At 60.2% G+C, this 112,846-nt stretch carries 109 protein-coding genes and 9 pseudogenes (2 of these 118 only partly in view); 77 read left to right on the top strand and 41 right to left on the bottom strand.

Annotated features, from left to right (window positions below; genetic code table 11):
- Positions 1-343 carry the 5' portion of a hypothetical protein gene (locus FJ527_RS21770; RefSeq protein WP_140619259.1) on the bottom strand. 1,235 nt of this gene lie to the left of the window's left edge, so 343 of the gene's 1,578 nt are visible here — the first part of the coding sequence; the start codon lies at positions 341-343; its stop codon lies beyond the left edge, outside the window.
- 645 nt (positions 344-988) lie between these two features.
- On the opposite strand from FJ527_RS21770, the pseudogene FJ527_RS21765 reads away from it, so the two are divergent.
- Positions 989-2,011, top strand: a pseudogene (locus FJ527_RS21765) (IS110 family transposase).
- A gap of 911 nt (positions 2,012-2,922) precedes the next feature.
- Here the strand turns inward: FJ527_RS21765 and FJ527_RS21760 are convergent.
- Positions 2,923-3,471 (bottom strand): hypothetical protein, encoded by a 549-nt coding sequence (locus tag FJ527_RS21760; RefSeq protein ID WP_246677762.1) that lies wholly within the window; start codon positions 3,469-3,471, stop codon positions 2,923-2,925.
- A 67-nt stretch (positions 3,472-3,538) separates the two neighbouring features.
- On the opposite strand from FJ527_RS21760, the gene FJ527_RS21755 reads away from it, so the two are divergent.
- Both FJ527_RS21755 and FJ527_RS21750 read left to right on the top strand, forming a co-directional pair.
- Positions 3,539-4,294: a hypothetical protein gene (locus tag FJ527_RS21755; RefSeq protein ID WP_140619257.1), complete on the top strand. Its 756-nt coding sequence runs from the start codon at positions 3,539-3,541 to the stop codon at positions 4,292-4,294.
- Positions 4,295-4,399: 105 nt separating this feature from the next.
- Positions 4,400-4,675, top strand: a complete 276-nt coding sequence (locus FJ527_RS21750; protein ID WP_140619255.1) for a hypothetical protein — start codon at positions 4,400-4,402, stop codon at positions 4,673-4,675.
- Between the two features lies 1 nt (position 4,676).
- On the opposite strand, the pseudogene FJ527_RS21745 reads toward FJ527_RS21750, so the two are convergent.
- Positions 4,677-5,270: pseudogene (locus FJ527_RS21745) on the bottom strand (SOS response-associated peptidase family protein).
- 743 nt (positions 5,271-6,013) lie between these two features.
- Here FJ527_RS21745 and FJ527_RS21740 point away from each other — a divergent pair.
- The 3 genes from FJ527_RS21740 to FJ527_RS21730 all read left to right on the top strand — a co-directional run bounded on the left by FJ527_RS21740 (position 6,014) and on the right by FJ527_RS21730 (position 9,034).
- Entirely contained in the window at positions 6,014-6,982 is a 969-nt protein-coding gene (locus tag FJ527_RS21740) for a helix-turn-helix domain-containing protein (protein WP_140619313.1), read from the top strand.
- 134 nt (positions 6,983-7,116) lie between these two features.
- Complete coding sequence (gene adh, locus FJ527_RS21735; protein WP_140824027.1) at positions 7,117-8,634, top strand: aldehyde dehydrogenase; 1,518 nt, start codon at positions 7,117-7,119, stop codon at positions 8,632-8,634.
- Positions 8,635-8,701: 67 nt separating this feature from the next.
- Positions 8,702-9,034, top strand: a complete 333-nt coding sequence (locus tag FJ527_RS21730; RefSeq protein WP_140619252.1) for a DUF779 domain-containing protein — start codon at positions 8,702-8,704, stop codon at positions 9,032-9,034.
- Between the two features lie 254 nt (positions 9,035-9,288).
- On the opposite strand, the gene hemN is transcribed toward FJ527_RS21730, so the two are convergent.
- Complete coding sequence (gene hemN, locus FJ527_RS21725) at positions 9,289-10,638, bottom strand: oxygen-independent coproporphyrinogen III oxidase (protein WP_140619250.1); 1,350 nt, start codon at positions 10,636-10,638, stop codon at positions 9,289-9,291.
- Between the two features lie 162 nt (positions 10,639-10,800).
- Between hemN and FJ527_RS21720 the strand changes: the two genes are divergently transcribed.
- Positions 10,801-11,529 carry a Crp/Fnr family transcriptional regulator gene (locus FJ527_RS21720; RefSeq protein ID WP_140619311.1) on the top strand — a complete coding sequence of 243 codons (729 nt, stop codon included), beginning with the start codon at positions 10,801-10,803 and terminating at the stop codon, positions 11,527-11,529.
- Positions 11,530-11,531: 2 nt separating this feature from the next.
- Here FJ527_RS21720 and FJ527_RS21715 read toward each other — a convergent pair whose 3' ends face one another.
- Positions 11,532-12,074, bottom strand: coding sequence for a hemerythrin domain-containing protein (locus FJ527_RS21715; RefSeq protein ID WP_348641128.1), 543 nt, complete (start codon positions 12,072-12,074; stop codon positions 11,532-11,534).
- A gap of 110 nt (positions 12,075-12,184) precedes the next feature.
- Here FJ527_RS21715 and ccoN point away from each other — a divergent pair, with 110 nt between their 5' ends.
- The 10 genes and pseudogenes from ccoN (at position 12,185) to FJ527_RS21670 (ending at position 21,055) form a co-directional block, all read left to right on the top strand.
- Complete coding sequence (gene ccoN, locus FJ527_RS21710; protein WP_140619248.1) at positions 12,185-13,795, top strand: cytochrome-c oxidase, cbb3-type subunit I; 1,611 nt, start codon at positions 12,185-12,187, stop codon at positions 13,793-13,795.
- 11 nt (positions 13,796-13,806) lie between these two features.
- Positions 13,807-14,538, top strand: coding sequence for a cytochrome-c oxidase, cbb3-type subunit II (ccoO, locus tag FJ527_RS21705; RefSeq protein ID WP_140619246.1), 732 nt, complete (start codon positions 13,807-13,809; stop codon positions 14,536-14,538).
- A gap of 12 nt (positions 14,539-14,550) precedes the next feature.
- Positions 14,551-14,700: a cbb3-type cytochrome c oxidase subunit 3 gene (locus FJ527_RS21700; RefSeq protein ID WP_140619244.1), complete on the top strand. Its 150-nt coding sequence runs from the start codon at positions 14,551-14,553 to the stop codon at positions 14,698-14,700.
- A 2-nt stretch (positions 14,701-14,702) separates the two neighbouring features.
- Positions 14,703-15,566 (top strand): cytochrome-c oxidase, cbb3-type subunit III, encoded by an 864-nt coding sequence (ccoP, locus tag FJ527_RS21695; RefSeq protein WP_140619241.1) that lies wholly within the window; start codon positions 14,703-14,705, stop codon positions 15,564-15,566.
- Between the two features lie 217 nt (positions 15,567-15,783).
- Complete coding sequence (gene ccoG / locus FJ527_RS21690; RefSeq protein WP_140619239.1) at positions 15,784-17,343, top strand: cytochrome c oxidase accessory protein CcoG; 1,560 nt, start codon at positions 15,784-15,786, stop codon at positions 17,341-17,343.
- Positions 17,340-17,837: a FixH family protein gene (locus tag FJ527_RS21685; RefSeq protein ID WP_140619237.1), complete on the top strand. Its 498-nt coding sequence runs from the start codon at positions 17,340-17,342 to the stop codon at positions 17,835-17,837. The genes ccoG and FJ527_RS21685 overlap by 4 nt, the downstream gene beginning before the upstream one ends.
- Positions 17,834-20,122 (top strand): heavy metal translocating P-type ATPase, encoded by a 2,289-nt coding sequence (locus tag FJ527_RS21680; RefSeq protein WP_181166432.1) that lies wholly within the window; start codon positions 17,834-17,836, stop codon positions 20,120-20,122. The genes FJ527_RS21685 and FJ527_RS21680 overlap by 4 nt, the downstream gene beginning before the upstream one ends.
- Positions 20,119-20,289, top strand: a complete 171-nt coding sequence (ccoS, locus tag FJ527_RS21675; protein ID WP_140619235.1) for a cbb3-type cytochrome oxidase assembly protein CcoS — start codon at positions 20,119-20,121, stop codon at positions 20,287-20,289. Before FJ527_RS21680 ends, ccoS (FJ527_RS21675) begins: the two co-directional genes overlap by 4 nt.
- Positions 20,270-20,482, top strand: a pseudogene (locus FJ527_RS29925) (hypothetical protein); the annotation flags it as partial. The gene ccoS (FJ527_RS21675) and the pseudogene FJ527_RS29925, both read left to right, overlap by 20 nt.
- Positions 20,483-20,512: 30 nt before the next feature.
- Positions 20,513-21,055: a CBS domain-containing protein gene (locus FJ527_RS21670; RefSeq protein ID WP_348641133.1), complete on the top strand. Its 543-nt coding sequence runs from the start codon at positions 20,513-20,515 to the stop codon at positions 21,053-21,055.
- 29 nt (positions 21,056-21,084) lie between these two features.
- Here FJ527_RS21670 and FJ527_RS29680 read toward each other — a convergent pair.
- A pseudogene (locus FJ527_RS29680) lies at positions 21,085-21,241 on the bottom strand (cytochrome c biogenesis protein CcmE); the annotation flags it as partial.
- 47 nt (positions 21,242-21,288) lie between these two features.
- On the opposite strand from FJ527_RS29680, the pseudogene ccoS (FJ527_RS29675) reads away from it, so the two are divergent.
- From ccoS (FJ527_RS29675) to FJ527_RS21655, 3 genes and pseudogenes are all read left to right on the top strand, one after another.
- Positions 21,289-21,382 (top strand): annotated as a pseudogene (gene ccoS, locus FJ527_RS29675) (cbb3-type cytochrome oxidase assembly protein CcoS); the annotation flags it as partial.
- Between the two features lie 220 nt (positions 21,383-21,602).
- A complete protein-coding gene (gene nirK / locus FJ527_RS21660) occupies positions 21,603-22,709 on the top strand; it encodes a copper-containing nitrite reductase (RefSeq protein WP_140824026.1) in 1,107 nt (368 codons plus the stop codon).
- Positions 22,710-22,761: 52 nt separating this feature from the next.
- Entirely contained in the window at positions 22,762-23,631 is an 870-nt protein-coding gene (locus FJ527_RS21655; protein WP_140619231.1) for an SUMF1/EgtB/PvdO family nonheme iron enzyme, read from the top strand.
- A gap of 58 nt (positions 23,632-23,689) precedes the next feature.
- Here FJ527_RS21655 and FJ527_RS21650 read toward each other — a convergent pair whose 3' ends face one another.
- Positions 23,690-24,865, bottom strand: coding sequence for an NnrS family protein (locus FJ527_RS21650; protein ID WP_140619229.1), 1,176 nt, complete (start codon positions 24,863-24,865; stop codon positions 23,690-23,692).
- Positions 24,866-24,961: 96 nt separating this feature from the next.
- Positions 24,962-25,399, bottom strand: a complete 438-nt coding sequence (locus FJ527_RS21645; RefSeq protein ID WP_127259130.1) for a pseudoazurin — start codon at positions 25,397-25,399, stop codon at positions 24,962-24,964.
- A gap of 147 nt (positions 25,400-25,546) precedes the next feature.
- Between FJ527_RS21645 and FJ527_RS21640 the strand changes: the two genes are divergently transcribed.
- Positions 25,547-26,248 (top strand): Crp/Fnr family transcriptional regulator, encoded by a 702-nt coding sequence (locus FJ527_RS21640; protein WP_140619227.1) that lies wholly within the window; start codon positions 25,547-25,549, stop codon positions 26,246-26,248.
- 3 nt (positions 26,249-26,251) lie between these two features.
- Here the strand turns inward: FJ527_RS21640 and FJ527_RS21635 are convergent, their stop codons facing one another.
- The 3 genes from FJ527_RS21635 to FJ527_RS21625 form a co-directional block, all read right to left on the bottom strand.
- Positions 26,252-26,467, bottom strand: coding sequence for a DUF1858 domain-containing protein (locus tag FJ527_RS21635; protein WP_140619225.1), 216 nt, complete (start codon positions 26,465-26,467; stop codon positions 26,252-26,254).
- A 156-nt stretch (positions 26,468-26,623) separates the two neighbouring features.
- Entirely contained in the window at positions 26,624-27,319 is a 696-nt protein-coding gene (locus FJ527_RS21630; RefSeq protein WP_140619223.1) for a VIT family protein, read from the bottom strand.
- Positions 27,320-27,323: 4 nt separating this feature from the next.
- The gene (locus FJ527_RS21625) at positions 27,324-27,842 is read right to left on the bottom strand and encodes a cytochrome b/b6 domain-containing protein (RefSeq protein ID WP_140619221.1); all 519 of its coding nucleotides are present in this window, start codon (positions 27,840-27,842) and stop codon (positions 27,324-27,326) included.
- A 206-nt stretch (positions 27,843-28,048) separates the two neighbouring features.
- Between FJ527_RS21625 and FJ527_RS21620 the strand changes: the two genes are divergently transcribed.
- From FJ527_RS21620 to FJ527_RS21610, 3 genes are read left to right on the top strand one after another with little or no spacing between them, the layout of a single operon-like run.
- A complete protein-coding gene (locus FJ527_RS21620; RefSeq protein WP_140619219.1) occupies positions 28,049-28,822 on the top strand; it encodes an FMN-binding protein in 774 nt (257 codons plus the stop codon).
- A 25-nt stretch (positions 28,823-28,847) separates the two neighbouring features.
- On the top strand, positions 28,848-29,570 hold the full coding sequence (locus FJ527_RS21615; RefSeq protein WP_246677761.1) for an FAD:protein FMN transferase: 723 nt from the start codon (positions 28,848-28,850) through the stop codon (positions 29,568-29,570).
- On the top strand, positions 29,567-31,078 hold the full coding sequence (locus tag FJ527_RS21610; protein WP_140619215.1) for an RnfABCDGE type electron transport complex subunit D: 1,512 nt from the start codon (positions 29,567-29,569) through the stop codon (positions 31,076-31,078). Before FJ527_RS21615 ends, FJ527_RS21610 begins: the two co-directional genes overlap by 4 nt.
- Before the next feature lie 7 nt (positions 31,079-31,085).
- Here the strand turns inward: FJ527_RS21610 and FJ527_RS21605 are convergent, their stop codons facing one another.
- The 3 genes from FJ527_RS21605 to FJ527_RS21595 are packed head-to-tail and all read right to left on the bottom strand — an operon-like array spanning position 31,086 to position 33,363.
- Positions 31,086-32,429: a HAMP domain-containing sensor histidine kinase gene (locus FJ527_RS21605; protein ID WP_140619214.1), complete on the bottom strand. Its 1,344-nt coding sequence runs from the start codon at positions 32,427-32,429 to the stop codon at positions 31,086-31,088.
- Complete coding sequence (locus FJ527_RS21600) at positions 32,429-33,094, bottom strand: response regulator transcription factor (protein WP_140619212.1); 666 nt, start codon at positions 33,092-33,094, stop codon at positions 32,429-32,431. Before FJ527_RS21600 ends, FJ527_RS21605 begins: the two co-directional genes overlap by 1 nt.
- On the bottom strand, positions 33,094-33,363 hold the full coding sequence (locus FJ527_RS21595; RefSeq protein WP_246677760.1) for a PepSY domain-containing protein: 270 nt from the start codon (positions 33,361-33,363) through the stop codon (positions 33,094-33,096). Before FJ527_RS21595 ends, FJ527_RS21600 begins: the two co-directional genes overlap by 1 nt.
- Positions 33,364-33,548: 185 nt before the next feature.
- Between FJ527_RS21595 and FJ527_RS21590 the strand changes: the two genes are divergently transcribed.
- The 3 genes from FJ527_RS21590 to FJ527_RS21580 all read left to right on the top strand — a co-directional run bounded on the left by FJ527_RS21590 (position 33,549) and on the right by FJ527_RS21580 (position 35,190).
- Entirely contained in the window at positions 33,549-33,782 is a 234-nt protein-coding gene (locus FJ527_RS21590) for a hypothetical protein (protein WP_140619208.1), read from the top strand.
- A gap of 109 nt (positions 33,783-33,891) precedes the next feature.
- Positions 33,892-34,359: a DUF2231 domain-containing protein gene (locus tag FJ527_RS21585; RefSeq protein WP_140619207.1), complete on the top strand. Its 468-nt coding sequence runs from the start codon at positions 33,892-33,894 to the stop codon at positions 34,357-34,359.
- A gap of 132 nt (positions 34,360-34,491) precedes the next feature.
- A complete protein-coding gene (locus FJ527_RS21580) occupies positions 34,492-35,190 on the top strand; it encodes a CBS domain-containing protein (protein ID WP_140619205.1) in 699 nt (232 codons plus the stop codon).
- 97 nt (positions 35,191-35,287) lie between these two features.
- On the opposite strand, the gene FJ527_RS29670 is transcribed toward FJ527_RS21580, so the two are convergent.
- The 5 genes and pseudogenes from FJ527_RS29670 to FJ527_RS21555 all read right to left on the bottom strand — a co-directional run bounded on the left by FJ527_RS29670 (position 35,288) and on the right by FJ527_RS21555 (position 40,198).
- Positions 35,288-35,569 carry a hypothetical protein gene (locus FJ527_RS29670; protein ID WP_246677759.1) on the bottom strand — a complete coding sequence of 94 codons (282 nt, stop codon included), beginning with the start codon at positions 35,567-35,569 and terminating at the stop codon, positions 35,288-35,290.
- A gap of 350 nt (positions 35,570-35,919) precedes the next feature.
- The gene (locus FJ527_RS21570) at positions 35,920-36,189 is read right to left on the bottom strand and encodes a DUF6455 family protein (RefSeq protein ID WP_140619203.1); all 270 of its coding nucleotides are present in this window, start codon (positions 36,187-36,189) and stop codon (positions 35,920-35,922) included.
- 73 nt (positions 36,190-36,262) lie between these two features.
- Positions 36,263-36,687, bottom strand: a pseudogene (locus FJ527_RS21565) (NUDIX domain-containing protein).
- Between the two features lie 47 nt (positions 36,688-36,734).
- Positions 36,735-39,389, bottom strand: a complete 2,655-nt coding sequence (gene mgtA / locus FJ527_RS21560) for a magnesium-translocating P-type ATPase (protein ID WP_246677758.1) — start codon at positions 39,387-39,389, stop codon at positions 36,735-36,737.
- Positions 39,389-40,198, bottom strand: coding sequence for a universal stress protein (locus FJ527_RS21555; protein ID WP_181166443.1), 810 nt, complete (start codon positions 40,196-40,198; stop codon positions 39,389-39,391). The genes mgtA and FJ527_RS21555 overlap by 1 nt, the downstream gene beginning before the upstream one ends.
- A 187-nt stretch (positions 40,199-40,385) precedes the next feature.
- Between FJ527_RS21555 and FJ527_RS21550 the strand changes: the two genes are divergently transcribed.
- Together FJ527_RS21550 and fixJ are read left to right on the top strand one after the other, a co-directional pair.
- Complete coding sequence (locus FJ527_RS21550) at positions 40,386-41,942, top strand: PAS domain S-box protein (protein WP_140661309.1); 1,557 nt, start codon at positions 40,386-40,388, stop codon at positions 41,940-41,942.
- Entirely contained in the window at positions 41,929-42,543 is a 615-nt protein-coding gene (gene fixJ / locus FJ527_RS21545; protein ID WP_140619197.1) for a response regulator FixJ, read from the top strand. Before FJ527_RS21550 ends, fixJ begins: the two co-directional genes overlap by 14 nt.
- On the opposite strand, the gene FJ527_RS21540 is transcribed toward fixJ, so the two are convergent.
- Entirely contained in the window at positions 42,540-42,812 is a 273-nt protein-coding gene (locus FJ527_RS21540) for a hypothetical protein (RefSeq protein WP_348641129.1), read from the bottom strand. The two genes, fixJ and FJ527_RS21540, sit on opposite strands and share 4 nt — an antisense overlap.
- Positions 42,813-43,174: 362 nt before the next feature.
- Here FJ527_RS21540 and FJ527_RS21535 point away from each other — a divergent pair, with 362 nt between their 5' ends.
- Positions 43,175-43,414 carry a lipoyl domain-containing protein gene (locus FJ527_RS21535; RefSeq protein WP_140619195.1) on the top strand — a complete coding sequence of 80 codons (240 nt, stop codon included), beginning with the start codon at positions 43,175-43,177 and terminating at the stop codon, positions 43,412-43,414.
- Between the two features lie 69 nt (positions 43,415-43,483).
- A complete protein-coding gene (locus FJ527_RS21530) occupies positions 43,484-43,870 on the top strand; it encodes a translational machinery protein (protein ID WP_140619192.1) in 387 nt (128 codons plus the stop codon).
- A gap of 107 nt (positions 43,871-43,977) precedes the next feature.
- On the opposite strand, the gene FJ527_RS21525 is transcribed toward FJ527_RS21530, so the two are convergent.
- The gene (locus tag FJ527_RS21525; protein ID WP_246677776.1) at positions 43,978-44,253 is read right to left on the bottom strand and encodes a cytochrome c; all 276 of its coding nucleotides are present in this window, start codon (positions 44,251-44,253) and stop codon (positions 43,978-43,980) included.
- A 91-nt stretch (positions 44,254-44,344) separates the two neighbouring features.
- Positions 44,345-44,728 (bottom strand): phasin family protein, encoded by a 384-nt coding sequence (locus tag FJ527_RS21520; RefSeq protein ID WP_140619188.1) that lies wholly within the window; start codon positions 44,726-44,728, stop codon positions 44,345-44,347.
- A gap of 201 nt (positions 44,729-44,929) precedes the next feature.
- Between FJ527_RS21520 and FJ527_RS21515 the strand changes: the two genes are divergently transcribed.
- From FJ527_RS21515 to FJ527_RS21495, 5 genes are all read left to right on the top strand, one after another.
- Entirely contained in the window at positions 44,930-45,754 is an 825-nt protein-coding gene (locus FJ527_RS21515; RefSeq protein WP_140619186.1) for a universal stress protein, read from the top strand.
- A gap of 135 nt (positions 45,755-45,889) precedes the next feature.
- Positions 45,890-47,167, top strand: coding sequence for a 5-aminolevulinate synthase (hemA, locus tag FJ527_RS21510; RefSeq protein ID WP_140619184.1), 1,278 nt, complete (start codon positions 45,890-45,892; stop codon positions 47,165-47,167).
- A 49-nt stretch (positions 47,168-47,216) separates the two neighbouring features.
- Complete coding sequence (locus tag FJ527_RS21505; protein ID WP_246677757.1) at positions 47,217-47,720, top strand: DUF2267 domain-containing protein; 504 nt, start codon at positions 47,217-47,219, stop codon at positions 47,718-47,720.
- 3 nt (positions 47,721-47,723) lie between these two features.
- Positions 47,724-48,410 carry a phosphoribosyltransferase gene (locus tag FJ527_RS21500; protein WP_140619182.1) on the top strand — a complete coding sequence of 229 codons (687 nt, stop codon included), beginning with the start codon at positions 47,724-47,726 and terminating at the stop codon, positions 48,408-48,410.
- 19 nt (positions 48,411-48,429) lie between these two features.
- Positions 48,430-48,876, top strand: coding sequence for a pyridoxamine 5'-phosphate oxidase family protein (locus FJ527_RS21495; RefSeq protein ID WP_140619180.1), 447 nt, complete (start codon positions 48,430-48,432; stop codon positions 48,874-48,876).
- Positions 48,877-48,949: 73 nt separating this feature from the next.
- Here the strand turns inward: FJ527_RS21495 and FJ527_RS21490 are convergent, their stop codons facing one another.
- Positions 48,950-49,786: a universal stress protein gene (locus tag FJ527_RS21490; protein ID WP_140619178.1), complete on the bottom strand. Its 837-nt coding sequence runs from the start codon at positions 49,784-49,786 to the stop codon at positions 48,950-48,952.
- A 175-nt stretch (positions 49,787-49,961) separates the two neighbouring features.
- On the opposite strand from FJ527_RS21490, the gene FJ527_RS21485 reads away from it, so the two are divergent.
- On the top strand, positions 49,962-50,360 hold the full coding sequence (locus tag FJ527_RS21485; RefSeq protein WP_140619176.1) for a c-type cytochrome: 399 nt from the start codon (positions 49,962-49,964) through the stop codon (positions 50,358-50,360).
- Positions 50,361-50,409: 49 nt separating this feature from the next.
- Positions 50,410-51,963 carry a bifunctional aminoglycoside phosphotransferase/ATP-binding protein gene (locus tag FJ527_RS21480; protein ID WP_140619175.1) on the top strand — a complete coding sequence of 518 codons (1,554 nt, stop codon included), beginning with the start codon at positions 50,410-50,412 and terminating at the stop codon, positions 51,961-51,963.
- A gap of 23 nt (positions 51,964-51,986) precedes the next feature.
- On the opposite strand, the gene FJ527_RS21475 is transcribed toward FJ527_RS21480, so the two are convergent.
- Positions 51,987-54,668, bottom strand: a complete 2,682-nt coding sequence (locus FJ527_RS21475; RefSeq protein WP_140619173.1) for a bifunctional acetate--CoA ligase family protein/GNAT family N-acetyltransferase — start codon at positions 54,666-54,668, stop codon at positions 51,987-51,989.
- Between the two features lie 164 nt (positions 54,669-54,832).
- Between FJ527_RS21475 and FJ527_RS21470 the strand changes: the two are divergent.
- The 6 genes and pseudogenes from FJ527_RS21470 to FJ527_RS21445 all read left to right on the top strand — a co-directional run bounded on the left by FJ527_RS21470 (position 54,833) and on the right by FJ527_RS21445 (position 59,939).
- A pseudogene (locus tag FJ527_RS21470) lies at positions 54,833-55,220 on the top strand (DUF302 domain-containing protein).
- A gap of 31 nt (positions 55,221-55,251) precedes the next feature.
- Positions 55,252-57,105: a heavy metal translocating P-type ATPase gene (locus FJ527_RS21465; RefSeq protein ID WP_140619171.1), complete on the top strand. Its 1,854-nt coding sequence runs from the start codon at positions 55,252-55,254 to the stop codon at positions 57,103-57,105.
- Between the two features lie 28 nt (positions 57,106-57,133).
- The gene (trxC, locus tag FJ527_RS21460) at positions 57,134-57,583 is read left to right on the top strand and encodes a thioredoxin TrxC (RefSeq protein WP_140619169.1); all 450 of its coding nucleotides are present in this window, start codon (positions 57,134-57,136) and stop codon (positions 57,581-57,583) included.
- 13 nt (positions 57,584-57,596) lie between these two features.
- The gene (locus FJ527_RS21455) at positions 57,597-58,847 is read left to right on the top strand and encodes an MgtC/SapB family protein (RefSeq protein WP_140619167.1); all 1,251 of its coding nucleotides are present in this window, start codon (positions 57,597-57,599) and stop codon (positions 58,845-58,847) included.
- Between the two features lie 85 nt (positions 58,848-58,932).
- Positions 58,933-59,316, top strand: coding sequence for a hypothetical protein (locus tag FJ527_RS21450; protein ID WP_140619165.1), 384 nt, complete (start codon positions 58,933-58,935; stop codon positions 59,314-59,316).
- A gap of 32 nt (positions 59,317-59,348) precedes the next feature.
- Complete coding sequence (locus FJ527_RS21445) at positions 59,349-59,939, top strand: NAD(P)H-dependent oxidoreductase (RefSeq protein WP_140619163.1); 591 nt, start codon at positions 59,349-59,351, stop codon at positions 59,937-59,939.
- Positions 59,940-60,107: 168 nt separating this feature from the next.
- Here FJ527_RS21445 and FJ527_RS21440 read toward each other — a convergent pair whose 3' ends face one another.
- A complete protein-coding gene (locus FJ527_RS21440) occupies positions 60,108-60,605 on the bottom strand; it encodes a sulfocyanin-like copper-binding protein (RefSeq protein WP_140619161.1) in 498 nt (165 codons plus the stop codon).
- Positions 60,606-60,864: 259 nt separating this feature from the next.
- Here FJ527_RS21440 and FJ527_RS21435 point away from each other — a divergent pair, with 259 nt between their 5' ends.
- From FJ527_RS21435 to FJ527_RS21345, 18 genes and pseudogenes are all read left to right on the top strand, one after another.
- Positions 60,865-61,143, top strand: a complete 279-nt coding sequence (locus tag FJ527_RS21435; RefSeq protein ID WP_127259068.1) for a PepSY domain-containing protein — start codon at positions 60,865-60,867, stop codon at positions 61,141-61,143.
- 43 nt (positions 61,144-61,186) lie between these two features.
- Positions 61,187-61,717 (top strand): cytochrome b/b6 domain-containing protein, encoded by a 531-nt coding sequence (locus FJ527_RS21430; protein ID WP_140619305.1) that lies wholly within the window; start codon positions 61,187-61,189, stop codon positions 61,715-61,717.
- Positions 61,718-61,989: 272 nt separating this feature from the next.
- Complete coding sequence (locus FJ527_RS21425) at positions 61,990-62,559, top strand: cytochrome b (protein ID WP_140619160.1); 570 nt, start codon at positions 61,990-61,992, stop codon at positions 62,557-62,559.
- A gap of 515 nt (positions 62,560-63,074) precedes the next feature.
- The gene (gene arcD, locus FJ527_RS21420; RefSeq protein WP_140619158.1) at positions 63,075-64,541 is read left to right on the top strand and encodes an arginine-ornithine antiporter; all 1,467 of its coding nucleotides are present in this window, start codon (positions 63,075-63,077) and stop codon (positions 64,539-64,541) included.
- Between the two features lie 14 nt (positions 64,542-64,555).
- Positions 64,556-65,770 (top strand): arginine deiminase, encoded by a 1,215-nt coding sequence (locus FJ527_RS21415; RefSeq protein WP_140619156.1) that lies wholly within the window; start codon positions 64,556-64,558, stop codon positions 65,768-65,770.
- 17 nt (positions 65,771-65,787) lie between these two features.
- On the top strand, positions 65,788-66,789 hold the full coding sequence (argF, locus tag FJ527_RS21410; protein WP_140619154.1) for an ornithine carbamoyltransferase: 1,002 nt from the start codon (positions 65,788-65,790) through the stop codon (positions 66,787-66,789).
- 1 nt (position 66,790) lies between these two features.
- Positions 66,791-67,714 carry a carbamate kinase gene (gene arcC, locus FJ527_RS21405; protein WP_140619152.1) on the top strand — a complete coding sequence of 308 codons (924 nt, stop codon included), beginning with the start codon at positions 66,791-66,793 and terminating at the stop codon, positions 67,712-67,714.
- 133 nt (positions 67,715-67,847) lie between these two features.
- Positions 67,848-68,495 (top strand): helix-turn-helix domain-containing protein, encoded by a 648-nt coding sequence (locus FJ527_RS21400; protein WP_140619150.1) that lies wholly within the window; start codon positions 67,848-67,850, stop codon positions 68,493-68,495.
- Positions 68,496-68,600: 105 nt separating this feature from the next.
- Complete coding sequence (locus FJ527_RS21395; RefSeq protein WP_246677756.1) at positions 68,601-68,939, top strand: hypothetical protein; 339 nt, start codon at positions 68,601-68,603, stop codon at positions 68,937-68,939.
- A gap of 621 nt (positions 68,940-69,560) precedes the next feature.
- On the top strand, positions 69,561-70,478 hold the full coding sequence (locus FJ527_RS21385; protein WP_246677755.1) for a transporter: 918 nt from the start codon (positions 69,561-69,563) through the stop codon (positions 70,476-70,478).
- Between the two features lie 76 nt (positions 70,479-70,554).
- The gene (locus FJ527_RS21380; RefSeq protein WP_140619148.1) at positions 70,555-72,063 is read left to right on the top strand and encodes an arylsulfatase; all 1,509 of its coding nucleotides are present in this window, start codon (positions 70,555-70,557) and stop codon (positions 72,061-72,063) included.
- A gap of 122 nt (positions 72,064-72,185) precedes the next feature.
- A complete protein-coding gene (locus tag FJ527_RS21375) occupies positions 72,186-73,094 on the top strand; it encodes a formylglycine-generating enzyme family protein (protein WP_140619301.1) in 909 nt (302 codons plus the stop codon).
- 52 nt (positions 73,095-73,146) lie between these two features.
- Positions 73,147-74,310 (top strand): annotated as a pseudogene (locus tag FJ527_RS21370) (alpha/beta hydrolase); the annotation flags it as partial.
- A gap of 130 nt (positions 74,311-74,440) precedes the next feature.
- The gene (locus tag FJ527_RS21365; protein ID WP_140619299.1) at positions 74,441-76,273 is read left to right on the top strand and encodes a mechanosensitive ion channel family protein; all 1,833 of its coding nucleotides are present in this window, start codon (positions 74,441-74,443) and stop codon (positions 76,271-76,273) included.
- 558 nt (positions 76,274-76,831) lie between these two features.
- A complete protein-coding gene (locus FJ527_RS21360; protein ID WP_181166431.1) occupies positions 76,832-77,776 on the top strand; it encodes an AraC family transcriptional regulator in 945 nt (314 codons plus the stop codon).
- 159 nt (positions 77,777-77,935) lie between these two features.
- Positions 77,936-78,205 carry a hypothetical protein gene (locus tag FJ527_RS21355; protein WP_140619297.1) on the top strand — a complete coding sequence of 90 codons (270 nt, stop codon included), beginning with the start codon at positions 77,936-77,938 and terminating at the stop codon, positions 78,203-78,205.
- 345 nt (positions 78,206-78,550) lie between these two features.
- A complete protein-coding gene (locus FJ527_RS29375; protein WP_181166430.1) occupies positions 78,551-78,793 on the top strand; it encodes a hypothetical protein in 243 nt (80 codons plus the stop codon).
- A 245-nt stretch (positions 78,794-79,038) separates the two neighbouring features.
- Positions 79,039-79,623, top strand: coding sequence for an OmpA family protein (locus tag FJ527_RS21345; protein ID WP_181166428.1), 585 nt, complete (start codon positions 79,039-79,041; stop codon positions 79,621-79,623).
- A 1,184-nt stretch (positions 79,624-80,807) separates the two neighbouring features.
- On the opposite strand, the gene FJ527_RS21340 is transcribed toward FJ527_RS21345, so the two are convergent.
- Positions 80,808-82,025 carry an NAD(P)/FAD-dependent oxidoreductase gene (locus FJ527_RS21340; protein ID WP_140619139.1) on the bottom strand — a complete coding sequence of 406 codons (1,218 nt, stop codon included), beginning with the start codon at positions 82,023-82,025 and terminating at the stop codon, positions 80,808-80,810.
- A gap of 1,509 nt (positions 82,026-83,534) precedes the next feature.
- The gene (locus tag FJ527_RS29665; protein ID WP_246677754.1) at positions 83,535-83,699 is read right to left on the bottom strand and encodes a hypothetical protein; all 165 of its coding nucleotides are present in this window, start codon (positions 83,697-83,699) and stop codon (positions 83,535-83,537) included.
- A 68-nt stretch (positions 83,700-83,767) separates the two neighbouring features.
- Between FJ527_RS29665 and FJ527_RS21330 the strand changes: the two genes are divergently transcribed.
- Together FJ527_RS21330 and nadE are read left to right on the top strand one after the other, a co-directional pair.
- Positions 83,768-84,304 carry a DUF892 family protein gene (locus FJ527_RS21330; RefSeq protein WP_246677775.1) on the top strand — a complete coding sequence of 179 codons (537 nt, stop codon included), beginning with the start codon at positions 83,768-83,770 and terminating at the stop codon, positions 84,302-84,304.
- 219 nt (positions 84,305-84,523) lie between these two features.
- Positions 84,524-85,351 (top strand): ammonia-dependent NAD(+) synthetase, encoded by an 828-nt coding sequence (gene nadE / locus FJ527_RS21325; RefSeq protein WP_140619137.1) that lies wholly within the window; start codon positions 84,524-84,526, stop codon positions 85,349-85,351.
- A 132-nt stretch (positions 85,352-85,483) separates the two neighbouring features.
- Here the strand turns inward: nadE and FJ527_RS21320 are convergent, their stop codons facing one another.
- Both FJ527_RS21320 and FJ527_RS21315 read right to left on the bottom strand, forming a co-directional pair.
- Complete coding sequence (locus FJ527_RS21320) at positions 85,484-85,954, bottom strand: OsmC family protein (protein ID WP_140619136.1); 471 nt, start codon at positions 85,952-85,954, stop codon at positions 85,484-85,486.
- Between the two features lie 31 nt (positions 85,955-85,985).
- Positions 85,986-86,300: a DUF1272 domain-containing protein gene (locus FJ527_RS21315; RefSeq protein ID WP_140619134.1), complete on the bottom strand. Its 315-nt coding sequence runs from the start codon at positions 86,298-86,300 to the stop codon at positions 85,986-85,988.
- Here FJ527_RS21315 and FJ527_RS21310 point away from each other — a divergent pair.
- Complete coding sequence (locus tag FJ527_RS21310; RefSeq protein ID WP_246677753.1) at positions 86,299-87,366, top strand: GlxA family transcriptional regulator; 1,068 nt, start codon at positions 86,299-86,301, stop codon at positions 87,364-87,366. The genes FJ527_RS21315 and FJ527_RS21310 overlap by 2 nt on opposite strands.
- Positions 87,367-87,489: 123 nt before the next feature.
- Here the strand turns inward: FJ527_RS21310 and FJ527_RS21305 are convergent, their stop codons facing one another.
- Complete coding sequence (locus tag FJ527_RS21305; RefSeq protein WP_140619131.1) at positions 87,490-88,284, bottom strand: DUF2066 domain-containing protein; 795 nt, start codon at positions 88,282-88,284, stop codon at positions 87,490-87,492.
- Between the two features lie 51 nt (positions 88,285-88,335).
- On the opposite strand from FJ527_RS21305, the gene FJ527_RS29495 reads away from it, so the two are divergent.
- From FJ527_RS29495 to FJ527_RS21275, 5 genes are all read left to right on the top strand, one after another.
- Positions 88,336-88,977 carry a CGNR zinc finger domain-containing protein gene (locus tag FJ527_RS29495; protein WP_210242367.1) on the top strand — a complete coding sequence of 214 codons (642 nt, stop codon included), beginning with the start codon at positions 88,336-88,338 and terminating at the stop codon, positions 88,975-88,977.
- Between the two features lie 182 nt (positions 88,978-89,159).
- Entirely contained in the window at positions 89,160-90,257 is a 1,098-nt protein-coding gene (locus tag FJ527_RS21295; protein ID WP_140619129.1) for an ABC transporter substrate-binding protein, read from the top strand.
- A gap of 830 nt (positions 90,258-91,087) precedes the next feature.
- Positions 91,088-91,384 (top strand): hypothetical protein, encoded by a 297-nt coding sequence (locus FJ527_RS21285; RefSeq protein WP_140619126.1) that lies wholly within the window; start codon positions 91,088-91,090, stop codon positions 91,382-91,384.
- Between the two features lie 561 nt (positions 91,385-91,945).
- Positions 91,946-92,185: a hypothetical protein gene (locus tag FJ527_RS21280; RefSeq protein ID WP_210241256.1), complete on the top strand. Its 240-nt coding sequence runs from the start codon at positions 91,946-91,948 to the stop codon at positions 92,183-92,185.
- A 52-nt stretch (positions 92,186-92,237) separates the two neighbouring features.
- Entirely contained in the window at positions 92,238-92,645 is a 408-nt protein-coding gene (locus tag FJ527_RS21275; protein ID WP_140619124.1) for a low affinity iron permease family protein, read from the top strand.
- Between the two features lie 132 nt (positions 92,646-92,777).
- Here FJ527_RS21275 and FJ527_RS21270 read toward each other — a convergent pair whose 3' ends face one another.
- From FJ527_RS21270 to FJ527_RS21240, 5 genes are all read right to left on the bottom strand, one after another.
- Positions 92,778-93,140, bottom strand: coding sequence for an ion channel (locus FJ527_RS21270; RefSeq protein WP_181166427.1), 363 nt, complete (start codon positions 93,138-93,140; stop codon positions 92,778-92,780).
- A gap of 314 nt (positions 93,141-93,454) precedes the next feature.
- Positions 93,455-93,766, bottom strand: a complete 312-nt coding sequence (locus FJ527_RS21265) for a hypothetical protein (RefSeq protein ID WP_140619120.1) — start codon at positions 93,764-93,766, stop codon at positions 93,455-93,457.
- A gap of 644 nt (positions 93,767-94,410) precedes the next feature.
- Entirely contained in the window at positions 94,411-94,593 is a 183-nt protein-coding gene (locus FJ527_RS21255) for a hypothetical protein (RefSeq protein WP_140619118.1), read from the bottom strand.
- Between the two features lie 107 nt (positions 94,594-94,700).
- Positions 94,701-94,907, bottom strand: coding sequence for a hypothetical protein (locus FJ527_RS21250; protein ID WP_140619116.1), 207 nt, complete (start codon positions 94,905-94,907; stop codon positions 94,701-94,703).
- A gap of 1,376 nt (positions 94,908-96,283) precedes the next feature.
- On the bottom strand, positions 96,284-96,544 hold the full coding sequence (locus tag FJ527_RS21240) for a hypothetical protein (protein WP_140661332.1): 261 nt from the start codon (positions 96,542-96,544) through the stop codon (positions 96,284-96,286).
- A gap of 338 nt (positions 96,545-96,882) precedes the next feature.
- Between FJ527_RS21240 and FJ527_RS29660 the strand changes: the two are divergent.
- Positions 96,883-96,963: pseudogene (locus tag FJ527_RS29660) on the top strand (DUF2269 domain-containing protein); the annotation flags it as partial.
- A 999-nt stretch (positions 96,964-97,962) separates the two neighbouring features.
- Here the strand turns inward: FJ527_RS29660 and FJ527_RS29365 are convergent.
- A complete protein-coding gene (locus tag FJ527_RS29365) occupies positions 97,963-98,130 on the bottom strand; it encodes a hypothetical protein (RefSeq protein ID WP_181166426.1) in 168 nt (55 codons plus the stop codon).
- Between the two features lie 1,256 nt (positions 98,131-99,386).
- Between FJ527_RS29365 and FJ527_RS29920 the strand changes: the two genes are divergently transcribed.
- On the top strand, positions 99,387-99,446 hold the full coding sequence (locus tag FJ527_RS29920; protein WP_348642621.1) for a hypothetical protein: 60 nt from the start codon (positions 99,387-99,389) through the stop codon (positions 99,444-99,446).
- Between the two features lie 786 nt (positions 99,447-100,232).
- On the opposite strand, the gene FJ527_RS21215 is transcribed toward FJ527_RS29920, so the two are convergent.
- A complete protein-coding gene (locus FJ527_RS21215; protein ID WP_140824023.1) occupies positions 100,233-100,463 on the bottom strand; it encodes a hypothetical protein in 231 nt (76 codons plus the stop codon).
- Between the two features lie 1,950 nt (positions 100,464-102,413).
- Between FJ527_RS21215 and FJ527_RS21210 the strand changes: the two genes are divergently transcribed.
- A complete protein-coding gene (locus tag FJ527_RS21210) occupies positions 102,414-103,532 on the top strand; it encodes a PHB depolymerase family esterase (protein ID WP_140619108.1) in 1,119 nt (372 codons plus the stop codon).
- A gap of 93 nt (positions 103,533-103,625) precedes the next feature.
- Here the strand turns inward: FJ527_RS21210 and FJ527_RS21205 are convergent, their stop codons facing one another.
- The 4 genes from FJ527_RS21205 to FJ527_RS21190 form a co-directional block, all read right to left on the bottom strand.
- The gene (locus FJ527_RS21205) at positions 103,626-104,684 is read right to left on the bottom strand and encodes a PAS domain-containing protein (RefSeq protein WP_140661333.1); all 1,059 of its coding nucleotides are present in this window, start codon (positions 104,682-104,684) and stop codon (positions 103,626-103,628) included.
- 354 nt (positions 104,685-105,038) lie between these two features.
- Complete coding sequence (locus FJ527_RS21200) at positions 105,039-105,245, bottom strand: DUF2188 domain-containing protein (RefSeq protein ID WP_181166425.1); 207 nt, start codon at positions 105,243-105,245, stop codon at positions 105,039-105,041.
- Positions 105,246-105,372: 127 nt separating this feature from the next.
- Positions 105,373-106,110 carry a hypothetical protein gene (locus FJ527_RS29655; RefSeq protein WP_140619288.1) on the bottom strand — a complete coding sequence of 246 codons (738 nt, stop codon included), beginning with the start codon at positions 106,108-106,110 and terminating at the stop codon, positions 105,373-105,375.
- A gap of 37 nt (positions 106,111-106,147) precedes the next feature.
- Positions 106,148-107,002, bottom strand: a complete 855-nt coding sequence (locus tag FJ527_RS21190) for a hypothetical protein (RefSeq protein WP_140619102.1) — start codon at positions 107,000-107,002, stop codon at positions 106,148-106,150.
- A 945-nt stretch (positions 107,003-107,947) separates the two neighbouring features.
- Here FJ527_RS21190 and FJ527_RS21185 point away from each other — a divergent pair.
- The 4 genes from FJ527_RS21185 to FJ527_RS21170 all read left to right on the top strand — a co-directional run.
- On the top strand, positions 107,948-109,294 hold the full coding sequence (locus FJ527_RS21185) for a family 1 glycosylhydrolase (RefSeq protein ID WP_140619100.1): 1,347 nt from the start codon (positions 107,948-107,950) through the stop codon (positions 109,292-109,294).
- Positions 109,281-110,018 (top strand): SDR family oxidoreductase, encoded by a 738-nt coding sequence (locus FJ527_RS21180; protein ID WP_140619098.1) that lies wholly within the window; start codon positions 109,281-109,283, stop codon positions 110,016-110,018. The genes FJ527_RS21185 and FJ527_RS21180 overlap by 14 nt, the downstream gene beginning before the upstream one ends.
- 652 nt (positions 110,019-110,670) lie before the next feature.
- Positions 110,671-111,726, top strand: a complete 1,056-nt coding sequence (gene ugpC, locus FJ527_RS21175; RefSeq protein WP_140824021.1) for a sn-glycerol-3-phosphate ABC transporter ATP-binding protein UgpC — start codon at positions 110,671-110,673, stop codon at positions 111,724-111,726.
- Between the two features lie 39 nt (positions 111,727-111,765).
- Positions 111,766-112,846 carry the 5' portion of an ABC transporter substrate-binding protein gene (locus FJ527_RS21170; RefSeq protein ID WP_140619094.1) on the top strand. The gene runs 248 nt beyond the window's last position, so the window shows 1,081 of its 1,329 coding nt (coding positions 1-1,081); it begins with the start codon at positions 111,766-111,768; the stop codon falls past the right edge of the window.

Here is a 112,846-nt window from a genome sequence, read left to right as displayed (position 1 = left end):
ATTGCAGTTCGCGAAGGGTGCCGGCTCGCTCCAGGCCCAGTAAGACCGTCTCAAAAGTGATACCGGCCAAAAGAAGAAGAAACACCAGGATAAACGGCTTCCATAACCAGGAGGCGCTGTACAAAAGGGTGGCTATCGGAATCTTCGTAAGCTCTGCGATCGAGACGATGAAGAACGGCGCACTGGCCAGAATGAGGTCCATCGCGGTTGCAGACTGACTTGCTTCGAAGGCTTGGACGCCCAATACAAGACCCGTGGCAAGGCCAATGATTGAAGCTATGATCTCCAGTGCCCACGCGCCACGGTATGTCCACTGGCCATAGCTGGCCAGCTTCTGGCTCATACTTGCGTACATCAGGCTCCCCGCCTCCCTATATCCCCAGTGCACCTTGCCACTCAACACCGGTCTTTGCATCAAAAATTGCCGTGCGCTTGGTGAATCTCCTTGATTTCGAGAAACATCGTTACTTTCACGCCTGGATATCGATAGAATATCTGTGGGACGACGGGCGCGAATACGGTTGCCCGTTAGCGGTTGAGCAACCCTGCGACGAGAACAAGTATCAACGCCGCGTCGCCACTCGAAATGCGCCGACAGCGCCTCGGACAAAAAAGCTTTGGCGAGGTGACGGCATCTCGTCGATATTTTCGGCTAACGCCTTCGGGCGCTTGCACCCAAGCTTTCGCGTGAAGCTCAATCCGGTGCCTGGAACCCCGGCATTTATTCGACGGCCCTGAGTCCCGATGTGAGCCCAGCGCGTGAAGGCCACTTCCCCGTCAGGACTAATATAAGTCGCGAAGGCTGGCATTCGGCTTTCTAGATAGTGATCGCATCAAATCGCCCTTCCGGACGAGATGAGTTGGACAGCGGGATGCCAGCTTTAGATGATCTCCTCCTGGTAGCTGTCAGTCCGCTTGTGATGCGGTGGACGGCTCTCCTCCCGCCCTGCGGTATGATCGTTGGGCCAGAAGCTGGAGGAGATCTATAATGGGCAACGTTACGACGATTGGTCTGGATATTGCGAAGTCAGTGTTTCAAATCCACGGGGTGGATGCGGCGAGTGAGGTTGTCGTTCGCAGGAAGCTGACGCGTGGGCGCGTGATGGCATTCTTCGAGAGCCTGCCACGTTGCCTGGTCGGTATCGAAGCCTGCAGCTCGTCGCATTATTGGGCGAGAGAACTGACTGCACGTGGCCATGATGTGAGATTACTGCCGGCACAATATGTGAAGCCTTATCTGAAGCGGCAGAAGAATGATGCCGCAGATGCAGAGGCGATCTGCGAGGCGGTCACTCGGCCGACCATGCGCTTCGTGCCTGTGAAATCACCCGAGCAGCAAAGTGTGATGATGCTGCACCGGGTCCGGTTGATGCTCAACCGCCAGCGCACGCAGATATCGAACGCGTTGCGGGCACACCTATCCGAGTTCGGGATCGTAGCGCCGATCGGGCGGAATGGGATTGAGCAACTGCTCGTGGTCGTCAACGACGAGAACGAGGCCAGGATACCAGCTGACGCGCGGCTATGCCTTGGCATGCTTGAGCGCAGCTCGGGGTCGTGAAGAAACAGATACTCGAGAACGATCGTAGGGTTCGGGCGAATGCGCGTGAGACCGAGCTTGGTCGCAGGTTGATGGAGATCCCAGGCGTCGGCCCGCTGCTGGCGAGTGCATTCGTGGCTACGGTCGCCGATGCGCATGCGTTCAAGTCGGGGCGCTGTCTATCGGCATGGATCGGACTCGTGCCGAAGCAGAACTCGAGCGGGGGAAAGGAGAGGCTCGGCAGTATCTCCAAGGCCGGCAATCGCTACTTGCGGCAGTTGCTCGTGGTGGGTGCGATGGCGGTCATCCGCTATGCCGAGCGCAACGGTACCAGGAGGGCCATGGCTCGTGCAGTTGATGGCGCGGCGAACAGCCAAGGTTGCGGCGGTTGCGTTGGCCAACAAGACCGCCCGGATGGTCTGGGCACTGATGACGAACGGCGAGCGCTACAGGGACCCGGTCATCGCATAGAACAAGATAAGGCGAGCGATCGCTGACGAGGTTGGAAAGGGCGGACAGGAGCTAATGCACAAAGCCGGTTGATACCGCCGGATCAGGAAAACCCACTGGGGCCGTGCACCTCGAGTGCGAGCTTACGATCGGGACCTGAGACGCGCGAATGGCATTATGGCCAGCGGCACATGATAGGCCGCACCTACAGGTCGGATACATGGCCGCACCAACCAGCAACGGCAACGCTCAAAGAATCCCTTGCCAACGGAGAGCCGTCCATACACGGCCCCTGAGCGGACACTCTTCACACTAGGCTCATCATTTTCAGGAACAGCATCGACCGCGACCAAGATAGCTGCAGCTTGGCAAGCGAACCCGGCGAACATCAGCCAGGCCGCCGCGCGATGAAAATGGAAATCTCGCCCGTCGAGATACCCAACGGGTAGCGCGAAGTCGTCGTGCAGCGCACCATACGCTGCCAACCCACCAGCAATGCCGCGATGGCTGCCGCCAACCCACCATCGCTTCGATTCTTCTCCTTCCGATCCCATTTCAGACGCACAGCTTGAGATGGCCGCTCCGAGGCGCGGCGTGCGCACCATCGACGAGGAGAGCGAAGCCGACGGGAATGCGTAGGCAGTCACAGCATTTTTCTCTCCTGTCTTTCCAGACGATGCGCTTCGCCTCCCTCTATCTCCACGCCGGCGACTGCCGGCGTTCAAGCAAGAACGGCGTATAAGCCGCAGTCCTTCGCGCGTCCGCAACGGTGGACGGGTGTCGCGCGGAGGACGGAGGAAATTCGCCCCCGCCGCGGGCGGTAAACGGGACAGCCGTAGGAGCGTCAGCATAGCGCCGGCCGCAGGACGGGACGCGGGACCGACTGTCCCCGTCCGCGGCGGTCCGCCAGTCTTGCACCGTTTCGGCTCGCCTCAATTGCGTGGCAGCTTGTGAATTTCCAGCCTGACAGGCCCGCCCCTGTCACAACTCGTGCAGAAAAGCGCGCGCTCGACTGAACTGAACAGAGCGCCTTTTCCATAGCGTTCGATGAGCCCGGCAGGCTTTACCGTTGCATGGTTCGAACAGGATCTGCACCAGGCCCGCAACACATGCCATTCGCGAAGATCTCCGAGCGCAATATCGAGACCGGCGTGAACGCTGCCGTCGATGATGGCCTGCGGTGCGATCTTCACTTCGCCTGGTGTCAGGATTTTCTCCATCACATGCCGACTGTTGTAGTGGATCAGCAACATGCCCGGCCGGCGCCGGATGGCGGCTTGCCAGGCTGCCTGACTCACTGTCGAGTCAGGGGAACGCGAAATGGTTTCGGACAAAGCCTGCTCCTCGCGATCCCATACCTCGATCCGAAAATTGTCTTCCGCTGTTTTCGCCATAGCTTCGCCGGCCAGCGCGATTGACGCCGGCCATGGTTTGCTGCTCAAGATTACGCTGAAATAAGGAACATATTCCTCTCTCGTCAAGGGCGCTCTTGACACTTTGTTCTCATTTTGTTCACTATTGGCTGACTAGCCCAATAGGAGGCGAACCATGGAACTTCGCTTGAACATTGAGGACGCCACGGCGCAGGAGCTTGCGCGCGGTATCGCGGCAGCAGAAGCAGTGTTTGAACGCGCCGGCATTACGGCTTTGCAGGGTGCGGAAGGCCTGTTTGCGTTGGAAAGCTGGGATATTAAGGGCTTTCCCGAGGACGATAAGCCTACCGCGGAGGAGGACCGAGCCGCCACAATTTGGTTGGAGGCCGACGAGGCTGCCGCGGTTGCATGTTGTGCGGGCTGGCCGGAAGAAAAAGTTCCGCACCATCAGATCATGGAATTGATCGACATTCCCCGCACGAAATTGCAAGCTCAAGCGGATCCAGACACCTGGCCGCAGCGGAAGCAACTTTATCCTGATGTCGTCAAACGCCTGGAGATTTCGACCGGTCCGGATCGCCACATCGATTTCGATATTGCCTTCGTTCTCGGTTGGGTTCCCGAGCGGCCGACGCTGGATCGGGTTGAGCCGCTCTCGGAGGATGGCGACCGCATCCCCTTCTTCACCAGTGACCTTGCACAGGTTAAAGAGATGGCACGCAAAGCGCTTAAGGACTGGACCATCGAGATTGATCGAGATCCCTGCGATGCCCATGTTTTCGACCCATTCGCCAGCGATGACGATGATGAATTGCGCATGGCGGCATGGCGCGATTTCGACGGTTCCTTGCATATGGAAAAGCCGCCGGCAAATCCTGCAATCGCGCTGATCTTGGCAATGATGCGCGGCCAGTCCATGCATTTCGAATAGTGATCAAACGCAGGTCGGAGCTTACCAACGCCGTCGGCGATCGATCGCGACTGGCCACACCAGGTTGCGTTGCCGGACGATCTCTGCACCGAGCGGAACTTCACCATGATCGCGAAGTTCTGCCAGGAACGAGGGCTTAAGCACCAAACGCGGCACGTGCAGGCGAAATGGCCGAATGGCAAATATGAAAGCTATCGGCTCCACTGCTTCGGCGATGCCGCATCTGCACAGGCGTTCCGTAATCACTTCGATGGGCTGATGTTCGATCCAAGGCGGGATCGGGAGAATGGAAAGGTGCGGGGCGCCTGGCGCCGTACGGGCGAATACACACCGGTTGTCAATCTTGGTCCCCTAAGCGTGCCGGAGATATTGCGCAGCTGAGTCACGAGCTTTCGGGGCGAACTGTCTCCACCGACAGCGAGCCGGCTGGAAGCGGCCGCAAAAGCTCAGCCTCGGCCTTCGTCAGGTTGATCCAAGCCGCCCAGTTCTCGGGCTGAAGGACCACGACCTATCGATTGTGGTGCGGCGCAACATCCGGCCCGGGGTCGGTCGTCAGCATGGTGAAGGTGGGCGGCTTGTTGCCGACAGCTTCGCGCCAAAGCCCAGCGACGGCCATGAATGGAGAGCCGTTCAGCGTGAAGCGATGTTTCGCCTTCGGATATTTCGTTTCTGTGAATTCGAAGAACGCTGATGCGGTAACAAGGCAGCGTTGGCTATTCCCGAATTGCCGGCCTTCGGAGCGGAAGTTGAACACCGGGCCGCCCTTTGGTCCTGTCGGTGGAAATCCGAACGTCATCGATGCCAGTTCGATGGCATCGTCTGCAACGCGCATTATCGGCGCTGGATCATTGATGCGGACGTCGTCTGCTTGTGGCAAATCGAGTTCGGTTTGGTGGGCGGGGACTTTGAGCGCAAGCGACGCCATCATCCGGCAATAGTCGGACCAAACGACATGCTGCTCGTAATCGTTGCACATGGACGGGTCCGACCTCAGTGCTCTGTCTATACTACGGAATGCCGACACCCGATGGAAAGCGACCGGCACTCAACCCAAGAATCCCGTTCAACCAGAATACCGGCCTTCTTTGCGGCCTCAACAAGTACCTTGCGAGCACCAGCGGCCTCTTCCAGTCCCTCAATAAGACACCAATGGCATTTTTTCCACAGGAGGGGTGCATCGAAATTGGTACTGCCCTCTTGTGCTTCCGTAGCGCTTCCGCGCAAGCGCGAGGACAATTGCTAAATAATCCTCGGCTAACTATCTGCTATTTATGCTACAATTGGCGCACCCGACAGGATTCAAACCTGTGACCTCGGCCTTCGGAGGTGCGGGCTAAGCGTGGATGGGCCCGTTGCTTTCTTTCGGCCGCGACCTACTGGCCCCGACGGAGCGCAATCGCCTTGCGCCACAATCGTGTGCGGGTTTGACAAGTTTTCCGACCTCTTTTTTTGCGGCAAGACCAACGATTTGACGCTGATTTGCGCACATCAATATCAACGGCTCCTATCACCTGTAGACGTGTGCAGTTGGCGGCCGATGGCGTGCCAATGGAACTCCCGCGGACGGTCTCCGAGCCGCCGGATGGCACAAACTAGTTCCTTCGACGAATTGACAGCTCGGTGACCAACTTGGGAAACAAGCTTCACCATGACGGGCATTTCCCTGAAAAAGAATGTGACCGAACAGACAAGGGAAAGTTTCGAGAGCGGGAGGACAGCGTGAACGGGCACTCGGCCGGCCATCATGAAGATCGCGTCCAGGCTGCGATCAATTCCGACGCGGCAGCAAAATCGGCATTGGTCGCTTCGTGGCAACGCTCCTCGAACCTGCACCGGCTTGATCCCGCCGAGCGCAAATCGCCCAAGCGTCTGACGGAAGCCGAGTTCAGAAGAGCCAGGCAGAGGATAGAGCCGCTGCAAGTGGCGGCGCAGTCCAGCCTCGACAGGCTCTATCTCGCGGTTGGCGGCGTTGGGTGCTGCGTGCTTCTGGCCGACCTCGACGGAGTTCCGGTGGATCGCCGTGGCGCTGCCTCCGACAACGAGACCTTCGAGGAATGGGGACTGTGGACGGGCTCGGTCTGGGGCGAAGAGAGCGAAGGCACCAATGGCATCGGAACATGTCTCGCCGAGCGGCGAGCGCTGACAATCCATCGTGATCAGCATTTCTATGCACGCAATACGCTGCTGAGCTGCACGACAGCGCCGATCTACGATCACGAAGGCAACCTCGCAGCGGCGCTTGACGTATCGTCTTGTCGCGCCGATCTCACCGAGGCGTTCACCAATCTGATCTCGGTCGCGGTCGCGGACGCCGCAAAGCGAATCGAGGCGGAGAACTTTCGCCGGGCATTTCCCCGTGCGCGCGTCCTTCTCCTTCCGGAAACGAATGGTGGGCTCGGCGGGCTCATCGCGATCGACTCCGACGATCTCGTGGTCGGAGCGACGCGACCGGCGCGGATCGCGCTGGGCATTTCCCAAGGATCGCTGACACGAAGCTTGGCCGCAATGGACGTGCTGAGTGGCGCCGAAGGGATGGAAGGCAGCCTCGACCGGGCCGAGCGCGCTGCGCTTCAGAGAGCCCTGGCTCATACCTCGGGGAACATTTCAGCGGCCGCCGAGGCGCTCGGAATCAGTCGGGCGACTCTGCATCGCAAGTTGAAGCGCTTCGAGTTGGGGCGTTCTCACTGAGTTTGCGACCGAAGTGTCTCAGTTCTGCGACACTCGCACGAACGACCTGGTTTCGGCGGCCTGACAATCAGCATCTGCGCAAGCATATCTCCTCCACGCGTCGCATTCCGCGGCGTCAGCTTTGGGAGGTAGATGTGAACAAGGTTGAATTCTCGCGCTCGGTCAGGGTGCCCTTCGACAAGCGTTATGGCAATTTCATCGGCGGCAAATGGGCCGAGCCGCGCTCCGGTCGCTATTTCGAAAACTTCTCGCCGGTAAATGGCGGGTTGCTGTGCGAGGTGGCCCGCTCTGACGCTCAGGACATCGAGGCTGCCCTCGACGCCGCGCATGCCGCCAAGGACACCTGGGCACGCACCAGCGTGGCCGAGCGGTCGCTCATCCTCAACCGCATCGCCGACCGGATGGAGGAAAACCTCGATCTTCTGGCGTGCGCCGAAACCTGGGACAACGGCAAGCCGATCCGTGAAACCACCGCGGCCGACCTGCCGCTTGCCATCGACCATTTCCGCTATTTCGCCGGCGCTTTGCGCGGCCAGGAAGGCAGCCTTTCCCAGATCGACGACGATACCGTCGCCTACCATTTCCATGAGCCGCTCGGCGTGGTCGGCCAGATCATCCCGTGGAACTTCCCGCTGCTGATGGCATGCTGGAAGCTTGCTCCTGCAATTGCCGCTGGAAACTGCGTCATCCTGAAACCTGCCGAGCAGACGCCGGCCGCCATCATGCTGTGGGCCGACCTTGTCGGCGACCTGCTGCCGCCGGGCGTGCTGAACATCGTCAACGGCTTCGGCCTCGAGGCCGGCAAGCCGCTCGCGTCCTCGCCGCGCATTGCCAAGATCGCGTTTACCGGCGAGACCACGACGGGCCGGTTGATCATGCAGTATGCCAGCCAGAACCTGATCCCCGTCACGCTGGAACTGGGCGGCAAGTCGCCCAACATCTTCTTCAAGGATGTCATTGCCGAGGATGATGATTTCTTCGACAAGGCGATCGAGGGCTTCGTCATGTTCGCACTGAACCAGGGCGAGGTCTGCACCTGCCCGAGCCGCGCCCTCATCCATGAAGCGATCTATGACAGGTTCATGGAGCGTGCCCTCAAGCGTGTCGAGGCCATTGTGCAGGGCGATCCGCTCGATCCGGCCACGATGATCGGCGCACAGGCCTCGTCCGAGCAGATGGAAAAGATCCTGTCCTACATCGACATCGGCCGCCAGGAAGGCGCTCAGGTGCTGACCGGCGGCGCGCGCAATGTGCTCCCTGGCGATCTGGCGGGCGGCTACTACGTCAAGCCGACCGTGTTCAAGGGCCACAACAAGATGCGCATCTTCCAGGAGGAGATTTTTGGACCGGTTGTTTCGGTCACGACCTTCAAGGACGACGCCGAGGCGCTGTCGATCGCCAACGACACGCTCTACGGCCTCGGCGCCGGCATCTGGACGCGTGACGGCAACCGTGCCTACCGCTTCGGCCGTGCGATCCAGGCCGGCCGGGTCTGGACGAACTGCTACCACGCCTATCCCGCGCATGCGGCCTTCGGCGGCTACAAGCAGTCCGGCATCGGCCGCGAGACCCACAAGATGATGCTCGACCACTACCAGCAGACCAAGAACATGCTGGTCAGCTATACCCCCAAGAAGCTCGGCTTCTTCTGATCGACTCTTTGGCTCATTGGCGCGGTCCTGGCACGGCCGCGCCATAATTTTGAAATCGGAAAAGACCATGCATGCGAAAGTCTCGGCGACGCCGGCTGCCCTTGAACTGATCGCGGAGATTGTTGCCGGTCATGGCCCGGTGCTGTTCCATCAGTCCGGCGGATGCTGCGACGGGTCCTCGCCGATGTGCTATCCGTCGGCCGGATTCATCGTCGGCGACCAGGACGTGCTGCTTGGCCACATCGGCGACGCACTGTTCTACATCGGGGCATCGCAACTCGAGGCCTGGAAGCATACCGATCTTATCATCGACGTGGTGCCTGGTCGCGGCGGTATGTTCTTCCTCGACAATAGACGGGAGAAGCGGTTCCTGACCCGGTCGACGATCTGCGCCGTATAGGCGAAAACATGCCGGTTTTGATTTCGAGCAAGGAAGGCGCCGTATCGATCTTTACGTTCCGACGATGATCTTCAATCTGCTCATCGGCACCGTCGTCATAAGTCTAACGGTCTTGATCCACCCGTTTGGTCTGATCGCCGTCACGCATGCGATGAGATACTTGGTGGCACGGTTGGTCGACCGCCTATCTGATCGCGGCAGGCACCCGCATCGGCCCGTTCAAGGCTGGCGAACACTTCTGACCGGGCCGATGTTCACACCGCTACCGAATGCCTGGCTTTGCCGGTTTCGAGATATTTGTCGAATTTCGCCGCGACGCTTCTGACAAAGGGGCGACTTTCCACCGGCACGACGAAGCGGTCACCATCAAGTTCAAGCAACCCCTCGGGATCACGCAGGGCGGTGGAGCTTGCCTTGAGCAGAAGCCTTTGGCCAGCTGCGCCAAAGCGCTCCACCAGTTCGATCGCCGAGAACGCAAAATCACACATCAGCCTCTCGATGATCCAACCGCGAACGCCGTCGTCGTCGGAAAGCGCGATACCGCGCACAGCCGCCAATCCACCGTCCGACACCATGCGTCCATACTCCGCGGTCGACGGCATGTTCTGCGCATATCCTTGGCGAAATTGACTGATGGATGATGGTCCCAGGCCGATCAATGTTTCGCAGCGATCCTCCGTGTAGCCTTGGAAATTGCGGCGCAGGCACCCGGTTCGGGCCGCTACGGCCAACGCATCGTTGGGCCTGGCGAAATGGTCGAAGCCGACGGCTTCATATCCCGCGTTCAGCATAAGACAAGCGGCCAGTTGTGATTGAGCAAACCGCTCCGCCGGACCCGGCAACCATGCCTCGTCGATCATCGTCTGATGCTTCTTGAACCAGGGCACGTGCGCGTAGCCAAACAATGCCATCCGATCCGGCTCCAGGGTCAACGCCTGCGCGACGGTGGAGGAGACGCTCTCCCTGGTTTGGTGTGGCAAGCCGTAGAGCAGGTCCAGATTGACCGAAGCGACGCCGCGCGAACGAACGCCGTCCACCACCGCTTTGGTCTGCAAAAAGCTCTGCTCGCGGTTAATTGCCTTTTGCACCTTCGGGTCAAAATCCTGAACGCCGAGGCTTGCCCGGGTCATGCCGATCTCGGCAAGCGCATCGAGCCGAGCATCATCCATATCATTGGGATCGATTTCGACGCTGATCTTGGCGTCCGGAAGGAAATCGAAGTTCGCACGCAATGCTTCACCCAGCATAACCATGTCCTCGGGCTTCAGCATCGTCGGAGAGCCGCCACCGAAGTGGACGGCGCGCACGCCCGCCTTGCCGCCGACAATACGGGCAATGGTGGCGATCTCGGCATGCAACGAGCGGAGATAGGCCGTCACCGGTTCATAGTGACGTGTCTGCTTGGTGTGACAGGCACAGAACCAGCAGAGCCTGTCGCAGTAAGGAATATGCAGATAGAGTGAAATCTCATCACCGTTCTCAAGCGCTTCCAGCCAGCTTCGATAGACAAGGGCACCGACGCCCGGGTGGAAGTGCGGCGCGGTCGGGTAGCTCGTATAGCGCGGCACGTTCTCAGCAAGTCTGGCAAGCAATTCCGGCCGCATGTCTCTACCCGCTCCACTTTGCATGGCGCGACAATGATTGCATTGGACACCGGAAGCCTTGATTTCGGTCAATGCCGTCTTGCCGCGGACAAACTGCCGCAAGGCTTTTTCTCGGACCGATGCTATATCCTGCTGGAACTTCGAATTTCTCGGGCGATCGTGGTGACAGTGCGTCAGGATGTTCACAGCGCCGGCATTCCCGTGCTTTGCCAATCGTGCGAAGCACGGCACCGCGGCGTTTGCGGCGCGCTCGATCCCGATCAATTGGTGGGGCTGGCCAAGAGCTCATCGAAGCACAGTGTTGAACCAGGCGTTGAACTGATTGGCGACACCGAGACCGTCGACAGCTATTCGAACGTGCTTTCTGGCGTCGTCAAGCTGACAAAGAGCCTTTCTGACGGACGCCAGCAGATTGTTGGCCTCCAGTTCGCCCCCGATTTTCTAGGCAGGCCCTTCAAGGTGGAAAGCGCGATCAACGCCCAAGCCGCAACCGCCGTTTCCGTGTGTTCGTTTCCAAAGGCGGCCATCGAACGGATGATGAAGGAATCACCGGAGCTTGAGCATCGTCTGCTCAAGCAGGCGCTGAATGAACTCGACGAAGCCCGCGACTGGATGTTGACGCTGGGGCGGAAGAGCGCTTCGGAAAAAGTGGCGAGTTTTCTCCTGATGATCGCCAAAAACATCGACCCCACGCTTGACGCGGCCGCCCAGTCGACATGTTTCGATCTGCCGCTGACCCGCGCGGACATCGCCGATTTCCTTGGTCTGACCATCGAAACGGTGAGCCGCCAGCTGACCAGGCTGCGATCAGATGACGTGATCCGGATAGAGAACAACAGGGAAGTGACCGTCGACAGCCTGGCCCGGCTGCAGCGACGCTCTGGCGCCTAGGCTCAATCGACGACGCCGATCATCGGCAAGACGTGCTCGCGTTCAAAGGCGATATGCCGGCGCATGCTTTCGAAGAAACCGCGCAGCATGAAGCCGACAGCCTCGGCATTCTCGACCGGCTCGCCATGGCCAATCGCCAGCAGGATTTCAGTCACCTCGCCGGCAAAGCACTCGTCCTCGACGTGTTCGGCACGCAGTCGCCGGGTTGAAGCATCGCCGCCGCTTAAAGCGGCCTCGTAGGCCGGAAAGATCACCGTCTCTTCGTATCGATGAATGCTGCGCAACAGCGGAACTATCGCGTTTGCTGCAGCCAGGGATGCCAGGCAATCGACCTTGGGCAGGGTGTCGGCGATGCTTTCCAGGGCATCGCAGAGCTGCAGCTTTTCCAGATGCGCACGCTTCATCACCGCCGCCGGGACCGTTTCTCTGTCAGATCGACCTGCCAGTATCGAACTGGCGCGACTTGTTTCGAACAGCGACGATGCCGGCTCCCTCTCCCTGTTCAATAACAGTCTCCTGATCGTTTGCGGTTCGAGGCTGCCCAATCCAAATGCAAATGGCTTTGACATGGATCAAGGCGGCGAAGGGGCGACTGCTGAATTGCTGTTCCTGCGGATTGACGTCCGCGCATCGGAGTCGACCTCGGGGACATGTCATGAAGTTCGGCACGCACATCTTCGCTTTGAGCCTGTTCACATTTGCAGCTTTTGTGGCTGCCGGCTTCGGCGTTGACGAGCCATTCCGACAGCATATGTGGGTGCTCTTCTTGGTGCTGCTCGGCTTTGTCGCTATTCTCCTTCGCAACACGAGTTTCGCGCCGGCAGTCGCGGTCGATCCATCAGCCTATATGGATGGTCCCATCCGCTACGGGGCTATCGCCACAATGTTCTGGGGTGTCGTCGGCATGCTTGTCGGCGTCGTCATCGCGTTGCAGCTTGCGTACCCGGATCTCAACATCCAGCCGTGGTTCAATTTCGGCCGCTTGCGACCGCTGCACACGTCGGGCGTCGTCTTTGCCTTCGGCGGCAACGCATTGCTCTGCACGTCTCTCTATGTCGTGCAACGAACCTGCCGCGCCCGCCTGTTCGGCGGCGATCTCGCCTGGTTCGTGTTCTGGGGCTACCAGCTTTTCATCGTCATGGCCGCGACTGGCTACCTGCTCGGCATCACTGAAAGCCGCGAATACGCGGAACCCGAATGGTACGTGGACATCTGGCTGACCATCGTCTGGGTCGCCTATCTCATCTTGTTCCTCGGCACGATCCTGAAGCGCAAGGAGCCGCATATCTACGTCGCCAACTGGTTTTACCTCTCCTTCATCGTGACCATCGCGATGCTGCATGTGATCAACAACCTGTCGATGCCGGCCTCCTTCCTCGGCTCCAAGAGCTACTCCGCCTTTTCCGGCGTCCAGGACGCCCTGACGCAGTGGTGGTACGGCCACAATGCCGTCGGCTTTTTCCTGACCGCCGGCTTCCTCGGCATGATGTATTATTTCGTGCCCAAGCAGGCGAACCGACCGGTCTATTCCTACCGCCTGTCGATCGTCCATTTCTGGGCGATCATCTTTCTCTACATCTGGGCCGGGCCCCATCACCTGCACTACACCGCCCTGCCCGACTGGGCGCAGACGCTCGGCATGGTGTTTTCGATCATGCTGTGGATGCCGTCATGGGGCGGCATGATCAACGGCCTGATGACGCTGTCGGGCGCCTGGGACAAGCTGCGCACCGATCCGATCATCCGCATGATGGTGATGGCCATCGCTTTCTACGGCATGTCCACCTTCGAAGGCCCGATGATGTCGATCAAGACAGTCAACTCCCTGTCGCATTATACCGACTGGACCATTGGCCATGTGCACTCTGGTGCGCTCGGCTGGGTCGGCATGATCTCGTTCGGCGCGATCTACTTCATGGTGCCGAAGCTGTGGAACCGCGAACGGCTTTATTCGCTGCGGCTCGTCACCTGGCACTTCTGGCTGGCGACGCTCGGCATCGTTGTCTATGCCGCGGTCATGTGGGTGTCCGGCATCATGCAGGGCTTGATGTGGCGCGAATACGACGAGCAGGGCTTCTTGGTCTACTCCTTCGCCGAAACCGTGGCCGCCATGCACCCCTACTACGTCATGCGCGCGATCGGCGGAGCCATGTACCTATCCGGCACCCTGATCATGGCCTGGAACATCGGCATGACCATTCTAGGATACCAGCGCGAGGAGGAGCCGATGCCCGGCTCTGTACCCGCCCTTCAGCCTGCCGAATAAGGAGCCAGAAAATGGGCTTGATGGACAGACACGCACTCGTCGAGAAGAACGCCACGCTTCTTCTCGTTGGCTCGCTTCTTGTGGTGACCGTCGGCGGCATCGTCGAGATCGCACCGCTGTTCTATCTCGACAACACGATCGAGAAGGTCGAAGGCATGCGCCCTTACTCGCCGCTCGAACTTGTCGGGCGCAACATCTATGTGCGCGAGGGTTGCTACCTCTGCCACAGCCAGATGATCCGGCCGTTCCGCGACGAAGTCGAGCGCTACGGTCACTACAGCCTGGCAGCCGAGTCGATGTACGATCACCCATTCCAATGGGGATCGAAGCGAACCGGGCCGGACCTAGCGCGCGTCGGCGACCGCTACTCGAATGTATGGCACGTCGACCACCTTTCGAATCCGCGTTCGGTCGTCCCGGAATCGATCATGCCCAGCTACGCGTTCCTCAAGGACGCGCCGATCGACGTGAAGGACTTCTCCACGCATCTGGTTGCCAACCGGCGGGTCGGCGTCCCTTACAACGATGACATGATCGCGCACGCCAATGCGGATTTAATGGCCCAGGCCGATCCCAACGCCGACACATCCGGCCTCGAAGCCCGCTACCCCAAAGCCAAGATCGGCGATTTCGACGGCAACCCGCAACAGGTGACCGAGATGGACGCGCTGGTCGCCTATCTGCAGATGCTGGGCACGCTGGTCGATTTCAAGAACTACGACGAAGCCGCCGGCTACCGCTGAGGAGTTTCATCCATGAATTACAATCTGATGCGGGAGTTTGCCGACAGTTGGGGTCTGGTCGCCATGGCGCTTTTCTTCGTCGGCGCTATCGCCTTCGCCCTTCGCCCTGGCAGCCGCAAGCTGGCCGACGAAGCTGCCCGGATTCCCCTTGAGGACGAGTGATCATGAGCGACGAGCACATCGATGAAATCTCTGGTGTTTCGACCACCGGCCATGAATGGGACGGCATCAGGGAGCTCAACAACCCACTTCCGCGCTGGTGGGTATGGACGTTCTACATCACCATAGTCTGGGCGATCGGCTACACCATTGCCTATCCGGCATGGCCTCTCCTGCACTCGGCAACCAAGGGTGTGCTCGGCTATTCCAGCCGCAACGATGTCGGGAACGAGCTTGCGGCGGCCGAAGTTGCGAAGGGCAAATATGTCACTGCGGTAGAATCGAAAACCGTTTCGGAGATTGCCACCGACGATGCGTTGCGCGAATTCGCGGTCGCTGCCGGTGGCGCCGCTTTCAAGGTCAATTGCGTCCAATGTCATGGCTCCGGCGCTCAGGGCTCCAAGGGCTTTCCCAACCTCAATGACGACGACTGGTTGTGGGGCGGCAAGGCCGAGCAGATCCAGCAGACGATCACGCATGGCATCCGCTTCGCATCGGATCCGGATACGCGCCTGTCGGAAATGCCGGCCTTTGGCGACATCATCACCGCAGATCAGATCAAACAGGTCAGCGCCTACGTCGCCAGTCTGTCGGGCACCGTTAGCGATCAAGCATTGGTCGAACCCGGAACCAAGGTTTTTGCCGAAAATTGCGTGGCCTGCCACGGCGACAATGCAAAGGGCAACAAGGAGCTCGGCGCCCCCGATCTGACCGATGCTATCTGGCTCTACGGGTCAGGCGAAACAGCAATCGCCGCCCAGGTCCGTGCGCCGAAACAGGGCGTGATGCCGGCGTGGGTCGGACGCCTTGGCGAAACCAGGGTCAAGGAACTGGCGGTTTACGTCCATTCGCTAGGCGGTGGGGAATAGGAACGGGGGCCTATTCCCGGCCCTTCACCGCCCAAGCGACGAGGCCCGGCTCTGCCGGGCCTCGATTTGTTTCCGTGGTCCAGGCGATTGACCTGCATCAACGCGGCGCAATCAAGTCAGCGGCACAATCCGGTCGACGCTGTATTTCGCGCACCTGTGTGCACCCAGCAAGGTCACTTGCCCGGCGAAATCACAAGCTGCACGACGGGAGAAACCAGTGCTTGACAATACGCAGGTAGAACGGCTCGAAGCGGAGGCGGTCAACTCCGCCAAAGTGCGCCAGCCAATGTATGCCGCGCGCAAGAAGATCTTCCCAAAGCGGGCCTCGGGAAGCTTTCGCCGGTTCAAATGGCTGGTGATGGCGATCACGCTCGGCATCTACTACTTGACGCCGTGGTTGCGGTGGGATCGGGGTCCATTTGCCCCGGACCAGGCGGTGCTGCTCGATCTCGCCAACCGGCGCTTCTATTTCTTCTTCATCGAGATCTGGCCGCAGGAATTCTACTATGTGGCCGGACTTCTAGTGATGGCCGGCGTCGGTCTTTTCCTGATCACGTCGACTGTCGGCCGTGCCTGGTGCGGCTACACATGCCCGCAGACCGTATGGGTCGATCTGTTCCTGGTCGTGGAGCGGGCCATCGAGGGCGATCGCAACGCGCGTATCAAGCTCGATGCCGGGCCTTGGACTGCCCGCAAGCTCGTGCTGCGGGTGTCGAAACACGCCATCTGGCTGGTCATAGGTGGGCTGACCGGCGGCGCCTGGATCTTCTATTTCGCCGATGCGCCGACGCTGGTCGGCGAGCTCTTCACCGGCACCGCGGCGCCTGTCGCCTACATTACCGTCGCCGTGCTGACGGCGACGACCTATACGTTCGGCGGGCTGATGCGCGAGCAGGTCTGCACCTATATGTGCCCATGGCCGCGCATCCAGGCAGCCATGCTCGACGAAAGTTCGCTCACCGTCACCTACAATGACTGGCGCGGCGAACCGCGATCACGTCACGCCAAGAAGGTTCTTGCCGCAGGGCAGCCCGTCGGCGACTGCGTCGACTGCAATGCCTGTGTAGCCGTCTGTCCGATGGGGATCGACATTCGCGATGGCCAGCAGCTCGAATGCATCACCTGCGCGCTTTGCATCGACGCCTGTGACGGCGTCATGGACAAGCTCGGCAAGGAGCGCGGGCTGATCTCCTACGCGACGCTCTCCGACTACAACGCCAACATGATGCTGGCGACCGCAGGCGGCGTCAGTTCGGTCAATCCGTCGCTGGTCAGGAAGGCTGATGGCCTGTTCTCCGACAAGGTTGCGCATTTCCATATCCGCAAGATCTTTCGGCCGCGCACCTACGTCTACATGGGGATGTGGTCGCTGATCGGCCTGGGCCTGCTCTATTCGCTGCTGACGCGCGACCGGCTCGAAGTGAACGTGCTGCATGACCGCAATCCGCAGTTCGTCACGCTGTCCGACGGTTCGATCCGCAATGGCTATACCGTCAAACTGCTCAACATGATCCCCGAGCCAAGGACGATTGTCGTCACGATGCAAGGCTTGCAAGGCGCCGAAATGAGCATGGTCGGCGACGACGTCCAGGCAGGCCGCTCGTTCGCCATTGCGGTCGAACCTGACCGCCTGAAAATGCTGAAGGTCTTCGTGCGCCAGCCCGCCGAGCAAATCCACGTCACAGCGCAAACCTTCACGTTCCGTGTCGAGGACAAGGCGAGCTTCGAGTCGGACCAATACACAGCCACCTTCAACGCGCCGGAGATTGCCAGATGACCTCCAACGCTCACAAATCCCGCGAATTCACCGGCAGGCACATGTTGGCCATCATCCTTGCCTTCTTCGGGGTGGTGATCGCGGTCAATCTGACAATGGCAACGCTCGCCAACACAAGCTGGACCGGCCTTGTCGTCGAAAACACCTATGTGGCGAGCCAGCAGTTCAACAAGAAGGCCGAGGAAGGGCGCGCGCAGGCAGCCCTCGGCTGGACTGGCAAGCTGACCATCGCATGGGGCGAAGTCCGCTACAGCCTCACCGATGCCGCCGGCAAGCCGGTTCCCTTGCATGGCGTAAAGGTGCTGTTTCGCCATCCCGCCTACGAAAAAGAGGATGAGGCCGTCACGCTCGCCCTCGCCTCGGGCGAGGAGTTTGCTGCGCAGCACATGCCGAAGGACGGTGTCTGGATCGTCGAAGTCGACGCCGACGCGGGTCTGGCAGAGCCCTACCGCGAAGTCCGAAGGATCATCATTTCCCATGGAGCGCAGAAATGAGCTGTTGTGCACCGAGCGCCGAAATGGCGCTGGATCTGGTCGACACCTCATCGGTCCTGCCATCCAGCCAGGAGATCAGGCTGGCAAGCCGATCGATTGGCGATGATCTTCGCCAGACCGACCTTTCGGTGCCGACGGTTCATTGCGCAGCCTGCATCCAGACGATCGAGACGGCGCTTGGAAAGCTCGATCAAGTCGAGGGCGCTCGTGTCAATCTGTCGACGAAGCGGGTCGCGATCCGGTGGCGTGGGGATGAGGTACCACCATTCGTCGCCGCGCTTGGCAGGTTGGGCTACGAGGCGCATCTGTTCGACCCCAAGGTCGGTGACAAGGACAAGACGCTTTCGGAGCTGATCCGCGCGGTCGCTGTTGCCGGGTTTGCGGCAGGCAACATCATGCTGCTGTCGGTCTCGGTCTGGTCCGGGGCCGAAGGCGCGACCCGCGACCTGTTCCATTGGGTCTCGGCGCTGATCGCCATTCCTGCCCTCGCCTTCGCCGGCGGCATCTTCTTCCGCTCGGCCTGGAACGCCCTGCGCCACGGCCGCATGAACATGGACGTGCCGATCGCAGTTGGCGTGTCACTGGCCTACGCCATGAGCCTCTATGAGACGATCACCCATGGCGACCACGCCTATTTCGACGCGTCGGTATCGCTGCTGTTCTTCCTGTTGATCGGTCGCACGCTCGATCACGTGATGCGCGAGCGGGCCCGGACTGCGGTGAAGAATCTGTCACAGTTGGGCGCGCGTGGCGCCATGGTGCTGCGCGGCGACGGCGCACGGGACTATTTGCCGGTTGGCGAGATCGAACGGGGGATGCAGCTGCTCATTGCAGCCGGCGAGAGAATCCCCGTCGACGGCAAGATCATTCATGGCGCGTCGGATCTGGATTGCTCTCTGGTCTCTGGTGAGAGCACGCCCAGAAACGTGGCGCCAGGCGAAGCCGTGCGGGCCGGTGTGCTCAACCTCACTGGCCCACTAACGATCGAGGCGACAGCCGCCGCCAAGGATTCGTTCCTGGCGGAAATGGTTCGGCTCATGGAGGCTGCAGAGGGCGGCCGCGCGCACTATCGCCGCATCGCCGATCGCGTTTCAGCGCTCTATGCTCCCGTGGTTCATCTAACCGCCTTCGTGACCTTCCTTGGCTGGATGGCGGCGACCGGGGACTGGCACCGGGCGATAACCATCGCCATTGCCGTTCTGATCATTACGTGCCCGTGCGCGCTCGGCCTCGCCGTGCCGATCGTTCAGGTGGTCGCAGCGCGGCGCCTGTTCGAGAATGGCATCATGGTCAAGGATGGTTCGGCCATGGAGCGCCTGGCAACGATTGATACCGCGGTGTTCGACAAGACCGGAACGCTCACGCTCGGCCAGCCCCGGCTGGTCAATGCGGCCTCGATCGATCCGGGCATGCTGGCAATCGCGGCAGACATGGCCGCGCATTCCCGCCATCCGTTTTCAAAGGCCATAGCAGGCTTTGCCGCTCCTGGCGGGCAACACAAATTCGATGCCGTCACCGAGCACCCGGGATTCGGGATCGAAGCCACTGACGCCGCAAGCACCTGGCGACTGGGTCGACGCGGATGGGCTGGTTGGAAGGCGAGAACCGGCGGTGAGGGCAAATACGGCTACGGCGGAACGGTCTTGACGAAAAACGGGATGATTGTCGCATCCTTCGTTTTCGAAGATGCATTGCGTGCCGACGCCAGAGCGGCCGTCGATCAATTGAAGCATGCTGGGATGTCGGTGGAAATGCTGTCGGGCGATACCGCGAAAGCCTGCGCCGAGGTTGCGGACGTGTTGGGTGTCGATGACTTCGTTCCCTGCCTGCTCCCGTCGGGCAAGGTTGAACGCATAGAAAGCCTGGCGAGAGACGGGCACAAGGTTTTGGTGGTTGGCGACGGGCTCAACGACACACCGGCGCTGAGCGCCGCGCATGTCTCGATCGCACCGGCTACGGCCGCCGATATTGGCCGCAACGCAGCCGATTTCGTTTTTCTGCGCGAAAGCCTCTTGGCGGTCCCGCTGGCGCTGGACGTTTCGCGCAAGGCGGGACGCCTGATCCGACAGAACATAACAATCGCGATCGTTTACAATGCCGTGGCCGTGCCGATCGCCATTCTGGGCCATGTTACTCCACTTATCGCGGCGGTCGCGATGTCTGCCTCGTCATTGCTCGTGATTGGAAATGCCTTGCGCCTGCAAAGCTTCGCAACGAGTGCGTCTTCCGAAACCGCGCGGCAAGACAGGCCCGTGCGGGTCGACGCCTTGGCCGAACCCTCATGACGACGCTCACCTATCTCATCCCGGTAGCGCTATTCCTTGGGGCACTCGGCCTGTCCGGCTTCCTGTGGGCGTTGAGAAGCGGTCAGTACGAGGATCTCGACGGCGCGGCGGAGCGCATTCTCATCGACGGCGACGACGGCGCTGAGAATGCCCCTCGGTCCAAGTGACTCAGATCAAAGCGCCGCGGCTCGCAATGTCCCATCGTCGTCTGACGAAAAATCAGGAGGTGAGGATGCAAGCCGAAGCCATAATGACGAAGCCAGTCATCACGACGGATGCGAACGCGACGATTGCCGAAGCGGTCGAGCTCATGCTTTAAACAAGATCAGCTGCCTCCCGGTAACGGGCAGCGACGGTGCTCTGGTTGGCATAGTAAGCAAAAGCAACTTCTTGCGCCGAGAGGAACTTGGGACTCAGCGAGCGCGTCCCCGCTGGCTGGAGTTTGATCTTGGCCCGGGCACAATCGCCGATGATTATGCGCGCTCGAACGGACGGATCATCCATGAGGTGATGATTACAAAGGTCATTTCGGCGCCTCCAGGCGCCTCGATTGCAGACATTGTAAACTTGATGATGCAACACCGCATCAATAATGTGCCGATTGTCGACCGGGAAAGGGTCGTCGGCATCATCACGCGAACTGATTTGCTGCGCGTCCTGATCCGCACCTTGCCGAAACCGGGCATCACGCCGCCCGATGACGACCAGATCCGTAAGGCCATACTTGCCGAACTGCAGCGGCAATCGTGGAACGGTGTTGACTTGATTGGTGTGAGGGTCAGCGACGGCGTGGTCGAACTCACAGGGGCGATTGTCGACGAGCGTCAACGGAAGGCAGCGATCGTTGCGGCGGAGAACGTTGCCGGCATTGGGCAAGTCAAGGACGGCCTCTTCCTCCGCACAGATCCGTTCTCGGTGATGATGGTTTCGTAGCTGCGAAAAAGCGGGGACGCAAAGCCGAGTTCTGCTCTCCTCCCATATCCTTTGGACTGGAGGCCGTCGGCGACTTCCTTCGGCATATAGCGCTCGTCATGCTTGGCGTGCCGTCCATGCGCACTCCGTTATAACGCCCTGCCTGTCTCAAAACAGATCGCGCAGAATGCCGGTATAGCTGATCCGACCGACTTCTGTTCGTTGGGACCACCCTCACCTTCTTAGTGCGCTCGGGCCTGGGTGGCTTTGGTTGGGCCTAGAAAGAGTGGCCAGTACGAAGATCTCGACGGGGCCGCCGCGCGAATTGTGATCGATTTGAAAACAAAAGCGGCCGCTGATCTTCAGGAAGCCGCCGGTGACTGCGCAGGGTTGCAGAAAACTGCGACACGAAACTGCTCCATCTCAAATCTCGCGCATAACATGGCCGCATTCCGAGGGCTGTTGTTTCTGCGATTAACGTCTACCAATTTGCGCCAGCGCAAAGAAACGATGCGTCGGGTCATTTAGCTTCTGCTCATCCGCAACGGTCGAGAGATAGGAGATTGACATGATCACGCGACGCGAAGCCCTCTTTGGAGCAGCGATTGGCGCTGCCGCCGTGGCGGCGCTGCCCGCATTGTCGGCAACAATGACGAAGGCAGACATTCGCGGGCTACCCCGCGAAAAGATCAAGCTCGTCGCGCCACCCTTCGTGCACCCGCACGATCAGGTTGCCAAGGGCGGGCCAAAAATCGTCGAGTTCACCATGACAATCGAAGAAAAGCCTGTCGTCATCGATGCCGATGGCACGAAGCTCAACGCGATGACCTACAACGGCTCGATCCCCGGCCCGCTGATGGTGGTGCACCAGGACGACTATGTCGAGCTGACGCTCATCAATCCTGACACCAACACGCTTGCCCACAACATCGACTTCCATGCCGCGACCGGTGCGCTCGGCGGCGGCGCCCTCACCTTGATCAATCCCGGCGAACAGGTGACCTTGCGCTTCAAGGCGACGCGAACGGGAACGTTCGTCTATCACTGCGCGCCCGGTGGTCCGATGATCCCGTGGCATGTCGTCTCCGGCATGAACGGCGCAATCATGGTGCTGCCGCGCGACGGGCTCAGGAACGACAAGGGCGAACCGGTCAAATACGACAAGATCTTCTACGTCGGCGAGAGCGACTTCTACATCCCGCGCGACGAGAAGGGCAATTTCAAGAGCTATGAATCAGCTGGCGACGGTTACGATGACATCGTCAAGGTCATGCGCGGGCTGATCCCGACGCATGTCGTGTTCAACGGCAAGGTCGGATCTCTGACCGGCGACAACGCCATGAAGGCGAAAGTCGGCGAGACCGTGTTGATCGTCCATTCGCAGGCCAACCGCGATACGCGGCCGCATCTGATCGGCGGTCACGGCGACTATGTCTGGGAACAGGGCAAGTTCGCCAATCCGCCGGCCAAGGATCTGGAAACCTGGTTCATCCGCGGTGGTTCTGCGGGCTCGGCGCTCTACACGTTCCTCCAGCCGGGTGTCTACGCCTACGTCAATCACAATCTGATTGAGGCCGTGGAACTCGGGGCGACCGCTCACTTCATGGTCGAGGGCGAGTGGGATGACGACCTGATGACGCAGGTCGAGGCGCCTAAACCCATCGCCGTCAACTGACGGCACTCCAATTTACCCGGACAGCGACGCTGTCCGGGTATGGATAAAAACCATGTCTCCTTACATCCTGAAGGTTGCCTTAGTCGCCCTGGCCGCCGCCGCTATTCCGGTAGGGCTCTCGATACCGGCGCTGGTCGGGGATCGACAACCCCACTCAACCGCTATGACGGTTGTCTTGCTTTCCGGTTCGATCACCTATCCGACGCCGGGCGAGTTCCTTAGGGATGGACGCCCGCAAGCCAATCCCCGCCTCAAGCGACAACTCAACAGACCTCTCGAAATCATGACCTATCAAGTTGGCGCGGCGGATTATGCGCATTGCGTGTCGGCTGGAAGCTGTCAGCCGGCACAGGAGATGCGCGCAATCCCGAGCAATACTCCGGTAACCGGCGTGAGCTATCTCGATGCCAATGCTTACGCGCGCTGGTATTCGGACGTGACCGGCGACCAATGGCGGCTGCCATCAGACGAGGAATGGGCGTTTGCCGCGGCGGAGCGGTTCGCCGGCGAATTTGAGGGCGTCGAAAACGACGCCAGCAACCCCGCCAGGCGTTGGCTCACCAGCTACAAGGCCGAGGTGGACCTCAATCGCAAACCGGACCCGTTGCCCAGGAGTCGTGGCTCTTTTGGTATGAATTCCCTGGGCCTCGCCGACTTTTCCGGCAACGTCTGGGAGTGGACCTCGACCTGCTATGTCCGCACGACGTTGGCTGCCGATGGAAGCGGTGTTGCGAGTTCGATCGACAATTGCGGCGTCCACGTCCTTGAAGGACTTCACAGAGCCTATATGTCGAACTTCGTCAGCGACGGAAAGAGCGGCGGCTGTGCCGTTGGTACGCCTCCCGACAATCTGGGCTTCAGGCTGGTCCGGGACCATCGGGGATGGGTGAACCGTATCGTCGGCTACCTCGGCATTGCCTGACAGATCTGAAGCAACTGCTTCATTCGCGTTTCGACGGTCGCCGGCTCTCCCCGCCGGCTCACCGCGCCTTTGGCGTCATCAATGCGTTGCCGTAGACCAGGATGAAGCCTGCAAATGCCGCCACCCAGGCCGCACCGGCAATGTCGATCAACAGTCCAAAGGGGACGAAGGCGGCCAGAATTCTCAATGATCCCGCGAGAAGGACGGCTACGAAGATGAACGAGGCGCCTCTTCCAGCCTTGAGCGCTCGCCCGGTGTGCCCGAGTGTTGCGCGGGTCATCACGGCAAGCGTCATCGCGCCGACCGCACCCGTTCCGAGCGCGTGAAGTCCCGCCGCCGCTGGCACGGCATCGGGGAATAGGATCGACGCCGAGACGAGGGCGAGACCGATCGGCACAAAGGCATATCCAAGATGGAGGATGAGCACGAGCGGATCCCGCAATGTGCGCTCGCCAGCCCAGCGCGACAGACGCCACGCCTGGCAGATTGCGGCGACGGCCATAAGCATTCCTGAGACACTGTTGTCGGGGGCGAACGACCATGCTCCCAGCGCGACGGTTGAGATGGCTATCGAAGCAATGTCAAAACGGTCGAACGGCGCAGGCAGCCTGCCAGGACTTTCGCGGACGAGCCAGTTGCGCGTGAAGCTCGGAATGATGCGCCCACCGATCAGCGAGATGAGCATGATCGCCGCAGCCATGCCGAGCCTGCGGCAGATGTCGGATATGCCTTGAAGGTGCGCCTCGATGTGGAACGCGCCGTTGGCGCCAGCCAGGACGGCAAGCGGCAGCAGCACCTTGAGATTGCGCCAGTTCCGTCCAGCGACGATTTCGCGTGCCGCCGCCGCAGCGACCGCAAGCAGGAACGAGCTATCGATCACGGCCGCCGCTTGCCAGCCGATATCCGCCGAGAAGAAGACAGCGGCGCGGCCGGCAAGCCACAGGACAACCAGCGCCAGCAGCGGCAGTCCCTGCACGGGCAGCCGGCCTGTCCAGTTCGGGATGGTGGTCAGCAGGAACCCGGTAACGATCGCCGGCAGGTAGCCGAACAGCATCTCGTGGATATGCCAGTCGACCGGGACAAACGCACTGTGGGCAACAAGCTCGCCTGCATACATCGGCAGCCAGAGCAGAATGGAGAGCCCGGCAGACAGCGACCCGAGGAGGAAGAAGGGCCTGAATCCATAGGAGAGAACCGCGGGACCGGAATAGCTCCGCAGGCGTGAAACTGCCATGACTGAATCCTCAAATGAAAAGGGCCGGATGAACCGCCACCCTGGGTCCGTCCGGCCGGTGCCCCGCCCCCTTACGGCAGGCAGACTGTATGGTGGTCAGTTTGCGGGTACCTGGGTGAACAGGTCGGCAAACACCGTTTTTGCCTTCCCAGGATGCTTGACCGCCTTGGCGGCATCGAGATTGACCGGCTTGCCGACAACGATCAGTGCGACCATCCCCATGCCGTAGTGGGGCGCGCATTTGACGCCGTAAACGCCCTCCTTCGTCAGCGTAACGGTGATTTCCTCGCTGGGCTTGCCCTTGAAAGGCTCGGCGCCATCCGGAAGCATGCCCTTGATCGACTCGGCGTCGTGGGTCTTGTCGGTCGGCACGAACTTGACGGTGTCGCCAGGCGCTGCCTTGACGAAGGCCGGCTGGAAAACCATGGCGCCCTTTTCGCCCTTGTTGAGCATTTGCACCACGTGCTCTTCCGCGCTTGCGCCGCCGGCGAGCGCGAGGAGGGAGATTGCGGCAGCGAGGATGGAGAGTTTCATCGATTTGTCCTTTGTTTCGTCTTCGCGGCGTTGCGCCGTTCCATGCCATTTAGCCTGATGCGGCAGAGGACAATTTGCGCTGGCGCAAACTCGGGATAAGAAAGGGCTGCCGCACGATTGACGCGGCAGGGTCCTGAGGAAATTCGCTTGGCTGCGCTGGATCGATCGCTGATATCGCGGCTGCCCCTCTTCCAGGGGATGGCCCCCGAAGAGCAAAGCGAGCTTCTCAGAAGCGCTCGATCGTCACGCTATGCCAAAGACTCAACGATCTTCGAGCAGGAAGCCGAGGCCCATTCCTTCTTCGTGCTGATCGCCGGGCACATACGGGTGGTCCGCACCACGCCTGACGGACAGCAGGTCATCGCGAGATACATCAGCGAAGGCGAGATCTTTGGCGTCGCCGCAGCGCTAGGCCGGACAACCTACCCCGCCAGCGCTGTCGCGGCGGTGGATTGCGTGGTGCTGGCCTGGGCCAATGCCCTATGGGCGGAACTGGCGCGCCGGTTCCCGGTGTTTGGGGCAACCACATACAAGACGGTTGGAACCAGGCTGCAGGAGACCCAGACGCGGGTGGTCGAGATGTCCACGGAACAGGTGGAGCAGCGGGTCGCACATGCACTGTTGCGGCTGGCAAACCAGACTGGCCGCATGACCGACAGCGGCATCGAAATCGATTTCCCGATCTCAAGGCAAGACATTGCCGAGATGACGGGCACGACGCTGCACACAGTCAGCCGGCTGCTCAGCAAGTGGGAAGAGAAGGGGATCATCATCAGCGGGCGCCAGAAAGTCACGGTCAAGGATGCGCATCGCCTTGTGGTTCTGGCCGAGAACCGGGACAAGGGCTGACCGTCACCATTTTCGTCGAACAGCCGCTTCGAGTTCGTCCAAAAAGTCGCCCTCATCGATCCGATGTTCGCGGCACGCCTCAGTCACGGTATGGAATGTGCCGATCGGACAGCCGACGCAGAGCATCTTGTGTCTCAGCATCACCGCTACCGTTGCCGGCCATTTCCTCATGATGTCGTCGACGACCATGTCGGGGTTGATCGAACTGCGCTGTTTCACGATGAAATCTCCGCGATTTGCGAAGCGTCTTCATAAATCCGGCTATGGCTTGCTTCGTTGCGCTTTCGCAACTTCGTAGCGCTGACTCCTCAGGGCCGGATTCTTTTGCGCAAGAATAGCGCTCATAGAATCTACCGAGATCGAAGCCGGACCAGGTCAGATGGCGGTACCAACCACGGCGCCAATGCCGGCCGTCAGCGCCATTGCCAGCGCACCCCAGAATGTGACGCGAAGGGTTGCCCTCATCACATTGGCGCCGCCGGCTTTCGCGCCGATGGCACCCAGCACTGCCAGGAATAGGAGCGAGGCAACAGACACGGTTGCTGCAAGCCAGGCTGAAGGTGAAACAAGCACCATCGCCAATGGCATGGCCGCGCCAACCGAAAATGCAGCCGCAGAGGCCAGCGCCGCCTGGATCGGTCTGGCCGTCGTCACCTCCGAAATACCGAGTTCGTCACGTGCATGGGCGCCGAGCGCGTCGTTGGCCATCAACTGGTCGGCGACCTGCAATGCCAGCGTTGGCTCTACGCCCCGCTTGACATAGATGTCCGCAAGTTCCAGTCGCTCGAAGTCTGGCTGCGTGGCCAACTCTTCTTTCTCGCGGGCAAGGTCGGCTCGTTCGGTATCTGACTGCGAACTGACCGAGACATACTCGCCGGCCGCCATCGACATCGCGCCGGCTACCAAACCCGCTATACCGGCCACCAGAACATTGGAGGCCGCGGCATTGGCTGCCGCCACGCCAACGATCAGGCTGGCCGTCGACACAATGCCGTCATTGGCGCCAAGCACTGCGGCCCGCAGCCAGCCAATGCGCGATATGAGGTGGTTTTCCGCATGCAGACGGCTCATGATGTCACCGCGCACGCCGCGCGGCAGGCCGCAGCATCCTGATGAGGACACCCGATTTCACATAAAAATGCTGCCATAGAGCGGCGGCCGCATGGAGGGAGACGACAACGATGATAATCGGCTTGGCGAGTTCATGGATGTCGCCCATGGCGCCAATGCTGAAGTACCATGCCAAAGCTCCCGATATCGGCATGCCGAAAATGAACACATAAAGCATGAAGTGGGTTGCCGTCGCGATCCGCTTCAAAGCGGCGCTCTCTTCTGCCGGGGCAGCGGGGACGCCACGCTGCAAGCGGATGGCAAGGCGCCAGACCGCCAGCACCAGGACGGCCAAGCCGACATAGACATGAATGTTCGCATTGAAGATGTCGCCAGCTGCAGGCTCGGCGCCGCGTGAGAATGCCCGGTAAGCCGGCTTGATGTCCTCGCCGATTACAAGCTGCAGGACGATCAGCACCGCGATTGTCCAGTGCAGCAGTATCTGGGTTCCGGTGTATCCGGCCGGCTCGTTGGCAACAGTCATAGGCAGCTACCTCGCTTGAGAGACCCCTCCTACCTCGCTGCTTATGCGACCATGTTGATCTAGGACAAACCATTTCCTGTCTCCCCTTAAGAGCCCTCGCAGCTTCAACGCGGCTGACAGCCAGTTGTCAGCTTGGTCGTGGGATATTGCGTCCGGGCGGACCAGATGGATCGCCCTGCAAGATCGAACGTGGAAACACAATTCCGATGAAACAGATTGCCTTGTCACTTTTCGTGATCGCCGCCTCCGGCGCTTATGTCTGGGATCAGGCCGGCAAGGATCCGGCAAACGATCTGCTTGGCGAAGCGCTGCCGGCCGACGCTGGCCGAGCGCCTTCCGTGCAGCCAAAAGAGTCGTCATCCGCCGCGACTTTGCCTGTGCTTCGGACCCAGCCGGCAACCCTCGATCCCCGGTTCAGCACAAGGTTCCCGATTGCCCGCGAAACGACGGCAGGGATAGCCAAGCCCGCTGAATGGTCAATTGATCGAGTCAGGCAGACTGTGGTTCCGGTGGCACCACAACCATCGCCAACGCCACCGGCCCAGCCAGTGGCTCCGGCTGTCTCCGATCCTGCGTCGTCAGCACCTGCATTCGCCGTAACCCCCGCCGTCTACATACCAGTTCCGCAGCCGAGGCCGGCATATCGGGATGCGCCAGCACGTGTCGTGCGGGTGGGCATGAAGCTGGCGGCAAAGGGCTATGCCGACGGCGTCTATACCGGGCCTACCGCCGATGCCTACTACGGCATCATCCAGATTCAGGCCCTCGTACAGGGCGGGCAGCTTACGGCGCTGAAAGTACTGAAATATCCCTCCGATCGCCGCACCTCCATCAACATCAACAGGCAGGCGCTGCCGATGCTGCGCGACGAAGCGATCAGCGCCCAAAGCGCCAATGTCGACATTATTTCGGGCGCGACGCTGACCAGCAGGGCTTTCATCCAGTCACTGCGCGGCGCGCTGAAGAAAGCGTCGTCGTAGAACCATGCGCGACACGCGAATTTTGATGGGCATGCCCATCACGGTCGACATCGGCGGCGCTTCGGACGGTGGGTTGATCGACACGGTCTTCGACTATTTCGAGCATGTCGACCGGCGCTTCAGCACATACCGGGACGACAGTGAGATCGCGGCCATCAACCGCGGCGACGTACCGGTCGCCTTCTGGAGTGGCGAGATGATGGAAGTGCTCGCTCTCGCCAGGCAGACGAAAGACGAGACGGACGGATACTTCGACATTCGCAAGCCCGACGGGTCGCTCGATCCTTCCGGCATCGTCAAGGGCTGGGCCATCCGCAATGCGGCCGGGATTCTTCAACGGGCCGGCATCCGCGATTTCTTCATCGAGGCGGGCGGCGATATCCAGTCTTGCGGCAAGAATGCTTCGGGTCATGACTGGAGCGTCGGCATCCGCAATCCCTTCAACGCGGACGAGATCGTAAAGATCGTCTATCCCCGCGGTCGCGGTGTCGCGACCTCCGGCACCTATGTCCGCGGCCAACACATCTACAATCCACATGGGATTGGCAGTTGGATCCAGGACATCGTCAGCCTGACCGTCATCGGCGCCGATGTGCTCGAAGCCGATCGTTTCGCCACCGCGGCGTTCGCCATGGGGCGGGAGGGCATTGTCTTTATCGAGCAGACCCCTGGCCTGGAGGGATATGTCGTCGACACCAACGGCCGCGCCACGCCGACAACCGGGTTCGGAGCCCTTTGCTCGCCATGATCAAGACCATCGACCGATTTCTCGATCACCTGACCATGTACCGGCTGGTCCTCTACTATCTGATGGCGCTGGTCGGCGCGGCGTTCGTTCTCGGCTTCGTCAGGCTGGTGCCACATGATCCGATTGCGCTTGCGTTCACCACGGCGCTTGCGCTGGCCGCCTGCTGGATCACCAACAAGGTCTTTGCGCATGTCTTCGCAGTCCCGGCCAACAACGAGTCCGTCTACATCACCGCACTCATCCTGGCGCTTATCCTAGATCCGGTTGCGGTCACGGACATTAAGAGGATCGCGGCGGTGGCATTCGTGTCCGTCTGGGCGATTTCATCGAAATTCATTCTCGCCATCGGCCGGAAGCACCTTTTCAACCCGGCTGCGCTGGGCGTGGCGCTGTCCGCGCTGCTGCTCGACCAACCAGCCACATGGTGGGTGGGCGGCAATCGGCCATTGCTTCCGATCGTGCTCGTCGGCGGCATGCTTATCGTCCGGAAACTGCGCCGGCTTGACCTTGTCTCGATCTTCGTTTTCGTGGCGCTGGCGACCATTCTGGCAACTACGGACCCAGCGCAGTACTGGACCGCGCTCGCAGAGACACTGGGTTCATCGCCGCTGCTGTTCTTTGCCTTCGTGATGCTGACCGAGCCGCTGACCGCGCCGACGATGCGTTGGCCGCGCATCGCCTTTGCCGCCATCGTCGGCTTTCTGTTTGCTCCCAACATCCATATCGGCTCGTTCTATTTCACGCCGGAACTGGCGCTGCTTGCCGGCAACCTGTTTGCCTATGCGGCGGGCCCCAAGAGACGCTTCGTGCTGACTCTTGAACGCATTGAGCAATCGGCCGTCGACAGCTTCGACTTCGTCTTCCGGTCGCCGCGCAAGCTCGCCTTCGAGGCCGGCCAGTATCTCGAATGGACGCTTGGCCTCGATCGTGCCGACAATCGCGGCAACCGCCGCTATTTCACGGTCGCCTCGGCGCCGACGGAGGAAACAGTCCGCCTCGGCGTCAAGTTCTATCCGCAATCAAGTGCCTTCAAGCGCGAGCTGATGACTATGAAGCCGGGCAGCACGATCCACGCCGCGCAACTGGCCGGCAATTTGACGCTGCCCGCCCGGCGTGAAACCAAGATCGCGTTCCTGGCCGGAGGCATCGGCATCACGCCGTTCCGCTCGATGCTGCAGTATCTCCTCGACCGCAAGGAACGGCGACCGATCGTCATCCTCTACGGAACCGAAGGCCAGCAGGACATCGCTTATCGCGATGTTCTTGGCGCGGCCTGGCAGGAACTTGGGATCAAGACGATCCACGCGGTGGCGCGCGGTGGCGAGCGCGGGCAATATCCCGGATACATCGACGAGCGCCTGATACGTCTGGCGATACCCGACTACCTCGAGCGCACATTCTACATTTCCGGCCCGCAGGCGATGGTCAAGGCGCTGCGCCAGAAGCTGTTGGCCATGGGCGTTCGCCGCTCGAAGATAAAGGTCGACTATTTCCCGGGTTTTGCCTGAAGCAAACTCAACTGTGTCGCGGCAAGGAAATGGTGACCACCAGACCCGGATTGGCGTTGGCCATGGCAAGGCGTCCACCATAGGCTTCGACGATGTCGGAAACGATGGCCAGGCCAAGACCGCTGCTGCCGCCCTTGCTGTCGAGCTGAACACCGCGCGAGAGCGCGGACTCCCGATCAGCATCCGGTATACCTGCGCCATCATCAGCAACACTGACGGTCACCTCGTCCCAGGCAGTGGATGCACCGACACGAACTGACGATTTTGCATAGCGCGCGGCATTCTCGACCAGATTGCCGAGAACTTCTGACAAGTCGCCTTCGTCGATTGGCGCCGTCAGATCTTCCGCGACATCCAGATTGAACGAAAGCTGCTTGCCGCTTGGTGTCCGTTTGACGACGGCAATGACGCCAGCCGCCACGTCCGCCACAAGGCAGTATGCCTTTTCGGAAACGCCGGGCGCGAGGCGGGCGCGCGCGAGCTCCCGCTCGACATGGCGCCGGATCGCTCCGGCGCTTTTCTCGATCTCGTCCGCCAGATCCGTCTCGCCTTTCGTGCGCAAGGCCCGGATGTCGGCCGACAGCACTTGCAGCGGTGTCTTGAGGCCATGCGCCAGATCGGTGGCGCGCGAGCGGGCTCGCGCAAGCGCCTTCTCCTGGGCATCGAGAAGACGATTGATTTCGTCCGCGAGCGGCTGGACCTCGCTTGGTGCCGCCACCTCAAGCCGTGCCGTTCGTTGTCCAATCACGTTTCTGACCGAGACCCGCAAGGTCTCCAGAGGCGCAAGTCCAACGGTGATCTGGATGAAGAAGGCCGCCATGAGCGCAATGGCGAGCAGGATCAGGGCTGGCGCAAGGTCGCGGACATACCCATCGACGGATTCGTTCACCGTTTGGTGGTCTTCCGCCACGATGGCGCGAAACGATCGGCCACTGGCGTCAATGATCGAGCGCTCCACTGCGATGGTGAGCTCCCCTTGCGGCCCCTTGAATTCCTTGATCTCCCTGAGTTCGCCGCTGGTTGCGCGATCCGGCAAGGCAAGCGTCGCGTCCCACAATGAACGCGAGCGGACAAGGCTGCCGGAACCGGTATCCTGCACCTGCCAGTAGTGGCCGGAAAAGGGGATGGCGAAACGAGGGTCGGCCAAGGTCGCCTGGACCGAAAGACGGCCATCGGCGGCAAAATTGGTCGCGCCGATGAGATCGTTCAGGTCGACTGTCAGCTCGCTGACAACGCGCCGCTCGACGTTCAGTTCGAACAGATAGCGCAATCCAACGCCGGCGATGGCAAGAGCAACCAGGATCGAGATCGTTGCCGCCAACCAGAGCCTGAACCGGATCGAGTTGCCCATCAGCGGGAATCGTCGGGCATCAGATACCCGAATCCGCGCCTCGTTTCGATGACGTCGCTCCCGAGCTTGCGACGCAGGCGCGCAACGATCACCTCGATCGTGTTCGGATCGCGGTCGTTGCCTGAATCGTACAAATGCTCGGCAAGTTCGGTCGGCGCCACCACCCGGCCGGCGTGGTGCATCAAAAACGCCAGGAGCCGGTATTCCAGCGGCGAAAGCGCAACGGGGACGCCGCGTAGCGAAATGCGCATCTGGCGTGTGTCCAAGAGCAGCGGCCCGGACCTCAGCACGGGTGCCGCTTGGCCGGCCGAGCGACGCAGGATTGCCCGTAACCGGGCGAGCAGTTCTTCCATTTCGAAAGGCTTGGGAAGATAGTCGTCAGCACCGGAATTGATGCCGTCGACGCGTTCGGTCCACATGCCTCTTGCGGTCAGGATGAGAACCGGAAACCTGCGCTCATTGGCCCGCCAGCGTTTCAAGACCGTAAGACCATCGAGCTTAGGCAATCCGAGATCCAGAATTGCAGCGTCATAATTCTCAACATCGCCTGCGAACCAGGCAGCTTCACCATCTTTTACGATATCGACCGCCATTCCGGATGCCTTGATAGCGGTCGCGATATCGGCAGCGATACGGGGCTCGTCTTCGGCTAGGAGGATCTTCATCAGTCACCCTCCCCATCGCGCATGATGACACCGGCGCCAGCGTCGACGTCGACGGTCTTTCGCCGGCCATCGGCACCCACGACCTGAAAACGGTAGACCCATCTGTCGGCCTTGCGGATGAGATCGACGCCAACAACATCGCCAGGAGCTTTGGCATGGACAACGTCCAGTATATTGGCAAGTCCCTTGATTTCGCCGCGTTCGTACAAATCCCGCGCCCGGTCATGGTCGCCGTCATCGTCCTCGTCGGCACGAGCAGCGATAGGCATGGCCAGGACAAGTCCCGCGAGACCCAGCACCGCCAAACGCTTCCATCGGCTTTTCATCGGCAAGGCATGTCGCACGTTGCAGCTTTCAATTTGCTGTCAGTTATCCTCAGCCCACAGCAAGCAAAGGGTCCATATCAGGGCATCATCGCGTCCAATCATGGCCGCGCTGAGAAGGATACGAGACCATGCGCAACCCCATGCTTGTCCTTGCAGCACTTGCAAGCCTCACGATCTTTGTCCTGCCGGTGGCCGCTGAATCGAACGAAGGATCATGTGGGGCGTCATCGTCTGTTGTCCCATCCGGTCCGATCGATCTGCAGGCCATCCCCATGCAGGACGCCTCCACCCCGCAAGCCATCAAGGGTGGCGACGATGCGTGTGACGACCAGCAAGGCGATGAAGCCGACGAAAACGACTAGGTCGCTCGTTCGCGGCGCGTGGCCCGCCACAGCTCATAGCGCTCGCAAATGTCGTGAACCAAGGCGCACTGCAATTACCCAAAGTCCCCTGCAATTTCTGGAGAGTTTCGTGATCCCCATTCAACATATCCACCCCATGCTCGTTCATTTTCCTATTGTTCTGATCTACCTGCTTGTGGCTATCGACGTTGTAGCGCTCGTTGGCGGCAGCGCCGTCACTAGGAGATCGGGAGCCGGTACGATCTCTACTTTTGTGGCCCTGGCTGCCGGAATGTTCGCTATGGGGACCTGGTTCTTCGGAGGTCTTGCGCTGGATCATGCCGAAGCGGCCGGATTCAGCAGCGATGTCGCGGAGATCCATGAAAGCCTGGGAGGTATCACTGCCCTTGCCTTCGTGATCTGGGGACTTGTGAGGCTCACGCTTTGGATACGGAATCGCGAGTTTCGGGCTGTGACCATCGCCATTCCTCTAATCGAAGTTTGCGGAGCATTTTTGGTCACTGCGACGGCCTACTATGGTGGACTACTTGTCTACGAACTTGGCGTGAACGTCGCCAAGACCGCGATCGCTGGTTGACCGGTTCGCGCCCGGTCGTTCCCGGCCCAGCTTTGGATCATTTGCCTCCGCCGACAAATGATTCAGATCAAGGCGCTTCGCGCATGTGAAATCTAAGAAAGCCGGACGTTGGAAAAACTCCGGAGAGCGAACATGCAAGCCGAAGCCATCATGAGCAAGCCAGTCGTCGGCATAGGCCCGTCGGCATCGATCGCCGAGGCTGCCGGGTTGATGCTTTCCAAAAAGGTCAGCGGCCTCCCCGTCATTCGCAACGACGGCAGGCTGGTGGGGATCGTCAGCGAGGGCGATTTCCTGCGACGCGGGGAACTGGGCACGGAGCGCAAGCGCTCGCGCTGGCTGGAATTTCTCGTCAGCCCCGGAAAGGCCGCCGACGAATATGTCCGCGCCAATGGTCGACGGGTTGAGGAGGTGATGTCGCAAGATGTCGTCACGGCATCCCCTGCAGCATCGCTCGCGAAAGTCGTCGAGCTCATGACGCGTCACCATGTCAAACGCATTCCGGTCGTCGAAGCTGGGAAAATCGTCGGCATCATCACCCGCTCTGATCTTCTGCGGGCATTGCTCGGCGTCCTTCCGAATGGAGCCGCTACGGTCATCGATGACGAACAGATTCGGCAGAACATCGTTACCGAGCTTGCGAGGCAGAAATGGGCTGGCAACGATTTGATCAATGTAATGGTGGACAAAGGCGTGGTGACACTGAGCGGCGCCATCTTCGACGAACGCGAGCGCCAGGCAGCAATAGTCGCTGCCGAAAACGTCTCCGGCGTCAATGCGGTCAAGGATAATCTCTTCTGCGTCGATCCCGTCTCGGTCGTCCTTGTTTCGTAGCGGAGCAGACCATTGATCCGCTACGAGGCACCATTGCCTCTCCGTGTTGCTGGTCCTCGCCCAGGGCTCCGCCGCGCTTAGGGCGTGACCAGGGGTATCAACGGTCGAAGGAGCAACAGGGCAAAGCCAATACGCGCCGCGCCGCAACTTCTTCTGCCAGTGTTTTGCCACCGCTGAAGCGCCGACCCAGCAAAAGCCACACCGATCCGGTGGCAGCTGTCATCACCAGTAGCGCAACCCAGAAGATCCCCAGGGCGCGCGGCTCGATGTTCATCGGCACGATAGCTAGGCAATAGACGAAGGCCTTCGGATTGAGAGCACTGGTCACCGCAACAGAAATGGCGTCGCCGCTTTTGGAAGCGTTGATCCGAGCGCTCACCGTTAGACGCATGCCAATGACGAGTCACCCGGCTGCTACCAGCCTGAGTATCTGAATAGTATCAGGCGACACGAAGGGACGCAGCGTAAACCAGCACGCGGATGCGGTCCCGTATCCGCATGCCTGAGCGGCCAATAGCTTGACCGCTTTCTTTCGCTTGACCGTCCCCGCCAGCAAAAGAGCGTTGCTAGGCCCTGGTGCGACAAAGAGCAGGAATGCTTCCAGAAAAGATTGAGCGTTCAACTGCCTGGTCCCGTGGAATGCAACCTATCAACTGGCAAACGCGGTTTGCGTTGACTCTCGTCAAAACACGGGCAGAACGATATCGTCCAGACTGAGTGCTCGAATGGCTAGCGTTGGCCGGCCGCATGCTGCAGTCGAGCGATCAGGTCGCTGTTGCGGCAATAGTCCGGCGGGTTATCGGCTTGCTGATGTTCGTCGAGCCAGACCGAGCATTCATCCTGATGCCCGCAGGAACGGCAGCGGTCCACCGCCCGGTTCGTGACGGCCGCATGGTCTGCCACGACCTTCAATTGTCTGTCGACGCCCAACTTCCGCATCATACGGTCCATCAGGGCGGTTCTGGCATCAACTGAAATCAGGTAATCGAGAAAGGTCATGGGGATCACTCCTGCCTACTGGCCATCATTGGCATGTTGGCGGCGGGCGGCGTTGATCTCGATCAACGAGCGATCAGCTGACAACCTCTTGAGCGCTAAACCGAAGCGACGAGGCGGTGAGAAAAGGCCGTTGACCGACAACCAGCTTGTCAATGGCCAGTGCTAAATCCAGCCATTCACCACGGTCGACCTCGGCAAAGGATTGTACCCGACCGCTGCGTGGCGGCCATTCCATTTCAAACAGGTTGCTGCGCAACGTCGTGGTATCGAAGTCGCCTTCGAACGCGAAAGCCGTGATGAGTTTTTCTCCTCGCTGGCGCAACTGCCCCAGAGTGAGCAGGGTTCCCTTGAGCTCCCAGCCTGTCTCTTCGCTGAATTCGCGCCGTGCCGCTGCCTCGGGCAGCTCGCTTTCGTCATACTCGCCTTTGGCAATCGACCAAGCGCCAAGATCGCGTCTTGCAAGAACGGGCCTCCAGGATGAACAAGCAGCACCTGCAGCCCCTTCCGCGATCCTCGCTAAGGCAGAATGCCTGCGCTTCCTTTCGTCATCGCTTCAAGCCTCCGCACGGCCTATGATCCCGGGTAGGCTGCATGAGGCTTGCCCCTCTTTCAATCGTCTGCCCAGCCCTCTTCCGGTGCGACTTGGGGTTCCCTTGTCCGAAAAACCAGCGCTTGGTCGCCTCGGAGGCGAGTAGATAGAACGCGGTAATTGCGACAAGCCCGGCAAGCACGGGCAGAGGCAAGGGCACGAAGCCGAACCAGGCTGCAAACGGCAGATAGGGGATCATGATCGCGATAATCCCGACAGCCAACGTAAGCCAGGCAAGCAACGGGCTTGGACGGCTTGCCCAGAAAGCCCTGTGCGTGCGCACAATGATCACGATGGCAAGCTCCGTCAGCAACGACTCGACAAACCATGCGGTCTGGAATGCGGCCTCCGTGGCGTGCGCGAAGAAAAGAAGGAATGCGAAGGTCGCGAAGTCGAACAGCGAACTTACCAGGCCAAAGCTGATCATGAACCGCCGCACAAAACGGATATCCCAGTGGCGAGGCCGGCGCAGTTGGTCAGGATCGACGTTGTCGCTTGCAATAGCGAGTGAAGGAACGTCGGAAAGGAAATTGTTGAGCAGGATCTGCTTGGCCAGAAGCGGCAAGAAAGGCAGGAACAGCGAGGCGACAGCCATGCTGATCATGTTGCCGAAATTGGCGCTGGTGGTGATGGAAATGTACTTCATCGTGTTGGCGAATGTCTTGCGGCCATCGTCGACGCCGCGCACAAGCACGCCGAGATCCTGTTTGAGTAGGATGATATCGGCCGCTTCGCGCGCGACATCGACAGCGCTGTCGACAGAGATTCCTATGTCTGCCTCATGAAGGGCAGGCGCATCATTGATCCCGTCGCCAAGATAACCAACGACATGGCCCCTGCTCCGCAAGGCCTGAACGATGCGTTCCTTCTGGTTGGGATCGATCTCGACGAAGAGGTCGGTGTGCTGCACGCCCGCAAAAAGCGCGCTCTTGGTCAATTTCGACAGATCCTCGCCGGTCATGATCCTGTCGGCGCGCAAGCCTATCGCCTGGGCGAGATGCGCGGCAACGTAACGGTTATCGCCAGAAATGACCTTTACGGCGATGCCGCGCTGGGCGAGCTCGGCAAGCGTTTCCTTCACGCCTTTCTTTGGCGGGTCGAGGAAAAGCAGGAAGCCCGCGAAGGCAAGATCTATCTCGTCTTCCCTGCTAAACGTTTTCTGGCCCTCAAACGGACGGATTGCCAGGCCGAGAACGCGGTAGCCGTCCGCGCTCCAGCGCCGGAATTTTTCGTCGATTGCCGCACGGTGCATTTCATCGAGAGGTTCCAGGCCCTTGGCTGTTCGCACAAAGCTGCAGGTTTCGAGGACATTTTGGACTGCGCCTTTGGTGATCAGCAGGTCGTCGGCGTCCTTGGTCCGAACTACAACAGACAGCCGTTTGCGGATAAAGTCGTAAGGGATCTCGTCGACCTTCATGAAGGCCGCCAACAATGCGCCCTCACCCGGCGTACAAGCGATCGCTTCGTCCAGCGGGTTCTTCAGACCGGTCTGCATGGTCGCGTTGAGACGTGCCCAAAGCAGGATATCGGCTGACGTATTGCCATCGACATCAAGCCATCCATCGAGGTGGATGACGCCTTCCGTCAACGTGCCGGTCTTGTCGGTGCACAGCAGATCCATGCTGCCCAGATTCTCAATGGCATCGAGACGACGCACAATGACGCCATTGGCCGCCATGGCGCGGGCACCACGAGCAAGGGTCACACTGATAATAGCCGGGAGAAGCTCCGGCGTGAGGCCCACCGCCAGTGCCAGCGAAAACAGCAGCGATTCAATCAGCGGTCGATGCAGCAGCAGATTGGCGAAGAACACCAGGATGACGATCGCCAGCATGATCTCGGTCATTAGATAGCCGAACAGCCGGATGCCTCGGGCAAACCCTGTTTCGGGGATTTGTCGCTCCAGGGCTGCGGCGATAGACGCGAATTCCGTGCGGCTGCCGGTTGATGCTGCAAGCACGGTTGCGGTGCCGCTGCGGACGGATGTTCCCGTAAAGACCGCGTTGCTGCGCAGTGTGAGCGCGGCATCCGGCGCCGATCGTCCCGGTGTCTTCATGGCGGGAAAGGTTTCGCCGGTCAGCACGGCCTCGCTGACATTGAAATCGCGCGCATCCAGGATGATACCGTCCGCGGGGATGAGGTTTCCGGCTGAAAGCCTGATTACGTCGCCCGGCACGATCTCTTCGGCGGCGACCAAGCACTCGGCGCCGTCGCGCAATACAATAGCCTTGCGCGAAATACGCTGTTTCAGCGCTTCGGTCGCCCGCGACGCACCATACTCCTGGGTGAAGCTCAGGGCGCAGCTTGCCAGCACGATCGCGCCGATGATCGCAGCCTCCTGGCCCTCCCCGACGAAGGCCGACACGCTTGCCGCGAAAATGAGGATCAGGACCAGCGGGCTGCGGAACTGACGGGCAAACACTGCCAAGGCCGACGCGGTTGACGTCGACGCGAGCGTGTTTCGGCCGAATTTTGCGAGCCTCGATGCTGCTTCGGACGAAGCAAGCCCCGAGACCGAGGTCTCAAGACGCAGCAGGAGGTCATTGGTCTCGATCGACCAATAGCCACCTTCCTGTGGCGAGACGGATTGCTGGCCGGCTTCGCCTATCATCAGTACGACATGAAACGGTTGATGCCACTCTCTTCGATCAGCGTACGAGTAACGCCGCCGAACGCCCACTCCCGCAAACGGCTATGGCCATAAGCGCCCGAGACGATGAGGTCGGCATGAATCGAGCGTGCGAATGTCAGCAACCGGTCGCCATCAGCCTCGCCTGCGATCAGCTCGGTTTGCGCCTTGATGCCATGGTGTTCGAGAAAAACCGCGATATCGGCGAGGCTGTCACGAATGCTTTCGTCGCGGTCGTTGTCAATCGTGACGATCACGACTTCGCTGGCTGTGGCCAGGAAAGGCAACGCATCAGCAATCGCTCGCCGTGCCTCCCTGGTGTCCTTCCACGCCACGAGAACGGTTTTTGCAAGGACGTGCTCGAAGTTGGTTGCGGCGACCAGAACCGGACGCCCGGCACCCAGTGTCAGACTGCCGACATCCACGGCGCGAAACACGTTGTCTCCTGCCTGGCCGGAAATGATAAGATCAGCCGCTCTCGCCGAAACGCTGAGGAACCGGGTCGGGCTGCAAACAGCTTGGCCCCATTCGCTAAAGATCGACGCAGGAACCAGCCTCTCGAACTCAGCACGCAGTTCGGCAAGCCGCTTTTCGATCTCGGTCCGCTGGATCTGCATGATCTCGCCTTCGTAGACCATGCCTTCGCCGGTCGCGACCAAGGGCGGAACATCCGCAGCCGCCAAGCCGATAAGACGGGCTCCGAACCGCTCCGCGAGCTCGACACCCGCCTTTACAATGGGCGCAGGAGGCGCATCGATGGCGAGGTTGACGATGATTGACTTGTAAGACATTGCGGACGCCTTTCGCTGAACGATGGAATGCGTGATGAATTGCATTCGCCCGCGTCCAATGCCTTGATGCGCGTCAAAGACCGCCGACTGCACCCGCGTCCGAAAACATAGTCTCCATCCGTTTTGCGCATGCGGCGAGAAGTGATAGTTAGCCCAGGTAGCACCGTCTCGAACTTAGGAACCTCAAGTGATCAAAGACGAAGCGCTCAGTTTGTCGCCCGGCGGAACGACGCTGAAAGCACTGTTGTCGCAAATGTTCGATCATGCTCCGGGTTTTATAGCGCTCCTGCGCGAGCCAGGTCACGTTTTCGAACTGACCAATGCCGCCTACCAGCGACTGATCGGCCACAGACAAGTGATTGGAAAGTCAGTGCGGGACGCTTTTCCCGAGCTCGAAGGGAATGACTTTTTCGAACATCTGGACCACGTGTACACGACCGGCGAGCCCTACATCGGCCACGGGGTGAAGGTTGGCCTTCGCAACAAAGCCGACGGGCCGGTCGAGGAGCGCATCCTTGATTTTGTCTATCAGCCGGTCAAGGCCGACGATGGCCGTATCACCGCGATCTTCGTTGAAGGCACGGATGTCAGCGACCTGTCCTTTGCAAACGCAGCACTTCGGCTGCGTGAGGACCATTTGCGGTCGATCCTGGCAACAGTGCCGGATGCGATGGTCGTCATCGACGAACAGGGTGGGATTCAATCCTTCAGCACCGCTGCCGAAACGCTGTTCGGCTATCAGTCAAGCGAAGTCATAGGTCAAAACGTGAAAATGCTGATGCCCTCGCCCTACCGCGACGAGCATGATGCCTATCTGCTTCGCTACCTGACGACAGGAGAGCGCCGGATCATCGGGCTCGGCCGGACGGTTACCGGCGCGCGCAAGGATGGCACGACTTTCCCGATGGAGCTTTCCGTCGGCGAGATGCATCCGGGAACCGGACGCTTCTTTACCGGCTTCTGCCGCGACCTGACCGAACGCCACCGGGCGGAGGCAAGAATCCAGGAGCAGCAGCAGGAGCTCCTCCACATGGCGCGCTTTACAGCACTTGGCGAAATGGCCTCGACGCTTGCCCATGAGATCAACCAGCCTCTGACTGCGATTACGAACTACCTCAAAGGCAGTCGTCGGCTGCTTGAGAAGAGCCAGGACGAGAATGCGCCTATGCTTCGGGATGCGGTCGAAAAGGCAGCTGAGCAGGCCTTGCGGGCAGGCGACGTGATCCGTCACCTGAGGGATTTTGTAGCCAGGGGCGAAAGCGAGCGCCAGGTCGAACGGCTGCCGATGCTGATCGAGGAAGCCGCATCGCTGGCCTTGGTCGGCGCGAGGGAGATAAATCTTCTCGTCAGCTACAAGCTTGACCCTGCCGCCGAACTGGTCTTGACCGATCGCATCCAGATTCAGCAGGTTCTGCTCAACCTGATGCGCAACGCGGTGGAGGCCATGCAGCACGCGCCGCGCCGCGAATTGAAGGTCAGAACCATTGCCCGGGATGATGGGATGGCCGAGGTGAGCGTGATCGATACAGGCCCGGGTCTCGCGCCGGAGGTTTCGGCCCAGCTCTTCCAGCCGTTTGTAACGACCAAGAAGCAAGGCATGGGTGTCGGCCTTTCCATTTGCCGGACCATCGTTGAATCGCACGGTGGCCATATATGGGCCGAGGTCATGCCGGCCGGCGGAACCGCTTTTCGCTTCACCTTGCGCATCGTAGAGAAGGAAGAGATCACAAATGGCCGACAGTGATCTGGTGCACGTGGTCGACGACGATGTCGACGTTCGCAAATCGCTCGGTTTTCTTCTGGCAACAGCAGACTTCGCAGTCCGCCTGCACGAATCGGCCACCGCTTTTCTCTCAACGGCGACTGGCCATCTCGACGGCTGCATCGTCACCGACGTACGCATGCCGGGCATAGACGGCATCGGGTTCCTGCGCCAGCTCAGAGCGGGCGGACATACAATTCCGGTTATTGTCATGACGGGCCATGCCGACGTGGCGCTCGCCGTTCAGGCCATGAAGGAAGGCGCTGCCGATTTCATCGAGAAGCCGTTCGACGATGAAATTCTGATCGAGGCGATCCGCTCCGCGCTGGCCAACCGGAACCAGGCGAACGCGGCGCATCCCCAGTCTGCGGATATCCGCGCGCGTCTGTCGACCTTGTCAGAACGCGAGCGGCAGGTGCTGGATGGACTTGTTTCGGGCCTGCCGAACAAGACGATTGCCTACGATCTGGGGATCAGCCCGCGCACGGTCGAAATCCACCGGGCCAATGTCATGAGCAAAATGGCCGCAAGCAGCCTGTCACATCTCGTGCGCATGGCGCTGATCGTGGAATCCCGACCCTAGGGAGAACCTTCGATAGGGTTGCCAGTGCTGGCCTGAACCTTCTCCTCTTCCCACTCGCGCCAGTGGGTCGGACGGATGTCGACACGGGCGCCGGTGGCGGCATTTTTCCAACCTTCGCGGCTCTTTATGCAGGGAAATACCAGCGCATGCGCCCCTTCCTCGTCGAAGACGGCGAGTTCGAGATGGCGACCATAAGGCGCGCTTAGGATAGGGTTCCACATCGCATCAAAATCTTCGCAAACGATGTGTTGCGCATTGATCTGCATCATTTTCTGGAATCGCCGAACCAGCACACGCGTTGCCGGGCGTCGGGCTGACGTGGCTAACAGTTCTTGCGGCCGACGCCATATCGTCATCGGTGCCGATCACATGCACGGCGCGGGCAACCCAATTGATTGCGAACGCAGCGCCAATATCTGATCGGGCGCTCATCGCGACGGCTGCCTTTCCCTGTAATGCTTCATGACCTCACTCCGTCGACGGCCGGCCATCTTCGGACTGCTGCCGCATCAGAAATTGATCGTCGTCAAACGCCGCGCGATTGCAGCACCCTGCGTCGTACGCCGATTGATCGGGATCAAGGACCGTGCTGCGCAAGCGCATATCATTCGTCGGCATAGGGAGAATTGCGATGCACTATATCAAGGTCGATGAAGCCCTGTGGGCGTCCAGCATGTTGCCGGAGGGCATCCTGGAGCGCTGGTTCATTACGAGCGGTGACACAATCAAGGCCGGAGAGCGAATAGCCGAAGTTCGCGTCGAAGACGCGCTGCACGAGATTGTCGCGCCGGCAGGTGGCCGCGCGACGATTGTCGCCACTGCGAATACCGTCATCGAGCCCGGCTCGATCCTGGCGATGCTGGAGTCTTAGCCCGCGTGAGGACGTCTCGTCGGGTTGATTGCGCTCATTCCTCAACTATAGCCTCAAGGATGTATCAAGATGCAGACCCAACATGCCGTTGCCTGGCTGGACCATCGCGAAGCCAAGGTGTTTTTCTTCAATCGTGAATCGGCCGAGAGCCTTAGGCTTGCCACCACGCTTGCGCATCATCAGACCCACAATAAGGCAGGCACCGTCGACGGTAAGCGTGCACCGGAAAACCAGTCCTTCTACCAAGACATCGTCGCGGCGCTGCAGCCGGCGAAGGAATGGCTGATCGTAGGGCCAGGATTGGCAAAAGACGAGTTGGCAAAGCATATACGCGACCACCATGCCCACTTGAAGGATCGCATCATCGGCGTCGAACCTGCCGATCATCCTACGGAGGCTCAGATCGTGGCGCATGCTCGGTCGTTCTTCCGTGCAGCAGACAGGATGTTGCCCTAGCTTGGTACGCGCCGTTTTGCTGGCGCGTTAACAGCCACCATCGGTTGACGCTTCCATCGTGCGATGGAGGCGTCAGGTTCGGTGGGCTGTCGCGTCCACACCCCCGATCACGGTTGCTGCAAGGTGCTGATGTAAGCGATAATTGCGTCGATCTGGTCGGGGCTGGCGATCCACTCAGGCATGTCTGGATGGCCAGTCGAAATCCCCTCAGCGAGGGCCTCCTCGAGATCGGTGATCGGATATCGCTTTGACAAGGTGCGAAACGCCGGAGCGTCAGGATGCCTGCTCTTGTCGGTTTTTCCAATGGCGTGGCAGCGGGCGCAATTGACTTCCACCAACGCCTTTCCGTGATCAGTTAAGCTATCGGCCAGGGCTGGATGCATATGTCCGAACAGCATCAGTGCAAGGACGGAAGCCGGCAGACGACGACGACTGCAAAAGTTGGTCATGTTTGACGACCTCCGCATTGCCGATCTACGCCACTGTCTTCGCCGCTGCGTCCTCGATCGCGGTTCTGGCTTCCTCGCGGACCCGCTTGGCCGTTTCCGAAGCAAGCCTGGAGGTCAGTGTGGCGACCTTGCCGGCTTCGCTGACATATTGCGATGTCGCATTCTGCAGGAAAGCAGCACAGATGTCGAAAGCGTCATTGAATTCCGGACCGGTGATGAGATCGTCGGCCAGCTTGACGTCCTGTTCGCAACGATGCTTCAGAAATGCCAGCGTTTCGACGTTGTAGCGCATCATCGCCTTGAAGGCGTGCACTTGAAGAGACGCGGCAGCAAGGAAGAACTTCTGGCCATTTCCCGCAATCGGCAACAATTGTGTGCCGAATGAGGATGGTTCGGGCTGGGTGTGCATTATCGACTACTCCGTTCTGAATCTCCACAGCGGGACGTTGACGCCATTCGTCGTCATGTCCTTGATCAGGATCAACCCTATCGCCTTGCGGACTGTACGAGCGTGCCGGCAGCAACCGGTTTCGTTGCGCGTTTGACCCGCATCAAGGTGCCTCCCTCTATTTGATGGCCAAGTCGCGTCGACCGCAGATGGAATGACGCGATGGCTTTCAAGACGATCATGGTTCAACTGGACGCGGACGCGATCGCCGCGCCACGCATCGCGATGGCATGGGATCTTGCTCAACGGCTCGAGGCCGACCTGATTGGCTTCTGCGCTGCCGAGCCGCATTTTGTCCTGCCGACCGGCACTGATGACCAGGCCGCGACCAAGGCGTTGTGGTGTCAGGTGGAGGAGATAGAAGGTCGCCTCGACTGCCTGAGAGAGGAATTCCTGAGCATCGTCGAAGGCAGCAATTGTGCCTCGTGGCGCGGAGAGATAGGCAATCCCACGCGCCAACTTGCACTCAACGCGCGTGCCGCCGACTTGATCCTCACTGGCTCGCCTTCGGCCGATCTGGTGGTCGACCGTCATCGCATGCTGGATTCGGCAAGTCTCATCCTTGCGGCCGGCCGTCCGATACTCGTGGCATCCGACCCATTGGCGCCGATCAAGGCCGAAAGCATCCTGGTTGCATGGAATGACACGCGAGAAGCGCGACGTGCCGTCATCGACGCTATGCCTTTCCTGATCACCGCCAGGGATGTCGTGATCGCCACCGTAGACAATGGGAACACTGGGCCCAGGGAAAATGTAGCGGATGTCGAACTCTATCTGACGCGCCACGGGGTGAAGGCGCGATCGGAAATCTTGGATGCGCGCCGCTCCGAACCGGCGGAAATCCTCCTGCGGATCGGACAGGATATTGCGGCCGATCTCATTGTTCTCGGTGGCTACGGTCATAGCCGGGTACTGGAGAGGACCTTTGGCGGCGTGACGCGTTCTGTGCTGCGCAGCGGATCATTGCATCGCTTCATATCGAACTGAGGAAGGAGCCTCGGAGTCGTGATTTTGACATGAATCAAGGTCGTCCGTTCCCTCAAAGGGTTACGTCCAACCCTTGCCAGGTACGGTGTAGCCGATGCCCGCAGCGCAACGGCGAGAAAACAAGGAAATTCGGACATGAACTATCAGCGGTTCTTCGAGGAAGCGATCGACCAGCTCCATGCCGAGCGTCGTTACCGCGTCTTCGCCGACCTGGAGCGCATCGCAGGCAAGTTTCCGCGCGCCATCTGGCGCGCCAACGGCCGCGCCGAGGAAATCACCGTCTGGTGTTCCAACGACTATCTCGGCATGGGCCAGCATCCTGACGTGATCGCCGCATTCCAGAACGCGGCCGGCAAGATGGGATCGGGCGCCGGCGGCACCCGCAACATTTCCGGCACGTCCAACCCGCTGGTCGAGCTCGAGCATGAGCTGGCCGACCTGCACGGCAAGGAAGCCGCCTTGGTCTTCACCTCCGGCTTCGTCTCCAACGAGGCCTCGATCTCGACCATAGCGCGGCTTTTGCCCAATTGCCTGATCATCTCGGACGAACTGAACCATGCCTCGATGATCGAAGGCGTGCGGCGCTCGGGCGCCGAGAAAAAGATCTTCCGCCACAATGACGTCGCGCATCTGGAAAGCCTGCTGCAGACCGCGGGGCGCGAACGCGCCAAGCTGATCGTCTTCGAAAGCGTCTATTCGATGGATGGCGACATCGCGCCGATCAAGGAGATCGTCGAACTTGCCGAACGCTACAACGCCATGACCTATATCGACGAGGTCCATGCCGTCGGCATGTACGGACCGCGTGGCGGCGGCATCACCGAGCGCGAAGGCCTGGCCGACCGCATCGACATCATCGAAGGCACGCTGGCCAAGGCGTTCGGCACGCTGGGCGGTTACATCACCGGCACCAGTGCCGTGATCGACGCGGTGCGCTCCTACGCGCCGGGTTTCATCTTCACCACGGCGCTGCCGCCGGCGATCGCCGCCGCGGCGACCACTTCCATTCGCCATCTCAAGCGCTCGCAGGCCGAGCGCGACGCCCAGCAGCAACAGGCGAGCCGAACCAAGCAGATCCTTTCGGCGGCCGGTCTGCCGGTGATGGAGTCGCCGACACATATCGTGCCGGTGCTGGTTGGCGATCCTGAACTCTGCAAGATGGCGAGCGACCGCCTGCTCGGCGTCCACGGCATCTACATCCAGCCGATCAACTACCCGACGGTGCCACGCGGTACCGAACGGCTGCGTATCACGCCGACGCCGTTCCATTCCGATGCGCTGATCGCCGAGCTGCAGGACGCCCTGGTCGAAACCTGGGACGCGCTCGGCATCGCCTATGGTTCGGCGGGCCGGCCGGCCGTGGCCAAGAGCGACCGGATTATTCCGCTGCTGGTGCAGAAATCCGGCGGCTGAAACCCGCCGCCTGCTCAGACGGCCTTCATCTCCTTTGCAAATGGGCAATTTGATCCTGCTCAATGCTCAAAGCCTTTCGATGCCTGAGAATGGGTTAAAATATTCGAGGAGCATCGCCATGGGTCATATTACCCACACGTCCTTTGCTGACTTCACGCACGCTGGCCAGCAGGCGCAACAATGGGTCAAGGAGCTCGCCAAGGATCTCTGCTGGAGCGAGCCGAGCGCGTGCCGCCTCCTGAGATCCGTCCTGCACACGGTGCGGGATTGGCTGTCGCCAGCTGAAATGGCCGATCTCTCGTCGCAACTGCCTGTTTTGGTCCGCGGCATCTATTTCGAAGGCTGGAAACCGTCGGCGCCTGCGCATCATCGCACGAAGCGCGACTTCACTGTCAGCGTCAGAAACAGTTTCGGCTACGATGAGGAGATCGATTTCGATGTCGCGATCAGCGCCGTGTTCAAGCTTCTCGATCGTCACATTTCGCATGGCGAGATCGTGCAGGTGAGAAACTCGATGAAAAAGTCGCTGCGAAAACTGTGGCCGGTGGATTGACCGATGTTCCGCGACCGGGAAGACGCTGGAGTGAAGCTTGGCCTGGAACTGAGCAGGCTTCAACTGCATCGGCCCATCGTGCTGGCATTGCCGCGCGGCGGCGTGCCCGTCGCATTGGAAGTGGCCAAAGCCCTCAATGCTCCTCTTGATCTGCTCATCGTCCGCAAGGTCGGCGCCCCGGGCAATCCCGAGTTGGCTGTTGCTGCAATCGTCGATGGCGACCCTGGCGAGGTCGTGCTGAACCGTGAAATTGTCGAGACTTATGGCCTCAACGACGAAGCCTTACGTGTCTTGATTGCAAATGAGCGTCCTGAACTCGAACGCCGGCGCGTTGCCTATCGGGGTAAGAATAAACCGATGTCAATCTCGGGAAGGGTCGCGATCATCGTCGATGACGGGGCCGCGACCGGCACGACCATGAAAATCGCGACTCGCGCGCTCAAACGCCGGTCACCGAGGGAAGTCGTCGTGGCACTTCCCGTCTCACCGCAAGAGACGGTCGCCGCGCTGGAGCAGGAAGCGGACCGTGTGGTCTGCCTTAGTCAGCCAGGACAGTTCCGGGCTTTGAGCCATCACTATCTGCGGTTCCCACGACTCTCTGACAACGACGTTGTCTACGCTATGGACGAGGCTGCCCGGCTGTACAAAACTGGCCAGCGGCACGTTTCCGGCCTGATTAAAAAGCCGTGAAGAACAGGAGATCGCACTGATGCAAATCCACACGCTTTCTGCTTTGGAATGTACCAAATTGCTGACCGCCAATCGCGTGGGCCGCTTGGCATGCGCGAAGGATGGGCAACCCTACGTCGTGCCCTTCTACTACGCCCATTCGGATGCTCATCTCTACGCGTTTTCCATGCCGGGCAAAAAGATCGAATGGATGCGAGCCAATCCGTTGGTGTCCGTCCAGGTCGATGAATATGGCCAGGGGCGAGGATGGAAAAGTGTCGTTGCCGACGGCCGATACGAAGAGTTGCCGGATCGAATTGGCCACAAGCTTGAGCGGGATCATGCTTGGTCGGTCTTGAGCAAGCACTCCGACTGGTGGGAGCCTGGCGCACTCAAACCGGTCGCTCCTCCTACAGCCGACAGTGCACCGCACGTTTTCTTCCGGATCCTGATCGAGCAGGTGTCTGGAAGAGAAGCAAGCGAGTAGTCGCGACATCAAGTCTTGCGAGAAAAAAGGGCCGACGCAATCCGCATCGGCCCTTTCTCCTCCCGTTGAATTGCTATCGCGCCATCAAGACCGGCAGCGATTGACCCGCAAGCATCGACTTGGTGACCCCGCCGAAAATGCGCTCGCGCAACCGGGAATGGCCATAGGCGCCCATGACCATCAGCTCGGCCGCAACATCGCCGGCATGCTGGCGAAGGACGTCGGCAACCGAATGGTTCGCGCTCGGCAGCCGGTCGACCGTAACCTTCACGGCGTGCCGGGCGAGATAGGCCGCGGCATCTGCACCTGGCTCCTCGCCATGATGGAACTCATCTTCAACTGGATCGACGATGACAAGGCGCACATCTTCGGCGCCTTTCAGCATATCAAGCGACTCACGAACGGCGCGCGATGACTCGAGACGGCCGTCCCAAGCAACGAGGATGCGTTTCGGCTTCAGCGTTGGCCGCGCACCCTCGGGAACGAGCAAGATCGGCTTTCCCGATGAAAACAGCGTGCCCTCGATAACTTTATGCTTCAGCGTATGGCTCGCCAGCAAATCCGGTCCGAGAATGGCCAGATCGGCGTAGCGGGCACGCCTTCCGATGACGTCGTCCGCCCATCCCATGTCGGGATAGTCGTCGCTCAGATCGGCCGATACGGCGGTCTGGGAGAGAAAGCCAGCGACGTCGGAAATTCGTTTCTTGAGCCTTTTCAGTTCGGCCTGGCGTTCCTCCAGCCAGGCCGGTGAGACGACAGCCGCATACTCACCGCCAGAGGGCGGCGCGGCCAGCTCGAGAACGAGCACGGAGAGATGAGCGCCGACCTGTTCGCACAGCGATGCGGTTAGCTTTAGATCACCTTCACCCTGGTTCGGCCCGGTAACCGTAAGCAGTGTTCTGAAAGTCACGGCGGCAACTCCTGATTTCGATTGAAGGGTCAGTAGTGGTTTCACTGACTAGCAAGGGCGCTCGATGCCTTCATTGCGCTGAATCAAACACCGTGACCGCAGCGGCATTTGATCCGCATCAACGCACTGCCAAAGCAAGGCTTTAGATTTCGGCCGAACAATCGGGGAAACACACATGAGATTCCTGATCACAGGCGCTCTGGCAGCATTGGCCTTCAATACGGCCGGCGCCCAGGAACTCGGCGACGGCAAGGCCGAATACATGAACTCATGTGCCGTCTGCCATGGTCCCGAAGGCAAGGGCGATGGCCCGTTGGGCGACGAGCTGTTGAAGCGGCCGAGCGACCTGACACGCCTCTCCAGGCGCAATGGCGGAGAATTCCCTTACTGGCGCCTTTATGCCGTGATCGACGGGCGCGCCATGGTGCCGGCGCATGGCGAGCGCGACATGCCAGTGTGGGGCAGCCGATTCCTGCCTTCCGACGTGAAGAAATTTGGCCCGAACGCAGGCGAAATCGTCACCAGGGAACGCATCCATGAGTTGGCAGGTTATGTCCAGACATTGCAGCAATGAGCGCAGATCGCGGAAACGAATTTGCCAAGACACACTGGGAAGGCCGGCCATGATCGTCGATGACCAGCAAGCCGCAGCCGTGTTTTTGCTTGATCCTGCTACCCATGGCGCGATTGGGCCCGTCGAGGCGATCGAGACTCACATTTCGCGTATTTTCCTTGTTGGCCAACGCGCCTACAAGATGAAGCGGGCGGTCAAGCTGCCCTATGTCGATTTCTCGACGCCAGCCCTCAGGCTGGCCGCTTGCGAGAAAGAGGTGGAACTCAACTCGAAAACCGCTCCCGGCCTCTATCTGAGGGTGCGTCGCATCACGCGGGAAGCCGACGACAAAATGGCTTTTGACGGTACCGGCCAAATAATCGACGCGGCGATCGAGATGATCCGCTTCGACCAGTCGAAGCTTCTCGATCGAATGGCAACCGCGGGAGAACTGACGCCGGCGCTGATGACCGCCGTCGCACGGATGATCGTAGGATATCATCGCGCAGCGCCGGAGGTCCACAATGGCACCGGCTCGTTCAATTTGATGGGCGTGCTCGACATCAACGAGGCTGGCTTTGGCACCAGCCATGTTTTCACGAAACAGGAGATTGAGACATTTGCCGGGGCCTTCCGCACCGCGCTTGCCCGGCATTCCGGATTGCTAGACCGCCGGGAGGCCGCGGGCAAGATTCGCCGGTGCCATGGCGATCTGCACCTGCGCAACATCTGCCTTTTCGATGGTAAGCCTCGCCTCTTCGATTGCATCGAATTCAATGACCAGATCGCCAGCATCGATGTTCTGTACGACCTTGCCTTCTTGTTGATGGACCTTTGGCATCGCGGCTTCCCCCAACTCGCCAATCTCGTGATGAACCGCTATCTCGACGAGGCCGACGATGAAGACGGTTTCATCCTACTGCCCTTTTTCATGGCCGTGCGGGCTGCCGTGCGCGCCCATGTCACCGCAACGCAGGTCGAGGAAGGCAGCGCCGACAGCGACAAGCTGATTGCCGAGGCGAGATCCTATTTCGAACTGGCCCTGACATTTCTCCAGGAGACAGGACCGCGGCTCGTTGCCATCGGCGGCCTCAGTGGTTCCGGCAAGACGACCATTGCCGAGGCGCTCGCTGCCTATGTTGGAGCGCCGCCCGGCGCACGCATTGTCGAAAGCGACCGCATCCGCAAGGCGATGCACGGCGTGCCCGCCGAGACCAGGCTGCCGGACAAGGCCTATCGACCTGAGGTGTCCGAACGGGTCTACAACGAAATGGCATGGCGCGCCGGCCTGATCCTCTCCGAGGGGGGTTCGGTTGTCGCTGATGCGGTTTTCGACAGACCGGCCGATCGTGAGCGGATTGAAAAGGCAGCGCGTCATCGAGGTATCGCATTCTCCGGCTTCTGGCTGGAAGCGGATCCGCTCATCCTTTGGCAGCGGGTCAGTGAACGCAAGGGCGGTCCCTCGGACGCCACGATAGATATCCTCTCGCGGCAATTGCTGCGAAACGCCACCCAGTCCAGCTGGCGCAGGATCAACGCCGATCGAAAGCTCGTCGACATCGTCACGGAATTGAGGGGGTTTTCCGAGCGCGATACTTCCAAGGCCTTGCGCACAGCCTCCTGACGGGTCCGGCAGGATGATCGGCCTTATCGCAGTTCGAGCGTTGCCTCGACAAGGCCGGGTTCACTCGGATGACGCCTTATCGAGAAGCCGAACTCGCGGCACATGGCCAGCATCCTCGTATTCTCGCTGAGCATTATCCCTTCGATTCGACCAATCCCATCGGCCTTCGCGTAGACTACGAGTTGCCTGAGCAATTCCCAGCCCAGGCCATGACCCTGCAGATCCGTGCGCACCAGCAATGCGTATTCGGCGACAGCGTGGTCCGGATCGCAAGACACGCGGCTGATACCCGCCAGCAATCCGGTGCTTGTCTCCATAGCGACGAAGGCCATGTTGCGGTCGTAGTCGAGCTGGGTAAGCCGCTTTAACATCTGGTCGGAGAAGCTTTTGCGCGGCGACAGAAAACGCAGGCGAATATCGTCGGGTGAAATCCTGGCGAGGAATTCGGGATAGAGCGCGATGTCGGCCGGCTTGATCGGCCGGATGGAATAGTGCGTGCCGCCCGCCGAAAACGTCTTTTCCCAACCCGACGGATAAGGCCTGATCGTCAACGCGGGGTTCGGCCCCGGCTCTTCGACACGTTCCGGCTCGATCTCGATCCGGGCGTCAAGCGCAATCACGCCTTCGGCGTCGGCCAGCAGCGGATTGATATCCAATGAAACGAGGCACGGAAAGTCGACGGTCATCTGCGACAAGCCGTTGAGCGCTGCAATGATCGCCTGCCGATTTGCCGGCCTGCGATCGCGGAACCCGGCGAGCAGGCGGCCGATCCGCGTTTGCCCGATCAGGTCACCGGCAAGAACGTCGTCGAGCGGTGGCAGCGCGATCGCCGTATCATCCATCACCTCGACCGCAACGCCGCCGGCTCCAAACAGGATGGCCGGCCCGAAGATCGGATCCCGGTTCATGCCGAGGATGAGTTCGTGCGCCTGTTTTCGCACCACCATCGGCTGAACGGCGTAGCCTTCAACATTGGCTTGCGGTGCGTGCCTGCGGACACGCGCCTCTATTGAACGTGCGGCCTCCCCGGCTGCAGCGGCAGCGGCAAGATTGAGCACCACCCCGCCAATGTCCGACTTGTGCAAGATCGCCTTGGACAGCAGCTTGACGACGACCTGCTCGCACGTCTTGAGCAGCCGGCCGGCCGCCACCTCTACTTCGGCAGGAGATCTGGCGACGATCGTCTCGGGTACCGGGACGCCGTAGGCGGAAATCGCCTCCTTGGCTTCGGGCTCGGTAAGCATTCGGCGGCCTTCCTTGGCGACCTGCCTGAATATCGCAAGCACGGCTTTCCGGTCGCTCACGACGTCCTCGCCGAAGGTCGACGGCGTGCGCATCAATGCCTGCTGAGCTCGCGACCATTCATTCAGGTATGAGACTGCCGTTGCAGCATCAGCGGGCGTCTCGAAACTGGCGATACCGGCATCCTGGAGGATTTGCCGCCCGGCGCGCGCCATGTGTTCACCGAGCCAGCAGGTCAGGACCGGTTTGCCGGCGATCGTCCCTTCCCTTGCTAGGTCCGCCACCGCGGTTGCCGCGGCAAGCGGCGAGCTCAGCCCCGTTGGACAATTCATCACCAGGACGACGTCCGTTCCGGGATCGGCCGCCACTGCTTCGACTGCAGCCTCGTAGCGCTCCGGCGGAGCGTCACCGATGATGTCGACCGGATTGCCGTGCGACCATGTCGGCGGCAACACCGCGTTCAGGCGTTCGATGGTGGCAGGCGAAAGCGCGGCCAACTCCCCTTTGCAGTCGATGAGTTGATCGATGACCAATACCCCCGCCCCGCCGCCATTGGTTACGATGCCGACGCGGGTCTGTTTGAGTGGCGCAAAGCGGGCGATCGTTTCAGCGGCATCAAACAGCTCGGCCAGGCCTTTGACACGCAGGATGCCTGCGCGCAGCAATGCCGCATCGACGACACGATCGACCCCCGATAGCGCTCCGGTGTGGGTCGCCGCCGCTTTGGCCGATTGCTTGTTCCGGCCCGCCTTGATCGCGATCACCGGCTTGATGCGTGCCGCCGCACGGGCAGCCGACATGAACTTGCGCGGATTGGGAATTGTTTCGAGATACATCAAGATGGCGCGCGTGTGCGCATCCCCCGCCAGCATGTCGAGACAATCTCCCACATCGACATCCGCCATGTCGCCTAAGGAGACGATCTGCGAGAAGCCGACATTGTTGTCGGCCGCCCAATCGATCAGCGACGTGGCAATGGCGCCGGATTGCGACAGCAGCGCGATATTGCCAGGCTTGGCGGCCATATGCGCAAATCCGGCATTGAGTTTGATGGGCGGGATCATCAGTCCGACCGTATTCGGCCCGATGATCCGGAAAAGGGTTGGCTTGGCGGCGTCGAGCACCGCCTGGCGCAGGCCGTTTTCGCGTGTCAGCCCGGCGGTGATCACGACCGCGGCCCGCGTCCCCTTGTCAGCGAGCTCGCGCACGATGCCGGGAACCGTGTTCGGTGGCGTGACGATGACACCGAGGTCGGGAATCACTGGCAGGTCGGCCGCCTTCGCGTAGCAGCGTCTACCAGCCACCTGCAAATATTTCGGGTTGACCGGCCAGATCTCTCCTTCGAAGCCGCTATTGACGATGTTGTCGAAGACGACACGTCCGACAGAGCCGTCGCGCACCGATGCCCCGAACACGGCAACCGACTTCGGGGCGAACGCATGTTCGAGATTCCGAAACGTCACCCCTTAGGTCTCCTGTTCTTGGCGATCGTCGCCAATCCATCTTGCCCGTTCGTTGCGATGGATCAAAGCGCTCTCCGGTCATCGCGACTAGCTGTTGGGCAAACTTCGAGGCGGCCGCTCGCAAAGTGGCGACGAGCGGTTGCGATCAACGATTGGAGAGTTAAATGAGTTACTATTTCAGCAAGATCGTCGCCATGCCGTTCACGGCGGCAATCGACCACGTGACCGACAAGCTCGCAAGCAAGGGGTTTGGCGTTCTGACCTCGATCGACGTCCAGCAGACCATGAAGGCGAAGCTTGGTGCAGAGTTCAGGCCCTATGTTATTCTGGGCGCGTGCAATCCGCATTTCGCATGGCGGGCGCTTCAGGCCGAAGACAAGATCGGAACCATGCTGCCTTGCAACGTCATTGTCACGGAGGTTGGACCAGGGAAAGGTAGAGGTCGCAGCGGTGGATCCGGTCGCTTCAATGGGCGCTATCGGCAATCGTGAGCTTGCGCAGGTCGCGAACGATGTGCGGCGCCTGCTCGAGGAGATGGTCCGCGAACTCTAGCGCCAGGGCCATCAGGGTTGTGGGACATTGTATGAACGAGTCGGCTCTGCGGCGTGCATTGCTGGTCATTGCCATCCTGGGTCTCGCTGTTGGAATCGGAGCCTGGCGAACCGGGGTCGGCCCCCTTGAAGCCGACACGATCTGGACGGTGGCGACCTTGCCCGTGGTGGCGGCTCTCGCCATCTCCATTCTGCGTGATTTCTGGATAGGCCGCTTCGGTGTCGATGCGATTGCCTTGGTGTCGATGTCCGCCGCGCTGCTGCTCGGTCAACCCCTGGCGGCCGTGGTGGTCGCAATCATGTATGCCGGCGGCACGGTGCTTGAGGATTTTGCCCGCGGCCGCGCGGAACGAAACCTCAAGGCATTGTCGGACCGGTCGCCGCGTGTCGCCCATCGGACGTCAACGCTGGGCACAGAGACGATCTCCGTCGAAGACGTTGTTGTCGGCGATCAGCTTTTGGTTCGGGCCGGCGAACTGCTTCCCGTCGACGGCATCCTGCTCGATGCTTCGGCCTCCCTCGACGAGTCCGCGGTGAGTGGAGAACCGCTGCCGGAACGGCGGACAGCGGGCGATATGCTGCTCAGCGGCACCATCAATGCGGGGGAGACCTTCAGCATGCAGGCTTGTGCCTTGGCAGAGCAGAGCACGTATGCCGCGATCATACGCATGGTGGCTGCAGCGCAGACGGCGAAATCCCCGTTCATCCGCATGGCCGACCGCTTCGCCCTGTTCCTGCTGCCAGCCACTTTGCTGGTTTCCGGTGCCGCCTGGTACATCTCCGGCGATCCAATCCGCGCGCTGGCCGTGCTGGTGGTCGCGACACCTTGCCCGCTCATCCTCGCGGCACCCGTTGCCTTTATCGGCGGCGTGTCCCGCGCCGCTCGTGCCGGCATCCTGATGAAAGGCAGCGCAGCTCTGGAGGCGCTTGCGCAGGTCCGAACCGCGATCTTCGACAAGACGGGAACCTTGACCATCGGCGGCGCCGAGCTCATCGAAATCGAGACCGCACCTGGCCGTGACGCGAACCAAATGCTGCAGCTGTTGGCATCCCTGGAACAAGCCTCGCACCATGTGCTCGCCGACTCGATTATCCGGGCGGCGCGCGGCAGACAGCTGATGCTTTCGCATCCGCGTGATGTCCGCGAGCATCGGGGTGCGGGCCTGAAGGGCCAGGTCGACAGCATGTCGATCGCGGCGGGATCACGGGCTCTCGTGCTCGCCAACAAGCCGCTGCCCGGCTGGGCGAAAATCGGCGAGGAAAAATATCGGGACGAGCCGGTGCTCAGGGTCTTTGTAGCGCTCGGCCGACGGCTTGCCGGTGTTTTCACGTTCGGGGACGCCCTGCGTGTTGATGCGCATGATGCACTCGGCAAGCTGCGCTCCGCCGGCATTGCGCGCATGATCATGCTCACGGGCGACGACGGCGTAGCAGCCAAGCGCATCGCCGCCCGGCTCGACCTCGACGCCATTGTCGCCGAAGCGACCCCTGCCGAAAAAGTCGCGACGGTCGCATCCGAGAAAGCTTCGGTGCCGACGATGATGGTCGGCGACGGTATCAACGATGCCCCTGCCCTGGCGGCCGCAACGGTCGGTATTGCCATGGGCGCACGTGGTGCGACCGCCTCCTCCGAGGCAGCGGACGTCATTGTGCTGACCGACAGGCTGCAGCCCGTCGCCGATGCAGTTCGGATTGCACGGCGTACGCGATCGATCGCCTTGCAAAGCATCATCGCCGGGCTGGCATTGTCGGGGCTGGCAATGATCGCGGCTGCGATGGGGCACATCACCCCGGTTGCCGGAGCGCTGCTTCAGGAAGGGATCGACGTGGCGGTTATCCTGAACGCGTTGCGCACCCTTGGCGATGGCCATCTGCGGCGCGCATAGTGGTTGAGAGCACAATCGGTAAAGGACCATGGCACAGCAGAATCTGGTGGTTTGCAGTAAATGTGGTGGGGTCAACCGCCTGCCGCCGGGTCGCAATGCCACGGAGGCGAAATGCGGAAAGTGCGGGAACAGACTGTTTTCGGGGCATCCCGAAGATGTCGATGCCGGGATCTTCGATAATCAGATCGCGCGCAGCAGCCTGCCCGTTGTCGTCGACATCTGGGCACCCTGGTGTGGCCCCTGCAAGATGATGGCGCCGGCTTACGAAGCGGCAGCAATTGACCTGGAACCGCATGTCCGCCTGATCAAACTCAATTCCGACAATGAGCAGGCTGTTGCGGCCAGGCTCGGCATTCGCGGCATCCCGACCATGATCCTCTTTCATGGCGGGCGCGAAGTCGCGCGCACATCAGGCGCAATGACGGCCGGCCAGATCGTCAGGTGGGTTCGCGACCGCCTGCCGACGGTCGCCGCCTGAAGTCGCCGCGTCAATGGATCCGCTCATCGCCCGGCTTGGGCTCGCCCTGGCAATAGGTCTGCTCGTCGGGTTGGAGCGTGGCTGGCAAGAAAGGGATGCCCCCGATCGCAGCCGCACGGCTGGCATTCGGACATTCGGCATATCCGGCCTACTCGGCGGCGTTCTCGCCGCCCTGGCCAACGCGTTCGGCGCGGTATCCGTGCTGGTCGGCGGGTTCATTGCCTTTGCGGCAATTTTCGCCTGGTACAAGGCGCGTGAGGCTGCCCATGATGAGGATTTCAGCGTCACGAGCGTGATCGCTGGCCTTGGCGTTTTCGCGCTTGGCGCGCTTTCCGTCGCCGGAGATTATCGCGCGGCCGCTGCCGGTGGGGCGGCTTTGGCGGCGATCCTGGCCAGCCGAGAGGTCCTGCACGGTCTTTTGAAGCGACTGACCTGGATCGAACTCCGTTCGGCGCTGATCCTGGCGGTGATGACGGCAATCGTCTTGCCGTTGCTGCCAAACCGGACGATGGACCCGTGGGGCGGTTTCAATCCCTGGGAAATCTGGTTCCTAACGGTGCTGATGGCCTCGATATCGTTCGCCGGCTATGTAGCAGTTCGCATCCTGGGAAATACGCGTGGTCTGCTGGTCAGTTCGCTCGCTGGTGCGGTCGTCTCTTCCACCGCCGTGACCTTGGCGCTTGCCCGCGACGCCGCCTCGGCAACCAATCCACTGCCACTCGCCGGGGCGGCATCGCTGGGTGCAATGGTTTCGTTGCTTCGGGTCTGCGCCGTGGTCTTGATCGTGGAGCCAGGCGTGTTCGCTTCGGTCGGCATACCGGCGATTGCCGCTGCGCTCGCCTTCGCTTCCTGCGGAGCGTTGCTGCTGGCCCGCGACAGCGGGGGTGGCGAAAGTAGCGCCATCGCGCGCAATCCATTCGAACTGGGCCCCTTGCTGCTCTTCGCCCTGCTCTTTGCGAGTGTCGCAACCGCGAGCGCTGGATTGGCAGCTCAATTCGGCGGCCGTGGCGTGCAGGTAACCTCGGCGCTGGTCGGCACGTTCGATGTCGATGTCTCGGTGCTCAGTGCCTTGCGGCTGGTCAAGCAGTCGGTCCCCGTCGAGACTATCGGGCAGGCAGTGCTGGGAGCGCTGGCGGCAAACGCAATCGGTCGCCTGCTGCTCGCAATCTCCACTGGTCCGTTCCGATTCTGGTTGCCGCTGGCCGGCGCAACCCTGGCCGCCGCGACTGCGGGCACCTGCGCGATGCTGTGGCTTAGCCCTTGATTGAAACGCGGTTCTTGAACCTGCTTTGATGCGGACAAGGGCCAGGCCCTGCGACCGCTCTAGAACTCCTTGAAAGGAGCTCGCCATGACCAGTCTGAAGGACCTCACCCCGAAATTCCGACATATTCGGCTGCTGCTTGCCCCCGAGAAAGGCCATCCGGAAGGCGAACGCGAGGAGGGCTACGACGTGCTTGCTCCATTGACTGGCGAAGGCCGGATTGATGCGGAAGAGTGGAAATCGCACAAGGCCTCCTGCCGTGTTCGCCGATTTCGCATTGGCGAGGAAGATTTGATCGGCAGGCTGAGACGCAAGCCTGGCGGGCAGTGGTATTTCGACTACGCCGAAGGCGATCGCGACGACGAGATAGGCTTTCATCTCGGCGACGAACGGTTCGAGACCGGTGATCTGTCGATCGAGCGCAATGGCGCCATGCACACCTATCGGGTAGCAAGGGTCGAGCGCCCCTAACGCTGCGACGCCAGGCTTCCCCGGGGCACCCCATGTCACGACGCATCCTCATCGTTGTCGGTCATCCCGACCCGTCCCCTGGCCGGCTCTGCCGTGGTCTTGCGAAAGCCTATGGCGAGGGCGCGGAACAGTCGGGACATGTCGTCCGCCGAGTCGATCTGGCAGCGCTCGATTTTCCGATGCTGCGCACGATGCAGGAGTTTGAGCACGGTGCTCTGCCCGACAGCCTCAAGGAGGCCGCTCAAGCGATCGTCTGGGCGGAGCATGTCGTCTTTGTCTTTCCGCTGTGGCTGGGAACAATGCCAGCAATGCTCAAGGCGTTTCTGGAGCAGGTGATGCGGCCGGGAACGGCTTTCGCCTACCCAGACAAGGGCGGTGGCTTTACCAGGACGGTGCTTGGTGGTCGTTCCGCTCGTGTCGTGGTGACGATGGGCATGCCTTCGTTTCTTTACCGGCTTTGGTTTCTCAGCCACGGCGTCGCCGGGTTGCGGCGAAGCATCCTGCACTTTGTCGGTATTAGACGGGTGCGGGAGACCCTGTTCGGGATGGTCGCGGGCGCCAGCGATCCGACACGCGGGAAATGGATCGGACAAATGCGCAAGCTCGGTGAGCGAGGGCTTTAGCCTGCAGAAACCGGGACAGCGATTCAAAGCCATCCTTTGCCGGCGCCGCAAACAAAGCCAGAGCCACCAGGCCTTATGCGGCGCCCAAACCGGCAAGACGGCAACCCAGGCGAGCTTCGAAACTGCAACGGTCGTAGGTTCCGGCCAAGAGGCTGCCTGCTTTAGGGCCTATGGATCGACGGTAAATTCGGCCCACATGCCGGCCCCGTAGTGACCTGGCACGTTGCAGATAAGCAGGTACTTTCCAGCCTTCAGATCGACAGTCAATGTGCCTGATTTGCCAGGATCGAGCTCCGAAACCTCACCCTTATCGCCGGCCTTGTCTTCGTCGACCCGGTTCTCGGCCTCAAGGTAAGGGAGCGGCTTGCCGGGATCAGCAAGGTACATCACGATCATTTCGTGAACGGTGTCTTTGGAGTTATTTTTCACATTGAATGTGACCTCTCCGGCCTTCACCGCACCTGGCAAAGCCTTGATGCCCATAGTCGCTTTGGCGATATCTAGTCCTTGTGTTGCATAGGCGAGCCCCATCGGCATCTCCGAACTCGCGCCCTTGTCCCACATCGAAATCTGGACAAGCGTCGCGGCCCGGACGGCAGCGGCGCTGCCGGCAATGAACAATGCGGCAGCGAGTCCAAGTGCTGCCTTTCTTGATATGCCCTTCATGGCGATCTCCCTTCAGGATGGCAGCAGAGCGCTCCATATCCAAGCCATCATCCCGTTCATGAACATCCCCCACTGTCCTTGCGCCAGATCAAACCGGCCGGCGCGAACCCGATCGGCGACGCCCGTGCAGCTGTCAGCCAATTGTCAGGTTGAATTGGTTATGCCGCACCAATGACGGTCATGTCGCCGTCTGACTGAAGCGATCGAAATCCCACCCACAGGCGCAACATCCGCGCCCATTCTTCAAAATGGAGCCATCATGTACCGCACACTTGTTCTAGCCGCCCTCGCGGGCTTGATTGCAGGGCCAGCACTCGCCGCCGGCGGCAGTTGCAGCACCGCCCCGAAATCACAGTTCAAGCCGAAAGCAACGCTCGAGACGCAATTGATCGGCGAAGGCCTCACCGTCCGCCAGATCAAAGTGGAGAAGGGCTGCTACGAAGTCTACGCGGTGGACAAGGCCGGCAAGAAGGTGAACCTAGCCTACAATGCCGAGACCCTTGAAAAGCTCGACAATGCCGAAGCCGGCGAAAATTGATCTGAGCGCTTCGGCAGCCGCGGACGCGCAGCCATCTCCGGAGATGGTGCGCGTCTGGGATCGGGTCGTGCGAAGTTTCCACTGGACACTGGTGCTCAGCTTCGTCGCGGCCTGGCTCACCTCTCATTCCTCGGAGAATATCCATCACTGGGCTGGATACGCCGCTGCCGGGCTGGTCGCGATGCGGCTCGTGTGGGGCGTTCTGGGCACGCGCTATGCGCGGTTCTCACAATTCGTGCGGGATCCGGCGACGGTGCTGCGCTATCTCTCGGCAATACTGAGCAGTCGCGAAGCCCGCTACATCGGCCACAATCCGGCTGGTGGCGCGATGGTGATCGTGCTGATTGCGGCGATGGGTTCAACCGCGCTGACCGGCTGGCTGATGACGACGGACACTTATTTCGGCGTGGCGTGGGTCGAAGCGGCGCACAGCCTGGCTGCGCACGGCCTGCTGCTACTCGTCTTCCTCCACATTGGCGGCGTTGTGCTGGCAAGCTTACGCCATCGCGAAAACCTGGTCCGAGCCATGATCACAGGGCGAAAACGCAAAGCCGAGCCCGCCGACATCGCCTAACCCGCAAATGGAGTGATGTGGCTACAAGGTTCGCAGGGCATCGAGAGTTGAAAGATGCTTCAATTGCGGGCCTTGCCCTCTTCTTGGGCTTGCCATGGGCGTGTACCCAAGCTGCTTATCTGTCCAATCTATTGCCTTGGATTCCGGCATGAACACCAGGCCAGATGGGCGGCTGGAGAAGAACTTGAGTCGGGCGCGGCGATGCCCTCATTCGGAACACGGCTTTGACAAGATCATGGCTGATCAGAGTTACCTCCAAACGGGATTGTCGGATGAACCCCACTTATTCAAGCTCCCAGAAGGCCATCCATTGGTCAGTGTTCGTGCTGGTCATCGGACTCTATGGGCTGACCTATGTCGCAGACATTTTTTCTCGGGGCGATCCCGTCCGCAATCTCGTCTGGTGGTTTCACATTTCGTTTGGCCTGCTTCTTTTTGCGCTTGTCGTCGTGCGCATATGCCTGCGCTTGGTACGGGGCGCGCCGGAGCTGCCCATGGACGCGTCGGATCCGCTCATGGAAATGAAACAGATCGAGCGGTGGGCGGCCAAGGCCACCCATCTTCTGCTTTACGCACTGCTAGTGACCATCCCGGTTCTCGGCGTCCTCTTGACTTGGTACAGGGGCGACGCCTTAAGTTTCTTCGGTCTGTTCACCATCCCGTCCCCATATCCACCGGATCGAGCCACGGCTGGATTCATCAGAGAATTGCATAGCCTCTGCGCCAATCTGATACTTATCGTTGCAGGACTGCACGCGGCCGCCGCCCTTTTGCATCATTTCGTTCGCAAGGATGATGTACTTCGGCAGATGCTGCCTAAAAAAATGGGCTTGCGAAAGTGAGGCCGAAGGACTGCACGGGTCGAAGTGGGCAATATATGTACAAGCCCAGCGCAACCGAAACGAATTTAACTAGGTCCATCTGGATGGCCAAATATGCAGCCCTTGGCCCGTCACGAGGGCTTTAGCGTGACGAGCCGGAAGGCGGGAGGCACCCCCATGCGTTTGAGGCTTCAGGGCTTATGGCTCGACGGTGAATTCGGGTGACATGCCGGCGCCATAGTGGCCTGGCACGTTGCAGATAAGCAGGTATTTCACAGGCTTCAGATCGACGATTAATGTGCCTGATTTGCCGGGATCGAGCTCCGACACCTCGCCCTTGTCGCCGCCTTGTCTTCGCCTGACGATGCGAGTGGGGTGAATGGATCGGACACATCCGATTTGGGTGAGCGAGTCTCCTTAACTTGAAGACCCGTGAACCGGGAACCCACTTTTCTGATTTGACCGGCATCAAAGCTGACAGCGCCGTCTTCCTGTTCATTGCCTCCCATCAGAGCCTTCAAATTTGGGAGAGCATCATGACTACGGCTGATTTCAACATCCCTGTTCCGAAAGTGGCGACTGCGGCGCCAACGAAACTTCGACTGGGGTCCCTGACCGCATTGGTCATCGGCTCGATGGTCGGCTCCGGCGTGTTCAGCCTGCCGCAGAATATGGCGGCTGGTGCCGGTCCCCTCGCCATCCTGATCGGCTGGGCGATCACCGCGGTCGGCATGCTGGCACTGGTCTTTGTCTATCAATCGCTTGCGACCCGCAAACCCGAGCTCGATGCCGGGCCCTACGCCTACGCCAAGGCTGGCTTCGGTCCCTTCATCGGCTTCAACAGCGCTTGGGGCTACTGGATCAGCGCCTGGGTCGGCAACGTCTCTTACGCGGTGATCGTGTTCAGCGCCCTCTCCTATTTCTTTCCGGCCTTCGGCGATGGAAACACCTGGCAGGCGGTGCTCGGCGCATCGATACTGCTGTGGCTGATCCACGTCCTCGTCCTCGCCGGCATCCGGCAAGCCGCCGTTGTGAACCTCATCGTCACGGTGGCAAAGATCGCACCGATTGTCCTGTTCGTCGGGGTTATTGCCGTCGCCTTCAAATTGCAGGTCTGGTCGCTCGACATCAACGGCTTGGGCAATGCCAGTCTCGGCTCGATCACCGCACAGGTGAAAAGTACAATGCTTGTCACCCTGTGGGTGTTCATCGGTATCGAAGGCGCCAGCGTATTTTCCGGTCGTGCCGAGCGCCGCAAGGACATCGCCACCGCGACAGTTCTCGGCTTCTTCACCTGCCTTGCGCTCTACGCCCTGGTGTCCCTGCTGTCGCTCGGCATCCTCAACCAGCCCGAACTCGCCGCGCTGAAGAACCCCTCGATGGCGGGTGTGCTTGAGGCGGTTGTCGGCCCCTGGGGCGCCATCCTCATCAACATCGCGCTTGTCGTGTCCGTGGTCGGCGCCTTCCTGAGCTGGACGCTGCTTGCAGCAGAAATTCCACATGTCGCTGCCAAGGACGGAACGATGCCGAAATTCTTCGGCCGGGAAAACGAGCGTGGCGTGCCGTCGACTTCGCTTTTGATTACCAACCTGCTGGTCCAGGCGTTTCTGGTAATCACGCTTTTCGCCCAAAGCACCTACCAGGCGCTGTTCTACATCGCGTCGGCCGCAATCCTGGTTCCTTACATCTTTTCCGGGGCTTATGGGGCCAAGCTCGCGTTGACGGGAGAGAGCTACGAGAGTGGCGAGCCGCGAGCCGGCCCGCTTTTTGCGGGGTTGCTGGCAACCGTCTACGGGGTGTGGCTCGTCTATGCGGCGGGGCCGGCGTACCTGTTCATGTGCGCGATCCTCTATGCACCCGGTATTATCTTCTACATCTGGGCGCGCCGCGAAACTGATCAGCGTGTGTTCCATCCTGCCGAAGCGGCAGTTGCCGCAGCCCTCATCGCTGTCGCCATCCTCGCCGTCTACGAGATGTGGACCGGCGCCGTCAGCCCGCTGTGAGAGGATTTGACGCGATGACAAGCCTGGGTGTGCATTCCGAGGTCGGCCGCCTGCGCGAGGTGATGGTCCACCGTCCGGACCTCAGCCTACGCAGGCTGACACCGGAAAACTGCAAGGCGCTGCTCTTCGACGACGTGCTGTGGGTCAAGCGGGCTCGCCAGGAACACGATGTCTTCGTCGATGCGCTGCGCGAATGCGGCGTGTTTGTGCATTCCTTCGGGGAGCTCCTGGCTCAGACAATGAGCCTGGCCAAGGCCCGCGACTGGCTTCTCGATCGCCGGGTTCATCCCGGCGTCGTCGGGCTCGACACGGTCGACGAGCTGCGCGGATGGCTCAACGAGATGCCGTCAGAGCAATTGTCGTCTTACCTTGTCGGGGGCATTGCCCGCGCCGAGCTTCCTTTCGCACCCAAAGGCCTGACGGGAAGGACGCTCGTCCCCCAGGATTTCGTGTTGCCGCCGCTGCCGAACCAGTTGTTCACCCGCGACAGTTCCTGCTGGATCTACGGGTCGGTGTCCGTCAATTCGATGTATTGGCCCGCCAGACGCCCGGAAGCCGCCAACGTCGAAGCTGTATACCGCTTCCATCCCCGCTTTCGCGACAGCGGCGTCCCTTTCGTGTCGCCGGGCTCGGGAACGGGCACCAGCCTGGAAGGCGGCGATGTCATGCCGATTGGCGGCGGAACGGTTCTCATCGGCATGGGAGAACGCACCACGCCGCAAGCCGTTGGCGACCTTGCGCGCAGCCTGTTCACGGCTGGTGAGGCCACGCGTGTGATTGCGGCCCTGATGCCCCGCGACCGCAGTTTCATGCATCTCGATACCGTCTTCACCTTCTGTGATCGCGATCTGGTGACCATGTACCCGCCGGTGGTTGAGCGGCTGCGCACCTTCTCGCTGCGGCCGGGCGATGGAGAGGCAGCGGTCGAGGTCACCGATGAGACAAAGCCGTTCACGACGGTGGTCGCCGAAGCCCTCGGATTGAAGTCGCTGCGGATCATCGCCACTGGCGGCGACCGCTACGAGGCCGAGCGCGAGCAATGGGATGATGGCAACAATGTTGTTGCGGTCGAGCCCGGCGTGGTCATCGGCTACGACCGCAACGTCTACACCAACACGCTGCTGCGCCGCGCCGGCATTGAAGTGATCACCGTCGAGGGCGCCGAACTCAGCCGCGGACGCGGTGGCGGGCACTGCATGACCTGTCCGATTGTCCGCGACCCGATCTGACCCGAAAGGAAATCTCCATGTCGATCAATCTTCATGGCCGCTCCGTCCTCTCGCTGGACGATCTAACGGCCGACGAAATCCGCTTTCTTCTCAGGCTGGCAGCCGACCTCAAGGCGGCCAAGCTCGCCGGTCACGAAATTCCGCGCCTTGTCAGAAAGAACATCGCCCTGATCTTCGAAAAGGATTCGACGCGCACTCGCACGGGGTTCGAAGTGGCGGCCTATGACCAGGGCGCTCACGTCACCTATTTCGGCCCTAGCGGCAGCCATATCGGCCATAAGGAATCCATGAAGGACACCGCCCGCGTGCTCGGCCGCATGTATGACGCGATCGAGTATCGCGGCTTTGGCCAGCACCAGGCCGAAGTGCTGGCTACATATGCCGGCGTGCCGGTCTACAACGGCCTTACCGACGAGGCGCACCCGACACAGATCCTCGCCGATTTCATGACCATGCGGGAATTCACGCACAAGCATCTTTCGGACATGATCGTCACCTTCGTCGGTGAGGGCCGGGACAATGTCGCGCTGTCCCTGGCACTTGGAGCAGCCAAGGTCGGCATCGACATGCGCATCGCCTCGCCAAAGGAACTCTGGCCGGACGAGGAGTTCTGCGCTCATCTCAGGGACCTGGCGGAACGCAGCGGCGGCCGCTTCCGGCTCGACGAGGAGGTGACGAGCTGCGTCCAGGATGCTGATTTCATCTACACCGACGTCTGGATGTCGATGGGCGAGGACAAATCGGGCTGGGCCGAGCGCATTCGCCTTTTGACGCCATATCGGGTCACCGGCGACGTGATAGCCGCAGCCGGTAACCCCCACGTCAAATTTATGCATTGCCTGCCGGCGTTCCACGACACAGAGACCGAGATCGGCGCCTTCGTTGCGAAGGAACACGGCATTGACTGCATGGAGGTCACCGACGAAGTGTTTGAGTCGGCGGCCTCGATCGTCTTCGACCAGGCTGAAAACCGGATGCACACGATCAAGGCCCTGCTCGTCGCCACGATCGGCAACTGAGATGCTTATCGTCGTCGCGTTGGGCGGAAACGCACTGCTACGCCGTGGCGAACCGATGACGGCGGAGAACCAGCGCGCCAACATCGTGCGCGCCGCGCCTGTGTTGGCGAATCTGGTCGGCGAAGGGCACTCGATCGTAGTCACGCACGGAAACGGTCCGCAGGTGGGACTTTTGGCCCTGCAGGCAGCGGCAACTGCGGAGGGGGGGACCTTTCCACTCGACGTGCTTGGCGCCGAGAGCGCAGGCATGATCGGTTACGTCATTGAGCAGGAAGTCGGCAACCTGCTCAAAGAGAGGCTTTTTGCGACCCTGCTGACACAGGTGAAGGTCGATCCGCACGATCCGGCGTTCGCGCACCCGACAAAGCCCATCGGCCCGATCTACGATGAAGCAACAGCGCGCAGGCTTGCCGGCGAGCGCGACTGGCAGATAGCGCCCGATGGCGACAAGTGGCGGCGCGTCGTGCCTTCGCCCAAGCCGTTGGTGATCCTGGAAGCGTCTGTAATCTCGTTCCTGGTCGAGCGCGGCGTGATCGTCATCTGTGCCGGCGGCGGCGGGGTTCCGGTGATAGCCCGGGAAGATGGCAGTCTTTGCGGCGTCGAGGCCGTTATCGACAAGGATCTGGCAAGCTCGCTTCTTGGGCGTCAATTGAAGGCCGACATGCTGTTGATGCTGACTGACGTCGACGCCGTCTATGTCAATTATGGATCAGCTGCAGCTCGCGCGCTCCGGCGAGTGACTCCCATGGAAATATCCGAGAGGAATTTTCCAGCGGGCTCCATGGGGCCGAAGGTCCGTGCTGCAATCGAGTTCGCTGAAGCAACCGGCAAGCCTGCCGCAATCGGCAAGATGGATGACGCCGTCAAAATTGTTAAAGGTGAGCGCGGGACGTGGTTCGAAGCCGGCGCGCCGTTTCACCCGTGATATCGATGTTTTTCAACAGGACGTCCGCCCGCCGCAGACTGGTCCTAAGTAGTTCCCCGTAGGGACATAACCGAATTTCGCGAGCCACGGATTCGCGCGATTGCTGTGTCACGGATCAACCGGGAAAACAGCCATGCACGCCTACACGAGCTCCAGAATCTCACTGCCGTCCCATTCTGTGCAACCAACCCTGCCGGACGCGTTCGACCCGGCGCCGCTGCAGCCGGTCAGCTTTTTTCCCGCCGGCACGGAAATCTACGCCCAGGGCGAAAAGGCTGGAGCCTTCTATCAAGTCGAGTTCGGCGCCGTGCGCATCTACCGTCTGCTTGCCGACGGTCGCCGGCAGATCAGCGCCTTTCACCTCGCCGGAGAGACATTCGGCTTTGAGGCGGACGCGACGCATCATTTCTTCGCAGAGGCTATCAACGCGACCGCTATCCGCGTTTTGCGGCTCACTGCCGGCGCGGATATATCGCGCCAGCTGCTGCCCTTGGCGCTCAAGGGGTTGACCCGAGCTCAGGAACACCTGCTGGTTCTCGGTCGCCAGAACGCCATCGAACGCGTGGCTGCATTCCTTGTCGACCTGGCGGAGCGCCAGGGCGGCTTGCGGCAGGTGGAACTGCCAATGTCGCGTATGGACATCGGTGACTATCTCGGCCTCACCATCGAGACCGTGTCACGGGTCTTCACCCGGTTGAAGGACAAGGGCGTCATCCGCCTTCTCAACCTGCGCAGCATCGAGATCGTCAAGCACGACGCGCTCCACTGCATGAGCGAATGACCAGACATGGTCTAACCGTGGCACGGAGATGCCCAAGGAAAGCCATATCCCTTTAGGTCCGCCGCATCCGGCCATTCAGAACAACCCAGGATTAGACGTCCTCACATGACCGCGGACAGCGCATTTACCACACGTAGCGAATTCCACTTCGAAGTACGCCTTGCACGGCCCGAAGACGAACCAACTCTGGCGGAGTTCTTCGTCCATGTGACGCCGGACGATCTGCGATTTCGCTTTCTCGACTCACACGAGCGGCTGGTGGCGATGACGCGTTCCGACGACGCCCATATCCATTTTTTTGCCTTCTCGGACGACGGAATGCTGATCGCGGTCGCGATGCTAGCAAGCGATCCAGCCGATCGAAACGGCGAGGTCGCGATCTGCATTCGCGCGGATCGCCATCTGGGCGTCGGTTGGGAGCTGCTCGCCTATATTGCGAGCTAGCGGAAGAACTCGGCCTAAAGGCCATCGAGTCGATCGAGAGCCGTGAAAACCGTGCCGCGATCGAGGTCGAGCGCGACATGGGTTTCACCGTCACGACCGATCCCGACGATGCGACGCTTGTTCTGGTTCGGCGGGAGTTGGGGGCGCGATCAGCGGCTTAGCTAACAGGGTCCTTCGCGAGCCGTTGTGGACGCGGCAGATCGAAAGACGAGCATCTCCGCGGCCACTCCGCGTTTTTCATCCGCCGGAAAGACAGGGACATCGACGCGGGAAGCCGCATTGTTGACCACCTCCTCGCCTTCTCGGTTTCGCTCCTCGTCGAGACCGACTCCAAGCCAGGCAGCGGCAACGGAAATCCTCTCCCGGACCAACAGCTCGTCCGGGCAAACGGCCATTTTGTCAAAACATGGCTCCTTTGCGCAAAGTGGATAGCAGGCCAGTTAGATTAGACTAACCTATGAAGAAAGTGCGCGAAATCAATTGGCGCAACATTGGCCGACTCACGGCTGGCGGGGGACTATGAATAGACAAGACGTATTCCGGACAAGTGTGCTCGGGGCATCCAGCACCTTCGCCGAGGCTACGATGAGGTGCGGCATCAAGGGTTTGCTGGGCGTCGCCATGACTGCGCTCGCCAACCTGGTGATGGTTCCGAGCGTCCAGGCGGCGGAAGGTGGCGCGAGCTTCTATCTCCTCGGTTCGCGCGGCCCCATGGCGGGTTTCACCCCGCCACCAGGCGTCTATTTCCAGAACGATTTTTATATCTATTCCGGCAATGCAAGCGTCGATCTCGACCTCGGCGGAAAGCTCGTTGCGGACGTCCATGCAAAGGCCCTTATCAATCTTTCGACCGCCCTTTGGGTTTCTCCATGGCAGGTCATGGGCGGCAATCTGGCATTCACTGCGACCGTGCCGATCGGCGGACCCGATATAACGGGCAGAATTCTCCCGAGCCCGTTGTCGGTGTCAGACAGCATCACGACCCTGGGCGATCCCGTGCTTGGAAGCTTTGTCGGCTGGCACAGTGGCGATTTTCACTGGCAGACCGGAGTGAGCGTGAACGTCCCGGTGGGTGATTACCACGAGGGCGACATCGCCAATCTGTCGTTCAACCACTGGGCCGCCGACATTTACGCATCGGGCACGTGGCTGAACTCCGCTACAGGCCTTGAACTCTCGGCGGCAACCGGCATCACTTTCAACGGCGAGGATACGGCGACCCATTACAAGAACGGCACGGACTTCCACTTCGAGGGAACGATCGACCAGCATTTCAACAAGGCATTCGACGTGGGTTTGGTTGGCTATTATTACAACCAGCTGACCGACGATAGCGGGTCTGGAGTTCCCCCAGTGCTTGGCGGGTTTCAAGGCGAAGTGGCGGCGATCGGAGCCACCGCGGGCTATAACTTTCAGGTTGGCAAGCTGCCAGTCTCGACTCGGATCAAATATTACCACGAGTTCGATGCCAAAAATCGTCTGGAAGGCGACTCAGTCTTCCTAACGGTTGCCATGCCGCTTTGCGTGGCGGGGCACTGATCGGAAGAAGGGCGCGCCACATTTTCAGTCGGCCCACGCCGAATACAGGCTAGCGCCGACAAATCAAGGAGGGCTAATGAACAACGATCAGGAATTGCCGGCCGAGGCCGGTATCAGCGCCAAAATGACGAGGCGTGATGCATTGATGGCCGGTACGGCGGCTGTCGCAGCGCGGCTTGCCGCGCCGGTGGGCTTTTCGGGCGCACTCGCTGGTCTCGCCGGCGTCGACCAGGCGGCGGCCCAGACGGCACGACCCAACATCATCTACATCATCTCAGACGACCAGGGCTGGAAGGACGTGGGCTTCCACGGCTCGGACATCAAGACGCCAAACATCGACAAGCTCGCCGCCGAAGGCGCGCGCCTGGAACAATTTTATGCTCAGCCGATGTGCACGCCCACCCGCGCGGCGCTAATGACGGGACGCTATCCGTTGCGCTACGGGCTGCAGACGGGCGTTATTCCATCGGGTGGCAGCTACGGCCTTTCCACCGATGAGTATCTCCTGCCTCAGATGCTCAAGGATGCGGGATACAAGACCGCGATGGTGGGCAAATGGCATCTGGGTCATGCAAAGACTGAGTATTGGCCGCGTCAGCGTGGCTTCGATTCGTTCCACGGAGCCCTGGTCGGTGAAATCGATCATTTCAAACACGCGTCCCATGGCGTGATGGACTGGTATCGAGACAACAAGCAGCTGAAAGAGCCGGGTTTCGACAATACCTTGTTCGGCAAGGAAGCCGCCAAGGTAATCGAAAGACATGACGGCAATGCGCCGCTGTTCTTGTACCTGGCGTTCACCGCCCCGCATTCGCCGTTCCAGGCGCCCGACGAATATGTCAAGAAATACGCTCACGTGGCTGATGAGCAGCGCCGGCTTTACTCGGCCATGGTTTCCGTCCTGGACGACGAAATCGGACGTGTTGTTGCCGCGCTCGAGAAGAAGAAGATGCGAGACAATACAATCATCGTCTTCCAGAGCGACAATGGAGGCGTGCGGGACGCTATGTTTGCAGGCGAATCGAAGGTCGGCAACAGCCTTCCGGCCGACAATGGGCCGTACCGCAGTGGCAAGGGAACGCTCTATGAGGGCGGCACCCGCGTGTGCGCCCTGGCGAACTGGCCGGGCAAGGTAAAGGCCGGCGACGTGAATGGCCTGATACATGTCACGGATATCTATCCGACTCTTGCCGGGCTTGCCGGGGCGAAGCCAACCAAGAACAAGCCGCTCGACGGCATGGATGTCTGGGGAACGATCAGCGAAGGCAAGCCTTCGCCCCGCAGTGAGATGGTCTACAATGTCGACCCGACCGGCGGCGCAATCCGCGAAGGCGATATCAAGCTTGTATGGTCGGCCGGCGTGTTGGAGCGCGTCGAACTGTTCGACCTCGCCGCCGACAAGTCCGAAACTACTAACCTGGCCGATAAGAAGCCGGACACCGTCAAGGAGATGAAGGCGAAGATCGTGGAAATCGCCAAGCAAATGGCACCGCCGCTGCTGATCGGGGAGGCGATCAAGCTGACCTTCGGTGCACCGCCAATTGCGGCCGATCCATCCTCGATGTTCAATCAACTCGGAGACTAATCCCGCTCGGTTCAAAGTTTGCTGGAACTATAGTCATGAGTGATGCAGGCATGGCTGTGCCGTCTACGGAGGATTTGGAGCATGTTCGTTCCATTCCTCGGCACAGCCCGCCATTTCCGAACATGGTGCGAATCCCTGGTGGCGAATTCCTCATGGGATCAGACCACCATTATCCGGAAGAGGCCCCAACTCACCGCGTCGTGGTCGATGGTTTCTGGGCGGATGTGACGACTGTCACGAACAATGATTTTGCGAAGTTCGTCGCTGCGACGCGGTACGTGACGCTGGCTGAGCGTCCTGCCAATGCAGCCGAGTATCCCAACGCGCCGGCGGAGATGCTCGCTCCGGCATCAGCGATATTCGTCCGACCGCCGCCTGGCACCAACCGAAGCGACCATTACCGATGGTGGGCCTATGTGAAGGGTGCCAATTGGCGCCATCCGCGTGGGCCTGCGAGTTCTATTAAAGGCCTCTACAACCACCCGGTAGTCCATCTCGCATTTGAGGACGCCGAAGCCTATGCGAACTGGGTGGGAAAGGCGCTCCCGACCGAGGCGGAATGGGAGTTCGCGGCCCGTGGAGGATTGGACGGCACAGAGTTCGCATGGGGCGATGAATTGACCCCCGGCGGCCAGCATATGGCCAACACGTATCAGGGCGACTTCCCATTCCGCAACGATTGCGAGGATGGATACGAGTGGACCGCTCCGGTCGGCTCGTTTCCTCCAAACGGCTATGGGCTCTACGACATGGCAGGCAACGTCTGGCAGTGGACCACGGACTGGTACCAGGAGCATCGTCGCATCGAAAGCCCATGTTGCACGATGACAGATCCGCGCGGCGGCCAGCGCGACGCGAGCTACGATCCGCTGACGCCTGACATCAGGATTCCGCGCAAGGTCACCAAGGGCGGGTCCTTCCTCTGCGCGCCCATTTACTGCCGGCGTTATCGTCCCGCCGCGCGCATGGCCCAGGCGGTAGACACGTCCACTTGCCACCTCGGCTTCCGTTGTATCGTGCGTCCGGTGTGAGGGACGGGGTGCCGAATCTCGGCTGGCATACCCGCAAAGGCAAAGGTGGCTAATGGCACAGTCTAGATGGGCGGGTAGGCAGGCTGTATGGAGTATATCAACTCTGTTCCTCATGCTGACGGGGTGCGGAGCAGGACCAGAAGGCGTTTTGGCGCCAATCCCCGCGAATCTGGTATCGTCGGCGGCATCAGATGTAACCATGCTGGTCGCAACCAGCCGCAAGCCTTCCGGCGACCCAGCGACCCTGTTTACAGGCGAGCGCAGCCCGGCGCTTTCCATGACCGATCTGACCATTTCAATTCCGCCGAAGCGGGCGCCCGGCACGGTCGAATGGCCAAAAACGCTGCCGCCGAATCCCGAAAAGGACTTCGCTGTTGTTGCCGTGAAGAACCTGTCGATTCCCGAGGCTCACAATTGGCTACATTCTCACAATTCGAACGGCCATGTTCTCGTATTCGTACATGGCTTCAACAACCGTTATGAAGATTCGGTTTTTCGCTTCGCGCAGTTCGTGCATGACTCGCGAGCAAGGGTCGTGCCTATTCTTTTCACGTGGCCTTCGCGCGCGAGCGTGCTCGGCTACAACTACGACAAGGAAAGCACCAATTTTTCACGGACTGCGTTCGAGCGAACGCTGAAGGCCTTGGCGGACGACCGCAGCGTGACGGACATTACCGTCATGGCTCACTCGATGGGAACATGGCTTGCCATGGAATCGCTGAGGCAGATGGCATTGGAGGACGGGCAGGTTTCGCCCAAGATCAGGAACGTCATCCTTGCATCTCCCGACCTGGATGTGGATGTCTTTGGTCGCCAGTGGACCGAACTTGGACCGAAAAAGCCGAAATTCACGATCACAGTTTCACGCGATGATCGGGCGCTTGCGGTCTCGCGTCTGATTGCAGGCAATGTCGATCGGGTTGGGCAGGCTGATCCGTCAAAGGAGCCGTACAAATCGAAGCTGGAGGCAGCCGGAATAACCGTCCTCGATTTGACCGACGTGAAGACCGACGATCGCTTGAACCACAGCAAGTTTGCCGAAAGCCCGGAAATCGTTCAGTTGTTGGGAGCGCAATTGGGTTCCGGTCAAATTATGACCGACTCGCGAGTAGGCCTCGGTGACAAGCTGGGTCTGATGATTGCCGGTACGGTCGACACTGTTGGCAACGCCGCGGCAGCGACGATCAGTGAGCCCATTACGACGGTCGAGGGGAAAGCGGGCAAACCCGCGCCCGACGACCTGGAGACGATCCTGAAGGGCGATGCGATCACCGACTGATCCGTACTGGAGAACCGACGCGCAGGACTTGTCGGCTACTGCGGGTGAGGGAGAATTCGTGAACACGATGGCGGAAACAGACGTTCCCTCGTTGATTTGGGGGTTCGAACAGCTTGCAGAGCGTTTCGTTTCCGGACTGTTCGCGCGGCTTGCGGCTTTGGCCGACGTCCCCGTCGAACTTGAAAACCTGAAGGCTTCGCTTGCGGCTGGGGGAACGCCTCGTCTTGTGCTCTTGTTCGAGATTGTGTCGCTTGTTGCACTCGTCGCGGGGGTGTTCATCCTGCTTGCCCGGCGGTTCAAGAAGACGAGCGCCACAAGTAGTGGAAGGCGCGGATTCTTCGCGGGCGTGGCGGCTAGTGTGGTGGCTCTGGTGATCGGTTTCATTGCCGCGCGGCTGCTGGGCGGTTCTGGCCTGCCTTTGCAAACCCTTCGGCTTTGGACGGTGGCGACCGTGCTCGGCTTCATCACTCTCGCTGCTTTCAGATCACTATTGATGGCATCGCGGCGAACCGAGTTCGCAGAGCGCTCCGCCCATCTGGTGGCCCTCGTGCGCGACCTCTCGCTTGCCGTTGGCTTGGCGGTCATCGCCGTTACGCTGCTCGCGACGTTGCGGCTCTGGAGCGTCGGGCCGGCCTTGGACGATCTGCTGCGAACGGGCTCGGCAATTCCGATCTACCTTCTGTCTGCATGGGCGGTATGGCGGCACAGGCGCACAATGGCAGTCGCCGTAGCCGGTCCGCGCCCCAGAAGCCGCTGGCGCACCCATCTTGCCAAAATGTGGCCGGCAATCGTAATCGCGTTCCTGATAATCACCTTTCTCAGCACTCAGGCCGCGCTGACTTTGGGAGCATCGCTTCGCGGGTCGGCCGTTCTGCTGACCGCGTTGTTGTTTCTCGTGGCGCCGCATCTCGACGCAATGATCGGGAACTGGGCGCAGCGCGGCTTGGAATCTCCTGACATCTCGATCCTGACAGCGGCAGGGCGCCAGACCGCCCGCTTCACCGTCGTGGCTATCATTGTTGCCATGCTGGGAACGCTATGGGCGACACCGCTGGCTGCCGGGTTCGGCATAGATCTCCGGGAGGTCGCCAAGGGCGCATCTGGGGTGGCGCTGATCATGTTGGGGGCGGCGTTTCTATGGAACGTGGTCGGGGCCGGGACGGCTCGTGCCTTGCGCGCGGAGTTGCGCGCCGTAGGGGGTGACGAGGAGGTGCAGGGTGCGCCGCGTTCACGGCTGGGCACGCTGGTGCCGCTGCTCAACGCGGTCGGCAAATCGAGCATTCTGGCCTTGGCGCTGCTCTCGATCCTGGTGACGATCGGGATTAATGTCTGGCCGCTGATCGCCGGCATGAGTGTGTTCGGGCTAGCCATCGGCTTCGGCTCGCAGACGCTGGTGAAGGACCTGGTATCCGGGCTGTTCTTCCTAATCGACGATGCATTCCGCTTCGGCGAATATATCGAAACGTCAGGCGCCAAGGGAACCGTAGAAAAAATCTCGGTCCGGTCGGTTTCCCTGCGCCATCAGCGCGGCGCCTTGGCGACAATCCCCTATGGCTCGATTGGCAAGATTCAGAATTTCAGTCGCGACTGGATGATCGAGAAACTGACCTTTCGCGTTGCATTCAACACCGATGTCGAAAAGGTCCGCAAAATTTTCAAGAAGATCGGCCAGGATATTTCGGCCAACCCGGAACTTGCTGGAGATCTGCTCGAGCCGTTCAAGAGCCAGGGAATTGCCGAGGTTGAGGACGGCACGCTGGTCATCCGGGCCAAGTTCAAGGCGAAAGCGGGCAGAAACTTCATGATCCGCCGTGCCGTTTTGATCGCTGTGCAGCAGGCATTTCAGGAAAACGGCATTCAGGCCGTCCCAAAGCCACTAACATCTAATCCCTCGGGATAAAGCCGCGGTTTGCGATGCGCGTGGCAAGATTGGCGCGCTTGATGTGGAAGTGCTGACACGCATCGGATCAGGATTGGCTTTCAATACGCGTCTTAGCCGCGGCAGTGCAGACGGCCGTGATAGCTCGGACTGCCTCCAGCCAGCGACGCGCTTACACCGCTGGCTTATGATCTGGCTTGCCTGCACTGATGGGGGTGATCTCATCACGCGCTTGCGCGTGTCTGCATGTCTTTGCTGCAGGTGCGCTGGTAAGCCCGATCAGTCCAGGTCGACAGCAGATCGATGTCCCTGCCCGTCTCTAGGCTTGCCGTGACGATCGCATTATGTCGCGATCTATGCCCAGAAGCTGCGGAATTCTGCCTCTCAGCTTCGCATCGTCAATGTTTTTCGCGCCGATTGATCTGGCGCAATTTAATCATAAGCTATCCCTAATATAACTGCGCTGCTATCCGCTTTGCGCAAAGGATTAGGTTCTTGACCTCTTGGCCTTCATCGCCTTCGCACAGGGATGTGCAGCTGGGCCCGGACCAACTTGGAAGCGCAGCCTCGGGAATGTTGGTGAAAATTGACCAGCTTTCGGCCGGCGGGGCACCATCACGCATCCGACAAATTCAATCTCATGGCAAGTGGGCGCTTGACCTGGCCAACTTCAATTGCACCGTACATGCCAATGGCGGACTGGATAGCGACTCAGTGGTCGTATTGGCCGTGGAGCGCGCCTGCGGATCGACAATCTGCCGCATTCCACTTGAGGACGGCATGGTCGTCACAATCCCCGCTGGCGCGACGATATCCGCAACTATCCAGCCCGGTCTGAGGTATGCGGCCTCCGTGATTCCGACCGCCCTCTGGGCTGAAATTCAGGCGCTTGCCGTGGGAATGTTCGCGGAGCAGGTCGCCGATCATCCCAAGGCCGTCAGGCTCTCAATCGACCAAGCACGAATTGTCCGGGACCAGGTTGAGGCGACTGCGAACAATCTCGTGGCAGCTGCTGGCGATTCAATTCAACTGGAGCAGCCCCCCGATGCATTCCTGGAATATTTGGGGTCACTGGCTGAGGCTCGGGCTATTGCAGACGGTCGTGCACTCACCATCGATGTTTCTCCACGTCGATATCTCCGCCAGGCCTGGGCGGCTGAGGATTTCATCCGCTTCCACATTCAAGAAGACCTACCGATCATTCGGTTGTGCAGGGAGGTCGGCGTGAGTCGTCGTCAACTGGAGTACGCATTTCGTGCGACATTCGCGGCAAGTCCATTGGAATTCATACGCGCTCTTCGCCTAAACGAAGCCAGACGGCAACTGACGACTGCACGTGCCAATGGCCTGAATGTCACGAAGGTTGCGATGGATGTCGGGATTACCCACCTTGGTCGTTTCGCGACGAGCTATCGGCAACTGTTCGGTGAATCCCCCAAGGAAACATTCCTTCGTGCGGGAATATCGTGGCCGCGTCAGAAGCCGGCCGATGCAACGGATTGCCGGCCCGCGCCGATCGAATAGTGCAGTGCCATCACGGTACCGATAATCAGTTTTATCGGAGTTGCGCAATTCGGATAGCGGCGGTTGCACTACGAAAGGTAATTTTCTTCCCTCTTGGGAGGATTAACAATGACAAAGTTCGGCTTAAAGCTAACCGGCGCTGCCGGGGTTGCTGCAATAATGTTTGTCGGCCTGCTCGATCCGGTTGCGCCGTCCGCCTCGTTCGTCGGCTACGCTCAAGCAAGGGTGGGGCATCCGCTCACGCCTGGCAGCGCCGCCGGGGTGGCCAGACGTACCACACGGCGAGTGATCCGCCGTTCAACTGTCTACGTGACGAAGCTGCCTGCGGCCTGTGCCCAGATCTCGGTCAACGGCGTCCTGCTATGGCACTGCGGCGGCGTCTATTATCAGCCCTCCGGCGGACGTTATGTCGTCGTCTCCCTACATTAGCTGAGATGCTGGCACTAGGGGCGAATGCTGGAGGCCCGGCTCGGGCGCGGCATATCGTTTCCACCTTTCTTCTCTGGCTTAGGTGCCCCTACACAGAGATGCGACTGTGATCTCGACCTCGATATGCCCAACTGGATTTGGACCGGCCAACTCGCTGATGTCGGCGCAGCATGCGGCGGACTCCGCTTTCGACAAACGCCATCTCGCTGGCCCGGCTGACTTACCTCGGACCCGCGGTGTCGGCCATTTCCATAGAAACGGGTTGTGGTGCCACCGTTGGCTGCCTCGGCCACCAGCGTCCAGACAGACTGACAATCTCGATGCCCAAGCCAGGAGCAGTACACGATGTTAAAATTGGAAATACGCGCGCTTGCCGTGTTGGTTGTTCTGGGGCTTCCTTTCACAACTTTCGTCGGTGCCGCAACGATAAGTTTTGGCGATGCGGTTGGCCTCTGGGTGCAAGCATGTGGCGCTGAAGTGCCAAAACGTTTGCAAGGGCATCAGGCCGGGCAGCGGACAACTGGTCCCCTGTATCTCGGCCAAGGCATCGCCGGCTTGCCAAGCTGCGACAACTACGTTTCTGGCTAACATGAATGCTCGTCTGACTGCGCAAGCAGCGGCGCCGAAATCATGTGCCGCCGACGTCAAACGCTACTGTTCAACGCAGAAGAAGGGCCAGGCCAAGATCCTGAGATGCCTAACGACGGGCGAGAACTTTCGTAGGCTCATGAATCCATGCAAAGAAGCAATGAGCGATGCGGGTTGGCTGGACGTTGTTTGTAAAAAGTCGAATTAGGCAGTCAACCAAGCGCGTAAACGTCCGAGGGACAATCATGAACATGAGATATTTGAGATACTTCGCCGTATTCTCGATGGCGTCGGTGCTTGGCGGCGGAACGGCGTACACTCAAAATCAGATTACGTATGGCCAAGCCGTTCAGGGTCTCGTGCAATCCGGTAAGGCTGCGGGCAAAGTGGGAATCGACACCGCGGCGATCCGCGCGGACATCCAAACCCGGATCAATACGAACGCGAGCGGACCCGAACCGATGATGGCTGCGTTCGCCAAGCTTCCACACTTCATCGTGCAAATCCAATTCGACCTGAATTCCGATGTCATTCGGCCCGAATCTTGGGTCACGATGGGGCGAATTGCCGATGCGCTCCACAATCCACTCCTGTTGGGCAATCGGTTCGTGATCGCCGGCAATACCGACAATACCGGCTCGCGGCTTAGAAATCTGGATCTCAGCCAGAGACGGGCAGACGCCGTCGCCGAGATGCTTGTAACTGTCTTCCACGTTGAACAGGTGAGACTGCTTCCTCTGGGGCAGGGTGAAGAAAATCCCTTCGACCCCAATAACCCCGCAGACGGTGTGAACCGCCGCGTCGAGCTGTTCAACATCGGACCAAAGTGAAAGACGACCGGTGCCGTCGGAACGGGGAGAAATGCTTCAACAGGAGCGTTGCTGTTGCGCGCGATACGGTAAATTCTTTCCAATGGTCAATTTGACGCGTGGTCTCATGTCTTTCTGGCTATGCGGAAGAACGGCAACGAGTGACGTAGCCGCCCCTTCTCTGCAGTGCCTCCTCGACACCTTATCCGAGAAACTCGCGCGTCCTCCGGAACGTCAGATTCAGCGCGTTATCGAATCCGGATAAGCTGTACGCGAATGTCGTAATCGGCAAACGCGGCCGACATTGGCACACGCGACGTAGGACGGGATCAGAAAGGAATATCAGTGGATCTCCCGTGGCCGGCGGAAGCTGGAAAAAGCGTGCTGATGAAATCGCATTGCGATCAGCCACAGCTGACGCCTGGGTCGAGTTCCGATGAGCTGCGCCAGGGGTACTGCCCGACGGGCACTCGTTTGTTTCCCAAGGAACATCGACAGCTACACCTAGCCCGCTCGCCTGATGTTCGGGATGTTGCTCCCTCTTGGCTGCGTTCAAGCAGCCGCAAAGCTGACCTCGAGGTCCGGTTGGGGGCGCAAAGCTGCGGTTCGCGTCGTGGATAGCTTTCGGGTCAGTCTCTCCCGCTCCCTACCGGTCTTTGCAGCACCGAGACAGACCCATCACGCCCGACACTGTAGAAGATATCGCATGCTCTCCGAGTGGGGGGAAAGGCGGTAGCGCTCTAACAACTCGAACCCCCATACCGTCGCAATGTCCAAAAACCGAATCTAGTGCCCTACTTTGTCCATAAGCACGCGCAATTCAGGCTGAGGCGCGCCCCAGAAAGTTAGAAAGCTTCCAGGAACCCCAGCAGACTGGAAGCGCAGCGGACAATGAGGTTCACGGATATCCTGGCGAACATCCGGATCTAGGCGGTCAATGTCGGCAAAAGAGTGTTCGAAAAGGGCAGTCGACGGCTGCGTCGTGGGAACCAAAAAAGAAGAGAAGCAGAACTTTCGTGTGCGATTTTTGCACACAGATGCTCGCAACTGGCTGATTTTATTTATCTATCTATCCGCCCCATCCATCATAGGATCGACATCGCCAAACGACGCGTCTCGGCGCTGGGAATAGCGCGCCAGAAGACTTTTTGGAATCCATTCGTCAGGTGCAAGGCTGTGGACGCACTCGAACGTATAGGGCTGCCTCAGGTCGCTTCGCTGATACCAGCCGCCGGCCTCTGTTCCAAACGGTGCATTTTGCGCCCGATGATCATCAGTTTGCGAGCGGTGTTGTTGCGCAGCCGTCGAATGCGCCATGCCAATCCGATCTCGGTGGCGATCGCCTTGGCATAGAGGCTTGAACGCATCGCCTTTTCGTCTGCAGCAATCTTGATCGGGTCATCGTAAAAAGCAGAGACCTTTCCTGATCCCATCCCCGGTGTGGCCAACCAAAGGGGAATGTATGTCGAACACAGGCGATCGACATCAGTCAGCGCCCGATGGATGCCGTCTCCTTGCGCCGGGCATGTCGTGGAGAACGCGTCGCCGATGAAGATGACACCGTCGCGCCGGTGACCGCTGGTGGTGGTCAGGCTGACCTGCCTCAGCTCGACCGGGCTGTTGACGGCGAAGTCGCCGCAATGAAGGGCTATCTCCGGCATCAACTGCAAGAGCATTTGTTGCGGACTCGCGCGGAATGCTTGTGTCCACGGATCAGCAACGGTTCTGTATACAAACAGGTTTGCCCGCATTCGGTTTCCTATTCGGAACACGGTCAAAAAGGGAATGCGGTCTCTAACTCTCCCAGGATAGAAGGTGAGCGAGCGAGGACCGAATTGCTGGGGCGAGACCGCTAGGTCGAACCCGATCACCAGTGAATGCGCCTTCGATTGCTCAACGCGCTCCACGCCGATGGCGCGCCGTATCGCCTCGCTATAACCGGTAGCCACCACCAACAACCGGGCAGCGAGAATGGTGCCGTCCGTGAGCACAAGGCGTTGCCAGTTCGGGGCGGTCGAGACCTCGGCAACCTTCCCGACCATCAGAAGCACCTGTGGCGGCAGGGCCTCGCGCAGGCCGTTCACCAGCGGACCGTAGGAGAATCCGAACTCGGTGCTCTCCTTACGCTCAAAGAGCTGTCCGAAGCGGAAGACCTGAATTTCGTTTGTTGGGGTGACCAGGGTGTTTATGACAGGACCGAGGCCCAGCCTGTCGAACAGCTGCATCTGCTCCAAGCGAGTCTTCTCTGCCCGGAACTCGTCGTGGTGTACGCGGTGTGGATCAATCAGCGCGACCTTGCGCCCGGCTTTGCCTAACGCCGTTGCCAGGGTGGTGCCGGCCAGTCCGGCGCCCACAATGGCCACGTCGACTGATGTCGCCTCGGCGTGTTCGGCAATCGGTTCAGAGTAGGTCTGGCTCTTCATCGTGCCTCGTCGGGTGATGCCCCCGGGTATCTTGCCCGCGCTGTCCCCCTCAACTGCCTGATTGGGATATCAGCAGTGATTAATGTTTCCGTTAACGGGCCACCACGTTTGCCCGCCGCCCGTTCACGGCAGCGGCGGGCGTCCCTGGGGATGAGTAAAGGGACTTGCCCGGGCGTGCCGCGGTGAAACAGCAAAAAGCCCGCCGCGTGGCTCCCACGCGACGGGCCTTCCTTATGGAGTGGCAACATCCCGGAGGGGATCGACACTGCTTAATTAACCTCCACCGACGACTAAAGTTCCGGGCACGAAAAAAGCCGGCCGAAGCTGCGGGCTTGCTTGACACGGCACGTTTGGCCTGCGGGTATGATGATGGTCGACGGGGTGTCGCGGCCGTAGCTACGCACAAGCGCTCACGCCTGGTCAGAATCGCTTTCTTCACGGCGCAGCTCGCGTCCCACCGGTCGAGCCCGATCCGATAAGGACCTGGGCTGCAATGCTGTCCAGGCGCTTATTGCGAGCAAACCAGCGCTCGCTCTCCTTCGGATCGATAGGCGTATGCCAATAAAATCGTGGCTTGGCATGGGATAGATGCGCTCGCCGTATTGTAATTGATGTTGCCCTTGATGGGCTTTGCTGTTTATGAACGAGGATCGTTTCCGTCGCGATCGTACCCCGACACGCCAAGCCACTAGTCTGTGCCTGACCGTGCCGTCATTCTGGTCGCGAGTGGCGGACACGCGGCACGCCCTGACCATGTGATAGCTGTCAGGCTTTGCGCGGACAATTGGCATGTGCCGCCGACCTTACCCAAGCAGCGGCGCTACGCTGCCCTAACGAAACGACCGCTGAGGCGGATCGCCAACTCGCTGGCGCACCCCCCCATCTTAAAGAGGTTGAGCGCCCTGAGGGCTACGGCTTCGCGTTCAGGATCATCACGGACGATGCCGATCGCATCGCAGCAACTTTCGATTGCTTGACACAAAACGGCGATGTCCTAGGGGAAAGGTAGTCCTGCGAGTCCACAGCCGCTTCTCCAGTCCGTGTAGGCGAAAGCGTGTTGGGCTCTTTCAAGCACTCGATTGCCAGACGGGGCGAGCGACCAGCGCACGATGGGGTTAATCTCGCTGTTAGGCTATGATAGACGAACATTCGTGAGCTAGCGACAGATCACCTCGGAAGTCGCGGAGTTTCGGTGGCCTGTTGCAGTCAACGTTATTGAAGGCCGAGACGGCCGACGAATTCCAGGAAAAATGTCTAGCGATTTTCGCCGACAATCAGGTCGAAGCGAGAAGCGGTTCTGCGTTGTCGTTGAACGGGAACGGCTCCAGGAGGATGCCGCCAGGCCAAGCCCAGCGGCATCTCCTCTGGTGACTACGGCCTTTTCAGCGACGAACCGCTACGGCGTCGTTCCAGCCTGAAGCTTGGCCGCCGTCTGGTCGATCTTGCCGGCAAGAACACCTTGGGCCCAGGCCGTGACCTCGGCGTCGACCGGCTTGTTGGCCATGTCGGTCAGCGCTGCGTCGAGTGATGCATCATCGGTGCCGCCGCCGCAGCCGCGGCCGCAGCCTCATCGGCCGCAGTATTGTCGGCGTCGACCACCGCCTGCTGGGCAGTGATGTCAGCCTGCAGCGCCGATATCTGGCCGGGCAGGGCCGCCTGCTGTTCGGCTGTCATGCCGTCGATTTCGCCTGAGACAGCGACGTCAGTGCGCTCAACTGCGAATTCAGCGTATCCAGTTGAGCCTGGGCTGCGGCAGCCGTGGCAGCGGCCGCCGCAGCCGCGGCCTGCGCGTTCTTGGCCTGAACGAACTCTTCATCGACACTTTGAAGGACATCTATTTCGCCGAGAAGAAGATCCTGGCAACCCTTCCCCAGATGGCCAAGGCAGCGCAAAGCCCTGACTTCAAGGCAGCTTTCGAAAGGCACCGCGGCCAGACCCAGGAGCACGTCGCGCGCCTGGAGAAAATATTCGAAGCCCTAGGCAAGAAGCCCCAGGGCAAGACCTGTGCCGCCATCATGGGCATCACCGAGGAGGGCGCCGAAATCATGGACGACTACAAGGGCTCTCAGGCTCTCGATGCTGGTCTCCTTGCGGCGGCTCAGGCAGTAGAGCACTATGAAATCTCCCGCTATGGTACGTTGCGGACCTGGGCTAGCGAGCTCGGCATGGCCGAAGCGGTTAAGCTTCTCGAGCTTACCCTTGGCGAGGAAAAGGACACCGACGAAGCCCTTACGCAGCTCGCCGAGTCAGCCGTGAACGTCGCTGCCGAGGCAGCTTAGGAACTGCGACTACGGTGTCTGTCATTCGCCGAGAGAGACTCGCGGATACCGCACCATATGGGTCGGTATCCGCGGCGGAACGCTTCGGAAGATCAAGCGCGCCCTGGTCTGACGGCATGGCCAAAACGCTTTCCGGTTTTCCCACGCAGGCGCAGACCGGGTCGCCGGAATCGGCACCAACGACGTTTCATTCTTTGAACAGCGGGAGCAGAAAGGGATATGACACAACAAGAAGCGATCATCAGCGCCTTGCGCGTCGCTGCGAGTTTCGATGCCGCCGCGGAGGCACGCCGACGCATCGACTTTCTAAGCGGGTACCTGCGTGCAGCCGGCCTCTGCACGTACGTGCTAGGCATAAGCGGCGGTGTGGATTCGCTCGCGGCGGCACTTCTGGCTCAACAGGCCGTAAGCGAACTGCGGAGGGCAGGATACGACGCCAAATTCCTTGCTGTTAGGCTGCCGTATGGGACGCAGGCCGATGAGAAGGACGCTCAGCGAGCACTCGAGACCATCGGAGCTGACGAAGCGCACAGGCTCGACATCAAACCGGCGGCCGACGCGATGCTCGACTCGATCAGGTCGGCTGGCGTGGAGCTCGGCAATGCTCGTCGGGAAGATTTCTTGCTGGGCAACATAAAGGCCCGTCAGCGCATGATCGCCCAATTCACACTCGCCGCTGCCAGACGAGGGCTGGTCATTGGTACCGATCATGCGGCCGAGGCAATGATGGGCTTCTTCACCAAGTTTGGCGACGGCGCCGCCGACATCCTTCCCCTTGCCGGGCTAAACAAACGCCGGGTGCGCGCGCTGGCGGCGCATCTGGGCGCTCCGCCGCAACTCGTCAACAAGGTGCCGACCGCAGATTTGGAGAACCTCGTGCCGCTTCGTCCTGACGAAGATGCGTATGGAGTAACATATGATCAGATTGACGATTTCCTCGAAGGTAAGAAAATCGACGAAGCGGCGCGGAAGCGTATCCTTGATGCGTATTTAAGCACCACTCACAAGCGTTCGCTTCCGGTGGCACCCGATCTCCCGCTTCGCTAGCGGCGTTTGGTCCTTGCCACCCGTCGGACCGGCACCATGGCGCTGGGCGGCGTTGGGCGGCCGAGCCGCCTGAACATCAATGCATTTGCAGTCGGAGGATGAGACCGCACGCTGCGGGTGCCGTTCTCTCGTTCACAATTTTCGGTAATCGGCCTCAACACGAATTGGGAAATTGACGGAACGCGCGATGTAGCAAATCTCATGAATTCGATGATGGATGGCTGCAGCCTCGTCGAGATCGATGCCGCTTTCGACCTCGATCCTGGGCCGCAATGTGGCGCCCACGAAACGCCCGGCTCCGTTTGGCTCGCTCTCGCCATGGCCCACGGGTTGATCAGTATAAGAGTGGACGACAATTCCCGCGTCACTCGCCAGATGCAGGTACCAAAGCATGTGGCAGGCCGAAACGGATGCGAGAAGGAGATCTTCGGGATTGGGTAGCGCCGGATTGCCCCCAAGCAGCGGGTCATTGGAGCACTTTATCACAGGCTTTCCGATCGTGGTTATATCCCATGTCCGGTCGTAGCCCCGATACGTTCTGGTGCCGGCGCCGCGATTGCCGGTCCATCCTATGCGGCAGGTGTAGTCGTGGAATTTAGCCATTGCTATATCTCTTCTGTGTTTGGATTTTCTCTTATCGGCCCTCCGGCGCCACGTCGTGCAGGCGCCTCGCGAGATCTGCAACCTGCTCTGCTGTCCACTTCGAGTGTGTTCGTCGGCTGCTCGCTGGATCGTGCTCAAGCCCGAGACAAGAGCCCGCGCGCCATTCACGCCTGGGCCGGATCGGCCTTGCTGAAAAATTTCCGCCGCAAGTCGGGCAAACGTCGTGCAGGACCGTTGAAACGCACTCTGCACAATAGGTGCACTCGTAGCTGCAGATTCGAGCCTCCGAACTGCCCGGGGGCAGATCGCGGTCGCACCATTCGCAATTGGGCCTGATCTCGAGCATGGACCATATCTCTTTCCTCGCCGTCTGGATCGCACAAGGTTCTCGTGGCATAAATGCCATTATGACCTCGCATTCTGCCAACGCGCACCGCGAACGACTGATCGCCTTTCTGGTATTCGATCGCACGAAGCTTCTCGATGTCACCGGCCCGCTGCAAGTTTTCAATGACGCCAAGCGAGCAAGCGGAGAACCCGCGTTTCGTACCATCCTTGTTTCGCAACGAGGCGGGCCGATCGAGACGGATGCGGGCGTTGCTCTCCACACCGTCAGTTTCGATCACTGCCGTGAGCTCTCGATCGACACACTCCTGATTTCAGGTGGGGCGACGGCCTTAGAAGCCGCAAAATCCCGTCCTCTTCGGGGTTGGTTGATCAGACAAGCAAAAGACGTGCGTCGGCTTGGCTCCATTTGTCTGGGAGCGTTCATTCTGGCCGAGTGCGGCCTGTTGGATGGCCGACGCGCCACGACCCATTGGGAGCGTTGCGCCGAACTTGCAGAGCGATTTCCCGCGATCGACGTCAGGCCAGATCCAATTTTCGTACGATGCGGGGCCGTCTGGACATCGGCAGGAGTAAGCGCCGGCATCGACATGGCGCTGGCGATGGTTGAGGAAGATCTCGGCCACACGACAGCCTTGGCAATCGCACGGGAGTTGGTCCTGTACCTCAAACGGCCCGGCGGACAATCGCAATTCAGCACTGCGCTTCGTCAACAAATCAGAGACCGCGTCGGCCGCTTCGACCGTCTGCATGCTTGGATCAGGCAAAATCCTGGCGCCGATCTGTCCGTCCCGGCACTGTCATCCTTCATGGCCATGAGCCCGCGGAACTTTGCCCGCGTCTACTCTAAGGAAAATGGACAGCCCCCAGGACGAGCCGTCGAGGCTCTACGCGTTGAGGCCGCACGAGACCTTCTGGAGACCAGCCGCCAATCTGTCCAGCAGATCGCACATGAGGTTGGATTCGGCGATCCTGAGACTTTGCGGCGGGCTTTCATGAGATCGCTCGGGGTTGCCCCAAGCGACTACAGGAGCCGCTTTGCGCAAGCTCCTCCGGATTGGGAGTGAACCTGACAAATGGCATAGCCACTCAGCCGGGATTCGCAGGCGAGGATGCTTCACAGCAGCAGCTGGCGGTGCGAGTTGGGCGACTGGGCCATGCGACCTCCCGCAATGTCATGGCACCCCGCCCTAATTGGGCGGTCGCATGCGCTTGGCGGCACCTCCGATTGCGTTGCGGAAGGCAGCATCGAAATTTACGCCGGAAACCTCCCACTTTTTACCCTCTGTAACGAGTGGGAGGCGCCAAACCGCATGCCAGCCCGGCTCGTTGGTTTCCCAATCGAGGTGCCCGACCAAGATCGCGTCAGTTCCCAATCTGGATTTCAGTCTGGCCAGGCTCCCATCAGGTATTGCATCGACGTTATCCAGCGCGAGCGCCGATAGATCGGCCTCCTTCGGAAATATGATCGGTATCGCGAATCGCACCGAAGCATCTTCAAAGCTTTCGCGCAGGTCCGACCCGTGGACGCCATCGGCGGCGAGTACATAGCTACGCGCCATATCGGTAACCTCGATGACGAGCGCCAGCTTTGGGCGCGGCCCCAACCATGGTCTCTCACCCAGCAGCGCCATCGCATGGTCCATTCGCTTGCGGTCGAACTGGAACGTGAGATCGAAAGGCCGATCGCGTGTGCCCTGCTCGTCGTGAATTGGCCTGCCGAACATGCGGTCATGATAGGTGTAGGACCAAACCATGGCAGGCGCCCCGGTCGCCAGCGAAGCGAAGGCCGGATTGTGCACGATGTCGGGATTTCCGGTCAGCTTTTGCGCTGCCAGTGCGAAACCCTCAGGGATGGCAGGGACGCGCGTTTCCTCGCGATCTCCGGTGACGATCACGCTTGAGCGATAAAGGACATCGTCATTTGCGTGGGCAGTGACTGCAAACGCAAACCAGGACAAGAACGTCAACAGTGGCTTCTTCATTTGACCCGCCCTGCCCTCTTGAGTAACTGCTTATCAGGTTACATATTGACGATGATGGAATCAACAGAATTTGTCCGGACCTACCTCTCGCCGCGCGGCCCTATGCGAATGTTGGGTGGTGCGCCCGCCCTTGACCTTGCCAACACATTGCACTGGCGCGACGGAGCAGAGATCGACTGCATACCGAGCTATCAGGATCTGTTGGTCTTTTGCATTCCGGCCCTGTTGTTGTCGGAAAATGAAGGGCGGGTCCTCGAGCGTCGTGCCGTGACTTACCCACGCGTCGCCCGCGATGTGCATCTCGAGGTGCTAACGCTACGCGCCGCCCTCAAATCGTGGCTCAATGTCTGTGCGAAAAACCTCGGCCATGACGCCGCCTCAAAACGCGTTGCCCTGCGCAGCTTTCATAAAGCGATAGCGCAAGCGGGCGGCTCGGCTGGCCTTGGCGGCATCTTGAACCTCCAATCCTCGTCGGCAAACGAAAGGCTATACCTGCCGCTGCGCCGCTCAGCAGCGGCCGCTGCTATGCTGGTGCTGTTCCCCGCAGGAAAGGACATCCGGCGATGTGAGGCTGACAATTGCGGCGGGTTTTTCATCGACGACAGCCGCTCCAAACCGAGGCGCTGGTGCTCGATGGACAGTTGCGGTAACCGCGCGAAGGCGGCCCGCTACCGCCTGGCACATCGGAAGTAGCGCATGGGAAGGCCGGCCCGGCAGCCGGTCCGCTCAAGACCTGCCGCATCGGAGGTCGAGGGGGACTGTCTCGGTGGTCGCGATGGTACAGATTGTTGGAGGTAGGTCCGACTGTCTCTATCGGTCGACGCATATCCGCTGTAGCTGGGTACCCGGCGAGCGGCGGAACCAGGAGATTTTGAATGGGATCGACTGGTCCGGGCTGCGAAGAAACGACCACAATCGGGGCACTCGTCCCTTTGACTCGCCCCGGCTGGGTTGAGGCAGGCAGACATTTGCTTGCGGGCCTTCAGCTTGCTGTTAGCGAAATCAATGGCGCTGGTGGCGTCGGCGGCAAGGCGCTTGAGCTGCTCGTCCGAGACACCGCAGCCGACCCACAGAAGGCCTTCGCGGCAGTGGATGAACTGGCTCGTTTGGGAGTGGTGGCGATAGCGGGAGAGTATCACAGTGTCGTTGCTCGCGCGGCGGCTATCAGGGCCGACGAGCTCGGCCTACCCTTTCTCTGCTCGTCGGCGGTACTCGACAGGCTAACGGAAAAACCAACGAAATGGGTCGCACGTCTTGCCCCGCCGCAGTCCCGCGGCTGGCAAATATATGCCGACTTTCTCTCGCGCGCCGGCCACGATCGGATCTCAGTTGCATCGCAGCAGAGTGTCTATTGGGCATCTGGCGTTCACATTCTTCGTGATCGCCTGCAAGCAAATGGCGCGACCTTATCGGACATCAGTATGAGCTCGCTGGACCCCTCAATGTTGTGCGACCAACTTATGGATCATGGCGCAACAGTCCTTCTTCTTCTGGTAGGCCAGCCAGATCCAGCTATCTCAATCGTGAAGTCAGTTCGCAATGACGGCCGCCTGTCCACGATCAAGATCGGCGCTCCAGCTGGGCAACCGGAATTCGCTGAATGGGCCACATTGCTAGGTGAAGATAGCGCTGCGATCCCCTTCCTGCGCTACCGACCCGGACACCTCAACCCGCTAGGATCACGCGTCGAAAGGGAGCTGCGGGAGACGTTGGGCGAGGCGCCCTCCTTCGTTGCTCTGGAAGGGTATGACACGATCCTCGTCCTTGCTCAGGCAATACGGACCTGCGGCACTGACCGGAACAGCATCGCAGAGTCATGGCCGCACATAGAGGTTGCGGGCACCCGTGGCCACATCCAGTTCTTTCGCACACCAGCTACGACCGTTTGGCAGTGGACTGGCGCGCCGATCCAAATCGCCGAAAGAACACCGGGCAACCTGGCGCAATTCAGGCGTGTTGACGATCCAAGGTGAGGCGGAGTTGGCTGGCGGAGGCTCGCGGCGGCAGCAGCGCTGTCACCATTGGCCATCCAATGCGCCTTGGAGCATTCTCCAGGCTATGGCCAACGGGCTCCGAGAAATCTGAACCTGATGAATTGTTCCATGCAGCCGCTGCCGCAGGGAGCCCGCGTCGACCTCGTGCCGGCGCGGCGCGCTGCTCTCTCCCTTGGCAAGTGATGCTTTGGCATCAGCCCTGAAAATAGTTTTGGTGTTCCCAAACGAAAGGAACATCAGCGCCTAATTGAAGTTCGGGAGCCGATTCGGATCCGACTATTGGATCCTGGAAGGATATCCAATGACCAACGATCTCTCACGCAATCAGGAACGGCGAGGTACAGCTCGGATCGTGAGCTGGGCGGTCTTCGTGATCGCCCTCGTTTTTCTAGGCCTTCTCGCCTTTTTTATATTTGCGCCCTTGTCAAACGCTTCGCGGCAAGCGACACCCCTTAAGGTTGCCCCCGAGCAAAACCAAGGCGGCAACGCACCCGCGCCCACTTCGCCTGCCGCAGGCTGATAAGAAGCGCTCGTCTCGCCGCCAGACCCGGCAAGCTGAAGCTGCAAACCGCGATTACCTCCATACCTCTTCCAGTCCCAGCATCCGCTTCGGTGGCGTGATCTTTCTCGCGCCTCAGCGCGGGTGACCTAACCGACCAAACGGTGCGTATGAATGAACGCCTGTCAGCTACGGAGGAATGGCCCTCACCAATATTGGAACAATGCGGCACCCGGGCGTCAGGCAGGAACAAAGACACCTCTGCCTCGTTGCCTTCGTGAAGGGATTTCAGGCATACAGGAATAGCAAAATGAAGGTTTTGATCTTAAGCGCTTTGGCTCTTTCGCTTGCGGCTCCGGTGGTCGCTTCTGCTGCCGAGGCTGACGTGGTGGTTTCAACACATCACCGGCATCACCATGGCACAACCATCATATACAACGACGAAGGTGACCGTCTTCACCACCGGCATCGCGGCCAGGACGCGTTCTATGACAACGGCCATCGCTCGTGGCGCCATCGGCATCATCGCCGTGACACCGTCGTCATCACCCGCTCGGTGCACCGTCACCACCACAATCGGCCGGTCGTTATCCAGCAGGACGACTGATCGCTCTCCGGTCCGGCTCCATCCGTCCAACACGGGAACCGGATTGACCACCTAGAAATGAGATGCGCGTGCCCTTCAGCAGGCGTGTCATCGCTTGTCGAAGAGCATCTGGGAAGAGGTCCTTGAGGACCTCTTGTCCGCTGATCGAGCAAGCGTGCCCGACCAAGCAGCGCGTTGCGACCCCAACAGAGCCGAATGGTCGATTAGAGATGCCTATCGCATAGCCAATGCCTGCCAGACGAGTGTACTTAGTACACGACCGAGCAAGGTACTCGGCGGCGGCACATCCCTGGCCCGATGTGGTTAAGGTCGAGCGTACTGGCAGACCTCGCCCGCCGCCGAAGGTGTCGGGCTTTTTTTGTGCCGGAGAGCTGTTCGAACAACTTTCAAACGCATCCGCCGCCGCTGGTCGATCTTGAGGGAAACTCGGTATAACGTCGCGCGGGCGAGCGGATTTCACGCTCACCGCCGGCCTCGTCCGATTAGCGATTCCTGGGTCCCTGAATGGAACCGTTTCCTGCCGCTGCGCATTGATGGTCAAGTTAAACGGAGGGTAGCGCAGTGTCCATCATCGACAGCATCACCGGCATTTTCTCCTCCAGCGAGGCAGCTAAGAAGGCTCCTGCTAAGAAGGCCGACCCTAAGAACGCAACTGCAAAGAAGCGATCAAGTGCGAAGGCGAGCGCGGTCAAGAAGACCGGAGCCGCCCCCGCAATGGCAGCCCACTCAAAGAATTCCGCTTCAAAAAGCCAATCTGGTCAGCCCAAATCGGCGGCGAGTAAAAAAGCGACTGCGCAATGACGCAAAGTCTTCCGCCTCGGCGGCTTTCATTGTGATTCGGCCGTGACGCTGAATGGAAAGGTCGTTCGGAAATATTGCCAACGCCGTTGCTCGAGGAGTGGGTCGGCCTATCACATTCATCCTTTGCATTGCGTTGATAGCGGTCTGGGGTTTCTACGGACCTGTGCTCGCCTTTTCAGAAACCTGGCAGCTAATCATCAACACCTCTACGACGATCATTACCTTCCTGATGGTTTTCCTCATCCAGAATACGCAGAACCGAGATGGGGCGGCGGTACAGGCTAAGCTTGACGAGCTGGTGCGGGTGAGTACAGGCAAGAACAGCTTCATCGGGATAGATCTTCTAACCGCGACCGAGGTTGAAGAGATCAGGTCGACCTGTGAGGCCGCAGTGGCCCGCGCCCGCTCAACCGGGCAGACACGCAAAGGCGGCGAAGGCGCAAGGAAAGAACATCGCTGACCGTAAGTATGAGAAACGGCATTAAACCGCTCCTCGCCAATGGCACGAAGCAACATGCCCGCGATCGCTGCCGTAGCTTCCTTAGTCATTTCAGTAGACCTCATATCGAGACGGGCCTGGGATCTCGCGGCGCTACCTCCTCTTCCAAAAATTCTCCATGGAGAGGTAGGTGAACGAGGCCGTCCAGCTCAACAGCACCAGGCCAGTGAGCGCCTCCGATGAGGCAATCAGTCGGATCGGACCCTCGGCCCTGATATCGCCAACTCCCAGCGTCGTGTAATTGGTGACGGAGAAATACAGGAAGTCGACCCATCCATTGGAGATTTCTCCGACGATTTCGCCGAACACCCGATAGCTATGGAGGCCCCAGAAGACGAACCCGTAGAACGTAATCTCGACGGCATGTGCTGCAAGCGCTCCGAAGATTACGATCAGCAGTCGTCCTCGGCTGGGGAACCCGCCGACCTCGGCTGAACGGGCAGAGCTCGCGACCATTTTGAACGCCTCGTAGTGGACCAGAACACACGCTATCGCCAGAACGAGCGATACGAGACTCACTGCGAGACGTTCATGACCATGCACCATTCAAGGAGGCTTCGTGTTGATCGCGCGATTGAGTGCCTGTGTCACGGTCTGATTTTCTGCGATATAGAATTATTGCGTCCGGCTCGTCCAAGTCGCGAAGAAACTTCATCGACGCCCGGTCGGTGGGTTTACTGGATTCGGGGTGGTAACTTGAGGATCTGTGCGGGCTCTTTCTCCAACAGGTCATGCCCAGGCACCTCATCCCAGAAGGCTTGACGCAGGCCCTACTGATCTGGAAATGGTTGGTGCTCGTCCTCGAGTTCAGACCCGCGAATCTTGCCGGGGATCGGCCGACCAAGGCCGGAGCGGCCCTTGCCTTCCAACCGAACTGGATGCTCGTCACGTGCGGCCAAGCTGTATTCATAGACGGCGGCTTGCTCTTCATCAACCACACGGAACCAATGTTCCTGCAGTGCCCTTGGGGACACTCTTTGCCCGGCAGCCTGTTCGGCTGCTTTCATCGGATCGTCCTCCACGACGACGCGAGACGACACGACGGTGTCACCGTAGATCTCTTCCACCTGGTACTTTGCCATCTTGGCCTCAGCGAGCCTTTAGTTCTTCGCTTCGCGTTCCAGCTTTTCGGCGTTATTACCGTGTTGCTCAATCAGGTCGCGGACTTGCTGGGCCGTAATCCCCGGACTTCAAGATATCGCACCTCGTAGTCTTCTTCGACCGAGACGCGGTTCCGATCCCGAGAGTCTCTCTTTCGCTTGTCGTCTGCCATCTTCGTTCCTCCACTCCTGAGGGGCAACGTGGTTCGCCTGGCTTTGTTGCACAGGCTGGCCGCTTCGTCTCGGCGGGGCGAGTCCGGCGCGGGGCTGAGATGCTGAGGGGGCTGGCCTACTAGCCGTCCTTGTCGGTGGCGTCGACGGCGACTTCGAACGGCAGAATATTGGTGAGCCGGTAAAAAGGAAACAGCCCTCCCCAGGGCCATGAAGTCCCCGTAGCCTAATTTGAGAGGAAGTATTCCGATAACGCACGGCAAATCGTGCCCACGCTGGCGATCGCGACCTGTCAGCCCAACGACAGCTGGCGACCATTACGACCGCATGCCGCATCCTGCGCCGGCCGATTGCATGCGCAGGCTAGGACGCAGCAGTCTGGCGACCCGGTGAAGCCGTTGCCTCTGAAATCCCCCTTCCAAAAGAAGTGCGGGAAAAAGTTCGCTGATTTGTAGCTAGGCGCATTTCTTTAATCCGACAACCTCGACGCCGAGGCGGAACGCCTGCCCGTCCGCGTATGAGGGCGCGTACTCTTCAGATTCGAAAGTAAACGTGATGACGCTCCCATAGGCGGTCACACGCACGGTCCATTTCTTCTCGCGGATGATTTCAACGGCATGCTGCTCATGCGGAGCCATGCTCTCCTCCCAGACGTTGAGGCAGCATCTATAGCGTCGTGAAATTCATTTGAATGCAAATAATCCGACATGTGACGTGTCGAAATTCCGGAGCCGCGCCGGACCGATTAGGCTGTTATGATCTTGAGCTGTTCGAGATGCTCCATGGCCAGCTTGTGCAGCGTTTCGGCCGTCTCTTCCTGGGTCCATCCTTGGGCGATGGAGGTGGCGACAAGGGCGGCGAATGCGGTTTCCAGAGCGACCTCGCAATTGACAGGTCGGTCCGGGCTGGTCTCGGGAAGAATGGGTGGAGCAACTTCAGGGGTTTTTGTCATGCACAGCAATCCGCGCGGCTGGAAAAGGTTCCAACCGCCGGCAGAGGAGTTTGGCCCAGCCGTAGGCTGCCTAACCTGTCAAGGTGCGCGGCCGTTCTTAACGTCGCGGTAACGATAACACGGGAGCAAGCAGACCGTGAATGAACGGACAGGATCGGCGGTGGTTATGCCTGGCTCAACAGGGGACCATCTCTTGCTCGTGACCGCCTTCGCCTTGCTGATCTCCTTCTCGGCCAGCCATGCCTCGCTTTCGTGGGCAGCGCCTATTACCGCTCAATCCATATCCGACCTGAACCGGTCCAGCCACGGGTGGAAACTAAGTCCAACAAGACCCACTCCTACACCGACGACCGGATATGAGGGTCCCCGGCGTCGGCGATCGCCCGAGCGGATCGCTGCTCCTGCGGATTTGCAACTATAAATCGCTTGCCGCGTTGATGCTCGCACAACGAGCGAAGGGACGCCTCATGTGGTTCTTTACGGCCATACTGCTGGGGTTCGTCGTGGCCATCTCGCTCGGGTGGGCTGTCGGCAGTATTGGTCGGTGAGCCACCGGGCTACTCCCTCTAAAACGGACAAAGTATCGACCCGGATTAGGAGAGAGGCACCGCCGCAAGCGGTTTGGCTGCCAGAGATCGGTTGTACGCGGGCAAAAACCTGTTACGCCCTTGGTTCGTTTGATGGTTGCGGATGTTGCTGGTTGAGCAGCGTGGAAAGGGCTGTGATGACCTGAGGCAAAGCAAACGGCTTCGTGCATGATGCTTTCTGGGACGCCCTCCGCGCCCCAGTGCGAGGCACTGTCCCCGCTTAGATATACCATCGTCGCATTGGATTGCCGCACATGCCGGGCAACTTCCCAACCCGATCGTCCATCACCCAGCTTTATGTACGAGATCAGAGCGCTGTACGAACCCGGGTCCGCATCAAAGGTCGACAGGGCTTCGCAGCGCTACTCACAAAACCTGGAAGCCAGCTTCTTCGAGAGCGTCCTGTAGGTCGAGCAGTATCATTGGCTCGTTTCAAAACGATCAGAACCGACCCATTTGCCATGATTCGCCCCGGATGGCACAAAGCGCGGAAAGAACTAGTTCCGTGTGATGAACGGCTGCCCGCGAGCGCAGATTTATCTGCAGTGGGAACTTCGACTGATCGCTTCTGCAGCAGTGATGCAGTCCTGTCGAGCGCACTCCCTTCAGCGGCCGCGACGGTCGGTTTGCTTGCCACCGTCCGCACCTGCGGCTGGTGTTCATGGCCCGTGAAGTCGCAGGTTGTAAGCGACGATGGCCCTTAGGGCTAGTCGTTCGGCGGATCGCCGAGCTCTCCCAAATACCCAATTCGCAGTCTGCCGAATCAACTTGCCGACATGTCGGCACTGTTCACATCCCCAAGGTTTGATCGGGCTCCAGATGAAGGAAAGCTGCGAGCGAGCGACGAGCAGCGTCGTGGGCAGGGTGTTTAGTGGCTTGGGCGAACTGCACCAATGCGTGCTCCACTCCGCTCACCGCCGTTTCCGTTAGCTGCATGTGATAAAGGACCTGGTGGGTGAGCATTGCGAGCTTGGCGTCGCGGTACAACGGGCTGTGTTTGACCCGTCCGGTATCGAAGTCTCCGATCCGCATGATGGTTCCTCCAAGCATTGTAATGACTCCAAAGCAAATCTCTGGCGTCGGCATTGGTTCCGATGGCCTCGAATCGCTTTCTGCAAGGAATTGGCGCCCGCCGACGGCTTTTGGTCGTGGCTGAACTCGGCGCCGATGGCGGTAGGTCATGCACCTCACGCTGCGATATTCGCGCAGCCGAGAGACCGCGCACAGCGCGGCTGGACGTTGGCAGGTACACAATGTCCGAAACCCTGTGGCCACTCAGCCGGTATGGACGGCGAATGTTCAGAAGCCCTGCTCTTGGGGCTGACAGCGGCGCAGACGGCGTGCCAGGCCGCGGCGGCCGGCCAGCCTCCACCCGAACGTTGCGATCATTGTTCCGGCTGTGGTTCATTTTCGGCTTCCCAGCATTCGGAGCGGTGACCACCATCAACAGGCTGAAGATCACGCGACCCGCTTCCAATGAATCTGATATTCCGGCCGGTTTAGTTGGGAAGTCGCGCTTTAGATGCCGTTTGCAGCAGGTTGTGCGGCAGAGAGAGTTAGGCACTCGGTGGCGGGCTCAATCGAAGGCTGTTCGAACACAACTTACCGGCGCCCTCTGGCCGACAACTCGCAGGCGCTCACCCGATTTTGCGTGCCCTCGATACGTTCCCTCCAGACGCAGAAAGCCCGCCGGCCCGAGCCAGCGGGCAGTCACACGGAGCCGCGGCACCCGGCCCGATTTGGTCTTCTGGGCATCGGTTCAATGTCCACACCGCCTGCGCTCATCTGCCGCGATCGTCCCCACACAGCCTCGCCCGATCGGTTTGCCCGTACCTGATCGTGTGACCATGGCCATGTCTCCTATCGGCCCGCGGCGGACCGGCGGGCTGCGATGGCCGGCGCGGTAAAGGTAGTGAGTTCGGTGCCTTGGCATCCACCTAGCGTTTCTTCGTCGGCTCGACATTTGCATGCAGGACGGAATGCTATCCCAGCCGATCGGCCCTCAGACGAGGCCATCTTCGCTTCGCGAGCTTTGCGCTCGGCATCGGTGACGACGCGAGTTTCCCGGTCGGTCTGTTCCTGCCTTAGCCTGTCGACCTTGCGACGACTATCGGCCCCTTCAATAGACGACGCCGCGCCCACCAGCCGCCCACCCAGCCATGGTCGTTTAGGTTTCAAACGAAGGCGCCAGACGCGATCGCAGTGGGCCCGCCTCACTGGCAAGGGAAGCGGGCCCGGCCAGGTATTGGGGACCTGACCAGCAGCACGGGTGCTGCCGCCTGTCGAACCAGCCGACGAATATCAGGTTCCCCTACGTTGCATAAAAAGCGCCGGCCTGAGCCAGCGCGCAGATCACAAGGAGGCACCGCAACAGGATAAGCGGTCCGGCTCCGGAACCTCTGGCCGGACACATGTTCCGGCAACCAGCTCGGCGGCCGAAGTGCAGTCGAATGTGCCGCGGCGAAGCATCAGGCGAAAAGCCCGCTGGCAGCGCCATGCTTCCAGGCCAGCTCGGTCGATAAGGTGATGAACGCATCACCAGTTCCAGGCATTGCTTCGCTGAACTGAATGCGGCCACCGGTCGGGATCAATGCCTGGAGAATGTCGCGGCGGTCTTTCACCAGCACGTCGCGCAAGTCGTCCCGTCGAGGTGCAGGAGGTCGAACACCACCAGATAGAGGTCGCGCCGATGTGAGACTGGTAACGGCTGATTGCAGTGCAGGTCAGGCAGGCCAGCTTCATGGATAGTGATCGCCTCGCCGTCGATGATGAAGTCTTTCGCCTCGATCGCCGCTGCTTCGCCGGCAAGCTGGATGTATCAGCCCCCTCCAATCGTAACCATTTTGGTGACTAACCGAAGCGCGTTGTCATCCAATGACCCACCCATCGAATTTTATCTCATGGATCCACTCATCGCCTTGCGGCGGGGGTGCCGACCAGTTCGGGCGCGATCGGCCTGGTGAACTTCAAACGCATCAACTCACTGACGAACTGTCCGTTCCAATAAGCTTTAGCTAAAACAGCTCCGGAACATTTAGCCTGACCGGATGTTGCAGCCCGCATGACAAAGCTATCCGACCTTGGCCCTCCGATTCCCCGCAAACTGCGTGGAGGGCAGCATATTGAAGAGCATCTTCACTTCTACAACTGCCCGTACTGCGGTCAGCGGGTCAACCAACGCGATTTGCGCCAAATCTACTGGCACGAGCGGCCTGGTCATGAGCCGCTGGAGCCCGAGCCTGAGGCGAAGGTGATCGAATTTCCAAAGCGGAAATAAGAAATCCCAGCGAGCGCATGGCCGGCGACAAAGGGATGGGCAGTTCAGCAGACGACGAACACGCCGCAATTCCGCCTACCCGCCATTGAGCTTTACTCTGGAAGACCAGCTGCATTATGCACGATGGCATCGAGCACGGTTTCATAAAATGCTGCCGGTCTCTTGCTCGATTTCGGTGCTACCGATCCCGATCGCCTTCGCATCGGCAAAAGCTTCTGAATAGCCTCTGCCACCGAGATCCCGTCTAACCTGGCCAGACCTGACAGACCTGCTCAGCCGCTTGTCCAAAAAGTTTACGGCCGCGAGTGGTCTCCGCCGCCCTCATGCGACGAACGTAAGCGAAGGTTCGCCTCCCGCCCCTTGTTTCGCAGACACGCACCCAGTTTTCTTCTTGGTGTCTCAATGTGACCGGCTGGCCGACGTGTGCTTCTGCCGCTTTGAACGGCGCCTGGGCCATGAGCACCTGCGAAGACACAACCGACTCGCCGGCCATTATCTCAACTCGATACTCCGCCACTTCGCACCCTCGCGACTGTTACACAACCGCCATTAAATTAGTTTGAGCTAAAATAGTTCCGGAACTTTGCCGTACTACGGCACTGGCATGTAGGTTATGTGCACCCTTACCTGGACGGCAACGGCCGTATGGCGCGGTTCCGCATGAATAAGCGTTAGCATGAATGTGAAGCCGTTTGCGGCGTTTCTGGCCGAGCAGGTTAACGAACAGGCCCGCTTCAAGAGGTCAGGCACTCGCGGCCGATGAAGGTGATCTGCCGCGTCCCGTGAACGATCTTGGCCTGCACAGCGAATTCAGGTGAACCTCGTGACGGCCTCCACCCAGAAGCCCCTTCCGAGCCGGGTTAGCGTTGCAGTGCGGACAGGAAAGTCAGGTCCTTAGCGACCAGACGATTGGACGAAACAATACGTTGCTCGCGGGATGAATTGGTCCAGCAAGTCGGATTTCAGGGAAAATGTTCCGGCCTCCTAGTGCGTTCGAATGCTTCACGAGTGCCTAAGGGAGCGCATAACCTCTTGGCCGGCGAGAGGACGCGGCCCCCCGCTAATCTCTCTGGCTGGGCTCGGCGTCTTTCAGGCAACTCTCCTTCAGGGCGCCGAGCCGACAAAACTCTGCTTGCCAAGGCCGCAGCCAATTGGGATCGATCGCCCTCGGGACATTTTAGCTTGAATGTTCGATCGGCAGTCTAAGCATCCGCAAGGTCGGCCACCACCGAACCAAACACGGGTCCAGCTGATTGGCCGGAGAAGTTCTACCGACGCACAGCGTCGCAAGCCCGCAGACAGACGAGACGCCTGCAGGCAATTTTGCACGACACCATCTTTCGCGACACGGAAGCTCGGATTGTACGCACAGGCATCGACTGGGCTGACTTGGCCGCGCACCCGCTTTCAAGTAGGTCGAACAGATGAAGGCTGGGGAGGGTGAATTGGCGCGCGCCTCGCTCATGGCGTGACTTTGCGCATTTGACGCTGCCCCCTGTAATGGGTCATCAGGGAAAGCGAGGAACAAACGGCGAGCCTTTCGGCGATGGCGCTTTCGACTTCGACGATAACGGAACGATATTCCCTGACGATGAGGGAACAGAAGGCCAAGACCTTGCCGCAGTCAAATATGAAGCGATCAAAGCTTTGGCGGAGATGACCAAAGACGCGCTTCCAGACGGTGATCACCACAAATTCTCGTAAGAGATGAGGGCGGCGATCTGGCCCTTCGAGCAAGCATCGTTTTCAAGGTTGAGGAGGAGCGGGACTCGTTTTCGTCGCGATCCTCCCCCACGCCTAATCCATGAACCTGCATTTGATCGTTCGACCGTCATCCTGTCTTGTGGCCCCGACGCCCCCTGCTGCGGCGGCAGCCGGCTATTTAGTCACCGTGCGAGATGCCCATTGTGCCGAATGGACGCGAAAAGTTCCGCGTGCATGCACCACCTCGTCGTACGGAATCTTGGGGTCATCACGGTTCTGTTTTCCCCGAGAGCGCGGCTGATCTCCGGCCTCGTCGCAAGCTCGGTATCTCTAACGCAACGCGCAACTGTCTTGCCGTGGTGACATCCTACCCTTCACGCGCGGGTCTCTTCGGACGGCAAGATCAGCTTTGGTTCAGGGGGCCGCTATCTCACATGGGTACTCAAATCAGCCCCAGGCGCGCACCCGAATCCTGCCACAATATTGGCCCGCGCCTTCCTGAGGAGTCGCGGGCCGACCAAGATTGGGTCTTTGGTCAGCGGCGGATTCGGAGTGGGAATCGGCCGCCGTGGCTCAATTCGCCCTGCGCCGGAAAGTTCCCCAGCTGGCCTGTCACGATCATGGCCCGAGAGGTCGTGCCCACACGACTGACAGGCGTGCAGATTTGCTCAGAACGCGCCTCCACGGGCTCCCGCGGGGGTGTCCTCAACGCGGAGAGAACTGCGGCGGATGGGCGGGTTAGCCAGAGCCGCAAAAAAGCCCGCTTGCTGTAAGCCAGACGGGCAGTTCACATGGGAAGGACTGCCCGGGAGCAGGCAGGCCGGCACCCGAACCTTGGTCTCAAGCAATGTTCCAGCCCGCCAGGCCGGGCGGGACCCGCCAGGCAACTCTGCAGTCGGCCGACGGGGCCAACGATGACTGGCGGAGCAGGTCCACCGTAGAAACAGAAATGATCCGCATGCGACGTCGTCGGGACAGCCCGCCCGAGCCAACGGCAGGTCACATGGAGGACCGCGGCGAGTAATAGTGAGAGATACCAACCTGATACCGGCCACACGCGTCCGAAGTGGAGAGCGGCCGGTCAAGGGCCCACCTGTTGCGGTCCCGCTCTCACCGGTGCGGGCGATCCTCCGCGATAACGTTGTAGAGAACACAGCACGCCAACAAGGAGACGACACCGCCGAGGAGATCATTCCCCGTCAGACCAGAAAAATAGACGAATTCAAACGCTGACACGGCGTCCTCTCAATTGGAAAACTCCACCGAGGTAGAACCGTCAGCAAGCTCTGATGTTCCGCTCCCGTGTGGCACTTCTGGACATCCTTGACGCCGGGACGGCATGCCCCGTGTCAACCGTTTTGGCCTTGCTCCGACCGAAGCCGGAACCATCGCCGGCGCGGCGAAATCGTGTTGGTCACCGTCGGACGGCGAGCCTTTCTCGGCGCAGTGTCCAGGCGCGATGATGGTCCCGTTAAGGCAAGTTCGCCGGACTTGTGGAAAGGGGATGACGCTGCACGGCTTGCGAAAGGCGCTAGGCGTTTATCTCGCCAAGGCAGAAGCCCTCCACAGGCAGCTTCTCACGTGCTGATGCAGGACGATATTGACGACGCGGAACTCTATCGTGGCGAAGCGTCGTGGGGATTTCTTGAGGACGCAGGCCATGGACCAGTTGTGCACCTGATGAGCAGCAAGCCGCCACTTGGCGGGCTTGTGCTCTGTCAGCCACACAAAGAGGATGTCAGTGTGTGAAAGTCGAGAGCGGCCAGTCCGTTTTCCACCCATGCTGCTCGATCGGAGGGCTCTCTGCACCGGCGATGCAAAGCCAATCCCATGCGGAATCGATTGCTTGCAGGCAATTTATGCTGCACTGCAGCAACCAATCTGGAGACGCGGCGTTCCGTTGTTCGATCCGCTCTGGATCGACGAAAGGATACCGACATGAGAAGTCTCGCCGATACCGTTGCACGCTTGGCTGCTCGGCGAAAACAGATCGACGGCGTCTTGAATGGTTCCGAAAAAGACCGGTTTTCCGAACTTCAGGCGTTCGGGTCAAATCCCGGAAACCTGCGAGGCTGGACATACCGCCCCAAGGATCTTGCGGCGAAGGCCTCTCTGGTGGTTGTCCTCCATGGCTGTACGCAGTCCGCTGCATCCTATGACCGCGGCGCCGGCTGGTCGAGGACGGCGGATCGCAATGGTTTTGCCGTCCTCTTTCCAGAACAGCAGCGCAGCAACAATCCCAATCTTTGTTTCAACTGGTTTGTCCCCGACGACACCCGACGGGGCTCCGGCGAGGCGCTTTCGATCCGCCAAATGATAGAGGCCGTGGTCACCGCTCACGACATCGACCGCACCAGGATCTTTATCACCGGACTTTCCGCCGGCGGGGCAATGGCCGCCGCCATGTTGGCGACTTACCCGGAAGTCTTCGCCGGCGGGGCCATCATAGCCGGTCTACCCTACGGCAGCGCCACTAGCCTGCCGCAGGCTTTCGACCGCATGCGAGGGCACGGCGGCCCCACTGCGAAGCAGTTGGCGACGACCGTCCAGCAAGATTCCGGTCATGACGGACCATGGCCGAAACTCTCCGTCTGGCACGGAAGCGCCGACACAACAGTCAGTCCGGTCAACTCCGAGCAGCTCGTCGGGCAGTGGCTTGCATTGCGCGGCCAAAGTAGAGTGCAACCCGAGACGCAGGTGCATCAGGGCTATCGCCGCGAGGTCTGGAAGAACGCTGCCAATGAGGAAGTCATCGAATCGTACCTGATCGCAGGCATGGCGCACGGGACCCCCGTGGACTCCGCGGACGGATTGAGTCACGGCGGATCCTTTATGATCGATACCGGCATATCGTCCACTTCGCTTATCTCCCGGTTCTGGGGATTTGAAGAAGCGGGCTCTCAGGTCCCATCGCCTGATGTGCGTTTACCGGCAAAATCTGTTGGGCACTCCCCTTTGGTGGTCGCACACCCACCCTTCGAACCGCGCAGCGGTCTGACGGCTGGGCCCGGTCCGCTTATCGAAAGCGCCCTTCGCGCTGCCGGCTTGATGAAATAGTTCATGGCTAGACTTTTTGATGAACCTTCGTCTAGCGGGGGTCGGCCTGCGACGCCGCTATGGAAAAATGGGAGTGCCAGATGAACGAGCGTCTCAGATACCCTTGGCTGTCGAAACGGCAGCTGCTCCCGGGATGCTTATGCTGATTTTCAAACCGTCCGCTGCCCACTCCCGTAGGATCTCACCCTGAAGCTGCTTCTGGACAATTGCATTGACCATGGTCGTTCCGAAGCCGGGCGCCCCTGGCCGAGATTCAGCTTTACGTCTCCCGCTTTCTTCCCACCGCAGGTTAAAGCCGCCATGATGGCCCGTCCCATGCCAGCTGACCTGCAACCGCCCCGTACCCTGGGCGAGGGTCCCATGGGTGGCGGCGTTGACGATCAATTCATGGGCGACGAGAGCCAGTGGTTGAACGACCACCGCCGGGATCAGTACTTCAGGACCGCTCATTGCCGTCCTGCCAGACGCAAACTGGGCGACCTGCCTGGAGACGATTTCGTCCAGCGGCACATCGCGCCAGCCGCGCTCGGCCAATAAAGCGTGTGCGACTGCCAGAGCCTGGATCCGTCGTTGAACGGCCGCGGCATAGAGCGATGCATTGTCCGCCTTGCTCAGCCGAACGATACCATCGACAACCGCTAGAACGTTCTTTGCGCGATGGTCGACCTCCATAAGGAGGCGGTGCTCCGCCGCTTCCAGGCTCTGGATCATGCGATGTTTCGTAACGTCGATCTGCGACGCGAAGTAGTAAAGGAGCGCGCCTTCATCGTCCTTGATAGGGCTCAGATGGAGCTGGTTCCAGAACGGCGATCCGTCCTTGCGGAAGTTCAGTATCTCTACATTGGTCTCGCGTTCACGCTCTATCGCCGCTCGAATTTCAGCAACGGCCGCGGGTGATGTTCCCTCCCCTTGCAGGAAGCGGCAATTTCGACCCAAGACTTCATCGGATGTATAACCGGTCAGATCCAGGAAAGCTCTGTTGGCGAGCACGATAGGATTGTCAGGCTGCCGAGCATCGGTGATGACTATGGGCATGCGCGTGCGTTCGAACGCCGCCGACGCCAACTCCTTGCGATCCGCCCATGCAGTGGTGGCTGCTGCGGCCGGCGCGTCGCCATGGAGGGCTGACGGTGATTTAGCGTTGTCAGGCACTCTTTGCTCACTCGATAGAGGTCAGCGATAACGTCCGACTTCCTACAAGGTTTCCAATGTGATGTTTCGAACCGGACTGGTAGAAGGAGTAAAGCCGCGTAATCCGTTCTTCGAATTACTTGAGGCGAGCAACCGGGGTGCCGCAGCTGAAATGTGCAACCTACCGGGCAGACCAAACATCGCCGGCGTGTATCAGGAGGATACCTATGTTGTTCGACAGCTTGACCGATAGCCTCGATCGATGGCGAACCGATGAAAAGGTCGCCACAAAGGCGGAGCCGCAAACTGCGAACAGATGAGCGCCAAAGCGCATTACAGCCGTCAGCGCAGGACGCTCATCAGGGCGTCCCGACTTTAATCAATGGGCCATTCCGTACGCCACTTTCCATCGACGCCTTGAACCAATACCTCTGCATCGTAGCCAGTGGCCGAGGCACTGCTGGCTGCCTTGACAGCCGCACGGACGGCCTCCGAATGCGCTGAATAGCGATAGTCCTTGCCGTCAAACCGGACCAGCCATTGATCACCGGTCCTTGAAATGAAGTACCTGACATGCGCCATGGCCGCCCCCCCGATGCGTCGCATAGAAATCACGATGTCCACTGGCTGTGCAACAAGCATCACGGGATGACGGCATATTGCCCGGCCAGCCAAACGGTGCGACGTTCGAACGGGGTCAAACGAGTTCTCATTTTATCGCTGTGACCCTGCCGGCCCTGTCCAGTCGACAGTCGACCTCGGCCTGCCGAACTTCGACGCCCCCTTGCCTTGCATACTCTATTTGCACCTTGATTGGTGCCGTGAATGCACCTCCACCTCGACGCAACAACCCTGCGCTTAACGCCCGCACGCGGACAGCGCCAAGCAGCGTGGCCGCGGATGTGATTGCGGAGCGGCAGGCCTGCACAACAGCAGCCGGTATACCGGGTTTCGCTCTGAGGGGTCTCTGAGGCCTGATTGGATAGCCGTCGGTGAAGCCGCCGTCAGTAGATACGGAAGGCTTAAGAATTGGTGGCAAGGCAATCGATTGCTTACCACTCCCGGCGGACGCAGCGGCGGTGGGCCCAGCCGTTCCTTTGGGTGTGGTGGCTGGACTGCCACTGCCGGTAGGCGACCCGTCGTAGGCCGCCGGATCATCGCCCGTACCAATACTGGTCGAAACGCCTGCGCCTGGGTCGCCGACATTGCCGCTGGCACCAACGCCAACGCCAACTGATCCCTTGCCCGCGCCAACCGAAGCTCCGACATGTGATCCCCCTGCATCGCCGACGCTCGCTCCCACCCCGACCGATGCGCCTTGCGAACCGGCGTTTACTCCGGCGCCGACTCCGATTCCGCCGACGCTGGCGCCTACCCCTTTGTCGAGAGCGCAGGCAGGTCCGATTCCAATCCCGATCATCAGGGCGGCGGCGACGTACTGTTTCATTGCTATGTTGACCTCGGCATACATTCGGCTCCACGGTTCACTGGCGCGGGTCGAGCCCTTTCGGTGGTCGGGTCGGCAGCAATGCGAGGGGAAGAGAGAGCGGGCCCAAGACAGCAGCCTGTTTCTGTTTTTCTCGCGAGCCCGGTTTGCGCCTCCATTCGACACCTGATCTGGGTGGTGCACGTGCAACCACACCTGCCGGCTTATGGATCATTCGCGAGCGCGCTGCAGCCGCAGGCCGGTTCCTGGTTGCGAGGTCGTCGATTGCCTCGCGCGCGGCACTCAGGCTCAGGGCCAGACCGGTCGCCCGTTCACGTTCTTCGTCCAGCGCCGCGCTTAACCCTACCGAGGTCCGGTTTGAAGCGTCACGTTCCTTGCGAACGACGTCGAGATCACGGGCAGCTGAATCGGCTCGTTTGCGTTCCAGTTCGAGCGCTTCTCCAGCTTGCCGTAGGCCTGCTTCGGCCGCCTCACGGTTCTTATTGGCGTTGGCCAGCTCGACGGCGGCGGCATTTGCGGCTGTCTTGAGGGCCTCGATGGTTCGGTGAGCCGTTGTGAGCTCTTGTCCCAAGAGCTCAACCTTGTGCCGTTGGTCGTCAAGAGCTTGCGTCACAGCAGTCTCGGGGAGGTGGTTGGAGCGTTGGGTTGCAGCGGCGGCGGCGGGCTTCTCACCGCCCCAGAGAGTGGCTTCGGCCCTGAAGCTTTCGATGGCGCGCTGCGCCGTCTGCAGATCGAGCGAAAGGGCTTCGTCCTTTTGCTGCTGCTCTTTTAGAGCTTGTGCTTGCTTGGCTAGCTCGGCTCGTGCGGCATCCAATTCGCGTCGTAACATCTCCTGATTTTCGCCGGGCAGCGTTTGCGCCTCTGTGTCGGGTGCCTGTGCTTGGCCGGCCACCAGCTCTCCAGGTGCGTGGGATCCGAACGCTCGCGCCGGTGTCTCGTCGGGCTCTTTGGCGACATCAACGTGTTCTGCAAATGCCTCCGACGAGCTGTCGCTGGCTGGGGGAGCCGCTGACGCGTCAGGCGCCCGCTGACTGTGTGCCGCAGATGCGAACAGCAAAACCAGGCATAGCGCAGAGAGGGTGAAAATGGCCCGGCCTGGACTTCCGCGCGTTGCGTGCGGCAAAAGCGAAGTCCATCGCCCAATCAAGCTGAACGCACCGAGGGGGGAAATCGCTCTCGTGCTCTGCCCATGACGCATCGCTGAACCTCAAGACCGCGGCCCTCACCGCATTGTATTTCCACCTGTTGAACATCCGCGCAGCCGAGCAAAAGCGCGAAGCCAGCGAAACATCAGCGCGCGCCAAAGCATCAGTTCGAACCTAACTGCTGGTTCCTTAGCTGCCATCATTCGAACGAACGGGAGATTCGTTCTTTAAGTGCGTGCCTTGCTTGGCTTCCCGCCTTGGCTCCAGCCCATTCCTTTGGCTGCTCCACTGTCGTGCAAAAAGGAGGGAGGCTGCCCTTGTGCCGAAGCGGCGCGCTACGGCAAGGGTGTTTCGCGCCACCGCCATAGCCGCCACCAGGACACCGTCGTCGTGACGAACGCGTTCCGCCAGTGGCCATCAGAGCACGCACGCGGCAACAGTTATCCGCATCGTGTGGCGATCTCTTCGCTTGGGGGGTTCCAGGACGAAATCACCTTCGGCGAAAATCCCCTCACTCGGCCACGTCAAGAAACTGAACACGCAGATCGCGGCATACCCGGCGAGACCCGCCACGCCATCCCGGTATTGGTCGCGTATCGCCAAGAAGCGCGATGACCTGCCGCCTGACCGGAACTGCGCTGCAACCTGGACGTTGGGAAATGGCTGCAGCTTGGCTGGTTCAGGACCCTTTCATGTTCAATTTCGTCTTTGCCACCGGCATTGAAAACAGCGCTCCCACGATTAGTGGAGGTCGGGAGCGTGTCGACGAAATGGAGAAATGTCGCTTCTACCAGCAATGGCGCACCGACTTCGAACTGCTCCAGGATCTGGGTCTTCGCTTCCTCCGCTACGGGCCTCCAATTCACAAGACTTGGCTGGGCGACGGACACTACGACTGGACCTTCGCCGATGAGACCTTCTCTGACCTGAAGGCTAAGGATATTCTTCCGATCGTCGACCTCTGCCATTTCGGCGTTCCGGACTGGGTGGGCAATTTCCAGAATCCGGATTTTCCGCGGCTATTTGAATGTTACGCGCGCGACTTCGCAACCCGCTTTCCTTGGATCCAGCTCTACACACCCGTCAATGAGATGTTCATCTGCGCCACCTTTTCAGCGCGCTGGGGTTGGTGGAACGAGCAACTGAGCACCGATGCCGCGTTCGTCACCGCTCTCAAGCATATCGTGAAGGGCAACGTGGTGGCGATGCGGGCGATCCTGCAAGTGAGGCCCGACGCTATTTTCATTCAAAGTGAATCCTCGGAATACTTCCACGCTGACTCCCCCGAGGCCATCGGCAAGGCGGAGCGCTTCAATAGCCAGCGTTTCCTATCGCTCGACCTCAATTACGGGCATGACGTCGACGCCCGTACGTATCGCTACCTGCTCGAAAACGGGATGACCGCGCAGGAGTACAGCTTCTTTCTGGAAAACCATTTGCGCAGGCATTGCGTGATGGGCACTGACTATTACCAGACCAACGAGCACCGGGTTTGGGCGGACGGAACCACGTCGGCTTCCGGCGAGGTGTTTGGCTATGACGAAATTACGCGCCAGTATTTCAACCGTTACCGCCTGCCTGTCATGCATACAGAGACAAACATTCGCGAAGGCCCGAACGGGGACGAAGCCGTTTACTGGTTGTGGAAGGAGTGGGCCAACGTGCTTAGGATCCGCAATGACGGCATACCGATCGTCGGATTCACCTGGTACTCGCTGACGGATCAGGTGGACTGGGACAGCGCCCTGCGCGAGAACAACGGAACGGTCAATGCGGTCGGCCTCTATGACTTGGACCGTAATCCCAGGGCGGTGGGAACCGCATATAGAGCGCTCATCGCCGACTGGAACAAGCTGCTCGCCACCCAAAGTGTGTGCCTGGCTTTGCCCGTCTTTTTGCCGTCCGAGCAGGACGACCCAAGTGTTCGCGCACAGCAGGACTATGCGCGGGGCCTTTTGCATGTGGACCGGATCGCTGAAGCTGGGGCCGAACCGCTCGAACCCTCCAAGGACAAGGTGAAACCCGATGCGCCTGGCTGACAAGAGTGCAATTGTGACCGGCGCTGCAAGCGGCATCGGGCTGGCCATCGCGACCCGCTTGGGCACCGAAGGCGCCCGCGTTGTCATAGCCGACCTAGTTGGAGCCAATGCGCAGGCGGCCGCACAGGCAGTCCGAAAAGCCGGCGCACCGGACACCGCCGTGTCGGCTGGCGACGTTTCAGACGAGGTTGCAGTCGCACAGTGCTGTCGACTGGCGCTGGCGCGATTCGGCAGGTTGGACATTATCGTCAACAACGCCGGCCTGATAATGTTCAAGCCTCTCGAGGCGTTCACCAGCGCGGACTGGCTGAAGGTGCTGAGTGTGGACCTGCTGGGGGCAGTCCATTTCACGCGTGAGGCATTCGCGCACATGACCAATGGCGGGTCGATCGTGAACATCTCAAGCGTGCACGCGCTTGAAACGACGCCGCATGTTGCCCCTTACGCAGCGGCGAAAGCCGCGCTGCTGTCGCTCACCCGGTCGACCGCGATCGAAGGCCGGGCGCGTGGCATACGCGCCAATGCTATCCTGCCAGGGGCCATCGACACACCGATGCTTTGGGAAAATCCGAACATCACGTCCGGCGTCGAAACCATTAGCCCGGAAGATGTCGGCAAGCCCGAGCAGATTGCCGCGGCCGCCGCTTTCCTGGCTTCAGACGACGCCGCCTTTGTGAACGGCGCGGCGCTCAACGTGGATGGCGGCCGGTTGGCGCGGCTCTAGACGTGCACGCGGTATTGCTGCGGCACTGCGAAGCCAGGTCTCGCATGGATCACCCGCACCGGCGTGGACGGCGCGCGCGTGGGCAGGGAACAATCCTGGGCCCGGGGGCTCGAAGACAATCACATTGTCACGGCTGGAGAAAGGCTCGCATCAAGCTGGGCAGCCCAGATTGCATCCCTCAGCGCTCCGGCAGGAGCATCTCCGGACAGCGGCAGCGATGCGGACCAATGCCACGAAGGAGATCACGAGAGGCGCGATGGGCGGCATGAATGCGGACGAGCGGTCTCCAGCGGTCGGCCTACCAGGAGCCGAGCCTCGTCGGCCAACCAGCTCGCCGGCCGTCAGTCCATTCGATTGCCGTTGAGGTCGCCGCCACTGGCCGCCGCCTTGTTCCGCAATATTTGGAGAATCGGAGGTGCACAAGGATGGGACGGCGATGGCCGAGGAATGCTGCGTTTGTCCCGAGCGGCCGAGCGCCTCTCGAAACATTGAAAATTCGATCTAGATCACTGTGGCCCAGGGAGATCAGGCCGTGCTTTACACGCACTGCTGGTAGCGCTACCACTTCAGATGGAGGACGCGGCAAGACCGGAAGCTGCGTATGTGAAGTGGACGTCTTCCTGCAGGCGTCTAATCGCTCGGGAGGAAATCGATGGCGTCCGTTGCGATCCGCGATGTCTATAAGTTCTTCGGCGTCGCCGAGATTCTCCATGGCGTCGGCATCGACATAGAAGACGGCGAGTTCGTCACGCTCGTCGGCCCCTCGGGCTGTGGGAAGTCGACGCTGTTGCGCATGATCGCGGGCCTGGAGGGCATCACGCGCGGCGAGATCGCCATTGGCGGGCGCGTTGTCAACGCGGTCGCCCCCAAGGAGCGCGACATTGCCATGGTGTTCCAGAACTACGCGCTCTATCCACATATGACGGTGCGAGAGAATATGGCGTTCTCCCTGATGTTGAAGCGTGTCTCGAAGCAGGAGAGCGATGCCAAGGTTGCGCGTGCCGCGGAAATTCTCAACCTCACGCCGCTTCTGTCGCGCTATCCCCGGCAGCTTTCCGGCGGGCAGCGGCAGCGCGTGGCGATGGGCCGGGCGATCGTTCGCGACCCGCAGGTGTTCTTGTTCGACGAGCCCCTCTCCAATCTGGATGCCAAGCTGCGCGTGCAGATGCGCGCAGAGATCAAGGAACTGCACCAGCGCCTGAAGACCACGACCGTCTATGTCACTCACGACCAGATCGAGGCGATGACGATGGCCGACAAGATCGTCGTCATGCATGACGGCAATGTGGAGCAGATCGGGCGCCCGCTCGATCTTTATGACCGCCCCGACAATCTTTTCGTGGCGATGTTCATCGGCTCTCCAGCCATGAACATGCTGACAGGACGCATTGGCGCCAGCGGCTTTGAAGGCAGCTCCGGCGTCGCCGTACACTTGCCGCAGACGCCGAAAGGCCTGAATGGAGGTCGAGTGGTACTTGGCATCCGGCCAGAGCATCTGCGCCTCTGCGACCAGGGCTTTCCCGTCACCATCTCCGTCATCGAACCGACCGGGTCGGAGTTGCAGATCATCGGCCGCGCGCCTGGCGGCGAAGAGATCGTCGCGAATTTTCGGGAGCGCCACCCGTTCCAGCCGGGCCAAACCGTCAGGCTCGCCGCCGAACCAAGCCTGGTCCATCTCTTTGACGCAGATACGGGCCGCCGGCTTTGAATATGCCGAGGTCAGCCAATCAAACAGGAGGAAATGGCCATGAGATACACCAGAAGAGACGTGATCCGCACCAGCGCCGTTGCTGCGGCGGCCGGAGCAATCGGTAGCCGGCTGCTTGGCACGTCAGCCTTTGCCCAGGATGGGCCGAAATACACGCCCGAAAAGGGCGCCAAGCTCAGGCTCCTTCGCTGGTCACCATTCGTCCAGGGTGATGAGAACGCCTGGCTGGCGCAGACGAAGAAATTCACCGATGCCACCGGTGTCGAGGTGCGCGTCGACAAGGAGAGCTGGGAGGACATTCGTCCCAAAGCGGCGGTCGCCGCCAATGTCGGCTCGGGTCCTGACCTGATGTTCGTCTGGTTCGACGATCCGTTCCAATATCCCGACAAGCTCCTCGATGTGACCGATCTCGGAGATTATCTGGGCAAGAAATATGGCGGCTGGCACGAGGGCCCAAAGAGCTACGCCACCAAGGACGGCAAGTTCATCGGGCTGCCGCTGGCTACCATAGGCAACGCGATCGTCTACCGCGAGAGTTGGGTCAAGGAGGCCGGCTTTTCCGAGTTCCCGAAGGACACCGACAGCTTCCTCGAATTGTGCAAGGCTCTGCAAGCCAAGGGCCACCCAGCCGGCTTCACCCATGGCCACGGCGTCGGCGACGGCAACAACTACGCCCACTGGCTCTTATGGAGCCATGGCGGCAAGATGGTCGACGAGAACAGCAAGGTGGTGATCAACAGTCCCGAGACGCTGAAGGCGATCGAATATGCCCAGGCCCTCTACAAGACCTTCATCCCTGGCACCGAAAGCTGGCTCGACGTCAACAACAATCGTGCCTTCCTGGCCGGCGAGCTGTCGGTCATCGCCAACGGTATCTCGGCCTATGAAACAGCCAGGATCAACAAGGACAAGGATCCCAAGCTGGCTGAAATGGCCAAGGACATCCGCACGGCCAGCTTGCCGATCGGTCCGGTCGGCAAGGCGGTGGAGCTTTACCAGGTCACTTCGGCGGTGATCTTCAACTACACGCCCTATCCCAACGCGGCCAAGGCCTATCTGCAGTTTATGTTCGAGGAACCGCAGATGTCGGAATGGATCAAGGGCTCTTCCGGCTATTGCT

The sequence above is a fragment of the Mesorhizobium sp. B2-4-18 genome (assembly GCF_006441385.1).
GTDB classification, from domain to species: Bacteria; Pseudomonadota; Alphaproteobacteria; order Rhizobiales; family Rhizobiaceae; genus Mesorhizobium; species Mesorhizobium australicum.
Note: the sequence above shows the minus strand (reverse complement) of the source record. Positions and strands in the feature narration are given on the sequence as shown.

What these genes read in the sequence shown, in the direction of transcription:
- FJ527_RS21570 (WP_140619203.1), bottom strand. Translation starts at nt 36,189, where the DNA reads ATGACCTTTCTCGATTACCTGATTTCAGTTGATGCCAGAACCGCCCTG.
- FJ527_RS21680 (WP_181166432.1), top strand. Translation starts at nt 17,834, where the DNA reads ATGAGCTGTTGTGCACCGAGCGCCGAAATGGCGCTGGATCTGGTCGAC.
- FJ527_RS21655 (WP_140619231.1), top strand. Translation starts at nt 22,762, where the DNA reads ATGTCTCCTTACATCCTGAAGGTTGCCTTAGTCGCCCTGGCCGCCGCC.
- FJ527_RS21645 (WP_127259130.1), bottom strand. Translation starts at nt 25,399, where the DNA reads ATGAAACTCTCCATCCTCGCTGCCGCAATCTCCCTCCTCGCGCTCGCC.
- FJ527_RS21630 (WP_140619223.1), bottom strand. Translation starts at nt 27,319, where the DNA reads ATGAGCCGTCTGCATGCGGAAAACCACCTCATATCGCGCATTGGCTGG.
- hemN (WP_140619250.1), bottom strand. Translation starts at nt 10,638, where the DNA reads ATGCGGCCGGAATTGCTTGCCAGACTTGCTGAGAACGTGCCGCGCTAT.
- nirK (WP_140824026.1), top strand. Translation starts at nt 21,603, where the DNA reads ATGATCACGCGACGCGAAGCCCTCTTTGGAGCAGCGATTGGCGCTGCC.
- FJ527_RS21400 (WP_140619150.1), top strand. Translation starts at nt 67,848, where the DNA reads ATGCACGCCTACACGAGCTCCAGAATCTCACTGCCGTCCCATTCTGTG.
- FJ527_RS21650 (WP_140619229.1), bottom strand. Translation starts at nt 24,865, where the DNA reads ATGGCAGTTTCACGCCTGCGGAGCTATTCCGGTCCCGCGGTTCTCTCC.
- FJ527_RS21590 (WP_140619208.1), top strand. Translation starts at nt 33,549, where the DNA reads ATGCGCAACCCCATGCTTGTCCTTGCAGCACTTGCAAGCCTCACGATC.
- ugpC (WP_140824021.1), top strand. Translation starts at nt 110,671, where the DNA reads ATGGCGTCCGTTGCGATCCGCGATGTCTATAAGTTCTTCGGCGTCGCC.
- FJ527_RS21365 (WP_140619299.1), top strand. Translation starts at nt 74,441, where the DNA reads ATGGCGGAAACAGACGTTCCCTCGTTGATTTGGGGGTTCGAACAGCTT.
- FJ527_RS21530 (WP_140619192.1), top strand. Translation starts at nt 43,484, where the DNA reads ATGCAGACCCAACATGCCGTTGCCTGGCTGGACCATCGCGAAGCCAAG.
- ccoO (WP_140619246.1), top strand. Translation starts at nt 13,807, where the DNA reads ATGGGCTTGATGGACAGACACGCACTCGTCGAGAAGAACGCCACGCTT.
- FJ527_RS21610 (WP_140619215.1), top strand. Translation starts at nt 29,567, where the DNA reads ATGATCAAGACCATCGACCGATTTCTCGATCACCTGACCATGTACCGG.
- FJ527_RS21275 (WP_140619124.1), top strand. Translation starts at nt 92,238, where the DNA reads ATGGAAAGGTCGTTCGGAAATATTGCCAACGCCGTTGCTCGAGGAGTG.
- mgtA (WP_246677758.1), bottom strand. Translation starts at nt 39,389, where the DNA reads ATGATAGGCGAAGCCGGCCAGCAATCCGTCTCGCCACAGGAAGGTGGC.
- FJ527_RS21750 (WP_140619255.1), top strand. Translation starts at nt 4,400, where the DNA reads ATGATCGCGAAGTTCTGCCAGGAACGAGGGCTTAAGCACCAAACGCGG.
- FJ527_RS21315 (WP_140619134.1), bottom strand. Translation starts at nt 86,300, where the DNA reads ATGCTCGAGATCAGGCCCAATTGCGAATGGTGCGACCGCGATCTGCCC.
- arcD (WP_140619158.1), top strand. Translation starts at nt 63,075, where the DNA reads ATGACTACGGCTGATTTCAACATCCCTGTTCCGAAAGTGGCGACTGCG.
- FJ527_RS29495 (WP_210242367.1), top strand. Translation starts at nt 88,336, where the DNA reads ATGATGGAATCAACAGAATTTGTCCGGACCTACCTCTCGCCGCGCGGC.
- FJ527_RS21555 (WP_181166443.1), bottom strand. Translation starts at nt 40,198, where the DNA reads ATGTCTTACAAGTCAATCATCGTCAACCTCGCCATCGATGCGCCTCCT.
- FJ527_RS21295 (WP_140619129.1), top strand. Translation starts at nt 89,160, where the DNA reads ATGGGATCGACTGGTCCGGGCTGCGAAGAAACGACCACAATCGGGGCA.
- FJ527_RS21620 (WP_140619219.1), top strand. Translation starts at nt 28,049, where the DNA reads ATGAAACAGATTGCCTTGTCACTTTTCGTGATCGCCGCCTCCGGCGCT.
- FJ527_RS21685 (WP_140619237.1), top strand. Translation starts at nt 17,340, where the DNA reads ATGACCTCCAACGCTCACAAATCCCGCGAATTCACCGGCAGGCACATG.
- FJ527_RS21285 (WP_140619126.1), top strand. Translation starts at nt 91,088, where the DNA reads ATGAAGGTTTTGATCTTAAGCGCTTTGGCTCTTTCGCTTGCGGCTCCG.
- FJ527_RS21755 (WP_140619257.1), top strand. Translation starts at nt 3,539, where the DNA reads ATGGAACTTCGCTTGAACATTGAGGACGCCACGGCGCAGGAGCTTGCG.
- FJ527_RS21700 (WP_140619244.1), top strand. Translation starts at nt 14,551, where the DNA reads ATGAATTACAATCTGATGCGGGAGTTTGCCGACAGTTGGGGTCTGGTC.
- FJ527_RS21430 (WP_140619305.1), top strand. Translation starts at nt 61,187, where the DNA reads ATGGTGCGCGTCTGGGATCGGGTCGTGCGAAGTTTCCACTGGACACTG.
- FJ527_RS21605 (WP_140619214.1), bottom strand. Translation starts at nt 32,429, where the DNA reads ATGGGCAACTCGATCCGGTTCAGGCTCTGGTTGGCGGCAACGATCTCG.
- fixJ (WP_140619197.1), top strand. Translation starts at nt 41,929, where the DNA reads ATGGCCGACAGTGATCTGGTGCACGTGGTCGACGACGATGTCGACGTT.
- FJ527_RS21310 (WP_246677753.1), top strand. Translation starts at nt 86,299, where the DNA reads ATGGACCATATCTCTTTCCTCGCCGTCTGGATCGCACAAGGTTCTCGT.
- FJ527_RS29655 (WP_140619288.1), bottom strand. Translation starts at nt 106,110, where the DNA reads ATGAAACAGTACGTCGCCGCCGCCCTGATGATCGGGATTGGAATCGGA.
- FJ527_RS21180 (WP_140619098.1), top strand. Translation starts at nt 109,281, where the DNA reads ATGCGCCTGGCTGACAAGAGTGCAATTGTGACCGGCGCTGCAAGCGGC.
- FJ527_RS21395 (WP_246677756.1), top strand. Translation starts at nt 68,601, where the DNA reads ATGACCGCGGACAGCGCATTTACCACACGTAGCGAATTCCACTTCGAA.
- FJ527_RS21415 (WP_140619156.1), top strand. Translation starts at nt 64,556, where the DNA reads ATGACAAGCCTGGGTGTGCATTCCGAGGTCGGCCGCCTGCGCGAGGTG.
- FJ527_RS21210 (WP_140619108.1), top strand. Translation starts at nt 102,414, where the DNA reads ATGAGAAGTCTCGCCGATACCGTTGCACGCTTGGCTGCTCGGCGAAAA.
- FJ527_RS21540 (WP_348641129.1), bottom strand. Translation starts at nt 42,812, where the DNA reads ATGATGCAGATCAATGCGCAACACATCGTTTGCGAAGATTTTGATGCG.
- FJ527_RS21595 (WP_246677760.1), bottom strand. Translation starts at nt 33,363, where the DNA reads ATGCCTATCGCTGCTCGTGCCGACGAGGACGATGACGGCGACCATGAC.
- FJ527_RS21515 (WP_140619186.1), top strand. Translation starts at nt 44,930, where the DNA reads ATGGCTTTCAAGACGATCATGGTTCAACTGGACGCGGACGCGATCGCC.
- FJ527_RS21200 (WP_181166425.1), bottom strand. Translation starts at nt 105,245, where the DNA reads ATGGCGCATGTCAGGTACTTCATTTCAAGGACCGGTGATCAATGGCTG.
- FJ527_RS21455 (WP_140619167.1), top strand. Translation starts at nt 57,597, where the DNA reads ATGGATCCGCTCATCGCCCGGCTTGGGCTCGCCCTGGCAATAGGTCTG.
- FJ527_RS21480 (WP_140619175.1), top strand. Translation starts at nt 50,410, where the DNA reads ATGATCGTCGATGACCAGCAAGCCGCAGCCGTGTTTTTGCTTGATCCT.
- FJ527_RS21355 (WP_140619297.1), top strand. Translation starts at nt 77,936, where the DNA reads ATGTTTGTCGGCCTGCTCGATCCGGTTGCGCCGTCCGCCTCGTTCGTC.
- FJ527_RS21375 (WP_140619301.1), top strand. Translation starts at nt 72,186, where the DNA reads ATGGTGCGAATCCCTGGTGGCGAATTCCTCATGGGATCAGACCACCAT.
- FJ527_RS21265 (WP_140619120.1), bottom strand. Translation starts at nt 93,766, where the DNA reads ATGGCAAAGTACCAGGTGGAAGAGATCTACGGTGACACCGTCGTGTCG.
- FJ527_RS21580 (WP_140619205.1), top strand. Translation starts at nt 34,492, where the DNA reads ATGCAAGCCGAAGCCATCATGAGCAAGCCAGTCGTCGGCATAGGCCCG.
- FJ527_RS21385 (WP_246677755.1), top strand. Translation starts at nt 69,561, where the DNA reads ATGACTGCGCTCGCCAACCTGGTGATGGTTCCGAGCGTCCAGGCGGCG.
- FJ527_RS21380 (WP_140619148.1), top strand. Translation starts at nt 70,555, where the DNA reads ATGAACAACGATCAGGAATTGCCGGCCGAGGCCGGTATCAGCGCCAAA.
- arcC (WP_140619152.1), top strand. Translation starts at nt 66,791, where the DNA reads ATGCTTATCGTCGTCGCGTTGGGCGGAAACGCACTGCTACGCCGTGGC.
- ccoP (WP_140619241.1), top strand. Translation starts at nt 14,703, where the DNA reads ATGAGCGACGAGCACATCGATGAAATCTCTGGTGTTTCGACCACCGGC.
- FJ527_RS21240 (WP_140661332.1), bottom strand. Translation starts at nt 96,544, where the DNA reads ATGCTTGGAGGAACCATCATGCGGATCGGAGACTTCGATACCGGACGG.
- FJ527_RS21465 (WP_140619171.1), top strand. Translation starts at nt 55,252, where the DNA reads ATGAACGAGTCGGCTCTGCGGCGTGCATTGCTGGTCATTGCCATCCTG.
- FJ527_RS21185 (WP_140619100.1), top strand. Translation starts at nt 107,948, where the DNA reads ATGTTCAATTTCGTCTTTGCCACCGGCATTGAAAACAGCGCTCCCACG.
- FJ527_RS21270 (WP_181166427.1), bottom strand. Translation starts at nt 93,140, where the DNA reads ATGGTCGCGAGCTCTGCCCGTTCAGCCGAGGTCGGCGGGTTCCCCAGC.
- FJ527_RS21600 (WP_140619212.1), bottom strand. Translation starts at nt 33,094, where the DNA reads ATGAAGATCCTCCTAGCCGAAGACGAGCCCCGTATCGCTGCCGATATC.
- argF (WP_140619154.1), top strand. Translation starts at nt 65,788, where the DNA reads ATGTCGATCAATCTTCATGGCCGCTCCGTCCTCTCGCTGGACGATCTA.
- FJ527_RS21615 (WP_246677761.1), top strand. Translation starts at nt 28,848, where the DNA reads ATGGGCATGCCCATCACGGTCGACATCGGCGGCGCTTCGGACGGTGGG.
- FJ527_RS21435 (WP_127259068.1), top strand. Translation starts at nt 60,865, where the DNA reads ATGTACCGCACACTTGTTCTAGCCGCCCTCGCGGGCTTGATTGCAGGG.
- FJ527_RS21250 (WP_140619116.1), bottom strand. Translation starts at nt 94,907, where the DNA reads ATGACAAAAACCCCTGAAGTTGCTCCACCCATTCTTCCCGAGACCAGC.
- FJ527_RS21500 (WP_140619182.1), top strand. Translation starts at nt 47,724, where the DNA reads ATGTTCCGCGACCGGGAAGACGCTGGAGTGAAGCTTGGCCTGGAACTG.
- FJ527_RS21445 (WP_140619163.1), top strand. Translation starts at nt 59,349, where the DNA reads ATGTCACGACGCATCCTCATCGTTGTCGGTCATCCCGACCCGTCCCCT.
- FJ527_RS21345 (WP_181166428.1), top strand. Translation starts at nt 79,039, where the DNA reads ATGAACATGAGATATTTGAGATACTTCGCCGTATTCTCGATGGCGTCG.
- FJ527_RS21320 (WP_140619136.1), bottom strand. Translation starts at nt 85,954, where the DNA reads ATGGCTAAATTCCACGACTACACCTGCCGCATAGGATGGACCGGCAAT.
- hemA (WP_140619184.1), top strand. Translation starts at nt 45,890, where the DNA reads ATGAACTATCAGCGGTTCTTCGAGGAAGCGATCGACCAGCTCCATGCC.
- nadE (WP_140619137.1), top strand. Translation starts at nt 84,524, where the DNA reads ATGACACAACAAGAAGCGATCATCAGCGCCTTGCGCGTCGCTGCGAGT.
- FJ527_RS21520 (WP_140619188.1), bottom strand. Translation starts at nt 44,728, where the DNA reads ATGCACACCCAGCCCGAACCATCCTCATTCGGCACACAATTGTTGCCG.
- FJ527_RS21255 (WP_140619118.1), bottom strand. Translation starts at nt 94,593, where the DNA reads ATGGCTCCGCATGAGCAGCATGCCGTTGAAATCATCCGCGAGAAGAAA.
- FJ527_RS21535 (WP_140619195.1), top strand. Translation starts at nt 43,175, where the DNA reads ATGCACTATATCAAGGTCGATGAAGCCCTGTGGGCGTCCAGCATGTTG.
- ccoS (WP_140619235.1), top strand. Translation starts at nt 20,119, where the DNA reads ATGACGACGCTCACCTATCTCATCCCGGTAGCGCTATTCCTTGGGGCA.
- FJ527_RS21625 (WP_140619221.1), bottom strand. Translation starts at nt 27,842, where the DNA reads ATGACTGTTGCCAACGAGCCGGCCGGATACACCGGAACCCAGATACTG.
- FJ527_RS21730 (WP_140619252.1), top strand. Translation starts at nt 8,702, where the DNA reads ATGCATGCGAAAGTCTCGGCGACGCCGGCTGCCCTTGAACTGATCGCG.
- FJ527_RS21485 (WP_140619176.1), top strand. Translation starts at nt 49,962, where the DNA reads ATGAGATTCCTGATCACAGGCGCTCTGGCAGCATTGGCCTTCAATACG.
- FJ527_RS29375 (WP_181166430.1), top strand. Translation starts at nt 78,551, where the DNA reads ATGTTAAAATTGGAAATACGCGCGCTTGCCGTGTTGGTTGTTCTGGGG.
- trxC (WP_140619169.1), top strand. Translation starts at nt 57,134, where the DNA reads ATGGCACAGCAGAATCTGGTGGTTTGCAGTAAATGTGGTGGGGTCAAC.
- FJ527_RS21340 (WP_140619139.1), bottom strand. Translation starts at nt 82,025, where the DNA reads ATGAAGAGCCAGACCTACTCTGAACCGATTGCCGAACACGCCGAGGCG.
- FJ527_RS21525 (WP_246677776.1), bottom strand. Translation starts at nt 44,253, where the DNA reads ATGCATCCAGCCCTGGCCGATAGCTTAACTGATCACGGAAAGGCGTTG.
- ccoN (WP_140619248.1), top strand. Translation starts at nt 12,185, where the DNA reads ATGAAGTTCGGCACGCACATCTTCGCTTTGAGCCTGTTCACATTTGCA.
- FJ527_RS29665 (WP_246677754.1), bottom strand. Translation starts at nt 83,699, where the DNA reads ATGACAGCCGAACAGCAGGCGGCCCTGCCCGGCCAGATATCGGCGCTG.
- FJ527_RS21495 (WP_140619180.1), top strand. Translation starts at nt 48,430, where the DNA reads ATGCAAATCCACACGCTTTCTGCTTTGGAATGTACCAAATTGCTGACC.
- FJ527_RS21305 (WP_140619131.1), bottom strand. Translation starts at nt 88,284, where the DNA reads ATGAAGAAGCCACTGTTGACGTTCTTGTCCTGGTTTGCGTTTGCAGTC.
- FJ527_RS21440 (WP_140619161.1), bottom strand. Translation starts at nt 60,605, where the DNA reads ATGAAGGGCATATCAAGAAAGGCAGCACTTGGACTCGCTGCCGCATTG.
- FJ527_RS21425 (WP_140619160.1), top strand. Translation starts at nt 61,990, where the DNA reads ATGAACCCCACTTATTCAAGCTCCCAGAAGGCCATCCATTGGTCAGTG.
- FJ527_RS21450 (WP_140619165.1), top strand. Translation starts at nt 58,933, where the DNA reads ATGACCAGTCTGAAGGACCTCACCCCGAAATTCCGACATATTCGGCTG.